We start from the raw sequence: 115,343 nt of genomic DNA, 5'->3' as shown, positions 1-115,343 counted from the left end.
ATCACGAGCAGCCCGTCGAGCACGACCACGTCGGCGTCGAGTTCGAGCAGGCGTTCGAGCAGGCGGCGCTCGAACGCCTGCTTGCCCGTCACGCGCTCGCGCGCGTCGCGCGGCAGCCGGCGGTACGTCGACGCGATCGTGCAGAACAGTTCGTCGACCGGCCGCCCCTGCACGGTCAGCCCGTCGGGCAGGATCCACGGGCGGCCCGGCGTGCGCGCGAAGCCGTAGTCGGCGACCTTCGCGCGATCGGCGGGCGAGCCTTCGTCGTCGTCGACGATCACGCCCTTGAGCGTGTAGCGCTCGCCGAGCGGCGAGTCGTTCAGGCGCTCGACGAGGAATTCGAGCGGCGCCTTCATGTAGCGCGTGCCGCCCTGGTAAGCAACCGGCTGGCCGGCGCGATCGGCCGCGCCGTTGCGCAGCGACTGGATGTAGACGAGATTTTTCTTCGGCATGGAGGCGTCGTGGAAAAAGCGGACGACGGCGCCGCGGCCCGCCCGCACCGGCCCGAAGGCCGGCCGGCGCGCCGCGGCGCGCGGCGTCACCAGTTGTATTTCGCGGTGGCGATCACCGTACGGTCGGTACCGAAAATGCACACGCTCGTCGACTGGCAACCGCTGATGTAGTGGCGGTTGAACAGGTTCGTCCCGTTCACGGCAAAGCGCCAGTTACGCGTGTCGTAGTGCACGCCCGCGTCGAACAGCGTGTAGCTCGATACCGTCAGCGAGTTGTCCGCCGCACCGGCCGCCGCGCTCTGGTAACGCACGCCGCCGCCCAGGCCGAAGCCCGTGAGCGGCCCCGTGTGCCACGTCCAGTCAGCCCACAGCGACGCCATCTGGCGCGGCCGCGGAATGTCGACCGGCCAGTTGTTCAGCGACGCGTCGTTGGCCTTCACGTTCTTCACGTCCTGGTACACGTAGGACGCGATCAGCGACAGGTTCCGCGTGAGCTTGCCGGTCGCGCTCAGCTCGATGCCGCGCGAACGCACTTCGCCGGTCTGGATCGACGTCGTACCGGACGGGTCGAGATTCAGCGGCGTCGACGTGAGCACGTTGGTCTGGTTGATCTGGTAGATCGCCGCGTTCAGCATCAGGTTCTTGCCCGGCGGCTGCCAGCGCAGGCCGGCCTCGATCTGCTTGCCGCGCGTGGGCTGCGGCAGGCCGCCGCCGTACAGGTTCACGCCGATCAGCGGGTTGAACGACGTCGCGTAGCTGATGTACGGCGACAGCCCGTAGTCGCCCTGGTACGTAAGGCCCACGCGGCCGGTGAACGCCGTGATGTCGGCCTTCGACTGCGTGCCGCCCGCGCGGTCGTCCAGCCGCTGGTTGACCCAGTCCTCGCGGCCGCCGAGCGTCAGCGTCCAGCGGTTCCACTTGATCTGGTCCTGCACGTACAGCCCGAACGTGTTCATCGTCGTGTACGTGTTGGTACGGTACGTGGTGTTCGGCGGCGAAAACACGGACAGCGTGACCGGCGTGTAGACCGGGTTGTAGATGTTCAGCGTCGGCGCGGCGGCCAGCCATTCGCTGTCGGTCGCGGTCTGCCGGTTGTACTGGAAGCCGAGCAGCAGCGTGTGCTCGAGCGGCCCGGTGCCGAAGCGGCCCTGCAGGTTGTTGTCGATGTCGAAGCGGCTGTAGTTCGTCTGGAACACGCCGGCCCAGCGGTTGATGTCGGTCAGGCTGCCGTCCGCGAAGCCCGCGCCGAACACCGAACCGTTGTCGAGCGACAGGTGCATCCAGCGCACGTTCTGCCGGAACGTCCACATCGAGTTCAGGTTCCGCTCGAACTGATAGCCGAGCGACCACTGCTTCTTGCGGTAGTAGTTGAAATTCGGGTCGCCGCCGTAGACGTCCTTGTCGAGCTGCCCGTTCGGGTTCGGCAGCACCGTGCCTTGCGCCGGCAGGAAGTTCGACGAGATGTCGCCCCAGTCCTGCAGGTACGTGGCCGACAGCGTCAGCGACGTATCGGCGTCGGGGCGCCAGCGGAACGTCGGTGCGAGCGCGACGCGCTGGTCGTTGTTCGGGCCGGTCAGCGCGTTGCCGTCGCGCGCGACGCCGACGAACCGGTACGCATACTTGCCGTCCGCGTCGAGCTTGTCACCGACGTCGATCATGAACTGCTTGCGCGCATAGTTGCCGAACTGCACGCCGGCTTCGCGCACGCGCTCGCCGTCGGCCGTCTTGGTCTGCACGTCGATGATCGCGCCGGGGTCGCCCGCGCCGTACAGCACCGACGTCGGCCCGCGCAGCACGGTGATGCTGTCGATCATGTACGGATCGACGCGCCAGCTCGACAGGTTCAGTGTATTCGGCACCTGCAGGCCGTTCACGTAGGCCGTCGGCGTGAAGCCGCGCAGCGCCGCGTACCAGTCGGAACGGTTGTCCGAGCCGTACGACGAGAAGCCCGGCACGTAGCGCAGCGCCGCGTTCACGTCGGTCGCGCCGGTCATCTCGATCTGCTGCGCGGTGACGACGTTGATCGTCTGCGGAATTTCATTGATCGACGTATCGGTCTTGGTGCCGGTCCGGCTGCGCTTCGCGACGAGACCGACCGTGCCGTCGCCTTCCGAGCCCGCGTTGACGTTGATCGCCGGCAGCGTGCCGGTCGCCGGGCCATTCGGCGCACTGGCCCCCGCACTCGCCGCCGCACCGTTGCGCGCACTGTCAGTCGACGTCGCGGCGCCTGCGTTCACGGCCGGCGCCGTCTGCGCGAATGCGTGCCCTGCCGCCATCCCGAACGTCACGCTCGCCGCGGCCGCGATCGCACGCAAACGCGTGCCTGTTGCCCACTCCATCTTTCTCTGCTCCACTTTTTTGATGCGGTCTCCGACCGCGCCTTTGTCAAAGAGCGAAAGCCATGCGGCCCGCGCTCGCCCCGTTTTGATGTCGTTGTTCATGCAATGCCCGGGCCGCGCCATCGTCGTGGGCGGGCGCGATCCCGTCTTCGAGCGACGCGCAGATCTCGTCCGCGCGGCGTGCCAGCACCGACAGCAGCGTGTCGGACAGGCCGTGGCTGTCTTCGCAGCAGCCTTGCAGGTAGATGCGCGGCGCGAAGTGCTCGGGCGTCGCGAGCAGGTAGTCGCGCGTGACGTCGCCGCGCGTGAGCGCATCGCCGAGGTGCGGTGCGAGCCCTTCGAGCAGCGCCGAATGCGTGTCGCGCCGATAACCGGTCGCGAGCACGAGCGCGTCGAAGCGCTCGACGCGCGTCGCACCGTTCATCCGGTCGCGCAGCGTCAGCTCGATGCGGCCGTCGGCGGTGCGCACCGCGCCCTCGATCGCGCTGTTCGCGAGCAGCGCATGACGCGGCGTGCCGTCGATGCGCTGCAGGTACAGCATTTCGTAGATCTGCTCGATCAGCGGCCGGTCGACCACCGCGTAGTTGGTGTCGCGGTAGCGCTCGAGCAGCGCGCGGCGTGCATCGTGCGGCTGCGCGTAGACGACGTCGGTGAACTCGGGGCTGAAGATCTCGTTGACGAACGGACTGTCGTCGGCCGGCTTCAACGCGCCCGCGCGCATCACGAGGTGCGCGTCGACATGCGGGAAGCGGCGCGCGAGGTCGATGAACACCTCGGCCGCGCTCTGCCCCGCGCCGATCACCGCGACGCGGCGGCGTTCGCCGTCCGGCGACGCGACCAGCCGGTCGATGTCGGTCAGGTACGACGACGAATGGATCACGCGATCGCGGCCGAGCGCGGCGAACGCATCCGGCACCGCCGGCGTGCCGCCGACGCCGACCGACAGCGCACGCGTCACGCGCTGGCGCTCGCGGCCGGTCGCGTCGCGCGACAGCACGCGCAGCGCGTCGATCCGCGCGCCGTCGCCGCGCACGGGCTCGATCGCCATGACGGTCTCGCTGTAATGGACGTGCGCGTCGAACGCGTCGGCGACCCAGCTCAGGTAGTCGTGGAATTCGACGCGGGTCGGATAGAAGTTCTTCAGATTGACGAATTCGTTCAGCCGGCCGCGTTCGAACAGGTAATTGATGAACGTGTAGCGGCTCTTCGGATCGCGCATCGTGACGAGATCCTTCAGAAACGAGATCTGCATCCGGCAGTCGTCGAGCAGCATGCCGCGGTGCCAGCCGAATTCGGGCTGCCGTTCGATGAAGCAATGGGCGAGCGGGCGCGCCGCGCGCCGCTCCTCCAGACGGATGGCCAGCGCCAGATTCGACGGCCCGAAGCCGACGCCGATCAGGTCGAATACGGTTTCTCTCTGCATGTCTCTCAGCTCCCTTGTCGGTGAAACCGGCCCGTCAGACGTGACGGCCGGAAAAGAAGGTCTCGCGCAGCGTGCGCATCCACAGCGGCTGTGCGTCGGCGAGCGCCAGACGGCGCTGCCGCGCGAAGCCATGCCGCGCGAGGGTGTCGACGACCCGCGCGCGGCCGGCCGGGACCGCGCAGCCGACCGCTTCGGTGCGCGGGTCGTCGAGAAACAGGTAATGCACGACGGACGGCAGCCAGCCGGCCACACAATGCGGGCCGCGCCAGCGCGACTCGCCGACCAGCATCCGCAGCCCGCGGTCGTAGTCGCGCGCGCCGACGTGCGGCGCGAGCGGGTCTTCCTTCAGCCAGAACGCCTCGATATACGCGAACGGTTCGCCGTCGAAGCAGCCGACGAGCGGCGTGACGTGCGGATCGGCATCGGGCGCCGTGCCGTGGGCGCCGGGCTGCGTGCCCGGCCAGCCGTCGCGCACGCGTGGCTCGTCGAACCAGCGCGCGACGCGTGCGGCGTCCTCGCCCGGTTGCCAGCCGCGCAACGTGAAGCGCACGCCGAGCGCCGGCAGGTCGCGCGCATACACGTCGCCGCGCGGCGCGGGCGGCCGGCGCGGATGACGCCGGCCGTCGGTCAGCATCGGCAGCGTCGCGCACGGCAGCGGCGTGCCGACGCGCCACAGATCGGCCTGCTGCGCCCAGCCCTCGCGCATGCACAGGCCACCGTCAGCGAGCACGCCGCTCGCGCGCAGTGCATCGAGCGCGACCGCCGGCCATGCGGCCGGGTCGAGCCGGATCGCCGCGCGGCGCGCGTCGTCGGAAAACGCGGCGGCGAGCGCGGCCAGCAGCGCACGGCGCTGGTCGGCCGGCGCCGCGCGATGGTTGTACGCGACGAGGCGCAAGGTGCCGTCGTCCGCGAGTTGCGCGCGCAGCAGCTGCGCGCCGATGCCGGCGCCCTGCGCGACGCGGATCTCCGCGTCGTCGCGCGCGGCGAACAGGCCGTCCGCGAACGCGAGACGGCAGGTGTCGGGCATCGTGAAGCCGTCCGGACGCACTTCAGCCAGCATCGCGCACCTCCTGCTCCGTTTCGGCCGAAGCCTCGATTCGCGCGGCGAGCGCCGCGAGCGTCGGCGACGCGAACACGTCGGCCACCGTCAGCGCATGACCGGCGCGGCTGGCCGCATCGACGAAGCGCACGACGTCGAACGACGTCGCCCCGGCCTCGAACAGGTCGGCGTCGGGTGCGGGCGCGGCCGTCGCGAACGTGTCCGACCACAGCGCGGCGAGCGCGGCTGCCGCGTTCGGCGCGGCGTCGCTCGATGCCGTGACGCGCGGCGCGTCGCCGGCCGGCGCGGCCGCCGTGTGGGCGGCGAACAGCGCATCGGGCGCGCCGAGCGCCGCTTCCGGCGCACCGGCAAAACGCGCGACTTCGTCGTGATAGAGATCGACGAGCGCATCGACGAAGCGGCTGTCGAGCAGTTCGTCCGCATAGGAAAACGCGGCGCTGACGCGACCGTCCGGGTGCTCGACGACGTCCAGCTCCAGCGTGAACACCACGCGATGGCGCACATCGTCGAATTCGGCGAGCGACAGGCCGGCCCAGTCGCGCGCGGCGGCGCCGGTCGGGCGCAGGTAGTTGAACATCACCTGGAACAGCGGATTGGCGTGCGCCGCACGCGGCGCGCGCAGCGCCGCGACGACGTCGGCGAACGGCACGTCGGCATGCGCATACGCGGCAAGCGCCGTATCGCGCACCTGCGCGAGCACGTCCGTGCGGCTGGCCGCCGCATCGAGCCGCGTGCGCACGACCACGGAATTGATGAACAGGCCGAGCGCATCGCGCGCCGCGTCGCCCGTCAGCTCACGCGTCGACGCGAGCACGCCGACCGGCTGGTCGGCCGCGCCGGTCACGCGGAACAGCGCGGTGTTGAGCGCCGCGTGCAGCAGCATCGGCAACGTCGCGTGCGCGGCCGACGCGGCGTCGCGCGCGGCACGGATCAGCGCCGCGTCGAACTCGAACGCGATGCGCGCCGCACGCCATTGCGGGACGGCCGGCGCGTTGGCGCGCTGGGGCAGCACGGACGACGGCAGCTCGGCCAGCGCGTCGCGCCAGTACGCGACGCGGGCGGGATGGCACGGCGCGGGCAGCACGAGCGACGTGTTTTCCGTCGTTGACGCTGCCGGTGCCGCCGCTGCCGAAGATGCCGAAGCCGCATCGCCCCGCACGAGCGCGACATAGCGCGCACGCACCGCGTCGAGCCACAGCTCGATCGATTCGCCATCCGACACGATGTGATGGATCGTCACCGACAGCACGTGATCGTCCCCGCCGAGCCGCAGCACGCGTGCGCGCCACAATGGCGCATCGTCCGTGAGATCGAACGGCGCGAGCGCATCGGCGTCGGTCAGCGCCGCCGCGCGGGCGAGCGCGTCGGGTTGCGCGGACAGATCGACGAGCGGCAGCGCGACGGTTGCCGCGGCGTCGATGCGCTGTCCCGGCAGCATGCCGTCACGCGCGACGACTCGTGCGCGCAGCGCCGGGTGCGCGGCCGCCGCCGCCGAAAACGCCGCGCGCAGCGCATCGACGTCGAGCGGACCGCGCACGCGCAGCGCGACCGGGATGTTGTAGGCGGCGCTGTCCGGCTGCGCGCGCCACAGGAACCACAGGCCGAGTTGCGCGGGCGACAGCGGCCACACGCCATGCGCATCGGGTTTGACCACCGCGACGCCCGGCGCCGCGGCGCCGGCGTGCGCGGCGCGCGGCGCGTCGGCCACCTGGCGCGCGTATTGCGCGAGCACCGGCGCTTCGAACAGCGCCCGCACCGGCACGTCGCGGCCGAGCCGCTCGGCGACACGCGTCGCGACGCGCACCGCCGCCAGCGAATGCCCGCCGAGTTCGAAGAAGTGATCGCCACGGCCAACGCGTTCGACGTTCAGCACGTCGCGCCAGATCGCCGCGAGCGCGGCTTCGTCGCCGTCGTGCGGCGCTTCGTACGCGCGTTCGACGCGCATCGGGGCCGGCAGCCGTGCACGGTCGACCTTGCTGTTCGCATTGCGCGGCAGCGCATCGAGCACGATCAGCTGCGCGGGCACCATGTAATCGGGCAGCGTGCGGCGCAAGTGCGCGTCGAGCGTCGCGGCCTCGACCGGCTGAGCGGCGGCCTGCGCATCGGCGCTCAGTTCGACGTACGCGACGAGCTGCGCGTGCGCGCCCTGCCCGTGCACGACCGCGCATGCTTCGCGCACCGCGTCGTGCGCGGCCAGTTGGGCCTCGATCTCGCCGAGTTCGATGCGCAGCCCGCGCAGCTTCACCTGGTGATCGACGCGGCCGATGAAGTCGAACACGCCGTCCGCGCGGCGTCGCACGAGGTCGCCCGTGCGGTACAGGCGCGCACCCGGCGCGCCGTACGGATCCGGCACGAAGCGCTCGGCCGTCAGCGCGGGACGATCGAGGTAGCCGCGCGCGACGCCGATCCCCTCGCCGCCCAGGTACAGTTCGCCGATCACGCCGACCGGCAGCGGATGCAGCCGCTCGTCGAGCACATGCGCGGTACGCGCGCCGACCAGCGTGCCGATCGGCAGATAGGCGGCGTCACCCAGCTTCGCGAGATCGTCGCCGGGACGGAACATCCACAGCGTCGGCGTGATCACGGTTTCGGTCGGGCCGTAGCCGTTGACCACGCGCACGTTCGGCATCGCGCGGCGCAGCATCGCGAACGCTTCGCGCGACGTCGCTTCGCCGCCGACGGTCAGCGAGCGCAGCGTCGGCGGCGCCCCGTGCGCGAGCGCCCATTCGGCGAGCTGAGCCGCGCAGCCGGGCGGCACGTAGGTCATCGTCACGCCGTCGCGGACCATCATCGCGCAGGTCTGCGCGGGCGGCCACAGCACGTCGGCCGTCACCGACACGGCGGCACCCGACAGGTATTGAGAAAACCAGCCTTCGTGCGCGCCGTCGAAGTTGACCGACTGGAACAGCAGAAACACGTCGTTCTCGCCCGCGCCGTAGCGCTCGGCAATCGCCACGCAATGCCGTGCGAAGGCCACGTGATCGACGATCACGCCCTTCGGCTTGCCGGTCGAGCCCGACGTGTAGATCGCATACGCCGCATGGCCGGGCAGCACGTCCGGCAGCGCGACGTCGGCCGCCGCGTCGAGCGCGTCGACTTCGTCCGCGCGCCAGATGCGCAGTGCCGGCAGCTCGGGCAGCGAGGCGGCGCTCGCGCCGTCGGTCAGCACGTGCGCGATGCCCGCATCGCCGACGATCTGCGCGAGCCGTTCGCGCGGATGAGCCGGATCGAGCGGCACGAACGCGGCGCCCGACTTCAGCACCGCGATTAGCGCGACCAGCAGGTCGACCGAACGCTGCAGCGCGACGCCGACGCGCATCTCGGGCCGCACGCCGGCCGCGACGAGATTGCGTGCGATGCGGGCCGCGCGCGCGTCGACCTCGCCGCGCGTCAGCGCGCGATCGATGTCGGCAACGCCGCGTGCGTCGGGCCGCGCCTGCGCATGCGCGGCGATGCGCACGTGCACCGGCACGAACGGCTCGGCTTCGGCCGCGCCTGCCGGTGCGTTCCACGCGAAGAGTTGCGCGAGTTCATTGGCCGGCAGCCAGTCGAGATCACCGATCGGCAACTCGGGGCGAGCGAGCGCGTCGTCGAGCAGCGTGACGAAGCGTGCGGCGAGCCGCGCGATCGCGTCCGCATCGAACAGGTCGAGCGCGTAGATGAACGCAGCGTCGAACGTGCCGTCGGGCGTCGCTTCGACGGCAAGCGTCAGGTCGAATTTCGCGGACGGCGTGCCGGATGGCAGCAATGCGGCCGACGCCGCGCCGAGCGCCGGCAGCGCGCGCCGCTCGCCGTACGCGGCCATCACCTGGAACAGCGGATGGTGGCTGGCGCTGCGCGGCACGCCGAGCGCGTCGACGACCTGCTCGAACGGCACGTCCTGGTGCATCTGCGCATCGACGAGCGCGCGCTGCGTGCGCGCGACCAGCGACGCAAAATCACCGTGCGCCGGCACGTCGACGTCGATCGCGAGCGTGTTGACGAAGAAGCCGATCAGGCCGGCCGTTTCCGCGCGCTCGCGGTTCGCGGCCGGCACGCCGACGCAGATCCGCGTGTCGCCCGTCGCACGCGCGAGCAGCGCGTCGAGCGCCGCGAGCAGCACCGCGAACGGCGTCGCGCCCGATGCGGCCGCGAACGCGCGCAGCCGTGCACCGATATGGGCGTCGAGCGAGAACACGTGGCGTGCGCCGCGCGCGCTGCGGCGTGCGGGCCGCGCGGCCGCACCCGGCAGCGTGAGCACGCCGCGCTGCGGATCGAGCCGTTCGCGCCAGAACGCCAGCTGGCGATCGCGTTCGCCGGCATCGAGCCAGCGGCGCTGCCACAACGCATAGTCCGCGTACTGGATCGGCAGCGGCGCGAGCGGCACCGGCTTGCCCGACGCATACGCGCGATAGAACGCCGCGAGCTCGTCCAGCATCACGCCCGACGACCACCCGTCCGACACGATATGGTGCACGGTCAGCGCGAGCCAGTGATGCGTCGCGTCGAAGCAGATCAGGTGTGCACGCACGAGCGGCGCCGCGCCGAGATCGAATGCAGCGGCTTCGTCGGCCGCGGCGACGCTTTCGGCGCGCGCGACGCGCTGCGCATCGGGCACTGCGTCGAGATCGGTCTCGCGCCACGGGCAGCGCAACGGCGGATGAATCGTCTGCGCGACGCCGTCGTCCGCTTCGTCGAAGGTCGTACGCAGCGCTTCATGGCGCGCGATCAGCGCATCGCACGCAAGCCGCAGCGCGTGCGCGTCGAGCGGGCCCGTCAGCGCGAGCCGCTCGGTGATGTGATATGCGTCCGGCGCGTCGATCAGCCGGGCGTGCAGCCACAGCCGCGTCTGCGCGAACGACGCCGGCACGCGATCGCTGCGCGGCGTGCGCGGCGGGATCGGCAGCACGCGAAAATCGATGCCGGCCGCGCCGAGCTTGTCGATGAACACCGCGCGCTGCGCGTCGGGCAGTTGCGCGAAACGCGTCGCGAGCGCGAGCCAGTCGGGTTGAACCTTCGTCATCCGTCGTCCTTATTGGGTTTCCAGTTCGCCGAGCAACGCGTCGATCGCGCTCGCCGCGTCGGTCTCGCCCTGTGCCGCGCAGGCCGCGTCGATCGCCTCCGCGCAGCGTGCGAGCGTGCGGGTGTCGAACAGCGTGCGCAGCGGCAGCGCGAGACCCCAGTGCAGGTTCGCCTGCGCATGGGCCTGCGTCGCGAGCAGCGAGTGGCCGCCGAGCAGGAAGAAGTCGTCGTCGCGGCCGATCGCGTCCACATGCAGCACGCGCTGCCAGATCGCCGCGAGCGCGCGCTCCGTGTCGGTCGCGAGTTCGACGGCCGCGGCCGCCTCGCGCACCGGCGCAGGCAACGCATGGCGGTCGCACTTGCCGTTCGGCGTAACGGGAAGCGCGTCGAGCTCGATCAGCTGCGATGGCACCATGTACGCCGGCAACTGCGCGCGCAGCGAATCCAGCAGTGCCGCCCGGTCGAGCGACGCCGCGTCGCCGCGTGCGACATAGCCGATCAGTTGCTCGTCGCGCACGATCACGACCGCGTCGTGCACGCCCGGCGCCATGCGCAGCAACGCCTCGATTTCACCGGGCTCGATCCGCTGGCCGCGCAGCTTCACCTGCGTGTCGACGCGGCCGAGGTAGTCGAGTGCGCCATCGGCGCGGCGCCGTGCGAGGTCGCCGGTGCGATACATGCGCGCGCCCGGCACGAACGGATCGGGCACGAAGCGCTCGGCGGTCAGCCCCGGGCGGCCGAGATAGCCGCGCGCGAGGCCCGCGCCCGCCAGATACAGTTCGCCGGTCGCGCCGGCCGGCACCGGCTGCCATGCCGCGTCGAGCACGTGCAGCTGCAGGTTCGCGATCGGATGGCCGATCGGCACCGCGACGGCGTTCGCGTCGTCGGGGCCGCAGGTCCAGTGCGACACGTCGATCGCGGCTTCCGTCGGCCCGTACAGGTTCACGAGCATCGCGTTCGGCATGAGCCGTGCGACCTTCGCGACGAGTTCGGGCGCGAGCGCTTCGCCGCTCGCGACGATCAGGCGCACGCTGTCGCATTGCGCGGCGGCCGAGAAATCGTCGAGATACGCGGCGAACGCGGCCAGCATCGACGGCACGAAGTGCAGCACCGTCACGCCGTGCGCATGGATCGCGGCCGCGAGGCGGGCCGGATCGCGGTGGTCGCCGGGCGCGGCGATCGCGAGCTTCGCGCCGATCGCGAGCGGCCACACGAATTCCCATACCGACACGTCGAAGCCGAACGGCGTCTTGTGCAGCACGACGTCGTCGCGCGTGAGCCGATACGCGTGCTGCATCCACGCGATCCGGTTCGCGAGCGCGCCGTGCGAGTTGCCGGCGCCCTTCGGCTTGCCGGTCGAGCCGGACGTATAGATCAGGTACGCGAGCCGGGCGTCGTCGATGTCGGTGTCGGCCGTGGCTTCGTTCGCTCCATCCGCTTCGGCCGCTTCGTCGGCGAGCAGATCGGCCACCGTCAGCAGCTGTGTCGTCGCGTCGTCGCCGAGCGCTGCCTCGACCTGCTCGCGCAGATGGGCCTGCGTGATCGCGACCGCCGGCCGCGCGTCGCGCAGCAGGTATGCGATGCGCTCGGCCGGATAGTCGGGATCGACCGGCAGGTATGCCGCGCCGGCCTTCAGCACGCCGACGAGCGCCGTCACCATGTCGAACGAGCGCTCGACGCACAACGCCACGGGCGTATCGGGCCGCACGCCGCGCCGGCGCAATGCGGCGGCAACGCGCGTCGTGTTCAGGTCGAGTTCGCGATAGGTCGCGCGTTGCACGGCGCCGTCGGCATCCGCGTATTCGAGCGCGATCGCGTCGGGCGTCGCCTGTGCGGCGGCCGCGAATTGCAGATGCAGCGGCTGCCGCTGCGCGGGCGGCCACGTCCGCGCGGTGTCCTGCGCGCGCGCCAGTGCGGCGCGCGCCGCGTCGTCGGCGATCGACAGCGTGCCGAGCAGCGCATCCGGCGTGCGGGCCAGCGCGTCGAGCGCGCATGCGAAAGCGCGGTGCCAGGTCTCGACCTGGTGCGCATCGACGCGTGCGGTGTCGTAGCCGTAGTCGATCGTCAGTTCGGTGCCGCTCTCGATCACGAGCGTCAGCGCGAAATCGGTCGCTTCGATGCTGCGCACGTCGCTCAGCGCGAGCGCGCGCGGATCGGCGTCGCGCACGGTCTCGTCGACCGGATAGTTCTCGAACACGACCAGCGTGTCGAACAGGGCGCCGCCGGCGCCGCGTGCCCAGCGCTGGATATCGGCGAGCGGCGTGTGCGCATGCTCGGCGGCGGCCGCGTTCTCGCGTTGCAGCGCCTGCAGCCAGTCGGCCGCGCGCTGCTGCGGCGCCGGCGCCGTGATCACCGGCAGCGTGTTGATGAAGAGGCCGAGCACCGTGTCGACGTCCGCGAGCGCATCGGGACGGCCCGCGACGGTCGCGCCGAACGCGACGGCCGGCTGGTGCGTCATGCGCTGCAGCGCGAGCGCCCACGCGCCCTGCACCAGCGTGTTGACGGTCAGCTTCAGCGCACGCGCCGTTTGTGTGATGCGCGTCATCCCATCCGCGTCGATCGTCGCGCGCCACGTGACCATCTCGGCGTCGGCGCGATCGGCCACGCGTTCGGCGATCAGCGTCGGTGCGTCGAGCCGCGCGAGCCGATCGGTCCAGAAGCGTTCGTCCGCGGCACGATCGCGGGTGCCGAGCCACGCGATGAAGTCACGATAGCGCAGCGCCGGGCGGCTCGCGAACGGCGACCCCGCATCGGGGTCGCGATAGTCGCGCAGCACGTCCGCGAGCAGCCGCGCGGTGCTCCAGCCGTCGAGCAGCACGTGGTGACGCGTCCAGACGACGCGCCACGCGTCATCCGTCACGCGGATCAGCGTGAGCCGCATCAGCGGCGGCTCGCGCCAGTCGAAGCCACGTGCGCGGTCGGCCGCGAGCCACGCGTCGAAATCGGCGTCGAGCCTGTTGCCGCGCGTGCGCCAGTCGAGCTGCTCGACCGGCATCTGCGCATGGCGATGCACGCATTGCAGCGGCGCGGCCTCGTCAGGCATCACGCTGGTGCGCAGGATGTCGTGGCGCGCGACGGACGCGCCGAACGCGGCCGCGAGCCGGTCGGCGTCGAGCGCCGTCGCGGTCGCGACGAGCTGGTTCACGTAGCTGGCATGACCGGGCGCGAACAGCGCATGGAACAGGATCCCCTGCTGCATCGGCGACAGCGGATACACGTCGTCGATCGTGCGCCAGTCGAGCGGCGCGCGTTCGATCGCGGCCTGCGTGAGGCCGGCAGCCTGCGCGAGCGGGAAATCGCCCGGCGTCGCGCCGCCGCCGCGATGCGCGACCCGCGACGCGCAAGCATCGGCGAGTTCGCGCAGTGCGGCGGCAAAGCGCGCCGCGAATGCGTCGATCGTCGCGCGCTCGAACTGCGGCGCGCCGTAGACCCAGTGAACCTTCAGCGTGCGTGCGCCGTCACGGTCGGTATCGAGGTACGCATGGATCGCGAGCGTGTTGCCGAGCGGGCCTTGGCGGTCGCGCTCGATGCCGGTGCCGCCGAAGCGCGGCACGAGCGTCGCGTCGCGCGGCGCGTCGAACTGGCCGAGATAGTTGAACGTGACGCGCGGACGCGGCACGGCGGCCAGCGCCGCACGCGTCGCCGCATCGCCGTAGTGCGCGAGCACGCCGAAGCCGAGCCCCTTGTGCGGCACCGCGCGCAATGCATCCTTGACCGCGCACAGCGTGTCGCGCGCGGTGGCTTCGACCGGCAGCGTCACTGGATAGTGGCTCGTCAGCCAGCCGATCGTGCGGCTCGCGTCCGCGTCGTCGAACAGCGCCTCGCGGCCATGGCCTTCGAGTTCGACGCGGCACGACGCGGCGCCGCCGGCACCGGTCAGCGCCAGCGCGAGCGCCGCGCCCAGCAGTTCGATCGTCTGCGTGCGATACGCGGCGTGGGCGTCAGTCAGCGCGGCGCGGGTCAATGCCGCGTCGATCGTCTGCACGACGACGGCCGCATCGGCGTTCGTCGCCGGTGCGTCGGGATGATCGGGCACGAGGTCGTCGCCGTGGGCCATGCCGGCCCAGTATGCGGTTTCAGCAGCGAACGGCGATGCGGGCTGCGTCGCGGCACGCGCCAGGCGGGCGGCCCAAGCATCGGCGCGCAGGCCCGGCTGCGACAGGCGCGCGGGCACGCCCTCGCATGCGGCGCGATACGCGGCGTCCAGGTCGTCGAGCAGGATGCGCCACGACACGCCGTCGACGATCGCATGGTGGATCGCCAGATACAGCTGCGTCGAACCGTCCGGCAGCCGCGCCGCACAGGCGCAGGCGAGCGGCCCGCGGCTAAGGTCGAGGCGGCACTGCAAGGCGTCGAAGCGCGCCAGTGCGTCGGCTTCGTCGCGGGCGGCGACTTCGACGAACGGCAGCGCGTCGTACGGCTTCGCCGCATCGCTCGCGTGCCACTTGCCGTCCGCGCCGCGCGCGAAGCGCTGACGGAATGCGTCGTGATGGGTCAGCAACGCATCGAACGCACGCGCGAAGGCGTCGGCGTCGAACGGGCCGCGCACGTCGAACGCGACCGACTGGTTCCAGTGGCCCGGATGCGGCACGTCGAGTGCGAAGAAGCGCTGCTGCGCGGGCGTCAGGATCGCCTCGGCAGCCGGTGCGGACTGCGCCGGCGCAGGCGTCGGCGTTGTCGTCATTGCAGCAGCGGCTTCCCCGCTCTTCGCGACGCGAGCGAGTTCGGCAACAGTCGGGCCGTCGAACAGCTGCTTCGGCGTGAAGCGCACGCCGCGCTTGCGGGCGCGCGCGATCACCTGCAGCACGAGGATCGAATCGCCGCCGAGTTCGAAGAAATTGTCGTCGCGACCGACGTGCGGCGCCTTCAGCACCGCTTGCCAGACTTCGGCGAGCGCCGTCTCGACCGGGCCCCGCGGCGCGTCGCCGGAAGCCGTCGCCACCGGCGCGGCCGCCCGTTCGCGCAACGCCGCGCGATCGATCTTGCCGTTCGCGGTCACCGGCAGGCCGGCGAGCGCGACGAACTGCGCGGGCACCATATAGTCGGGCAGCGTCGCGCCGAGCGCCGCGCGCACGGCGGCCTCGTCGAATGCCGCGCCGTCGCGCATCACGACGAATGTCGCGAGCCGCAGGCGGCCGTCGTGCTCGATCGCGAGCGTCTCGGCCTGCGCGATCGGGCCGGCCGCGCGCACCGCCGCGCTCACCTCACCCGGCTCGACGCGATAGCCGCGAATCTTCACTTGATCGTCGATGCGGCCGAGGAACGCGAGACGGCCGTCCGTGCGCAGACGCACGCGGTCGCCGGTGCGATACAGGCGCGCACCGGGCGTGAACGGATCGGGCACGAAGCGCTCGGCGGTCTGCGCCGGCCGGTTCAGGTAGCCGCGCGCCACGCCCGGCCCGCCCAGATACAGCTCGCCCGTCGCCCCGGCCGGCACGCACGCGCCGAACGCGTCCAGCACCAGGGCGCGCGCATTCGGCAGCGGCACGCCGAGCGGCACGCCGCTCGCCGGATCGCGCGCATCGGCCGCGATCGACGCGGTGTCGCAGGCAATCGCGCCGACGGTCGCTTCGGTCGGCCCGTAATGGTTGATCACGCGGCAGGCCGGCGCGAGCGCGGCCACGCGCGCAACGAGCGCCCACGTCAGCGTTTCGCCGCCGGTCACGAGCGCGTGGCGCGGCAGCACGTCGGCCGGCACGCGCGCGTCGAGCAGCGCCTGCAGATGGCTCGGCACGATCTTCAGCACGCCGACGTCGCGGCCGCGCATTTCCTGCGCGAACAGGTCCGGATCGAACGCGCACGCGGCCGGCAGCAGATGCAGCGTGCGGCCCGCGCACAGCGCGCCGAACAGCGTCGTGTGGCCGAGGTCCGCGGCGACGGTCGACACCATCGCGAACGACGCGTCCGGCGCGAACGCGAGTTCGTCGAGCATCCCCTGCACGTAATCGGCCAGTGCGCCGTGCGACACGACGACGCCCTTCGGCGTGCCGGTCGAGCCCGACGTATAGATCAGATAGGCGCCCTGTTCCGGGTGCGGTGCGACGCGCACGCCGGCCGCATGGGCGAGCGTCGCGTCCTGCGCGAGCGTGTCGACGTCGAGCGGCTGGACGTCGGTGCCGGCCGGCCACGCGGCCAGATCCGCGACGAGCGCGCGGCGTGCGCCGCAATCGGCGGCCGCGGCCGCCAGGCGCGCGGCCGGCTGCGCCGGGTCGAGCAGCACGGCCAGCGCGCCGGCCTTCAGCGCGCCGAGCAGGCCGACGACGAAGCGGGCCGAACGCTCGATGCAGACGATGACGGGCGCTTCGGCCGTCACGCCGTGCAGTTTCAGTGCATGCGCGATGCGGTTCGACGCGTCGTCGAGTTCGGCGAACGTCAGCGACGCCGACGCATCGGCCAGCGCGACGCGATGCGGATAGGCGGCCGCCTGCCGCGCGAATGCAGCGACGATGTCGGCGTGTTCGATGCTCAGCGCGCGGCCGTCGCGCGGCTGGCGCGTCGCCGGCGACGCATCGCACGGCAGCGCGGCCGTCGCGCATTGCGGTTCATGGGCGGCGCACGCGAGCAGCGCCGCGTAGCTGTCGAGCCATGCGCGCGCGGTATCGGCGTCGATGCAGTCGGTCGCGTAGGCGGCGACGAGTTCGATCCCGTTCGCGTCGTCGGTGAAGTCCAGCGCGAAGTCGAAGCGCGCGGCGAGATCGGGGCCCGGCGTCGCCACCGCGGTCGCGCCCGGCAGCACGCTGTCGTGCCGCGCATCGAACTGCTGCGCGAATTTCACGCGCAGCCATTCGTCGCCGCGCTTGACGGGCGGCTTCACCGCATCGACGACGCGCTCGAACGGCACGTCCTGGTGCGCGACCGCGTCGAGCGCCGCCGTGCGTGCCGCGTCGACCAGCGCGCGGAACGGCAGCGTCGGCGCCACGCGCACGCGCAGCGCGACCGTATTCAGGAACAGGCCGAGCAGCGCGCGCGTTTCCGGGCGCTGACGATGCGCGACCGGCACCGCGACGACCACGTCCGTCTCGCCGGTCAGGCGCGACAGCCATGCGTCGAGCGCGGCCAGCAGCACCGTGAAGACCGTGGCCTGCGCGTCGCGCGCAAGACGCCGCACGTCGGCCGCCACCGCGTCGGGCAGGCGGACCGACACGCGTGCGCCCTGCAGCGTGCGCGTCGCGCCCGGCTGGTGGTCGACCGGCAGCGCGAGCGGGCCCGGCACGTCGCGCAATGCGCCGCGCCAGTAGTCGAGCTGACGCTCGCCTTCGCCGCCGGCGAGCATGTCGCGCTGCCAGTCCGCGTAGTCGGCGTACTGGATCGGCAGCGCGGGCAACGACGGCTCGCGGCCTTGCGCGTACGCGCGGTACGCGGCTGACAGCTCGTCGAATGCGCAGCGCGAGCTCCAGCCGTCGGTGATCGCGTGGTGCGCGGTCAGCAGCAGCCGGTGGCGATCGTCGGCGAGCACGACGAGCGTCGCGCGCAGCAGCGGCCCGCGCGACAGATCGAACGGCGCGCCCGCGTCGCGCTCGGCAATGCGGGCGGCTTCCGCGTCGCGTGCCGCCGGCGGTTGCTCGCGCAGGTCGAGCGTCGTGATCGCCACCGGCAGATGTGCATGGATACGCTGCATCACGATGCCGTCGTCGTTGTCGACGAGCGTCGTGCGCCACGCGTCGTGCCGACCGATCACGTGATCGAGCGCGCGCTGCAGCGCAGCGCGGTCGAGCGCACCGTCGATCGTCCAGTGCGCGGCGATGTGATAGGCAGCGCTTGCGTCGCGCGTCTGCGCGAGTACCCAGAAGCGTTGTTGCGCGAGCGATGCCGCGCGATCGACATACGGCACATCGCTATCGGCCGGCGCACGGCGCGCGGCGATCGCGGCCAGCGGTTCGCCCGTTTCGCGTTCCGCGCGATCGACGTTCGCGGCGAGCTCGGCCAGCGACGGATCGGCGAACAGCGCGTCGAGCCGCAGGTTCACGCGCAACGCGGCGCGAATCGCGGCCTGCAGTTGCATCGCGGCGAGCGAATCGGCGCCCAGTGCGAAGAAGCGGTCGTCGCGCGACGGCGTCGTGTCGAGGCCGAGCAGCGTCTGCCAGAAGCCGGCGATCTGCGCTTCGGTCGGCGTGCGCGGAGCGTCGCCCGCCTGTTGTTCGGTATCGCGCGCGGCGGCAATGCGCTCGCGCAGCGCGGCACGGTCGAGCTTGCCGTTCAACGTATACGGCAGCGCATCGCAGCGCACGAACCGGTGCGGCTGCCACGCGGCAGGCAACTGCGCGCCCACGTGCGCCTTCAGCGCCGCATCGTCGGCAGCCGCGCGCAACGCGACGCACGCGATCAGCCGCGTCGGCCCGTTGCCGGTCTCGGCGATCACGGCCGCGTCGGCCACCGCCGGATGCGTGCGCAGGCACGCGGCGATTTCCGCGGGCTCCACGCGCACGCCGCGCACCTGGACCTGGTCGTCGAGACGGCCGAGATAATCGAATGCGCCGTCGGCGCGCAGGCGCGCGAGGTCGCCGGTGCGGTACACGCGCGCACCGGGCTCGCCGTGCGCATCGGGAATGAAGCGTTCGGCCGTCAGCGCCGGGCGGCCGTGATAGCCGCGCGCGATGCACACGCCGCCGAGGAGCAGCTCGCCGCCCTCACCCGACTCGCCGGCCTCGTCGCCATCGATACGCGCGACACGCGGACCGATCACGCGGCCGATCGGCAGCGACGAATACGCATCGTCAGCGGCCAGCTCGGGTGTGTCGCCCGGCTCGACGGGCCACAGCATCGGCGAGATCACGGCCTCGGTCGGCCCGTAACCGTTGATCAGGCGCACCGACGGGAAGGTGCGGCGCACGAATTCGAATGCCTGCTGCGGCAGCGCTTCGCCGCCGAACGCGAGCACGCGCAGCGCCGGCGGCACGCCGTCGCGCGCGGCGAGCGCCGCGAATTCGCGCAGGTAGGCCGGCGGAAACGCGGCGACGCTCACCGATTCGCGCACCATCAGCGCATGGGCGGCGTCCGGCGCGAACGGCTGCGGCGGCGCAATCGTCACGCTCGCGCCGACCGCGAGCGGCGCGAGCCAGCATTCGTGCGCGGCGTCGAAATTGACCGACGCGAAATGCAGCAGGCGGTCGCCGCCTTCGATCGGCAGCGCGGCCGCGAGCGCGTCGCAATGCGCGGCGAGCGGCCCGTGCTCGACGACTACCGCCTTCGGCGTGCCGGTCGAGCCCGACGTATAGATCATGTAGGCGGCTGCGCGCGGATGCACCGGCACGTCTTCGTCGTCGGCGAACGCGGCGGTATCCACGCCGTCACCGGTGGCCGACATCGCATCGAACGCATGTTCGAACGGCGCGCCGAGCGCCGCGCGGCCCGCCGCATCGACGATCCCGTGACGCAGCTGCGCATCGCGGACGATCCAGTCGAGGCGCGCGGCCGGATGACGCGGATCGAGCGGCACGAACACGCCGCCCGCCTTCAGCACGGCCAGCAGCGCGACGAACAGCTCGCACGAGCGTTCGACGCAGACGCCGACCCGCACTTCCGCGCCGACGCCGGCCGCGCGCAGTTGACGGGCCAGGTGCGACGCACGCGCGTCGAGCGCGCCGCGCGACAGGCGCAGGTCGTTCTGGAAAGGCGCGGCGAGCGCGGGTGCGTCCGGCGCACGGCGCGCCAGTTCGCGAATTCGGTGGTGCAACGCAGTCGGGAAACTCGTCATGTGCGTGAAGTCCTTCGGTCCGGCCGCTACGGCCAAGTCTCGGGGCCGCAAGGGGCGGCTTCACTGGTGTGACGAACGGCGCGGCCGGTTTTTTACCGTTTTGCGTCCAAAGTCCGAACGAATGCACTTTTTTGCGATGCGGCTAAATATTTGCGCGGCCCGTTCGTCTATCAGGAAGGAAAGCCGCAACCGGGCCCGGCCCGCGCGCTGCTTTCACGTCAGTCTTGCCGTTTCCGCATGGTTTGCTTGCCCTTCATTTACCGACGTTGCCGATGACAGCTGCCCACGAGCCTTCTTCCCCGCCGTCCCTCGACGCCTCCCCCGGCCGCCCCGCGGCCCGCCTGATCCTCGCGCTGCTGCGCGAAAGCCGCGCGTCGCTCGCGCTGGCGCTCGTCGCCTGCGTGCTCAACGGCGTCGCGAGCGTGCTGCTCGTCGCGACGCTGAACGGCGCGCTCGCGCAGCCCGGCGCGGCCGATGCGTCGCTTGCGTGGCGCTTCGCGCTGTGCGCGGTGATCGCGCTCGTCACGCGGATCGTGTCGGGCACGCTGTTCGCCCGGCTGTCGCAGGACACGATGGCGCGGCTGCGCGTGCATCTCGCGCGGCGCGTCGGCGCGGCCGAGCTGCGCGACATCGAGCGGATCGGCGCGGCGCCCGTGCAGTCGGTGCTGACCGACGACGCGACCAACGTGTCGATGCTGTTCTTCGCGCTGCCGAACCTGGTGATGCACGGCTCGATCGTGTTCGGCTGCCTCGGCTATCTCGCGTGGCTGTCGTGGCCCGTGTGCGTGCTCGCGCTGACCGCGATCATCGCGGGCTCGCTCGGCTATCACACCGGCGATCGCCGCGCGATCGCATCGCTCGAAGCGGCCGGCCAGGCGCAGGACCGCCTGTTCGGCTATCTCGGCTCGCTGTTCTCCGGCGCGAAGGAGCTGAAGCTGCACGACGCGCGCGCACGCCAGTTCGTCGACGGCCAGCTCGGCGCCGCGATCGGCGAGGTGCGCGACCACCGCCGCCGCGCGTTCAGCGCGTATGCGGTCGGCGTCGGCTGGATCATCTTCCTGTTCTACGTGTTCCTCGGCGCGGCCGCGTTCTGGCCGCAGCTGGGCGTGCATGCCGATGCCGGTACGGCGGCCGGCTACGTCGTCGTGTTCCTGTTCATGCTGGTGCCGCTCGACGGGCTGCTGAACAACCTGCCGACCGTCAACGCGGCACGCGTGTCGCTCGGGCGCATCGAAGGCGTGATGGCCGAGTTCGGCGCGCTGCGCACGGTGCCGCCCGCGAGCGACGCGCCCGACGTGCCGCCGGCCGGCGCCGTCACGCTGCGCGGCGTCACGCATGCGTACTTCCACGAGCGCGACGAGCGGATGTTCCGCATCGGGCCGATCGATCTGACGATCCGGCCGGGCGAGCTCGTGTTCATCGTCGGCGGCAACGGCAGCGGCAAGACGACGCTCGCCAAGGTGCTGACCGGGCTCTACGAGCCGGAGGAAGGCACGATCGAGGTCGAGGGCCGCACGATCGGCTGGCGCGAGCGCGCCGCGTACCGGCAGCGCTTCAGCGCGGTGTTCAACGACTTCCACCTGTTCGATGCGCTGCTCGGCATCGTCGATCCGGACGATCCGGCGCGCACGCAGGCCGATGCGCGCGCGAACGCGCTGGTCGCGAAGCTCGCGCTCGATCACAAGGTGAAGGTCGTCGATGGCGCGTTCTCGAACCGTGCGCTGTCGACCGGGCAGCGCAAGCGGCTCGCGCTCGTTGTCGCGTATCTGGAAGACCGCCCGTTCTACCTGTTCGACGAATGGGCGGCCGACCAGGATCCGTCGTTCAAGGCCGTGTTCTACGAGCAGCTGTTGCCCGAGCTGCGCGCACGCGGCAAGGCCGTGATCGTGATCACGCACGACGACCGCTATTTCGATCTCGCCGATCGGCTGCTGAAGCTCGATAACGGTCAGATCGTGAGCGACACGGCGCCCGCGCGTTCACGTGCACAAGCGGGAGTCGATGCGCTGAGCGCGTAAGCAGGTCGTGAACACCGGCCGCCTGCGCGCAGCGATTGCGGCGCGCGGGCGGCGGTGTCGGGTTGGAAGGATCGCGAAGATTCGGAACAGCCGGAAGAACATGTGGTGCTGCGTGCGTGCGCGTGACGCCACGGAGATGTTGCAGCCCGTTCGGGCAACATGCGGATGGCAACGCAGTTCCCGACCACCCCACCCCGCCCGCTCACGACGCGTTGCTGCCGTTCAACGCACGACGGCCGGCAGCTTCAGCATCGTATCGGTCATCACGTCGGCCAGCTTGAGCGCCGACATCGGCCCGCCGAAGCCCCAGATATTGCGCTCGATGAGCGCGATCCGATGGTCGCGCAGCGCGGGCACGAAACGCCACACCGGCGAATCGAGTTTCGACGACAGCGGCACGTCCGTCCCCGTTGCGGTGACGAACAGCACGGCGAGATCGCGCTGCCGAAGCAAATCGGCGGACGTCACGTAGAGCGTGCCTTCCCGCGTCGGCTTCTTCGGCCACGGCTCGAGCCCGAGCGCGCGCGCCAGCCCCGCCGACGTGCTGTTGCCCGTATAGGCCCAGTAGCGGTCGGGCAGACCGAGATCCTGCAGCAATGCGATGCGCTCACCACTGCGCCCCGCCGCCTTGAGCCGCGCCGCATTGCGGGCGATTCCCGCGTCGAGTTGCGCTTCCACCGCTTTCGCGCGCGCGTCGCGCCCGGTGACGGCACCGATCGTGCGGAAGATCTCCCGCATCCAGTCGAGCTGCGTGACGGGCACGCCGTCTTCGGATACGTTCGGGCTGAACTGGAACAGGATCGTCGGCGCGATCCGGTCGAGCGCGGCGAAGATCGGCGCATGCCGGAAGCCGACGCCGATGATGAGATCGGGCTTCACCGCGGCGATCGCCTCGAGCCCCGGCTCCTGGCGCGAGCCGATGTCGGTCACGTGCGCGAGCCGGTCGCTCCCGTAGCCGAGCCAGCCCGGATAGAACGCCGTATCGGCCATGCCGACCGGCACGAGGTCGAGCGCGATCACGCTTTCCGCGAACATGAAGTCGAGCGCGACCACGCGTTGCGGCCGCACGGGCATCGTCGCGCTCGCCTGCGATACGACGGGGTTGCCGGCGAGCGAGCGGCCCGCTGGCGACGCCGTGCTGCCCGGCCCGCAGTGCGCGTCGTCAGCGAATACGACGGCCGGTGCAACCAGCGCGCCGCAGCACGCGGCGCCGAGCGCGGCCAGTGCGCCCAACGCATGGCGGCGGCCGGCCCGCGTCACCGGATCGCGTCCTGCCCGGCCAGCGCCGCATCGTCCATCGTCAATAGCAGGGGGCAGCTTCCACACAGTTGCGTTTCTCCAGGAATTTCATAGCGCAGGCAGCACACGCGGCGCGCGCGAAATGGCGTCGGCAGCAGTGCCGAGCGCGGTACTGCATCGCGTACCGGCAGGCGCAGCGGATTCGGCTCGCCGCGCACGCAGGACGCGCCGAACAGCCAGTCCGCATCGCGAACGGGATCGGCCGCGCACGGCAGCGACCGGTACGTGTCGAGCAGATAGTCGAGCAGGTTGCCCGCGTTGCTCCACAGCACGCGCGGCGTGACGCGGCCCATTGCCGCGAGCAGGTCGATCACCGCGCCGAGATGCGCGACGAGCCCCGCATAGCGCGACGCGGGCTCGCTGCACGGCGCGCCGAGCGCGTCCGGCGCGAAATACAGCGCGGCCGGCATCCCGTCGTCGAGCGCGACGAACGTGCGTTCCGGCGCCATGTCGAGCGGCCGGCCGAGTGTCAGCGCGGCCACCACGCCGGCGGGCGCCGCGCGGCCGAAGTAGTACTTGCTCCATTGCGACATCAGCGCGCGCGCATGCTGCGCCGGATCGCCGCCGTAATGGCGCACCATCGCGTCGAGCACCGCGTCGCGATGCTCGGGCAGCGCGCTCACGGGCACGACGATCCGGCCCGGCGCGTGCGTGTCGTCGGGCATCCCGAGCCATACGACATCGAGATGCTCGGCGAACGGTTCCGGCGCGAACGCGGAAAAGCGCGTGGCGCATGCACCGTCGAGCGCGGGCGTCATCGCCCCGTGCGCCGGGCGCGGCGCCCCTCGACGATCAGCAGCCCGAGCAGATACGGCGCGCCGATCAGCGCGGTCAGCACGCCGGCCGGCACTTCGCGCGGCGCGACGACCGTGCGTGCCGCCAGATCGGCGAGGCCGAGGATCAGCGCGCCGCACGCGGCCGCGAGCCACAGCCGTGTGCGATGCCGGCGTGCGCCGAGCATCGACGCGACGTGCGGCGCCATCAGCCCGATGAAGCCGACCGGCCCGACGGCCGCGACGGCCGCGCAGGCCGCGAGCGTCGCGATCGTCAGCGCGAGCGGCCGCAACGCGGCGACCGGCAGCCCGAGCGCGGCGGCCTGGTCGTCGCCGAGCGCGAGCATGTCGAGCGGCCGCGCGAGCCACGCGAATACGGGGACCGCGAGCACGCACCACGGCAGCAGCATCGTCACCTCGCCCCAGCTGCGGCCGTACGTGCCGCCGACGAGCCAGACGACGAAGCGCGCGGGCTGCACGCTTTCCTGCGTGATCAGCCATTGCGCGAGCGTGGTCCATAGCGCGCCGATCGCGATGCCGGTCAGCGCGACCGCGAGCGGTGCGTAACGATGCCGATGATTCAGCGCGAGCGTGATCGCGAGCGACAGCGCACCGCCGGTCAACGCGGCCGCGGCAAGCGTCACGTGGCCCATCAGCGGCCACGTCGACAATGCGAACAGCGTGACGAGCCCCGCGCCCTGCGTGACGCCGAGCACTTCGGGGCCGGCGAGCGGGTTGCGCACGACGCTCTGCATCGCGACGCCGCTCACGGCCAGCAGCGCGCCCGCGAGGAGCGCGCACAGCAGCCGCGGCATGCGCAGGTCGATCAGCATCCGCGCGAGCGCATCGTGGCCCGACAGCGCGGCCAACCAGCGCGCGGGCGACAACCATTCGGGGCCGGCCGATACGCCGACGAACACCGCGAGCACGCCGGCCGCGACGAACAGCACGGTGCGCAACGGCCAGCCGAGCCCTTCGAGCCAGCCGACCACGCGCGTCGAGCCGCTGCCGGCCGCGCGTTCGGCTTGCGCATGCAGCACGCCCGACCACGCGGCGCCGCGCCGGATCATCGCGAGCATCAGCGGCGTGCCGACGAGTGCGATCGCGACACCCGTCGACAGCGTCGCGTCGAGGCCCGACCCGAGCACCGCGCTGTCGGTCACCAGCACGAGCGCACCGCCCGCGAGCGCCGACAGCGGCACCAGCACGCCGAGCCGCGCCGCGCGGGCCCCGCGCACCTGGCGCAGCAGGTTCGGCGCGACGAGCCCGACATACGACAGCGGGCCCGCGATGCTGACCGCGACGCTCGTGAACGCGACCGCGACGATCGTCGCGGCGAGTCGCGTCGCATCGACACGCACGCCGGCCGTGGCCGCCGCCTCGTCGCCGAGCGCGAGCGGATTCAGCGGCCGGATCACGAACGGCAGCGCAAGCAGCGGCACGACGAGCCAGCGCGCGGCGAGCGCGAGCCCGGTCGCGCCCGGTTGATAGAGACTGCCGTTGGTCCACAGCGCGGCGCCCGCGATGTTCTGCTCGAAGAACGCGAGCACGAGCGTCGACAGCGCCGCGAACAGCAGCATGCACACGCTGCCCGCGAGCACGAGCCGCAACGGCGTCGCGCGCCAGCCGCCGGCCGCGACGATCGCGCACGCGGCCGCGATCAGCCCGCAGACGAACAGCAGCGGCACCGATGCGACACCAGCGAGCGCCGGCACCAGCATCGCCGCGAGCAGGCCGAGCTGCGCGCCGCCCGTCACGCCGAGCAGATCGGGCGACGCGAGCGGATTGCGCGTGAGCGACTGGAACAGCGCGCCCGCGATGCCGAGACAGCCGCCCGCGACGAGCGCGGCCGCGACGCGCGGCAGGTTGAGATCGAACAGGAACACGCCCGCGAGCGCGGCGGCGTCGCTGCCCGGCACGGCGCTCCACCACACGCGCAGGTCCGGCGCGACGCGCAGCACCGCCAGCACGGCGATCAGCACGACGAGGCCGAGCGCGATCGCACCGGCGCGGCGGCCGGATACCGTGCGCTGCCCGCTCGCCGCGAGCCGCTGGCGCCCCGCGACCGTCGTCATACGGCGATATCCCGGTCGACCGCGTGCTCGAACGCGTGCGGCGTGCCGGATGCCGGCGGCCCGTAGGCCGGCACGCACATCGGCGCGCCCGTCTGCGGATGCGCGAGCTTCAGCATGTCGACGCCAAACGCGGCGCGCAGCTGCGCCGGCTCCAGCATCGCGTCGGGCGAACCCTGCGCGACGAGGCGGCCGGCCCGCATCAGCACGATCTCGTCGCTGTACGCGGCCGCCTGGTTCAGGTCGTGCAGGACCCATACGATGGTCAGCCCGCGCGCGCGGTTCAGCGCGCGCAGCGCGTCGAGGATGTCGAGCTGGTGATGGATGTCGAGATAGGTCGTCGGCTCGTCGAGCAGCACGATCGGCGCCTGCTGCGCGAGCGCCATCGCGATCCACGCACGCTGGCGCTCGCCGCCCGACAGCGCGCCGACGTCACGCTCGGCGTCGCCTGCGAGGCCGCTCGTGTCGAGCGCCTCGTCGATCGCCGCATGGTCGGCACGCGACAGCCCGCGCAGGAAGCCGCCATACGCGTAGCGGCCGTACGCGACGAGCTCGCGCACGGTCAGCCCCGAAGGAATCTGGTTGAACTGCGCGAGCATCGTGAGCTCGCGCGCAAGCGCGCGACGGCGAAACGACGCGAGCGGCTTGCCGTTCACGTCGACGTGGCCCGCACGCGCGGGCTGCAGGCCCGCGAGCGTACGCAGCAGCGTGCTCTTGCCGCAGCCGTTCGGGCCGCACAGCGCCGTCACGCGGCCGGCCGCGATCGACAGGTCCAGCCCGTCGATCACGACATGGTCGCGATAACCCACCGTCAATCCGCGCGCGGCAAGCGCGGCGGTACTACGCGTCATCGGTCCTCCGTTCGGTCGCGCGCGGGACCGTGTAGCTCTGCGCCATCGCCACGACCACCTTGCGCGGCCCTTCGAACGGGTCGCGCGCATGCGCGGTCAGCATGTTGTCGAGCATCAGCACGTCGCCCGTGCGCCACGGGAACACGATGCGCTGGCGCTCGAGCACCCCGCGGATCTCCGCGAGCGCGTCGGCCTCGAGCGGCGCGCCGTCGCCGTAGTACACGTTGCGCGGCACGTTCTCGACCCCGACCGCATCGACGAGCGCTTCCTGCATGTCGTCGTCGAGCGCGGACAGGTGAAACAGGTTCGCCTGGTTGAACCACACGCGGTCGCCGGTGCGTGGATGGCGCGCGACGGCCTGGCAGCGTTCGCGCGTGCGCAGCAGCAGTTCGCCGTCGTCGTCGGTGCGCCACGTGCATTCGATCCCGCGCGCCGCGCACATCCGCTCGACCTCGGCCGGCTCGTCGGTGCCGAACGACTGCTGCCACGGCAGGTCGAGCCCCTGGCCGAAATTGCGCACGTACAGCAGCTCGCGCTGCTCGAAGCGCGCGACGAGCGCCGGATCGAGCGCGCGATAGACGGCGCGGCTGTCCGCGATCGGCGTCGCCCCGCCCTTCGGCGCCGCGAGCGCGCAATGGAACCAGATCCGCAGCGGCCACTCGCGCGTGTACGACTGCTCGTTGTGCAGCGGAATCGCGCGGTGCGGCGGGTATTCGGTCGACGTATAGACGGCGCCTTCGACCTGGCTGCGCGGCGTCGACGCGTATTCATAGCCAATCAGCGGATCGCCGAACGATGCCGCGAACTGCTGGAACGCATCGATCGACGGCACGTGAAAGCCCGTGAACAGCACACCGCCCGCCCGTTCGAGCGTGTCGGCCGCGATGGCGCGCGCCAGCGGCGCGACTTCGTCGATCGACATGCCGTCGGCGCCGCGCGGCGACACGACGGTGGGCAGCCCCGGCTCGATACGCAGGTCGTCGAGCGTCGGCAACGAAAGCAGGGTCATGCAACGTCCTCTTCAGGTGGCGCGCCGCCAAGCGCGGCGCAACGGGTCACGACGCGCGCGTCGCGCGCTCGCCGTCCATCGCGCGGCGCAGGCTCGCGGGGCGCATGTCGGTCCAGACCGTCTCGATGTGCGCGAGGCAGTCGGCCTTCGGGCCGCGCACGCCGGCCTCGCGCCAGCCGGCCGGCACGGGCCGGAACGTCGGCCAGATCGAATACTGTTCTTCGTCGTTGATGACGACCGTGTAGACCAGGTCGTCGGTGTCGGCGGAAGGCGTCGTGGCTTGCGTCATGATCGGAAAAAAGCGGGAGACGGTTGAAGGAAGCGAAGCGGCGAACTGTCGAATCGGCCGCTCCTGTCTTGAAGACGATTGGCCGGCGCGATTTTTTACCGGCGCCGTGCGCGACCGCCGAGAAACACCGGACACGCGACGCCGCGATGGCACGCGTCGAGACACTCCGCGCAGTGCCGCTCCGCGTCGCGCACCATGAAATGCACCAGCGTCTGCGACACGTTCAATGCGCGCGCCGCGGTCTGCAGCGTCTCCTCGCGCAGCCGCACCATCTCGAACGCCGCGCGGCTGCGCGCCGGCAGATCGTCGAGCGCGGCCCATACGCGGCGCAGCGTGTCGCGCGTCATCAGCGCGGCCTCGGGCGTCGGTTCCGGCGACGGCACGTCGAAGCCGTCGTCCTCTTCCGTGTGATAGACGTTCTCGAGGCTTTGCCGGCGGCACGCGTCGATCGATGCGTTGCGCACCATCCGCGTCACGTACGCGACCGGCTGGCGCACCGCGTCCTGGTTCGGGAATTCGACGAGCTTCACGAACACGTCGTGGACGACGTCCTCGGCGCGGCTCGCGCAGCCGACGAAGCCGCGCGCTACGTTGACGAGCATCGCGCGATGGGCAATCAGCACGTCGAGCAGCGCGCCCTGCGCACGCGGTTCCTTGGCACGACGCGCACGCGGCGCGGGGCGCGACGGCAGGTCCGGATAACTGCCGAGGAACGGGTTCGCCATTGCCGCTGCCGGGCGTTCGAGCACTTCCGCCATTGCCATCGATCTGCTCCGTCGAATTCCGAGATAAGGCAATTTAACGTAAACGCAAATCATTCTCAATCCGATTACCGAATACCCCTTTCGGTTATCCGGATTTGTCTGATCAATCGATGGGATCGGCGTTTTGGCGGACGGACCGGGAGCCACGGATGCCGCTGCATTCAGCTAGCTTTCTCGATGAAAGGAAGATGCCCGATGCCGGAAACGGCCCCGCATCCATGCCGTGCACGCCACCGTGCCGCGCGCACGGCGCGATCGCGCGACGCACGCCGCTTGGATGGCGATGGCGCAAGCTTTCATCAGTTTGACTAAAAGCCTACGGCCGTTATTTGCCGTAGCAACTTATTACCACGCGAAATTTTGGGGGCTCGTACGATCGAATTGCTGTTTCCAAGGGAGAACGACATGAAATCCATCGTGTTATCCGCTGTCATGGTTGGCGCGCTGTCGAGCGTGATGCTGACCGGTTGCGTCGCCTACCCTGGCCCGGCTGAAGTGACGATCGGCTGGCATGGCGATCGCTACTGGGACGGACAACGCTACTGGGAGCGCCACGACTGGGAAGCGCGGCATCCGCGTGGTTATGACGATCGCCGGGACGACCGTCGCGACGAGCGCCGTGACGAACGCCGTGACGACGAGCGCCCGCGGTGGTAATGCCTTCCCTTCCCCTCCCGTGCCCCGATACCGAACGACAGGACCTCGACATGAAGACACTACTGAAAACCCTGACCGCCGCGGCCGTTGCCGCCACCGTGCTCGTGCCGGCCATCGCCGAAGCGCATCCGTACCGCGTGTGCCACTTCGAGCATCACCATCACAAGGTGTGCCGCTGGGTGCGTTGAGCATCGCGCCGCGCGATTGAGCAAAAAGCGCCGGCATGCCGGCGCTTTTTTCATCGCGTGCATATCGCACGTCACGTCAGTAGATGAACAACCGGATCGTTGCGGTCGCATCGAATCGCCCGATCTTCGGCGGGCCGAACGATTTCAGCACCGCATCCATCAACACGCTTTGATTCATCACGTTGGACGCGAACTGCGCCAGCGTGAACTGCTGATTGAACGGAATGGCCTTGCCCTGGCTGTCCTCGATGCCGATACCGAAATTGCTGTCCTTCGCCGGCACCAGCAAGCCGTTCTGCACCGGAAAGCTCGTTTCGAAATACCCGTCGACCCGCACCGCGACGTTGCATTTCTTGGTCAACGACAGCGAGAACCGCTTGCGCGGCACCGCCGGCATGAAGCCGTTACCGGCCGCCTGCACCTGCCCGAAGTTGACGACGCCCGGTTCGGGCGTGACGAGCACATCGACGAAACACGGCGTCGGCTTGAGGTTGCGCAGGCCGCTCAGCCGGTACTGGAAGCTCGGGCTGTACGCATTCAGCCCGAACTCGCCGTCGAACTGGAACACCGTGTAGATATCGCTCGGTGGCTGGACCCAGTTGCCCTTCTTGCGCACGACGACCTGATAGTCGATGCTGATTCGGGTCTGCTGGCACCGCCCGCGGTCGAAATCGTACCGGCTGCACGGCGGCACCGAATAGCCGGTAAACACGCCGCCGCCGCGATTGCTCGTCTTGTCGAAATAGTCGATGCCCCGGTAGCGGATGCCGATCTCGAGCCCCCACGCGGCCGGGTCCGTGCGATTCGGGTTCGCGTAGAAATAGATGTTGTCGACGACTTTCAGGCTGCCCGCGTCACCGAGATCCTTGTAGCAATACCCCGTCGTCGTCCGCACCGGCGAGACCCAGATCACGTACCCGTCCGGCGCGTCGGTCGGATACGACGCCACGCCGCCGATCGGCTCGGTCAGCGAGGTCGCGCCGCTGTTGGTCAGGCACCGCAACGCCCACGCGGGCTGCGCCGCCACAACGAACAACGCGAGCACGATCCAGCGCAACCATGCCGCCGGCATGTGCCGTTCACGCGCTGCGCCGCTCATCGCTTCACGCTCTTGCAAGCACCCGCGTCACACGTATATTCGACGGCCACCTGGCCGCCGTAATCGTCGATATGCGTGATGAACAGCGTCGACGGCGTCGCGGCCTTGAACGGCACGTCGGCCGTGCTCATCGGGTCCACCATCACGGGCTCGATCGGCACCGGCGTCTTCTGCGCGCCCGCCGTCACGTCGACCACCGTCACGTGGTACGGCGTCGGATTGTCGAACACGAGCCGGTGCGCGGCCGCGTCGACGCGCAGCGTCATCGGCAGCGTCCAGTCCTCGTCGCGCGCCGGCTGCACGCCCTTCGGCCGATAGAACAGCTTCATCTGCGTATGCAGCGCGATCTGCAGCGTATTCGGCGTATCGGTCTTCGGCGGCACTTCGCGGATGTTCAGATAGAACACCGATTCGCGATCGGCCGGCAGCGCGGCCCCGGGCAGCTTCGCGATGCGCAGCACGTTGCGCTCGTTCGCCTCGACGCGCTGCAGCGGCGGCACGACCATCAGCGGCGACGTGATCTTGTTGCCGCGCGTGTCCTCGAGCCACGACTGCACGAGATACGGATACGTCGTGCTCTTGTTGGTGATCGTGACGATCGCGGCCGGTTCGCCTTCGTTGAAGATCACGCGCGTGCGGTCCGGCACGATCGCCGCGTGCGCGACGCCTGCGAGCAGCGCGCTGGCCGCGGTCAGCATGCACGCCGCGCGGCGCGGGAAGGAAAGAGAGAAAACAGGGTTCATGCGGGATCCGTGAAATCATCGGTCGACCCGAGCGGCCGCTGCATGCGGCTCGCCGGGCGGCTGGCACGTCACCGGAATCGGCGTGCCTTCGAGTTGAAGCTGGTTCGGCAGTGCGTTCACCGCGCACAGCGTGCGTTCGCCTGCCCGCACCACCAGCGCGGATTTCGGCTGCACCTGGGTCAGGAACGCGGCGCCGGCTTCGCCGACGATGCCGAGCTCCTTGCCGTTCGCCGCGTCCTGCACGGATGCGCCGAACGGCAGCGGCTTGCCGGCCGCATCGGTCAGCGTCAGATACAGGTTGCTGCCGCGCGCGGCGGAGAACTTCACGAAGCCGATCGCGCCGTCGGTCAGCACCATGCGCTGGATCGGGTTCGACACCTGCACCTCGAGCGGCAGCTTCTCGACGTTGACGGTCGCGTCGAACACGTTGTACGGCGAGATCCCGTCGAGCACCGCATAGCCGCGCGAGTCGGTATGCGTGAGCGTGCCGGACAGCGGCACGTCGGGCACGCCGTCGGTCGATACCAGCAGCCGCGTATCGCCCGCGTTGCCGTTCGCATGCGCGGACACGCCGTACTGCGTCGCGACGAGCGAGCCGTCGACTTCGAGCGACGCGGCCGCATACGCGTTGGCGAGCGTCGACGCCTGCGCGCTCAACTGGTAAGTCGACGTGCGCTGACGGAAGCTCGCGTTCGCCGACGCGCGGCCGTCGGTGGCGCCCGCGTTGATCTGGTACGTGCGGCCGGCCGGATCGTCGTAGATGTAGCCCGCGTTCGCGCTCGTGCTGCCGCTGCCCGTCGTCAGGTTCGACGTGACGGTGTGGCGGCCGCCGATCGGCAGCGTCGCGGTCACCGAGAACTGGTTGCCGCTCGCGCCCGCGCTTTGCGTGCGGAACGCCGACACGCTGACGTTCAGGTTGCGCAATGCCCCGATCGAGAATGCGCGCGTGAGCGTGAGGCCGACGCGCTGCTCCGACGCGCGGGCCCAGTAGGTCGTCTGGTCGTACGAGAAATACGTCGACGTGTCGCCGAAGCGCTTCGACATCGTCGCCGAGTAGCGTTGCTTGCTGTTCGCGAGGCCGTACGCGGTCGGGTCGCCCGAGAACTGCGCGAAGTTGGTGTACTCGCGTTCGGAGAAGCGATAACCGAAGAAGCGCACGTCCGCGTCGAGCCCGTCGAAGTGCTTCGAATAATTGATGCGATACGAGTTGCCGTTGCGCGTCGCGCCGTTCCACCACAGGTGCGCACGCGCATGCGTGACATCGGCCGATACCGCGCCGAACGTGCCGAAATCGCGGCCGACGCCCAGTGCGATCGACGTATAGCCCGACGCGGCGATGAAGCCGCCGTACAGCGTGACGTCGAACGGCAACCCATACGCGACTTCGCCGAACCCGAAGAACGGCGTGACGCCGGCGCCGCCGAACTGCCGCGGCTTGCCGACGGCAGCCTTGTAGCGCAGCTGTCCGGTACGCGCGAGGAACGGCACGGCGGCCGTCGTCACCTGGAAGCGCTGCACGCTGCCGTCTTCCTCATCGACCGTGACGTCGAGCGTGCCCTGCACGCTCGTGTTGATGTTCTGCAGCGCGAACGCGCCCGGCGACACGCGCGTCACGTACAGCACGCGGCCCACCTGCGACACGGTCACGGTCGCGTTGGTGCGCGCGACGCCCGAGATCAGCGGCGCATAGCCGCGCAGCGAAGGCGGCAGCATGCGATCGTCGCTGCGGATCGACGCCCCCGTCAGCGCGAACGTGTCGAAAATGTCCGAGCTCAGGTAGTCGTCGCCGAACGTCACCGTCGACTGGATCGACGGCAGCGCGCGAAACGCGTAAAGCCGGCTGAAGCGGAACGTGCGGTCCGCATACGCCGTGTTGCCCACGTTCGACTGCGCCTGGTAGTCGCCGCGAAAGCGCCATGCATCCCAGTTCGCGCCGATCGTTCCGTACGCCTGGATCGAATTCGTCTGTCCGCCGCCCGAACCGAAGTTGCGGTTCGTGTTCGCGATCACGCGATAGTCGAGCATCGCGCCCGCAATCCCGTCGGACCAGCTCGACGGCGGCAGGTAGGTCGAATCGGTGAATTCGAGCGCGGCCTGCGGAACCGTGATCTTCAGCCGTCCGTCGCTCTTCAGGTAACGCACGGTCGCGCCCTCGATCGCGCCGAGATCGACGCAACGGCCGCCCTGCAAGCGCGGCAGGTCCTTCGCGAGCGACGGTTTCAGCCCGAACCGCGCGACGAGTTCCGGCGGCAGGCACGGCTTGCCCGCGCCGGATGCGTCGAGCGCGATGAACTGGATCGCCTGCAGCCCGTAGAACAGGTCGTTGACCTGCACGTCGAGCATGTACTCGCCCGGCAGCGTGAAGTCGGGCTGCGAGAACTGCGACAGGTCGACATTGCTCGTGCCGTCGATGTCGAGGAACGACGAATTGAATTCCGTCGCATGGCTCGGGCTGCCGACGACCAGCACGGAGACGCAAAGGAAGGAATGTCTGATTCGCACGCGGCGCTACCGGAAATCCGAGGAAGTAGAGACGTGAAGGCAAGGAGGACGGAGAAAGGGTGTGCACACCCCTTCTCCGATACGGCGCTTACTGGTAGCGGACCGTGAAGTTCGCGACGCCGTCGGCCGTACCCGGCGTCACGCCGGCGGCCGTGGCTTCGTACATCGCCGCGAAGCGTGCGATGTTGGTGCCGTTTTGCAGCAGGGTCGGCGCCTTCTGTTCGGCGCCGTTGTCGAGGTATTCACCCGATGCGGACTGCAGGCGGATGCCGACGTTGGTTGCCGAACCGATCGTTGCGAGCAGCTTCGGCTGGCCCGCGCTCGACGTGCCCGTGAACGTGAAGTACGCGTTCTGCGCGATGCTGGTGTCGCAGTCGGTCAGCTTGATGTCGAACGACACCGCGTCCGACTTGTCGCCGGCTTGCTTGAACTTGTTGGTCGGCACCTTGCCGAGCTGCACGGTCTGGTTGACGGAGTTCGAATCGATGCCGCATGCGCCCGCGACGATCTCGCCCGTGAAGTTGATCGTGCCGGTGCCCGCTGCGAAGGCCGAGGTGGACAGGGCTGCGAGTGCGACCGCGCTCAGGAGGGATTTTTTCATGACGTTTTCCGTGAGAATTGCAAAGGGAACAGACGACGTGGCGGATACAAAAGGCAGCGTGTGGTTGGCTTCCGTCCGACACGAGGCGGCATTATCGAGATAAGCGTGAAGGGATTTTGTAAATCATTGTCAAATCTCAATGACAATCTTCGTTTTATGGGTTTCAAAACCCAATCTCTCCTGCCGCCCGTCAATTCCGATATTTTCGTCCGCAGTCCTTTTTTATTTTCCGGAACTAACTGAAAATTAAAGACATTTCCTTTTCGGGCTTGAGAACTCCCCGCCTCTCCTTGCTGGACAAGGCCTTTCTAGATACCCGATGTGAAATGCCAAAACTCTGTCCGATTCCGCCATCGTTGTCCTATCGCAACGAAAGCATTCGATGAATTTCAACTGACAGGAAATTAACGAGCGATATTCAACGCCGCGAAATTTTCGCGCAAACGATTGCGAAATTCGCACAAACGTTTTACCGCGACACTTTGTCGCCTCTTATTGTTCGCAATGCGCGAATTAATCGAATCGTCAACCCTGGATTAAAGCGGCGTGTAAAGCCGTACGCGCCAAAACGACATCCGCGGCACTGGATGGAGTCGGAATAAGAGGAAGTCCGGCACGATCGGAGGCCGGCGGCGACGCGATCGGTCACCGGGATGCGAATCGAGTGGAAGGCGGCCCTTCAACCCGACTGCGTGGAGGAAAAACGGAGTCGACGACGCGTGCATGCACGTGTTGTCGATCGCGGCCGGAAACCCGACAGCAGCAACACCGACCGCGGCGGCGGCGACGCATCACAATGCGCCGCCGCCACCTGGCCGATGCCGCGGTCAAGCCATCACGCGGCGGCTTCGCCAGCGGTGGCCGGCGCCCAGCCGCCGCCGAGCGCGCGATACAGCGCAATCGCATTCGCGAGCCGCAGCGCCTTGAGCCGGATCAGCTCATGCCCGGATTCGTACGTGCTGCGCTGCGCGTCGAGCAGTTCGAGATACGTCGCGACGCCGCCCGCATAGCGGCGCTCCGCGAGTTTCAGCCGCGCGCCGTCGGCCGCGTAGACGTCCTGCTGCGCAGCGAGCTGGCGATCGATCCAGTCGCGCGCGGCGAATGCGTCGGCCACTTCGCGGAACGCGGTCTGCACGGTCTTCTCGTACTCGGCCACCGCGATGTGCTTGCGCGCACTCGCGACGTCGAGATTCGCGCGATTGCGACCGCCCGCGAAAATCGGCAGCGTGATGCGCGGCGCGAACGTCCACACGCTCGTGCCGGCCGCGAACAGGGTCGAGAACGCATCGCTGACCGAGCCGTAGTCGGTGGTCAGCGCGACGCGCGGGAAGAATGCCGCGCGCGCGGCGCCGATCTGCGCGTTCGCGGCCTTGAGCCGCGACTCGGCCTGCCGGATGTCCGGCCGCCGCTCGAGCAGCGCGCTCGGCGCGCCGGGCGCCACCGGCGCAATCGCGAGCGTGTCGAGCGCGGTGCCGTCGGCAGGCACGCCGCGCGCGAAATCGCCGGCGAGCAATTGCAGCGCGCGCACCGATTGCGCATGCTCGCGCTGCAGCGCGGCCTGCGATGCGCGCGCGGACGCGACCAGCATCTCGGCCGAACGCAGTTCGATCGCGTCGCTCGTGCCGGCCGCGTAGCGGCGCTGCGTGAGCGCGGCGATGCGCTCGCGCGCGTCGAGCGTGCGCTGGGCCAGCACCAGTTGTTCGTGCAACGATCGCTCCGACACGTACGCCCCCGCGACTTCGGCAATCACGCCGATGCGCACCGTGCGCTGCGCGTCGGCCGTCGCGAAATACTCGGCGAGCGCCGCATCGGACAGGTTGCGCACGCGGCCGAACAGGTCGAGCTCGTACGCGCTGACGCCTACACCCGCGCGATACAGCCCGCTCACCGCGCTCTCGCGCACGACCGGATCGTACTGGCGCGTGCGTTCGTAGCCGAGATTCGCGTCGACCGACGGCATCAGATCCGCGCGCTGCACGCCGTACAGCGCGCGCGCTTCGTCGAGCCGGCCGGCCGCGATCCGCAGGTCGCGATTGTTCGCGAGCGCGGCATCGATCCATGCCTGCAGCGCCGGATCGGTGAAATACGCGCGCCAGTCGTCGAGCAGCGCGGCGTCGGCCGTCGAAGCCGGGCCGACGCCCTGCTGCGTGTCGCCATCGACCGTCGCATAGCTGGCCGGCACCGGCGCCGCCGGCCGCTCGTAACGCGGCGCGAGCGAGCAGCCCGCGAGCGCGAGCGCCGTGGCCAGCGCGAGCTGAAGCCTCGGTGCGGCCCATGCATTCAATGCAAACATCACTGCGAACCCTCCATCGCCGCCGGCTGCGCGCCGCCGCGCCGGCGCGGGCCGACGTCGAACAGGCGGCCGACGATCACGAAAAACAGCGGGACGAGGAACACCGCGAGCACCGTCGCCGTGATCATGCCGCCGAGCACGCCGGTGCCGATCGCCATCTGCGCGCCGGACGCGGCGCCCGACGCGAATGCGAGCGGCAGCACGCCGACGCCGAACGCGAGCGACGTCATCACGATCGGCCGCAGCCGCAGGCGCGCGGCCTCGAGCGCGGCGTCGACGAGCGACATGCGCTGCGCGACCAGATCCTTCGCGACCTCGACGATCAGGATCGCGTTCTTCGCGGACAACCCGATCGTCGCGATCAGCCCCACCTTGAAATAGATGTCGTTCGGCATCGCGCGCAGCGTGACGCCGAGCACCGCGCCGATCACGCCGAGCGGGACGACCAGCATCACCGCGAACGGGATCGACCAGCTCTCGTACAGCGCCGCGAGCGCGAGGAACACGACGAGCACCGACAGCGCGAACAGCATCGGCGCCTGCGCGCCCGACAGCCGCTCCTCGAACGACTGCCCCGACCACGCGTGGCCGATGCCGGCCGGCAGCTTCGCGGCGAGCCGTTCGATCGCGGCCATCGCTTCGCCGCTGCTGTGGCCGGGCGCGGCCGAGCCGTTGATCGTGAACGACGGAAAGCCGTTGTAGCGCGTGAGCTGCGGCGGCCCGAGCGTCCAGTGCAGCGTCGCGAACGCCGCGAGCGGCACCATCTCGCCGCCCGCGTTGCGTACGCGCAGCTTCTGCACGTCGGCCGGATCGAGCCGGTGCAGCCCGTCGGCCTGCACGATCACGCGACGCACCTGCGTGCCGTGCATGAAGTCGCCGATATAGTCGGAGCCGAACATCACCGCGAGCGTCGTGTTGATCTCGTCCATCGACACGCCGAGCGCCGACGCCTTCGCGCGATCGATGTCGAGCTTCAGCTGCGGCGCGTCCTGCGTGCCGGCGAACATCACGTCGGTGAGCGCCGGATCCTTGCCGCCCGCCGCGAGCAGTTGCTCGCGCGCGGCGCTGAACGCGGCGTAGTCGAGCCCGCCGCGGTTCTGCAGCCGGAAGTCGAAGCCGCTCGTCGAGCCGAGATCGGGCAGCGCCGGCGAGTTCATCGCGAACACCGTGGTGTTCGCCGTGCCCGCGAAGCGCTCGTTGATGCGCGCGACGATCGCCTGCACGTGATCGCGCGCGGCCTTGCGTTCCTTCCAGTTCTTCAGCGTGACGAAGATCATCCCGCCGTTCGGCCCTTCGCCGTACAGGTTGAAGCCGCCGAGCGCGAACGTGTACGCGGCCGGCTCGTCGCGGCGAATATACGATTCGACCTCGCGCACGCTCTGCATCGTTTCCGCGAGCGGCGTGCCCTGCGGCCGGATCACCATCACCATGAAGTTGCCCTGGTCCTCGTCGGGCAGGAACGCGCTCGGCAGTTGCGTAAGCATCAGCGCCGCGGCCGCGGTCAGCGCGCCGTATACGACCAGCCAGCGCAGCGGCTTCTTCAGCATCGCGCCGACGCGCGTCGCATAACGCTGCGTCGAGCGCGCGACGAAGCCGTTGAACCAGCCGAAGAAGCCGCGCTTCTCGTGATGGTCGCCGGACACCGGCTTGAGCAGCGTCGCGCACAGCGCGGGCGTGAGCGACAGCGCGAGAAACGCCGAGAAGCCGATCGACACCGCGAGCGACAGCGCGAACTGCCGGTAGATGTTGCCCACCGCGCCGCCGAAGAATGCCATCGGCACGAACACCGACGTCAGCACCACGGTGATGCCGACGATCGCGCCGCTGATCTGCCGCATCGCCTTGACGGTCGCGTCGTAGGGTGCGAGCCCCTCCTCGACCATCAGCCGCTCGACGTTCTCGACGACGACGATCGCATCGTCGACGAGGATGCCGATCGCGAGCACCATCCCGAACATCGTCAGCACGTTGATCGAGAAGCCGGCCGCGTACATCACGCCGAACGTGCCCGCGAGCGCGACCGGCACGACGAGCGTCGGAATCAGCGTCGCGCGCAGGTTCTGCATGAACAGGAACATCACGAGGAACACCAGCACGCCGGCCTCGATCAGCGTCGTGACGACCTTGTTCATCGACACGCGCACGAACGACGACGTCTCGTACGGGATCTGGTACTTCACGCCCGGCGGGAAATATGCGGACAGCTCGTCCATCGTCGCGCGCACGCGCTTCTCCGTGGACACCGCGTTCGAGCCCGGCGCGAGCTTGATGCCCATGCCGGTCGCGACCTTGCCGTTCACGTACGACGGATAGTTGTAGTCGTTGCCGCCGAACTCGATGCGCGCGACGTCGCGCAGATGGAGCGCGGAGCCGTCCGGCTGCGCGCGCAGCGCGATCGCGCCGAAATCGGCCGGCGTCTTCAGCGGCGCATCGGCGAACACGGTCGCCGCGATCGGCGCACTGTCCGGCACCGCGCTGCGGCCGATGTCGCCGACCGTCACGCGCGCGTTGTGCGCGCGCACGGCCGATGCGATGTCCGACGCGGTGAGGCCGTGACCGGCCAGCTTCACCGGGTCGGGCCAGATCCGCATCGCGTATTCGGCGCCCCAGAACTGCACCTTGCCGACGCCGTCGACGCGGCGCAGCGCCTGCACGACGTTCGCCGACGCGTATTCGCCGAGCTGCACGGCGCTCATCCGGCCGTCATCCGACGTCAGCGACACGACGAGCTGGATGTTGTCCGCGGCCTTCTCGACCTGGATGCCGTCGCGCCGCACCGGTTCGGGCAGCCGCGCCTCGACCGTCTTCAGCCGGTTCTGCACTTCGACGGCCGCGAGATCGGCGTTGACGCCCTGCTTGAACGTCAGGTACAGCGACGCGGCCCCGGCGCTGCTCGTCGCGGACGTATACAGCAGCCCCGGCGCGCCGTTCATTTCGCGCTCGATCAGCGCGGTCACCGATTCCTCGACGACCTGCGCGGACGCGCCCGGATACGTCGCATAGATGCTGACGACGGGCGGCGCGATGTCCGGGTATTGCGCGACGGGCAGCGCGCGAATCGCGAACGCGCCGCCGAGCATGATGAAGAGTGCGATCACCCACGCGAAGACGGGGCGATCGATGAAGAAACGTGCCATGTTGGTCTATTGAACCGGTCAGGTTTGACGGGCGGCCGCCGGTTGCGCGGCCTTCGTCGGCGATGCCTGCTCGACGGGCTTGACGGCGGTATCGGGCGCGAACTGCGCGGCGTTGTCGACGATCACGCGCTCGCCGCCCGACAACCCGCGCGTGATGCGCCAGTCGCGTCCGCTCATCTGGTCGGCGACGACCTCGACGTCCTTCACCTTGCCGTTCGTGCCGACCACGCGCACCGACGTGCGCTCGGCCGTGCGCAGCAACGCATCGCGCGGCACCAGGATCGCCCGCTGGTCGACGGCCGCATCGAGCGCGATCCGCACATACGCGCCCGGCAGCAGCTCGCGTTCGGGGTTGGGGAACAGCGCGCGCATCGCGACGGTATCGGTGGTCGGATCGACCGCGAGATCGCTGAACAGCAGCTTGCCCTTCAGCGGATACGCGGTGCCGTCGGCGCGCCGCAGCGTCACCGTGACGTCGTGCTGCGCGATCCCCGTCGCGTGCCCGCTCTTCACCGCGCGACGCAACGCGTCGACGTCGGCTGCCGGCTGCGAGAAATTCACGTAGATCGGATCGAGCTGCTCGACGGTCGTGAGCGGCGTCGCCTGGTCCTGGCCGACGAGCGCGCCTTCGGTGACGAGCGCGCGTCGTGCGCGGCCCGAAATCGGCGCGGTGACGGTCGCATAGTCGAGCTGCAGCTGCGCGCGTGCGAGTTCGGCCTTCGCGGACGCGACGTCGGCCTTCGCCCGCGTGTCGTCGGCGACGGCCTCGGTGTGATCGCGCTCGCTGACCGCGTGGTCGCGCACCAGGTCGTCGTAACGGCGGCGCTTGTCGCTCGCCGCGAGCGCGGCGGCCTGCGCCTTCGCGAGCGCACCCTGCGCGGCATCGCGCGCGGCCTTCAGCGGCGCGGGATCGATGCGGAACAGCACCGCGCCCTGCTTCACTTCCTGGCCTTCCTCGTAAGTGCGCGCGGTGACGATGCCCGCGACCCGTGCGCGCACTTGCGCTTGCCGATACGCGTCGAGCCGGCCCGGCAATTCGACGGTCATCGGCACGGCCGTCGGACGCACCGTCACGACCGTCGCGTTCTGAATGGCCTCCGGCGCCTTGTCCTTGTCGCCCTTTCCGCATCCGGCCACGGCCAGCATGGCCGCGAGCGCGACCGGCGCCAGCCGGAGGCGGCGCGCGAGGGAGCGTTTGTTATTCATGTGTGACCTCGGAATCGTTCGCCGCCGATACAATGCGGCGGCTCAGGGTGGTCGATTATAATCAGTCACGACTGATTAAATACATCCGGTTGCCCTGCAACCGCCCCACTGTCTCAATAAAACGACAGCGAACTGTAAGGAAATTCACGCCATGGCCCGCAAGACCCGGGAAGAATCGCTCGCCATCAAGCACCGGATCCTCGACGCCGCCGAGCTGGTCCTGCTCGAAAAAGGCGTCGCGCAAACCGCGATGGCGGACCTCGCCGAGGCCGCCGGGATGTCGCGGGGCGCCGTCTACGGCCACTACCGCAACAAGATGGAAGTGTGTCTCGCGCTGTGCGACCGCGCGTTCGCACGGACCTCGGAAGGCTTCGACGCGGTCGACAGCCTGCCCGCGTTCGCGACGCTGCGCCGCGCGGCGTCGCACTACCTGCAGCAATGCGGGGAGCCGGGCTCGATGCAGCGCGTGCTGGTGATCCTCTATACGAAGTGCGAGCAGAGCGAGGAGAACGGCGCGCTCCAGCGGCGCCGCATGCTGCTCGAGCTGCAGATGCTGCGCATCACGAAGGCGCTGCTGCGCCGCGCGATCGCGGCCGGCGAAATCGCCGCCGATCTCGACGTGCACTTGGCGGCCGTCCATCTCGTGTCGCTGCTCGAAGGCGTGTTCGCGTCGATGATCTGGACCAACCGCCTGCGCGGCAATCTGTGGAACGACGCGGAAGCGATGCTGGACGCCGGTTTCGACGCCGTCAGGACCTCCAGCGCACTGCGCGTGCGCGCGCAAAAATTGCCTGCCTGACGAGAAGCCGCGCAATAAATGCTGATTTAACCCGATTTACCGCAGTGCGAAACGAATACGCTGACCCTCTTTAAAATTTTTAACATTTCGCGGAACATCGGTAGACTGACGCTGTCATCTTTCTTTAGCGTCTTCGTGATAATCCGGGTTCGACCCGGAAAGTTCACGCCGCCGTTCGAAGCGGGCATCCCGCAAGTTGGGTCGAACGGAAACGACACAGGCCCCTGGCGGGGCCTGTTTTGTTGCACGCCCATCGCCCGCCACCGTCGTCACCCGCCGGATGGGCCGCCGATGGCTCCTGCCCACACCTCTTTGAACCGTTTTCCTGGATGTGGACACCTTTGGTCAAGCCTGCCGCAATTCCTGATGCTTTCGCGCCCGGGCGCGCGCAGCGCCTCGTGCGTGCGCTCGTGCCGGCCGCCGTGCTCGGCGCCCTCGCCGCCTTCGGTCTCGCCGCCGCGCTGCCCGCCGTCTCGCAGTTGCCGGGCGCCGTCGATTCGGGCACGGCTGCGCTGCCGCAGCGCGTGCTGTCCGACACGCCGTTTCCCACCGCGCAGCATTTCGTGACGAGCGAGCTCGCGCGCACGCTCGGCGAGCGCAACGAACTCGACGAACATAGCGACCGCAGCGCGCAACCGGGCCTGTTCGCGCCGCTCAGCGCGCACCGCAACGACATGCTCGGCTATGCGAGCCTGTTCCAGTTCGCGGCGCCCGAAACGCAGCACGGGATGCGCGCCGGCGACATCGAGCTCACGCTGTCCGATACGCTGAACCGTCTCGACGTGCCGCCCGAGGTGCGCATCCAGCTCGGCGATCTCGTCACCGGCAAGGTCGCGATGCGCGCCAGCGCGCAGCGCGGCGACTACTACCGCATCGCGTACGACACGAACAACGGCACGCCGCACCTCACCGCGCTCGAGCTGCGCGTCGCGGGCCGCACGTTCGGTGCGATCTGGTTCCGCGCACCGGGCGCCGACCACGGCGCGTACTACACGCTCGACGGCGCACCGCTCGAGGCGGCCGCGTTCATGATGCCCGTCAAATGGACGCGCATCAGCTCGTTCTTCGGCGAACGCGTGCACCCGCTGTCGCAGGCGATGGCGTTCCACACGGGCGTCGATCTCGCCGCGCCGTCCGGCACGCCTGTCAACGCGGCGGCCGATGGCGTCGTGTCGTTCGTCGGTACCGATCCGGACGGCTACGGCCGCTACGTGATCGTCGATCACGCGGACGGCTATTCGACCTACTACGCTCATTTGTCCGCGTATGCGCGCGGGCTGAAGACCGGCGAAACCGTGAAGCAAGGCCAGCGCATCGGCTCGGTCGGCATGACCGGCGCGGCCACCGGCCCGCATCTGCACTTCGAGGTGCGCGTCGCGAACGATCCGGTCGATCCGCTCGTCGCGCTCGCGAACGCGCAGACGGGGCTGTCCGACATGCAGCGCACCGCGTTCCGCCAGGAAGCGGCGCAATGGCGCTTCCGCCTCGCGTCGATCAAGACGTCGCCGTTCGCGTTCGCGCAAAACGACGGCCCGCTGTGGGGCGACTTCGCGACCGACTCGTCGACGCTGCGCGCGGTCTTCAACACGCACTACAGCGCGTCCTGACGCCGACGCAGCGAAGCACCGTCATACCCGTCGCCGCTCGCCGCAGCAGCGACACGGCCCGCCGTCACCGCACGGGTTCCGTACGTTCGGCCGCGGCCTGCGCGATGCGCGCCGCACGCGGCCGACGTGACAGCAGCCAGCGCGCCGCGCCGTCGAGCGACGTGCACAGCACCAGGTAAAGCGCCGCGACGAACAGGAAGATCGGCGCCGGATACACCATCAGCCGGTTGTTCACCTGCGTCGCGACGAACGACAGTTCCGGCACGCCGACGATATACGCGAGCGACGTGTCCTTCACGAGCGCAACCCACTGGTTGACGAACGACGGCGTCATGATCCGGATCGCCTGCGGCAGCAGCACGTAACGCACCGTCTGCCAGCGCGTGAGCCCGAGCGACAGCCCGGCCTGCCACTGCCCGTCGCCGGCCGCGACGATGCCCGCATGCACCGCATGCGCGAGATACGCGCCACCGATCAGCGCCAGCGCACACACGACCGTCGCGAGCCCCGGCACGTCCACGTGCAGCAGCATCGGCAGCAGGAAATACGTCCAGAAGATCAGCATCAGCACCGGAATCGCGCGAAAGAAGCCGATGAACGCGAGCAGCAGCACGCGCAGCGGGCCGCGCGCGAGCGCCATCGCGACGCCGAGCGCCACCCCCAGCCCCGCCGACGCGACGGCCGACGCGATCGCCAGCACGAGCGACAGCGCGGCGCCGCCGAGCGGACCGTCCGGGAACGCACCGACGAGCAGGTACGGCAGGTTGTCGAGCAGCAGTGAGACGTCCATCGTCAACGCCCCGCCGCGAGCCGGTCGCGCCATTGCGTGGCCGCGTAGGCGCCGGCCTCGATCGCGGCCACCGCGGCGACGTACAGCACGGTCGCGACACCGAACGCGGCAAAGGTCTTGAACGTCTCCGTCTCGACCTGCCGCGACGCATACGACAGCTCGGCGACACCGATCGCCATCGCGAGCGACGAGTTCTTCACGAGATTCATGTATTGGCCGAACAGCGACGGCAGCGCGATGCGCACGGCCTGCGGCAGCACCACGTAGCGCAGCGACTGCATCGGCGTGAGGCCGAGCGCCGCGGCCGCGTCGTGTTGCGCACCGCGCACGCCGCGCAGCCCGGCTTCGCATTCCTCGGCGACGAACGCGGCCGTGTAGGCGCTCAAGCCGACCCAGCCGGCGACGAACTCGAACGACGGCCACGCGAGCGTGAGCGGGCCCGCGCTCAGTTCATGACGCGCGTTCAGCCACGTGATCCACGTATCGGGCAGCAACGACGCGACGCCGAAGTACCAGAACAGCAATTGCACGAGCAGCGGCGTGTTGCGGAATGCGACGACGTAGCCGGCCGCCACCGTGCGCACTGCTGTGCCGCGTGCATGCCGCATGACGGCGAGCAGCAGCCCGCCGACGGTCGCGGCGAGCGCCGACGCGGCCGCGAGGCCGAGCGTGAGCAGGAAGCCCTGCCAGAGCCAGGACAGATATTTGGGAGCCAAGCCGAGCATGCTGGTGTGTGCGGTCGCTGAAAAATGCGAAAGAAGATGGAAGCAAGCGCAAAGCGCCGCGACCCGCGCATCCCGGCACAGCCGGCGGCGGATCGCGGCGCATGCGGCGCGGCGCGCGACTCAGGTCCGGTCGCCGATCCGGAAGATGCGCGTGAGCGGCGTCTTCGTCGCCGGCCCGAACCACGCGTCGTAGATCTGTCCCGCGCGGCCGTTCGCCTCGAGCCCCTTCAGCGTGTCGTTCACGAAGCCGAGCAGGCGCGTCTCGCCCTTCGGCACGCCGACGCCCATGTAGTCGTTCGAGATCGTGAACGCCGGAATCTCGTAGTTCTGCTTGTCGGGCACGTTCGCGAGCAGGCCGATCAGTTTCGGTCCGTCCTGCGTGATCGCCTGCACGTTGCCGGCACGCAGCGCGGCGAACGCGAACGGCGTGTCGTCGTACGCGACGATCGTCGCCTTCGGATACTTCTCGCGCAGCGTGATCTCGTTCGTCGTGCCCTTGTCCGCGCCGACGCGCAGGCCGTTCAACTGGTCGGCCGATTTCAGCACGCCCTTCTTCGCGAGAAACTGCTGGCCCGACGAGAAGTACGGGATGCTGAAGTCGACCTGCTTCGCGCGCTCGTCGGTGATCGTGAAGTTCGCAAGCACGAGGTCGACCTTGCCGGACGTCAGGAACGGAATGCGGTTCGCGGGATTGGTCGGTTGCAGTTGCAACTTTACGCCGAGCTTGTCGGCGAGCGCCTTCGCGTAATCGACGTCGAGGCCGACGATGTGATTGCTCTTGGCGTCGACATAGCCGAACGGCGGATTGCTGTCGAAGGTCGCGACGCGCAGCACGCCGGCCTTCCTGATGTCGTCGAGCCGGTCCGCGTGCGCGACCGTGCCTGCCGTGACGAGTGCGGCCCCGACGAGCCACGTGGCGAGAGTGTGGATTTTCATGAGCACGACCTGATTTGTTATGAAGGCCGCCGCGGATCGCGCGGCGGCCCGGTTCGAGGAACATCGCGACGTGGTGTGTCGTCGCGAAGCCGCTAACGTATCAGCGCGTGCGGCGATTTCGAACCAACAAATGGTGCTTTGCTCTGCGGGTTTTGTGATGACGCGCACCCGCGCTCGCGGTCATTCGCTATCGTCGTCGGTGGCGGCCACGGACGCCGCGCACAGGAACTCGCCGTCACCGCCGTCCTGCAGGTAATCGAGCGAACGGTCCATGCGCAGGAACGACAGCGTGCCGGCTGCGCCGAGCGCGAACAGCGTCTTGTGATCCGGCGCGAAGATCACCTGCGACACGCCGCCCGCGACCGGAAACTCGCCGACGGTACGACGCGTGGCGGTCTTGATCACGCGCATCGGCTTGTCGTCATAGCCGGTCACGGCGATCAGCGAGCCGTCACCGCTGCCGTCGAAGCTGTGCATCGACTCCTGGCAGACCGGATAACTGTCGCGTACGGCAAGGCTCGACGCATCCCGCCACTGAACCGACGACTTGTTGTAGACCCAGATGCCCGCGCCCTTCTCGCCAGGCTGAGCCTGGATGAAATCCGCATCGACCGGATAGGTCTCTACCTGCGCGTTCGTCGCCGTATCGAACGCGACGATCGCGCCCTTCTGCATCGCGTATGCATACAGCCGCCGGTCGTCGGGCGACAGCCACATCGACAGCGCACGGCCGAACTCGACGCCCGATGCATCGTGATCGCCGAGCCGCAGCGTCGCGATGACCTGCGGCCAGTGCGCGAGACTGACGACCGAAATCGTGTCGTCGACGCTGTTCAGCACGTACAGCCTATCGTTGGATGCGGACGCAACGATTGCGCGCGGAAAGCGTCCGAGCGTCACGCCATCGACGATCGCACCGCTGTTCAGGTCGATGCGCGCGAGGCCGTTCTCGCGCATCGACGCAACATACGCGTAGCGCTCGTCGGGGCTCACGTACACGCCGCTCGCGCCGCGGCCGCGGCACATGTTCCCCGGGCAGCCGTCGAGCCCCGTCGCGAACGGCTCGCCTGTGATCGTGCGCACGACCTCGTGCCGCTCGACGTCGACGACGACGAGCGTGTTCCGGTCGTTGTCGGTCACGTACAGGCGTTTGCCCGATGCGCCCAGCACCATCGCGTATGGCCACTTGCCGACGGGTACGACGGTGCCTGCCGCCTGCTCGGCCGACACGGGCGCCGGACGGTGTTGCTCGTCGTCGCGGATCTGCTCGGCAATCGCGGCCGCCTGCTGTTGCGCGTGGCGCTTCGCGGCGTCGCGCTCGACGTCGCGGCGGGTCGCGTCACGCCAGCCTTGCAGTTCCTCGCTGCCGGCCCGCTGCGCGGCGAACAACATCGCCGCGCTGCCGAGCACCGCGAACACGAGCGGCACGGCGACGCGCATCGAGCGGCCGGCCCCGTACATCAGCCAACCGGCGATGAAGCCGACGACCACACCGCCGAGATGCGCGGCCTGATCGATGCCGGAGATGAGGAAGCCCGAGCCCAGGTTGATCGCGATCACTTGCCCGAGCGCGCCGAGGTTGATGGCAACCGGCGCATCGCCTGCGCTGTCGCGTCGGCGTTGCAGCGCGAATGCCGCGGCCGCGCCCGCCAGTCCCATCAGTGCGCCCGACGCACCGACACTCACGACCGGCCGGATCCCGCTGGACGCCAGCGCGACGCCGAACGCAAAGGTGGTGCTGCCGACTTCGTGATAGCCATGCCAGAGCGCGCTCAGCAGCGAGCCGCCGAGCGCGGACAAAAGATACGCGACGCCGAACCGCAGCGTGCCGCCCGCGCGTTCGAGCACGGTGCCGAGCACCACCAGCATGTACATGTTCAGCGCGAGATGGACCCAGCTGCCGTGCAGGAACGCGCTGGTCAGCAGCCGCCACGGCTGCCCGGTGAGCGTGTACGGCGCGAAGTTCGCGCCCCAGTCGAGCAGCAGCGGGTTGGACAGCGAACCGTACGACGCCTGTCGCCACATCAGCACGAATATCACGGTATTGACGACGGCCAGCAGAATGGTCAACCACGGCCTGGAAGAATGTTGTTCTCTCATCGGGATCTTGGTATGGGTTATCGCGCGTGAGCCGCGCGAGCGCCATTATATTTCGCGTCCCGCAAGCAACGAGCGTGTGACGAGGCCGATCGGCGAACCGGGAATAAAAAAACGCCCGCTGCGCGCAGCGGGCGCGAATCCCAGTCAAGGAGGTGTCACACGAACTACGGGTTCAGCATAAAAGCATCGTCGGCCGCGGACAACGAAGCGATTGCGATATCGATATCGCGCGGCGCGCGATGCGCTTGCACGCGGGGATGCAAACGCGCCGCCCATGAAAAAACGGCGCGCCGCCTGCGTGGCGGAGCGCCGTTGCGTTGTTTCATGCCGCTCGAAGCGGCAGCCGGGTTGCCCCGTCGATCACGGCTCGTGACGCAGATACCCTTCCTTGCTCGGGTCGCGCATCCGCCACGACACGATCAGCGACACCGCGCACAGCGCCGTCACGTACCAGTAGAAGGTTTCCTCGCTGCCGACCGACTTGAACCACAGCGCGACGTATTCGGCCGAGCCGCCGAAGATCGCGTTCGCGACCGCATACGACAGGCCGACGCCCATCGCGCGCACTTCGGGCGGGAACATCTCGGCCTTGATGAGGCCGCTGATCGACGTGTAGAAGCTGACGATCGCCAGCGCGATCGTGATCAGCACGAACGCGGCCATCGGGCTCGTCACGGTCTTCAGCGTGTGCATCAGCGGCACCGTGCCGATCACCGCGAACGTGCCGAACAGGATCATCGACGTGCGGCGGCCGATCTTGTCGGACAGCGCGCCGAACACCGGCTGTATCAGCATGTAGACGAGGAGCGCGACGGTCATCACGTTGCTGGCCGTCTTCGCATGCATGCCGGCCGTGTTCACCAAGTACTTCTGCATGTACGTCGTGAACGTATAGAAGATCAGCGAGCCGCCGGCCGTGAAGCCGACCACCGTGAAGAATGCGCCCTTGTGCTGCCACACGCCGCGGATCGTGCCCGCGTCCTTCTTGTCGCGCGATGCGCTCGTCGACGTCTCGTCGAGCGATTTGCGCAGGTACAGCGAGATCAGCGCGGCCGCCGCGCCGCAGACGAACGGAATGCGCCAGCCCCACGCCTTCAGTTCGTCAGTCGACAGCGTCTGCTGCAGGATCACGAGCACCAGCAGCGCACACAGCTGGCCGCCGATCAGCGTCACGTACTGGAACGACGCGAAGAAGCCGCGCCGCCCCTTCAGCGCGACCTCGCTCATGTAGGTCGCGCTCGTCCCGTATTCGCCGCCCACCGACAGCCCCTGGAACAGACGCGCGACCAGCAGCAGCGCCGGCGCGAGCGCGCCGATCTGCGCATAGGTCGGCAGGACCGCGATCACGAGCGAGCCGCCGCACATCATCAGCACCGAGATCATCATCGCCGCGCGGCGGCCGTGACGGTCGGCGATGCGGCCGAACAGCCAGCCGCCGATCGGACGCATCAGGAAACCGGCCGCGAACACGCCGGCCGTGTTCAGCAACTGCGTCGTCGAGTTGCCGCTCGGGAAGAACGCCGGCGCGAAGTACAGCGCGCAGAACGAGTAAATGTAGAAGTCGAACCACTCGACGAGGTTGCCCGATGAGGCGCCGACGATGGCGAACACGCGCCGCCGGGTGTCATGCGCGGACAGCGCAGCTTGGTCGGTCTGGACGTCCATGGGTTGGTCTGTTCCTTTTAGTGCTTTCTGGGCGAGACGACCTGGGGCCGCCGCGTGCGGTCGACGTGGCACCGGTTCCGGTGCCACGGCGCTACGGGATTTTAGCGAAATGTAAAGTAACAGGCTTTCCGGGTTCGTCCGGATGTAGAAAAATTTTCTCGTTCGCCCCATTCGTCATATGAAAACGCCAGCCGTCAGGCTGGCGTCCGATGCAAGCTCTGCGGAGGCGAGCGATTCAGATACGCACCTCGGGCGGCACGTAGCGGCACTCGTAGCGCTTGCGCACGGTACCGGCCTCGTCGACGCTTTCCAGGAACACGTCGAACTGCCAGAGTCGCGCCATGTGCTTGAGCACTTCTTCGCTGTCGTTCGACAGATGGCGGTTGTCGGTCATGAAGTGGCGCAGCGTGAGGCTGCGGTCGCCGCGCGTGTTCACGGCCCAGACCTGGATGTTCGGCTCGCGATGATGGATGTCGTACTGCCGCGACAACGCCTGCCGCACGTATTGATAACCGGCCTCGTCGTGGATCGCCGACACCTCGAGCGAATCGCGCATGTCGTCGTCGAGCACCGAGAACAGCCGCATCTCGCGGATCAGGTTCGGCGACAGGTACTGCGCGATGAAGCTCTCGTCCTTGAAGTTGCGCATCGCGTAGTGCATCGCCGGCAGCCACGGGGTGCCCGCGATCTCCGGAAACCACTTGTAGTCCTCTTCCGTCGGTGCTTCGCAGATCCGCCGGATGTCGCTCATCATCGAGAAGCCGAGCGCATACGGGTTGATCCCGTTGTAGTACGGCTTCGTGACGGGCGGCTGATAGACCACGTTGCTGTGCGAATGCAGGAACTCCATCATGAAGCCGTCTTCCAGCTTGCCCTGGTTGTACAGCGTGTTCAGCAGCGTGTAGTGCCAGAACGTCGCCCAACCCTCGTTCATCACCTGCGTCTGCCGCTGCGGATAGAAGTACTGGCCGATCTTGCGCACGATGCGGATCACTTCCCGCTCCCACGGCTCGAGCAGCGGCGCGTTCTTCTCCGCGAAATACAGCAGGTTCTCCTGCGGCTCCGGCGGATAGCGTTCCTCCTGCTCTTCCATTTGCTCGGGCTTCTTGCCCGGCAGCGTGCGCCACAGCTCGTTGACCTGCGACTGCAGATACGCCTCGCGCTCGCGCCGCAGCGCGGCCTCCTTCGACAGCGACGGTTTCTGCGGCCGCTTGTAGCGGTCGACGCCGTAGTTCATCAGCGCATGGCACGAATCGAGCAGTTCCTCGACGCGATCGAGGCCGTAGCGCTCCTCGCATTCGGCGACGTAGTTCTTCGCGTACACGAGATAGTCGATGATCGCGTGCGCGTCGGTCCACAGCCGGAACAGGTAGTTGCCCTTGAAGAAGGAGTTGTGCCCGTACGCCGCGTGCGCGATGACGAGCGCCTGCATCGTCATCGTGTTCTCTTCCATCAGATACGCGATGCACGGGTTCGAGTTGATGACGATTTCGTACGCGAGGCCCATCTGGCCGCGGCGATAGCTCTTTTCGGTGGCGAGGAAGTGCTTGCCGAACGACCAGTGGCGATAGTTGACCGGCATCCCGACCGACGCGTACGCGTCCATCATCTGCTCGGCGCTGATCAGTTCGAGCTGGATCGGATAGATATCGAGCTCGTATTGCTCGGCGACCTGCGAGATGTGCGTGTCGTATTCCTCGAGCAGTTCGAACGTCCAGTCGGACGGGCACGGCAGCGGCTTGCGTTCGGCAACGTTCATACGCGCTTCCTTCTGCCCGGAGCCGGGCAAGTCGGCGGCCGGCGGCGCCGGTTCGACCCGGCCGCTTTGCTGCGATGCGGCAGGGCCGGCCGTGGCGTCGCCGGAAGGGCGCGGCGCGTAGCCGCGCGACTCGTTGTGCAGATGGCGGGTCGTCATGACATTTCCACCTGCTTTTCGAACAATTCGCGAAACACCGGGTAAATGTCGGCAGCCGATTCGGCTTTCTTCATCGCGAGGTGCGGTTGCGACAGCGCCAGCTGCGCGTACTCCAGCCACAGGTTCTGCTCTTCCGGGGCAACCTGGATATACGCAAAATAGCGCGTCTTCGTGAGGATATCCTCTTCCAGGATTTTGCGACACTTCGGCGAATCGTCGGTCCAGTTGTCGCCGTCGGACGCCTGCGCGCCGTAGATGTTCCACTCGCTCGGCGAGTAGCGCTCGTTCATCACCTTGCGCATCAGCTCGAGCGCGCTCGACACGACGGTGCCGCCGCTTTCGGTCGAATGGAAGAAGGTGTCTTCGTCGACCTCCTCGGCCCGCGTGTGGTGACGGATGAACACGACCTCGATGCGCTCGTAGTTGCGCTTCAGGAACAGGTACAACAGGATGAAGAAGCGCTTCGCGAGATCCTTGCGCTGCTCGTCCATCGAACCCGACACGTCCATCAGGCAGAACATCACGGCCTGGCTCGACGGCTGCGGCTGCTTCACGCGATTGATGTAGCGCAGATCGAACGGATCGATGAACGGGATCCGCCAGATGCGCCCCTTCAGGTGATGGATCTCGGCCTCGAGCGTCGCGATGTCCGCGCGACGGTCTTCGGGGTCGAGCTTCATCACCTCGAGCTGGGCTTCGAGCTCGCGCAATTCGTTGACGAGCGGCGAGCCGAGCGCGATGCGCCGGCCGAGCGCGCTTCTCAGCGAGCGCACGACGTCGATGTTGTTCGGCGTGCCTTCCGCCGACCAGCCCGCGCGCACGTTCTTCCAGCTCGGCACCGTCAGCAGGTGCGTCTTCACGAGGCGCGGCAGTTCGAGATCGTCGAAGAAGTACTGCATGAATTCGTCGCGCGACAGCTCGAACACGAAGTCGTCCTGCCCTTCGCCCTCGTTGCTCGCCTGACTGCCGCCGCCGCCCGAGCCGCCCTGCGGACGCGGAATCTTGTCGCCGCGGACATAGTCCTCGTTGCCCGGGTGCACGTATTCACGACGCCCGCCCGGCGCGTGCCGGAAATTCGGCTCCGCGATGTCCTTGCGCGGGATCGTGATGCTTTGCGTGCTCTGGATATCCTTGATGCTACGGTCGCGCACCGCGTCGGAGACGGCACGACGAATGTAGTTCTTGACGCGACGCAGAAAGCGTTCGCGGTTGGCGATGCTCTTGTTCTTGCCGGCCAGCCTGCGGTCGATGATTTGATGAAGCACTCCCGGTCTCCCGCTCGAAAGTCGATATGCCGGGACGCTCGCCGCACATGCCGTCTGCCGTCATGCGGGCGGCGTCTCTGAGGGCGCCCGCGCGGACGAACCGCACGGGCGCGGTACCGCGCGCGTCATGACGACTTGCGCACGCGCAGATACCAGTCGCAAAGCAGCCTCACCTGCTTCGGCGTATAGCCCTTCGCGACCATCCGATTCACAAAGTCCTCATGCTTGCGTTGCTCCTCTGCCGAGCCCTTCGCGTTGAACGAAATGACCGGCAACAGTTCCTCGGTATTCGAGAACATCTTCTTCTCGATCACGACGCGCAACTTCTCGTAGCTCGTCCACACGGGGTTCTTCCCGGCGTTCGCCGCCCGCGCGCGCAGCACGAAGTTCACGATCTCGTTGCGGTAATCCTTCGGATTGCTGATCCCGGCCGGCTTCTCGATCTTCTCCAGTTCCGCGTTCAGCGCGGCGCGGTCGAAGCTCTCGCCCGTGTCGTGATCGCGGAATTCCTGATCCTGGATCCAGAAGTCGGCATAGGTGACGTAGCGGTCGAAAATGTTCTGCCCGTACTCCGAATACGATTCGAGGTAGGCCGTCTGGATCTCCTTGCCGATGAAGTCCGCGTAGCGCGACGCGAGCACGTCCTTCACGAAGGACAGGTACTTCTGCTCGGTTTCCGGCGGGAACTGCTCGCGTTCGATCTGCTGTTCGAGCACGTACATCAGGTGCACGGGGTTCGCCGCGACCTCGCTCGAATCGAAGTTGAACACGCGCGACAGGATCTTGAATGCGAAGCGTGTCGATACGCCCGTCATCCCTTCGTCCACACCCGCATAGTCGCGATACTCCTGATACGACTTCGCCTTCGGATCGGTGTCCTTCAGGTTTTCGCCGTCATAGACCTGCATCTTCGAGAACAGGCTCGAGTTCTCCGGCTCGTGCAGGCGCGACAGCACCGAGAACTGCGACATCATCTTCAGCGTGCCCGGCGCGCACACGGCTTCGGCCAGCGACGAATTGCGGATCAGCTTCTCGTAGATCTTCGTCTCTTCCGACACGCGCAGGCAGTACGGCACCTTCACGACGAAGATCCGGTCGAGCAGTGCCTCGTTGTTGCGGTTGTTGCGGAACGCCTTCCACTCCGACTCGTTCGAGTGCGCGAGGATCACCCCGTCGAACGGAATCGCGCCGAATCCTTCGGTGCCCTTGAAGTTGCCTTCCTGCGTCGCGGTGAGCAACGGGTGCAGCACCTTGATCGGCGCCTTGAACATTTCGACGAACTCGAGCAGCCCCTGGTTCGCGAGGCACAGGCCGCCCGAATAGCTGTACGCATCGGCATCGTCCTGCGCGTACTGCTCGAGCTTGCGGATGTCGACCTTGCCGACGAGCGACGAAATATCCTGGTTGTTCTCGTCGCCCGGCTCCGTTTTTGCAATGCCGACCTGACGCAGGATCGACGGGTAACGGCGCACGACGCGGAACTGGCGGATGTCGCCGTTGTATTCGTGCAGGCGCTTGACCGCCCACGGACTCAGGATGCTCTTCAGGTAGCGGCGAGGAATGCCGTATTGCTCCTCGAGGATCGGGCCGTCTTCGTCGTAGTCGAACAGCCCGAGCGGCGATTCGTTGACGGGCGAGCCCTTCAGCGCATAGAACGGCACGCGCTCCATCAGTTGCTTCAGACGCTCGGCGATCGACGACTTGCCGCCGCCCACCGGGCCAAGCAGGTAGAGAATCTGCTTCTTCTCTTCGAGCCCTTGCGCAGCGTGGCGGAAATACGCGACCACCTGCTCGATCACTTCCTCCATTCCGTAGAACTCACGGAATGCGGGATAGACCTTGATCACCTTGTTCGCGAAGATCCGCGACAGGCGCGGTTCGTTGCGGGTGTCGACTTGTTCGGGTTCCCCGATTGCAGCCAGCATGCGTTCGCCTGCCGTGGCATACGCTGACGGATCGTTCTTGCAGAGCGCGAGGTACTCCTCCAGCGAGAGCTCTTCCTCTCGCGTTTTTTCGAAGCGGTTCGCGAAGCTGCTGTAAATATCCATGCTACCTCCCTCGCCTGAGTCTGAAGACGTGCTTGCCTTCGTATGACTGCGCAGAAGCAAGCGCGTTCGAATTCATCCTAAACCCTTTCTTATTTTTTTTCACGAACTCTTCGTATGAAGTGGGTCATTCTCCACAACACCGCTTGGACAACGCATTTTGACGCTTTACAATTGATCTCCCGTGCCGCAGAAACTGCATCCGCGGCGTCTCGTCCAGCATCGGAACGTCTCACGCGTTGGACATCTCCGTCGTCACCGCGCCCTTCACTCCCCTTCATCACTAGACGTTCGAGCGCACGTTTACGACGACACGCGCCGAGCACCGTTACAAATTTTTTTCGCATCGTCCGGAGATACCCGTAGCGCCGATGCGCGCATGCGACACGCGACGTTGTGCGAACGTTCATACGCGCTGTCACATTCGATCGGTGGCCGAAACGACGACGCCCGCAGTAGCGGGCGTCGTGTGCTGCCAAATAGGGAAAGATGCGAGGGAAAGATGCGCTAGGAATAGAGGCGCGGCGCGCCGCGAATCAGAACGTTTCCCAGTCGTCCCCGCCGGCAGTCGCGGCGGCCGGCGCAGGCGCTGCGGGCGCGCCCGCCGGCTTGCGCACCGGCGCCGCACGCTTGGGCGTTGCGTCGCGATCGTCGCGCGCCGCGGCCGGTGCGGCCGAGCTCACCGGCACGGCAGCCGGCGCGGGCACCGCGCGCGGCGCCTGACGTGCAGCGGGAGCGGCTGCCGGCTGCGCCGCATCGTCGTCGATCCGGAAGACCGCCGCCGTGTCGCGCAGGCGCGCGGCCTGTTCGTCGAGCGACTGCGCGGCGGCCGCCGCTTCCTCGACGAGCGCGGCGTTCTGCTGCGTGACTTCATCCATCTGCGCGACCGCGCGCGCGACCTGGTCGATGCCGCCGCTCTGCTCCTCCGATGCGGCCGCGATTTCGCCCATGATGTCCGTCACGCGCTGCACGGCCGCGATCACGTCGCTCATCGTGCGACCGGCCTCGTCGACCAGCGTCGAGCCCGTGCGGATGCGGTCCACCGACGCGTCGATCAGCGCCTTGATCTCCTTGGCCGCGCTCGACGAACGCTGCGCGAGGCTGCGCACCTCGCCCGCGACGACCGCGAAGCCGCGCCCTTCCTCGCCCGCACGCGCAGCTTCGACGGCCGCGTTCAGCGCCAGGATGTTGGTCTGGAACGCGATTCCCTCGATGATCGCGATGATGTCCGCGATCTTCGCGGAGCTGTCGTTGATCTCGCCCATCGTGCCGACCACCTGGCCGACCACCGTATTGCCCTTGTTTGCAATCTCCGACGCGTTCGCGGCCAGCGAGCTTGCCTGCCGCGCATTGTCCGCGTTCTGTTTCACCGTGCCGGTCAGCTGCTCCATGCTCGACGCGGTTTCCTGCAGCGCCGACGCCTGTTCTTCCGTGCGCGAGGACAGGTCGATGTTGCCGGCGGCGATCTGCCGCGCCGCGGTCGCGATCGACTCGCTGCCGCCACGCACCGTGCGCACCGTATCGACGAAGCCGCGCTGCATCCGCGCGAGGCCGTCGAGCAGCTGGCCCATTTCGTCGCGCCGATGCACGACGATCGAGCGGCGCAGGTCACCCGCGGCCATCGCGTCGAAATGCGCGAGCGCGTCCGCGAGCGGGCGGCCGATCGCACGGCTGAGCGTCAGCCACGACAGCGCCGCGGCGACCAGGCCGGCCACCAGCACGACGATCGACAGCACGCGCAGCGTGTCGTAGACCGATTCCGCGCGGTCGAAGTCCGCCTGCGCGGAGCTGAACTGGAAATTGCGCAGCGCTTCGCCCGAGATCGAAAGCTCGTTGTACAGCATCTGGAGCTGCTTGGCGCCCTCGCCGATCCGGTCGTGGTCGCCCGTCGCGATCGCGCCTCCGAACGCGTCGCAGCTGCGCTGCAACGCCAGCCGCTTCGCGGCGACATCCTGTGCGAGGCGGTCTTCCTCCGGGCCGCGCGGCAGCGCGAGGTACTTCTGCCACCACGCGTCGGACTGCGTGCGCATCGCGCGGCTGCGCTCCACCGCGGCAGCGGAGTCAGGCGAGCCGGCCAGCAGCGCGGCGCGATCGAGCGCCAGGCGCTCACGCGCCGCGTACATTTCCGCCACGGCCACGTTGACCGCGCTCGGCATCTGGTTCGTGAAGATTTCGCGTGTCGCGTCGTTCGAGCGCGTCATCCCGTACACGCCCAGCACGCCGACCAATCCCAGCAGCACCGCGAGAAACGCCATCGTCAGACCGATGCGCGCACGTATCGTCAGGTTTCCGATCACCATCATTCTTCCTGTGTTGCGTCGTCATGAACGGGCCGCGCCCGTTTTTCGAAACAGTGTTTCGCCCCGATGCATTTACGACCGTTCGCCGCACGACTTGATGGTATTGACGTCAATTTTCTCCGCAATTGATCTGTTTATTGCATTCTGCTGAATAATAGGGTGCGTAACACGCCGGCCCGTGCCAAGAGATGACAAAGCGAATGTCGGCTTCGGGCCGATCAGAAAGAGACCGCCAGACAGCCGGCCGCCTGCTGTCGCAGGCGCCGGCCACGATGCGCGCCGCGGCCTGTCAGGCCAGTTCGGCGAGGGTGGGAATCGACGGCTGCGCGCCCGCGCGCGTGACCGACAGCGCCGCCGCGCGTTGCGCGAAGCGGATCGCGGTATCGACGTCTTCCCCCGCGGCGAGCCGCGCGGCGAAACCGCCGATGAAGGTATCGCCGGCCGCGGTCGTGTCGATCGCCTGCACGACGGGCGCCGGATAGTGGCGCGCCGCGCCGTCGGCCGACAGCGCGAGCACGCCGCGCGCGCCGAGCGTGATCAGCACGTTGCGCGCGCCGCCCGCCTGCAGCATCCGCGCCGCGGCTTCTGCGTCGGCCGGGTCGCGCACCGGCAGCCCGGTGAGCGCGGCCGCCTCCACTTCGTTCGGGATCAGGTAATCGACCAGCGGCAGCCAGCCGTCCGGCAGCGGCGCGACCGCGGGCGCCGGATTGAGCACCACCGTGCGGCCGAGCCGCCGGCCAGCCGACAGCGCCGCGAACACGGCGTCCGGCGGCGTCTCGAGCTGGCAGATCAGCACGTCGGTCGCGGCCAGCGCGGCCTCGTGCCGCGCCACCGTCTCCGGCGTGACTTCGCCATTGCCGCCGGCGACGATCACGATCGTGTTCTGGCTCGCGTCGTCGACGACGATCAGCGCGACACCGGTCGACGCCGCCGCGCTCGTCGCGAGCCGCGCGCAATCGATGCCTTCGGCCTCGAGGCCGGCCCGCAGCGCTGCGCCGTGCGCGTCCGCGCCGACGCAGCCGATCATCGTGACCTGCGCGCCGAGGCGCGCGGCCGCGACGGCCTGGTTGCCGCCCTTGCCGCCCGCCGCCTGCGCGTAGGCATGGCCGGCGAGCGTTTCGCCCGGCAGCGGCAGCCGCGGCGCCCGCACGACGAGATCCATGTTGAGGCTGCCGACCACCGTCACGCGGCCGGCGCCCGTCGTGCGCGCCGTCATGCGCGAGCGCCGGGCGCGGCCGGCTCGCGGTAGATCGCCGTGGATTCGCGCAGCACGAGGCGCGGCGACACGACGCGGCGACGGCTCGGCGCAGCGGTCGAGCCGCCGCCGATCCGCTCGATCAGCGTCTGCGCGGCCATTTCGCCGAGCGCGCGCACCGACTGGCCGACCGTCGACAGTGCCGGATACGTGTAGCGGGAGAATTCGATGTCGTCGAAGCCGATGATCGAGCAGTCGTCCGGCACGCGCAATCCGCGCTCGGCCGCCGCGCGCAGCGCACCGACGCCCATCAGGTCGTTGCCCGCGAAAATCGCGCTCGGATGCACCGACTCGAACAGCCGCGACGCCGCGTGATAGCCGCCGAGGCACGAGAAATCGCTTTCCGCGATCGCGCCCGGCACGATGTCGATCCCGCGCTCGGCCATCGCGCGGATGAAGCCGTGCACGCGCATCGCGCTGACGGCCGTGTCGGTCGGCCCGGTGATGCAGCCGATCTTCGCGTGCCCGAGTTCGAGCAGGTGGCGCGTCGCCAGATACGCGCCGCGTTCGTGATCGATCTGCACGAGGTCGGCCGCGAGCCCCTCGATGTTGCGGTCGACGACGACGAGCGGCGCATGCGCGTGCGCGAGCGTCTGCGCGAGCACCGCGTCCTCGCCGGCCGATGCGACGATCAGCCCGTCGATGCGCTTTTCCTGCAGCACGCGCAAGTAGTTGCGCTGCTTCACGGGATCGTCGTCCGAGTTGCAGAAGAACACGCAATAGCCGTTGGCCGCGCACTGATCCTCGATGCCGCGCGCAAGCTCCGCGAAGTACGGATTCGTACTGTTCGGCACGACGAGTCCGATGGTCGCCGTCGAACGCGCCTTGAGCGAGCGCGCCACGGCCGACGGCACGTAATTCAGCTCACGGATCGCGCCCTCGACCTTCGCACGCACGTCCGCGGACACCGGCCGCGAATTGTTCACCACGTGCGACACGGTCGTAAACGACACGCCCGCCATGGCCGCCACATCCTTGATCGTCGCCATTTCCCGTTTCTCTCTGGTCTGCTTTCTGTGTAGTTCTTACCGGGCGCGGGCGCGCCGGCTGCGATACGTATCGAGCACGACCGCCACCACGATCACCGCCCCGGTGATGATCCGTTTGGTCGGCTCGTTCGCGCCGATCTGCGCCAACCCAGCGGCCAGCACGGAGATGATCAACACGCCGAAGAACGTGCTGATCACCGAGCCGCGCCCGCCCATCAGGCTCGTGCCGCCGATCACGACGGCCGCGATCACCTGCAGTTCGAGGCCCGCGCCCGCGTTCGGATCGGCGGCCTCGAGCCGCGAGATCTGGAACAGCGACGCGAGCCCGGCGAGCGCGCCCATCAATGCGAATACGAGGATTTTATACGGCCGCGGGTTAACCCCGGCGAGCCGCACGGCTTCCTCGTTCGTACCGATCCCGACGAGATAGCGCCCGAACACGGTACGCGTGAGCACGAACTGTGCCGCGATCATCACCGCGACCGCGATCAGGAACGCCGGCGAGATGCCGAGCGCGATCGGGTTCGACAGGAAATCGAACGCGTCGCCGATGTAGGCCGTGCGCGAATTCGTCAGCTGATAAGCGACGCCGCGCGCGGCCTCGAGCACGCCGAGCGACACGATGAACGACGGAATCCGCCAGCCCACCGTGATCGCCCCGGTCAGCGAGCCGGTCGCGGTCGCGACCGCGATCCCGATCAGCGCGGCCGGCAGCGGCCCCCACTGCCATTTCAGCGCGGCCACGCTGACCATCGACGCGGCCAGCGCGAGCACCGAGCCAACCGACAGGTCGATGCCGGCGATGATCAGCACGAAGGTCATCCCGACCGACATCACGACGAGATCGGGGATCTGGTTCGCGATCGTACTGAACGTATCGTAGGTCAGGAAATGCGAGCTCAGCGCCGAAAACAGCGCGATCATCGCGGCGAGCGCACCGGCGAGCCCGAGATAGTTCGACAGGCCGAGCCGCGTGCCGGACAGCGTGCGCGCGCGGCGCTCCGTCACGTCCTGCTGCGCGCCTGCGTCGCTCGGGGATACGGGAGGCTGGGTCATTGCTGTCGTCCTGTGGTCGAAGTGCCGGAAGCCGCGCGCGGCGCCGCTTGCGCATCCAGGTGGCGCGCGCCTTCCGGCAGCGCGTCGCGGCCGAAGCCGGCGAACGCCGCGGCCAGCAGCGCATCCTGGGTCCAGTTGCCGCGTTCGAACACGGCGGTCATGCGGCCGGCCGACATCACGCCGATCCGGTCGCAGATCAGCATCAGCTCGCGCAAGTCGCTCGAGACGACCACCAGCGCGCGGCCGTCGCGCGCGAGCGCGCCCATCAGCGTATAGATCTCGAATTTGGCGCCGACGTCGATTCCGCGGGTCGGCTCATCGAACAGCAGCACGCCCATGTCGCGCGCGAGCCAGCGGCCGATCACGACCTTCTGCTGGTTGCCGCCCGACAGTTCGCCGACCGGCTGTGCTGCGCCGTGCGTGCGGATCCGCAACGCGTCGATCTGCTGCTCGGCGAGCGCCGTTTCGCGCGCCGTATTGACGATGCCGCCGCGCGCGAGCTGCTCGAGCTGGCCGAGCGACACGTTCGACGTGACCGACTGCGACAGCAGCAGCCCTTCGCCCTTGCGGTCCTCGGTGATCAGCGCGATGCCGTGCCGCACCGCGTCGACGGGCGAAGCGATGCGCGCCGGCTTCAGCGGATCGCCGACCGAGATCATTCCGGCGTCCGGCGTATCCGCGCCGTAGATCAGCCGCAGCAATTCGGTGCGCCCCGCGCCGATCAGCCCCGAGATGCCGAAGATTTCGCCCGAGCGCACTTCGAGCGACACGTCCTGCACGGCCGTGCCGCGCGTCATGCCCGACACGGCGAGTCGCGGCGCGCCGATTCGGCGCGGACCGAGATCGATGTGCTCGCCGATCTCGCGCCCGACCATCAGCGTGACGAGCCCGTCGGACGTCGTCGCGGCCATGTCGCCGACATGCACGAGCCGGCCGTCGCGCAGCACCGCGACGCGCTCGGCGACGCGCGCGAGCTCGTCGAGCCGGTGCGAGATGTAGACGATCGCCACGCCGTGCGCCTTCAACCGGTCGATCTGCTCGAACAGCAGCTCGACCTCGCGTGCGGTCAGCATCGCGGTCGGCTCGTCGAGGATCAGCACGCGGCAGTCGCCGATCAGATTGCGCGCGATCTCGACCATCTGCTGGTGGCCGATGCCGAGCGCACCGACTGGCGTGTCGGGGTCGATCGCGTCGAGCCCGACACGCGCCATCGCCGCCTGCGCGTCGTCATGCAGCCGCGCGCGATCAATGATGCCGAAGCGTCGCGGCAGACGGTTCAGAAACAGGTTTTCGGCGACCGTCAGCGTCGGCAACAGGTTCAGCTCCTGCATCACCATGCGCACGCCGAGCGCTTCGGCCTGCGTGCGGCTCGCCGGCGCATAGGCCTGGCCGCCGAGCTGCATCGTGCCGGTCGTCGGGTCGACGAGCCCGCCGATGATCTTCGACAGCGTGCTCTTTCCGGCGCCGTTCTCGCCCGTCAGCGCGAGCGCCTCGCCCGGTGCGAGCGTCAGCGTGACGTCGGCGAGCACCGGTTCGGCGTAGGTCTTGCCCACGCCGGAGACGGACAGCACGGGAATGGCTGAACGGGAGGGTTGGAAGGTCGGTTCCATCGCGATCCTGATTGCGGCCGCGCGCACGCGACGCGCGGGTATGACGCTCACAAGTGCATGTGCATGCAGTGGCCGTGATCGCGCTCACTCCGTATAACGGCCGCCGGCCCGGATTCTTGAGGGCGGCGGCCGCGACGGGGCGGCGTTACTTCGTCACGAGATCCACCGGCGTCTCGACCACACCGGTCATGTCGGCCTGCTTGCGATGCTCGGCAATCGCCTTGAGCGCCGTGTCGATGCCGAACACGGCCTGCTTCGCCGCGTACTGGTCGGCGGTCGCGAGCACGCGGCCGTCCTTCAGCATCGGCTTGATCGCGTTGATGTTGTCGTAGCCGACCACGAACACCTTGCCCTGCTTGCCCGCGGCCCGCACCGCCGACACCGCGCCGATCGCCATGTTGTCGTTGCCGCACAGCAGCGCGCGCAGGTTCGGGTATTCGTTGAGCATCGCGGACGCGACCGCATTGCCCTTGTCGATCTCCCACTCGCCCGACTGCACCGACACGACCTTCATCCCGCCCGCCTTCATCGCATCCTGGAAGCCGGCCGTGCGCTGCTGCGCGTTGGTCGTCGTCGACACGCCTTCGAGGATACCGACCTGGTCGCCCGCCTTCAGCCGCTTCGCGAGGTAGTCGCCGATCTTGCGCGCGCCCTTGCGGTTGTCGGGGCCGACGAACGGCACGTTCAGGTTCTTCGACTTCAGCACGTCGGGGTCGAGCCGGTTGTCGATGTTCACGACGATGATGCCCGCGTCGACCGCCTTCTTCACGACCGGCACGAGCGCCTTCGAATCGGCCGGCGCGAGCACGATCGCATCGACCTTCGACACGATCATCTGCTCGACGATGCGGATCTGGTTCGCGGTGTCGGTCTCGTCCTTGATGCCGTTCGTGATCAGGTCGAACTGGCCGGCGTTGTGCTTCTGGTATTCCTTCGCGCCGGTTTCCATCGTCAGGAAGAACTCGTTGGCGAGCGACTTCATCACGAGCGCGACCTTCGGCTTGGCCCCCGCTTGCGCGTGGACGGCCGGTGCGGCGGCGACCGCGACGGCGGCAAGCGCGGCGGTCAGGAAACGACGGCGAAAGAGGACATTCATACACATCTCCTGGCGACTGGCCCGTGGGGCCGATTGGTGTCTGGTTGTTGTTTTAATGCGAGCAAACGTTTGCGCCCAATTACCCGGGCAGTGGCCATCGATGCTGCTTGTCGGTACCAAGGAATGGAAGCAGGCAGACGGCCGACTGCCTGGCGCGCGCTGTCGTCGACACGCCACCGCCGGCGGGAAGCCGGCGGAGTGAAAGCTATGCTGTACCGTTTCGGTTCGACGCGCAACCCGTCTGATCAATATTTAAGGGTTTATTCGGAGCACGCTGCGGCGCTTGCGGATTGCGGCGCGTTACATCGCATTCGACGGTGGCGCTTCGTTGCGATCGTGGACGAAACCGAGAAACCGTTTTCGGATTCGATGATGGGCCTTCGTCGGATCCGGCTTGTCCGTCGGCTTTGGTTTGCGTTTTCCACGTGTGCGCTGTTCCGGTTTCATTCGGCGCGATGCGATGGCGTTGCGATGGCGTTGCCGCCGCAGCAGGCTCGAGTCGGCTGCGGCAATGGCCGCGCAGCGCGCTGCCGACGCGGTTTGTCGATCCGCGTGCCGGCGCATTAAATCGTATCTTTGTGAAAAAGAGCGCGTCGCTCGAGAAGGTCGACGCGAGGCATGCGAATGTGCCGTCTTGTTGTTCTGTTTGATCGGCACATACGTGACGGTGGCCGCGCGTGGCAACGCGGATTGTCAGCGACGACGTCGATCGAAGGTTCGACACGTCGGCTCGCCATGACATGACGACGCGAAAACCACCGTCATGTCACCCATCGCGCAGCCCGTCCGGCGGGCGCTCGCCGCGCCCCCCGGGACACCGCCCCGCCGTCAGACCGTTTCGCGCAGCTGCGCGGCGATTTCCGCTTCGTTCAGTTGCGGCGCGAACATCTCGATCAGCCGGTACGCATACGCGCGCAGGAATGCGCCCTTGCGCAGCCCGACCCGCGTCGTGCTCGCCTCGAACAGGTGCTGCGTGTCGAGCGCGACGAGGCCGGTGTCGCGCTGCGGATCGAAGGCCATCGCCGCGACGACGCCGATCCCCATCCCGAGCTCGACGTAGGTCTTGATCACGTCCGCGTCGATCGCGGTCAGCACGACGTCGGGCACCGCGCCGGCCTGCGTGAACGCCTGGTCGATGTGCGAGCGGCCCGTGAAGTCCTGGTCATACGTGATGATCGGATACTCGGCGATTTCGTCGAGCGTCAGGTTCTCGCGGCCGACGAGCGGATGCCCCTTCGGCACGACCACCGTGTGGTGCCACGAATAGCACGGGAACGTCACGATGTCCGGATAGCGGTCGAGCGCCTCGGTCGAGATGCCGAGATCGGCTTCGCCATTGAGGATCATCTGCGCGATCTGCTGCGGGCTGCCCTGGCGCAGCGCGAGATGCACCTTCGGGAACACGTCGGTGAACTGCCGGATCACCTTCGGCAGCGCGTAGCGCGCCTGCGTGTGCGTGGTCGCGACGACGAGGTGGCCGCTGTCCTGGTCGGCGAACTGGCGCGCGACGCGGCGCAGGTTCTCGGCATCGAGCAGCATCCGCTCGATCAACTGGTGCACGGCCTTGCCGGGCTCCGTGAGCCCCGTGAGCCGCTTGCCGCGCCGGATGAAGATGTCGACGCCCAGTTCGTCCTCGAGATCCTTGATCTGCTTCGACACGCCCGACTGCGACGTGTACAGCACGTTCGCGACTTCCGTCAGATTCATGTTCTGCCGCACGGCTTCGCGCACGAAACGCAATTGCTGAAAATTCATGGGTATGCCTCTTAGGCTGTCGTTGTTCGAATGTCGCTCCGGAGCGGTATCCGCCCTCTTCTCTTTACCGGGTTCGGCGTCAGTGTGCGGGAAATACCCGCACCGCGCGCGGTACGGCCGTCGCACCGTCGCCGACCTGCAGCGCGAGCGCACGCCACGCGTCGCGATCGAGTTCCGCTTCGAGTGCGCCGCCCGTGCGCGCCTCGAGTTCGACCCGCACCGAGCCGCCGAGCGGGATCACGCGGCGCACGTCCACCGCGATGCCGTCGCGATGACCGTCGCCGGCCGGCCACAGCTGCAGGTCGTGCGGCCGCACGTACGCGTTCGCGGGGCCCGCGAAATCGGCATCGACCGCGATCGGGGCCGCCGCGCCCTCGGCGACGAAGCCACGGCCGGCGACGGTGCCCGGCAGGCGGTTCGCCGCGCCGAGAAATTCGTAGACGAACGCGCTTTGCGGATGATCGTAGACGTCCTGCGGGCTGCCGACCTGCTCCACGTGCCCGCGGTTCAGCACGACGATCCGGTCGGCCACTTCCAGCGCCTCTTCCTGGTCGTGCGTGACGAAGATCGTCGAAATGTGCAGATCGTCGTGCAGGCGCCGCAGCCAGCTACGCAGTTCCTTGCGCACCTTCGCGTCGAGCGCGCCGAACGGCTCGTCGAGCAGCAGCACCTTCGGCTCGACCGCGAGCGCGCGGGCGAGCGCGATCCGCTGGCGCTGGCCGCCCGACAGCTCGGACGGATAGCGCTGCGCGAGCCAGTCGAGCTGCACGAGCTTCAGCAGCTCGTGCACCTTGTCGCGGATCACGGCTTCCGACGGCCGCTCGCGGCGCGGTTTCACGCGCAGCCCGAACGCGACGTTCTCGAATACGGTCATGTGGCGAAACAGCGCGTAATGCTGGAACACGAAGCCGACCTGGCGATCGCGCGCGCCCACCGACGCGACGTCGAGCCCCTGCAGCACGACCTGGCCGGCGTCCGCGTGCTCGAGGCCCGCGATCACGCGCAGCAGCGTGGTCTTGCCGCAGCCGGACGGCCCGAGCAGCGCGACGAGCTCGCCCGCGGGGAAGTCGAGCGACACGTTGTCGAGGGCGGTGAAATCGCCGAAGCGCTTTTGAAGGTGACGGACGGTGATACCCATTCTGGTTGCCTCTTTACGATTTCGACGAAATGGCGGCGACGGGGCCGGCATGAGCGGGAACGTCATCGCGTGCGCCGGCCAGTTCGGCGGCGAGATGACGCTCGGCGAGCAGCTTCAGCGCGAGCGTGACGAGCGCGAGCAGCGCCAGCACCGACGCCACCGCGAACGCCGCCGCGAAGTTGTATTCGTTGTACAGGATCTCGACGTGCAGCGGCATCGTGTCGGTCACGCCGCGAATGTGGCCGGACACGACCGACACCGCACCGAACTCGCCCATCGCGCGCGCATTGCACAGGATCACGCCGTACAGCAGGCCCCACTTCACGTTCGGCAGCGTCACGCGCCGGAAGATCTGCCAGCCCGACGCACCGAGCACGCGCGCGGCCTCTTCCTCGTCGGTGCCCTGCGCCTGCATCAGCGGGATCAGCTCGCGCGCGACGAACGGGAACGTGACGAAGATCGTCGCGAGCACGATGCCCGGCACCGCGAAGATGATCTGCACGTCGTGGTCCTGCAGCCACGGCCCGAGCCAGCCCTGCGCGCCGAACAGCAGCACGTAGACGAGGCCCGAGATGACCGGCGACACGGAGAACGGCAGGTCGATCAGCGTGGTCAGCAATGCCTTGCCGCGAAATTCGAATTTCGCGATCGCCCACGACGCGCACACGCCGAACACGAGGTTCAGCGGCACCGCGATCACGGCGACCGTCAGCGTCAGCTTGATCGCCGACCATGCGTCCGGATCGGCGAGCGATTCGAGATAGAAGCCGACGCCCTTGCGCAGCGCCTCGAAGAACACCGCGGCGAGCGGCACGACGAGGAAGAACGCGAGGAACGCCAGCGCGATGCCCGTGAGCAGCCAGCGCACGACGCGCGACTCGCTGACGGGGTCGGGCCGTTTCGCGGCACGCGCGCGCGCGGCGGACGGGGTGTTCAGCACGGCACTGGACTCCTGGCTCATTGCTGGCCTCCCTGGACGGTCGCGGCAATGGTTGCGCTCGACGGCGCGGGGCCGCTCGCCCCCTTGCTCGTACGACGCTGCAGATACCACTGCAGCGTGTTGATCAGGAGCAGCATCAGGAACGACACGACCAGCATCACGACCGCCAGCGCGGTCGCGCCCGCATAGTCGTACTGCTCGAGCTTCGTGATGATCAGGAGCGACGTGATCTCGGATTTCATCGGCACGTTGCCGGCGATGAAGATCACCGACCCGTATTCGCCGAGCGCGCGCGCGAACGCCAGCGCGAAGCCGGTGAGCAGCGCCGGCAGCACGGCCGGCAACACGACGCGGCGGAACGTCAGCCAGCGCGATGCGCCGAGGCACGCGGCGGCCTCCTCCTGCTCGCGCTCGAAATCCTCGAGCACGGGCTGCACGGTGCGCACGACGAACGGCAGCCCGATGAAGGTCAGCGCCACCAGCACGCCGATGGGCGTGAACGCGATCTTGATGCCGAACGGCGCGAGATACTGGCCGACCCAGCCGTTGGTCGCATAGACGGCTGCCAGCGAAATGCCCGCGACCGACGTCGGCAACGCGAACGGCAGGTCGACGATCGCGTCGACGAGGCGCTTCAACGGGAACCGGTAGCGCACCAGCACCCACGCGACGAGAAAGCCGAACACGGCGTTGATCAATGCGCCGCCCAGGGCGGCGGAAAACGTCAGCCGGTACGACGCGAGTACGCGCGGCGACGTGACGGCGGTGACGAACTGGTCCCACGACAAAGTCGCGGTCTTCAGGAACGTGGCGGCGAGCGGGATCAGCACCACGAGGCTCAAATAGGCCACCGTGATGCCAAGCGTCACGCCGAAGCCGGGCAGCGCGCTCGGCTTGCGAAAGGTGTACGTCGTCATCGGATGCTCTTGCTGGGTCGATGCTGCTCATGGGTCCGACGCAAACGCCGGCGCGGGGAATCGCGCCGGCGGCCGTCGGGGATGCGGCGCGCTATCGTGGCGCACCGCTGTCGTTATGGGTTTGCTGCGTGGTGTTACTGTTCGCGTTACTGCGGCTTGTAGATCGAGTCGAACACGCCGCCGTCCGCGAAATGCGTCTTCTGCGCATTCGTCCAGCCGCCGAACGTGTCGTCGACCGTGTACAGCTTCAGCTTCGGGAACTGCTTCGTCAGCTCCGCCGGCACGTTCTTCGAACGCGGACGGTAGTAGTTGCGCGCCGCGATCTCCTGGCCCTGCGGGCTGTACAGGAAATTCAGGTAGGCCTCCGCCAGCTTGCGCGTGCCCTTCTTGTCGACCACCTTGTCGACCACCGCGACGGGCGGCTCGGCCAGGATGCTCACCGACGGCACGACGATCTCGAACTTGTCGGTGCCGAATTCCTTGATCGACAGGAACGCCTCGTTCTCCCACGCGATCAGCACGTCGCCGATCCCGCGCTGCACGAAGCTCGTCGTCGCGCCACGCGCGCCCGAATCGAGCACGCCTGCATTCTTGTAGAGCTTCGTCACGAATTCCTTCGCGCCCTGCTCGTTACCGCCCGGCTTGTGCACGGCATACGACCATGCGGCCAGGTAGTTCCAGCGCGCACCGCCCGAGGTCTTCGGGTTCGGCGTGACGATCGAGATGCCCGGCTTGGTCAGATCGTCCCAGTCCTTGATCCCTTTCGGGTTGCCCTTGCGCACGAGGAACACGATCGTCGACGTGTACGGCGATGCGTTGTCCGGCAGGCGCTTTTGCCAGTCCTTGTTCACCAGCCCCTTGTTGGCGAGCGCGTCGATGTCGTAGGCGAGCGCCAGCGTGACGACGTCGGCCTGCAGGCCGTCGAGTACCGAGCGCGCCTGCGCGCCCGAGCCGCCGTGCGACTGCTTGAAGTTGACCGTCTCGCCCGTCTTCGCCTTCCACGCCTTGCCGAACGCCTGGTTGAAGTCCTGATACAGCTCGCGCGTCGGGTCGTACGACACGTTCAGGAACGTCGTATCGGCCTGCGCATGCGTGACGACGCCCAACGCCGCCGCCGCGCCGAGCGCGAGTGTTGCAATCAGGCGGCCCGCTCCGCCCACCAGCCCCGTATTGCGCTTCGCCATCCTTGGTTCTCCAGTGTTGTCGATGTTGCGATGTCGGGCCAGTCTAGCGAACGGGTTACATGATTAAAAATAATCGTTCTTCATTTTTTAATACTCAAAAGTGCTAACGCAGACTGGGCGGACGGTTGCGGCAGACAAACCGGCGTCCGGACGTCGCGAAATCGCGGCGGAACCGGCGCGATCGCGTCGAACCTCAAGTAACACTTGAAATTCGCGAAGTACTGTATAAAAATACAGCTCACTGTCTATCCATACAGTTAAGCCATGACCAAACTCACCGCACGTCAGCAGCAAGTGTTCGACTTGATCCGCCGGGCGATCGAGCGCTCCGGTTTCCCGCCCACGCGCGCCGAGATCGCGGCCGAGCTGGGTTTCAGCTCGCCGAACGCGGCCGAGGAACACCTCCGTGCGCTGGCGCGCAAGGGCGTGATCGAGCTCGCCGCCGGCGCGTCGCGCGGCATTCGCCTGCTCGGCATCGAAGATGCGCCGCACCAGTTCACGCTGCCGCACGCCGGCCTGATGCAACTGTCGCTGCCGCTCGTCGGCCGGGTGGCGGCCGGTAGCCCGATCCTCGCGCAGGAGCACATCTCGCAGCATTACGCATGCGATCCCGCGCTCTTCACGAGCAAGCCCGACTACCTGCTGAAGGTGCGCGGCCTGTCGATGCGCGACGCCGGCATTCTCGACGGCGACCTCCTCGCCGTGCAGAAGCGCACGGAAGCGAAGGACGGCCAGATCATCGTCGCGCGTCTGGGCGACGACGTCACGGTCAAGCGCCTGATGCGCCGGCCCGGCGGCCTCGAGCTGATCGCCGAGAATCCGGATTACGAAAACATCTTCGTCAAGGCCGGCAGCGCGGAATTCGCGCTGGAAGGCATCGCCGTCGGGCTGATCCGCTCGGGCGAACTCTGACAATCGGTCTCGCTGAGGAGAACACCATGGAACGCCTTTCCCGTTTGCTGCCTTTCCGTCAATTCGGTCGCCTGCGTCACCTGCGCGGCCGCACGCCCTGTGCGCCGCTGTCCGCCGCGGCGCCCGTGGTGAGCCAAGAAGTCGCAGTTGAACGGCAGGCGTCGCTGCTGCCGTCGGCGCTTCCCGCATTCGCGCGGGTTTCGCTGAATGCCGGCCTGAATCACGCGGAACCGGCGCGCCGTGCGCCCGTGCGCGTCTATCACGGTCGGTCGCGGCTGATCATGGTGGGGACGATCGATGCCGTGTGCCGGATGATCGATCGCTGCATCGCCGAGGAACGATCGTCCACGCACGGCGGTCTCTGATTGCGGAACCTGTTCGCACCGGAGGCATCGTGACTGGATCTTCGGGCCGCGCGTGGCGGCTCAAGCCCGTGCTGATCGTCGTGCTGGCCGTCGCCATTCTGGCGGCGGTCGGCTATGCATACGCGTCGCCGTACGTCGCGCTAGGTCGCCTGAAATCGGCGATCGACGCGCGCGATTCGCAGGCGGTCAGCGAATATGTCGACTTTCCGTCGCTGCGCATCAGCCTGAAGCAGCAGGTCACGGAAGAGTTGATGCGCCGGATCGACGCGGTGAAGAAGGACAATCCGTTCGCGGTGATTGGCGCGCTGATCGGATCTGCGTTGATCGGCCCGCTGGTCGATGCGTATGCGACACCGGAAGGTGTGGCGGCGCTGATGAGCGGCATCCCGCCGCGCGGTAACCCGGGCGAGCGGCCCCCCGACTGGTCGGGGCCGCCGGCAGGCAATGCGCCCGCCAACGCACCGGCCGCGCCACCGGCCAATCCGGCTAGCGCACCCATGCCGGGCAGCAATGCCACCGCGTCGGCTGCATCGGCGCCGGCGTCTGCGCCCGCACCCACGCCCACGCCCGCGCCCGCCCCGGCGAGCCCGAGCGACGCGGGCCATCCGCAGCAAACGAGTGCCGGCTACCGGAATATCGATGAATTCGTCGTGACCTACCAGCGCAGCGCCGACGGCACGCGCTATGCGGCGGTCTTCCGCCGCTTCGGCCTGTTCTCGTGGAAGCTGTCCGCGATCGACCTGCACGCCTGAGCAATCGCAGTCGTCACGGTCGCGCTCGATGCCGCCGATGCGGCACTGCGCGCGACCGCGCCTGAATCGCAGGCCATCCGGCCGTTCACGCGATTGCTGCGTTACTTGCCGTTCGAGATGGCCGCTTCGCGTTCGCGCGCGATCTCGGCCTTTTGCTCTTCGGCCGACGAACACGCGACCAGAATGCTGCAGTTCACGCGATCGAGCAGTTGCGTGTTGCCCGACCCCATCCACCATCTCGACAACCCGCTACGGCACCGATGGCCGACGACGACGAGGTCGGCCTTCAACTCCGTCGCGAGATTCGCGATTTCGTCGATCGGATAGCCGAACGCGAAATGGCCTTCCGCCTGAACGCCGCGCTCGCGCAGCCAGTTCACGCCTTCTTGCAGGATCTCGCGCGCGGTTTCCTCGAAGCGGCCGCACGCGACGTCGGTCAGCAACCCGGCGCTTTGCGCGATGCTCGAGCGCATGTCGACGACCGACAGCAAATGCGTTTCCGCCTTCAGGTCCAGCGCGAGGTTGGCACCGCACCGCAATGCCTTGCGCCCCTCGAGCGTGCCGTCGTAGCACAGCAGAATCTTGTTGTAGCTAGCCATGAAACCTCCCTATCGCGACTACGTGCGCTATGCACTCATCATGGTGCGCCGCAATTGAGGACGCAAGGGATGGAAAACGCTGATTCGCCACGCGGGGCGCGCCGGCGATGATGCGGTGCACGATCCGTGCGCCGACGCACCATGCCGCACCGGCATGCGCTGAAGAGACGCAGCCGATGCACTAGAATGGCCCGTTCGTACCCTCGACGTGCGTTCGCCCCGGTCATGCTCATGTGACACGCATTCGCCCGATCCGTTCGCCGGCCCGGATGCCCAGTCAGCCAGCCGGCCGGCCGCGAAACGCGTCCGTGCCCGCTTACAACGACAAACTGCCCATGTCCGTTGCACCGATCGATTTCCGGAACGTTGAAAAGCGCTATGGCGACAAGCTCGTCGTCAACGACCTCTCCTTCCACGTGCAGGCCGGCGAATGCTACGGCCTGCTCGGGCCGAACGGCGCCGGCAAGACCACGACGCTGAAGATGCTGCTCGGCCTCGTGTATCCCGATGCCGGCGCCATTTCACTGTGCGGCGAGCCCGTTCCGACACGCGCGCGGCATGCGCGCCGGCGCGTCGGGGTCGTCCCGCAGTTCGACAATCTCGATCCGGACTTCACGGTCCGCGAAAACCTGCTCGTGTTCAGCCGCTATTTCGGGATGTCAGCGCAGGCCGCACGCGCGCTCGTGCAGCCGCTGCTCGAATTCGCGAAACTGGAAAACAAGGCCGATGCCAAGGTGGGCGAACTGTCGGGCGGGATGAAGCGGCGTCTGACGCTCGCCCGCGCGCTCGTCAACGATCCCGACGTGCTGGTGCTCGACGAACCGACCACAGGCCTCGATCCGCAGGCGCGGCACCTGATGTGGGAGCGGTTGCGCTCGCTGCTCGCGCGCGGCAAGACGATCCTGATCACCACGCATTTCATGGAGGAAGCCGAACGCCTGTGCGACCGGCTGTGCGTGATCGAGGAAGGCCGCAAGATCGCCGAAGGCGCGCCGCATGCGCTGATCGAATCCGAGATCGGCTGCGACGTGATCGAGATCTACGGGCCCGAGCCGGTCGCGTTGCGCGACGAGCTGGCGCCGTTCGCGAAGCACACCGAGATCAGCGGCGAAACGCTGTTCTGCTACGTGACCGATCCCGAGCCGCTCAGTGCGCGACTCAAGGGACGCACGGGGTTGCGCTATCTGCATCGTCCGGCCAATCTGGAAGACGTATTCCTGCGGCTCACGGGCCGCGAAATGCAGGACTGATCGATCATGGACGCACGCAACTATTCCGCCGCGGCCCCGTCCGCGCCGCCCCGCGAGTCACGCTTCGCGATCGCACTGCCCGCGAATGCGACCAACTGGATCGCCGTGTGGCGGCGCAACTACCTCGTGTGGCGCAAGCTCGCGCTCGCATCCATGTTCGGCAATCTCGCCGATCCGATGATCTATCTGTTCGGGCTGGGGTTCGGGCTCGGCCTGATGCTCGGCCACGTCGACGGCGTGTCGTATATCGCGTTCCTCGCCGCCGGCACGGTCGGTTCGAGCGTGATGATGTCCGCGAGCTTCGAGTCGATGTATTCCGGCTTCTCGCGGATGCACGTGCAGCGCACCTGGGAAGCGATCATGCACACGCCGCTCTCGCTGGGCGACATCGTGCTCGGCGAGATTGTCTGGGGTGCGAGCAAGGCGCTGCTGTCGGGTGTCGCGATCATGCTCGTCGCGGGCCTGCTCGGCTATGCGCACTTTCCGTCGATGCTCGCGGCGTTGCCCGTGATCGCGCTCGCCGGCCTCGCGTTCGCGAGCACCGCGATGATCGTCACGGCGCTCGCGCCGTCCTACGACTTCTTCATGTTCTATCAGACGCTCGTGCTGACGCCGATGCTGCTGCTGTCGGGTGTGTTCTTCCCGCTCACGCAGCTGCCGCCGATCGCGCAGCGCGCGGCGCACGTGCTGCCGCTCGCGAACGCGGTCGAACTGATCCGGCCCGCGATGCTCGGCCGGCCGGCGACGGACGTCGGCCTGCATCTCGCGGTGCTCGCCGGCTATGCGATCGGCGGATTCCTGGTCTGCGCGTGGCTGTTCCGGCGGCGGATGATGCGCTGACCGGCGCATCCGGCGCCGGCCCGATGCGACGACATTGAGACGCCGTCAGACGACGTTACTCGTCGTCATCGCTCCACGGGATTTCGACGTCGGTCAGGAATGCGACGGTCGCCAGCGGGCCGCCTTCCTGGCGACCGAGCTTGCCGTCCGCCCGATGCCATTCGACGCGGAATTGCGTACCCGGATCGTCGGCGATCAGATAGACCGCACGCAGCTCTTCCGCGTCGGCTTCGGCGACCGGGCCGTCGAACGACACCAGCATCTTCTGCGGCCACAGGCCGTTCACCGGATCGTAAATGCGGTCGCCTTGCGGAATCTCGATGCTGGCCTCGACGCCGATCGTGGCGGAGGCCTCGATGATCATCGTGCCGAGCGCGTTCAGCACGGCAGTCGCCCGCGCGGAATTGGCCTGGCGGATCGCGAGATCGCCGCGCGTCAGCGCCTTTTCGAGTCGAGGATGAATCTTCGGTTGGGTCATGCGTTTTCCTGTTTGCTTCTTGTAAAGGGCACCGCACGTGCGAAGCGGCGGCGCCGGATGAATACGACGATCACGCGACGGGATCGGTCAGCGCGCGGCGCGGCGGCCATCCCGCAGGGCCGGTCGCCGGCTGCCCCGGCGCTTGTTCGCGCCGGCTGGCCGTCCCGTGCGCGTTCGTCAGAACCCGAACGCGATCGCGAGCAGCCCGCTCGCGATCCCGAACACGACCACGAGGGCCGTGACGATCGCCAGCATGTACGGCTTGAACGAACGCGCGAGCATCGCGAGCGACGGCACGCTGATCGGCGGCAGCGTCATCAGCAGCGCGGCGGCCGGGCCGACGCCCATGCCGAGCGACAGCATCGCCTGGATGATCGGCACCTCGCCGGCCGTCGGGATCACGAACAACGTGCCCGCGACCGCGAACGCGATGATCCAGCCGAGATGGTTGCCGATGTCCGGGCCGATATGCGGGAACAGCCATGCGCGCGCCGCGCCGAGCAGCAGCACGAGCACGATGTATTCGGGCACGAGCCGCACGGCCATGCGCACGAGCAACTTGATCCAGCGGACGAACGGATTGCCGGCCGCGGCCTGCCCGGCCGCCAGCGCGGCGAGGTGCGCGTCGTCGATGCCGCGGTCCTCGGGACGCGCGATGCGGTTCAGCAGATAGCCGATCCCGAACACCATCGCAATGCCGAGCACGAGCCGCAGCACGCTCCAGTGCCAGCCGAGCACGAAGCCCATGAACACCAGCGCGGCCGGATTCAGCACCGTGTTGCCGAGCCAGAACGCGACCGCGCCGCCCGGCGACGCGTGCCGCGCGCGCAGGCCGGCGACGACCGGCGCCGCGCAGCACGTGCACATCATGCCGGGCAACGACAGCAGGCCGCCCGCGGCGACACTGCCGAAGCCCGTGCGACCGAGCACGCGTGCGACCCAGTGCGCGGGCAGCAGCGCCTGCACGGCCGAACCGAGCAGCAGGCCGAGCACCATCGCCTGCCAGATCGCCTTGCCGTATGCCCATGCGTAGTCGAGCGCCGCCTTCAGCGACGGCTCGGGCGCGGTCGCCGACGTGCCCATCAGGATCGACTGGCCGATCGAATGATGCTCGGCGGCAACGAATGCCTTGTTGTAGTACGGGAACCATTTCACGTAGAACAGTCCCGCGACTGCGATCAGCAGGAAGGTCATCCAGCCGAGCGCCGGATTGGGTTGGGTGCGTGTGGTCGTCATCGTGTGGTGGTCGATTGGTTTGTGTCGGTGTCGGATCCTGCTGCGTTGCCGGCGACGGGCGACGCCGGAAGCCCGGCGCGCGCGAGCGCGTCGAGCAGCGCACGCGCTTGCTGGCGCACGTCGGCCGCATTCGGCCGGAACGTGAACGTCAGCACGCGGTTCGATTTGTCGTACGACGAACGATAGGTGCGTGCATACGCAGGATCGTAATGCTTGTCGATCAGCGTGCCGAACAGTTCGGCACGCGCGTTCGCGTCGATCAGTGCGTTCCAGCGCGCGACCTCTTCCCGGCTGTGGAGGCCGATCAGGCGATGCAATTGCGCCTTGAACGCGGCCGGTTCGTCGAACAGGTGGGCGTAGTCCTCGAGCAAGAACGCGATGCGTTCGTCATGCTCGGCCTCGACCTGCACCCACGGCCCCGCGCGAAACGCGTCCATCAGCGCGAGCGGCAACTGCACGAGCCCAATCTTGCGGCTTTCCGATTCGACGAAGACAGGCCATGCGGGGTCGAAACGCTCCAGCGTGCCGACGAGACCCGAATCGAACGACTTCTGCGCGGGCTGCGGCACACCCGGCAATGCGCCGAGCAGCGAGCCGCGGTGGCAGGCGAGCGCCTCGAGGTCGAGCGTCTGTGCCCCTTCGTCGCGCAGCGCGTTCAGGAGCCGCGTCTTGCCGCAGCCCGTGTGGCCGACGAGCGCGATGTAGCGGAACCGCGTGGGCAGCGTGTCGAGCGTCGCGCACACCGAGCGGCGGTATGACTTGTAGCCGCCGTCGAGCTGCCGCGCTTGCCAGCCGATCAGGTTGAACCAGGTCGTCATCGAGCCCGAGCGCTTGCCGCCGCGCCAGCAGTAGATCAGCGGCCGCCAGTTGCGCGGACGGTCGGCGAACGTGGTGTCGAGATGGCGCGCGATGTTGCGTGCGACCATCGCCGCGCCGACGCGCGTCGCTTCGTACGGCGACACCTGACGGTACATCGTGCCGACGATCACGCGCTCCTCGTTGCTGAGCACGGGTGCGTTCAGCGCGCCGGGAATATGATCTTCGGCGAACTCGAGCGGCGTACGCACGTCGATGATCTCGTCGAACTCGCCAGCGCGATCGAGGGTGACAATCAGGTTCTTCAATTTGGCGTCGAACAGGGGCGATGCGGCTCGGTGAGCCGCACGGGCACGGAAGGCGGATTCGCGATTATCTCATGCCCGGGCGTCTCGGGCCGCGCGCGGCAACGGGCGGGGGCGACGCGGCGCTCATCACGTCGACCAGATGGTCGCGAAACGCGCGTACCGACGCGGGCAGCTCGCGCCCCGCCATGGTCTGTACCTGGATGCTGCGCTCGTGCAGCTGCGGGTTCGTGACGGGCACGACGACGAAGCCGTCCGAGTCGAAGCGGTCGCGTACCGACAGCAGCCCCGTGAACATCACCGCACCGGTACGCTGCGCATAGCGGTACATCACGGCGGTGTTGTTGCTGGTCAGTTCCGGCTCGAGCATGAGCCCGTCGAGCACGCACGCCATGTCGATCAGCTGGCGCACCGTCGTGCCGGCCTCCGGCAGCACATGCGGGTGCCGCACGACGTCGGCGAGCGACACGGAGTCGCGCGCCGCGAGCGGATGGTCGTGCCGCACGAGCGCGAAGACCGGCGCACGCTCCGTGTGTTCCACGCGCACGCCCTGCTCCGGCGCCAGGCTGAACGTCAGACCGATGTCGGCGTCGCCGTCGCGCACGCGCCGCGTCGCCTCCGCCGGCGACACGACCCACACCGAGAAATCGACGCCCGGGTGGCGCGCCTTGAAGCCCGCGAGCGCGCCCGGCAGGAAATCGATCGCGAACCCTTCCGAGCAGACGATCTTCAGCAGGCTGCCGTGCAGCGCTTCCAGCCCGCCGATTTCCTTCATCACGTGCTCGGCCTCCAGCAGGCTGCGCTGCGCGAAGCCCAGCAGCCGTTCGCCGGCCTCCGACAGCGTCATCCCGCGCGGCCGCCGCTCGAACAGCGGCGCGCCAAGCTCGCTCTCGAGCTTCGCGATCTGCCGGCTGATCGCCGAGACGGCCACGTGCAGCCGCGCCGATGCGTCGCTGATCGACCCGGTGCGCGCCACTTCGACGAAGTACCGCAGCGCAAGACCATGCAGGAAAGCCGCCATCGTTCTCTCCGGACCCGTCGGCCGGGCTGTTTTGCTTTGCCTTTTCGGCAACGAAATGTTCGAAATTCGATCATTGTGACAAAAAAAACGGCTTCCTAGAATCGATCGCACTTCCCGCCGTGCGCGCCGCGCCCGCAGGAAAACCGACAAGGAGACACGTCTTGAGCCGTACCGCCGCCATCCAGCACGCGCTGAACCAGTTCGAATCGGGCGCCTTCTTCACGACCCTGAGCCGCCGCGTCGGGCTGCGCACCGAAAGCCAGGACAGCGGCGCGGGCGCCGCATTGCGCGCGTACCTGACCGACGAGATCGCGCCGGAAGCCGCGCGCCTCGGCTTCACGTCGCGGATCGTCGAGAACCCGGTCGTCGGCGGCGGGCCGTTTCTGCTCGCGTCGCGCCACGAGGACGACGCGCTGCCGACCGTCCTGATCTACGGCCACGGCGACGTCGTGCGCGGCTACGACGCGCAATGGCGCGCGCCGCTGTCGCCGTGGAGGCTGACCGTCGACGGCGATCGCTGGTACGGCCGCGGCAGCGCCGACAACAAGGGCCAGCACACGATCAACCTGGCCGCGCTGGCGAGCGTGCTCGACGCGCGCGGCGGCCGGCTCGGCTTCAACGCGAAACTGCTGATCGAGATGGGCGAGGAAGCGGGTTCGCCGGGCCTCGACGCGCTGTGCCGCCAGGAGCGCGACGCGCTCGCGTCGGACGTGCTGATCGCGTCCGACGGGCCGCGCGTGACCGCCGAACGCCCGACCGTGTTCCTCGGCTCGCGTGGCGCGGTCAACTTCAAGCTGAGCCTGCGCGCCCGCGACGGCGGCCATCACTCCGGCAACTGGGGCGGCCTGCTGCGCAATCCGGCGACCGTGCTCGCGAACGCGCTCGCGAGCCTCGTCGACGCGCGCGGCGCGATCCGCGTGGCGGGCCTGCGCCCGCCGCCGATCCCGGCCGCCGTGCGCGCCGCACTCGCCGACCTGTCCGTCGGCGGCGGCCCCGGCGATCCGGCGCTCGACGCCGACTGGGGCGAGCCCGGCCTCTCTGCCGCCGAGCGCGTGTTCGGCTGGAACGCGTTCGAGATTCTCGCGTTCAAGGCCGGCAATCCCGAGCATCCGGTCAATGCAATTCCGCCCGTCGCGTATGCGCACTGCCAACTGCGTTTCGTGGTCGGCACCGACTGGCAAGCGCTGCATGCGCACCTGCGCGCGCATCTCGATGCGCATGGCTTCGCCGACGTCGAGATCGACGTCGAACGCGGCGCGCCGGCGACGCGCCTGCCGCCGGACGATCCGTGGGTCCGCTGGGCCGTCGCGTCGCTCGCGCGCACGACCGGCAAGAAGCCCGCGATCCTGCCGAACCTCGGCGGCACGCTGCCGAACGAAGTGTTCGCCGATACGCTCGGGCTGCCGACGTTGTGGGTGCCGCACTCGTATCCGGCGTGCTCGCAACACGCGCCCGACGAGCACCTGCTCGCGAGCGTCGTGCGCGAGGGGCTGCAGATGATGGCCGGCCTCTTCTGGGATCTCGGCGACGCCGCGCCGCCCGTTCGCCGCGCGGCCCTCGCCGCGGCCGGCGCCGCACTGTAACGCGCTTCGCCCCTTTCTCGGGACCTGCTCACACGATGAATACGACCACCCTGACCTCGCAGGACGCCGCGCTCCCCAGCGCCGCGAAGATCCGGCGCATCATCTTCGCCGCGTCGATCGGCAATGCGCTCGAATGGTTCGACCTGATCGTCTACGGCTTTTTCGCGGTGACGATCGCCAAGCTGTTCTTCCCCGCGACCAGCGAAGCGACGTCGCTGCTGCTCACGCTCGGTACGTTCGGGCTGTCCTACCTGATCCGGCCGATCGGCGGCTTCGTGCTGGGCGCCTACGCGGACCGCGCGGGCCGCAAGGCGTCGCTGCTGCTGTCGATCGGGATGATGATGGTCGGCACGCTATTGATCGCGTTGATGCCGACCTACGCATCGATCGGCGTCCTTGCACCGCTCGGGATCATGCTGTCGCGGCTGATGCAGGGCTTTTCGGCCGGCGGCGAATTCGCGAGCTCGACCGCGTTCCTCGTCGAACATGCGCCGCAGCGGCGCGGCTTCATGTCGAGCTGGCAGTTCGCGAGCCAGGGGCTCGCGACGCTGCTCGCGTCGGGCTTCGGCGCGCTGCTGACGTCGACGCTGAGCACCGCGCAACTCGAAAGCTGGGGCTGGCGCGTACCGTTTCTGTTCGGGCTCGCGATCGGTCCGATCGGCCTCTATATCCGCCGCTACGTTGACGAAGGGGTCGAGTTCAAGACGCAGGCGCGCTCCGAAGCGCCCGTGCGCGAGCTGTTCGCGGACCAGAAGATGCGCGTGCTGCTGTCGATCGGCGTGCTCGTGATCTCGACCGCGATCAACTACATGGTGCTGTACATGCCGACCTATGCGATCAAGCAGCTCGGGCTGCCGGCCTCGACGGGCTTCGCAGCAACGCTCGCGACCGGCTTCGTGCTGACGCTCGTCACGCCGCTCGTTGGCCACCTGTCCGATCGCACCGGACGGATCCGCGTGATGGCCGCGGCCGCCGTGCTGATGCTCGCGACCGTCTGGCCGACGTTCGTGTGGCTCACGCATCACGCGTCGTTCTCGACGATGCTCGCCGCGCTGATCTGGATCGGCCTGCTGAAGGCGACGTACTGCGGCGCGCTGCCGGCGCTGATGGCCGAGCTGTTCCCGGCGCAGACCCGCGCGACCGGTCTGGCGGTCAGCTACAACACGGGCGTCACGCTGTTCGGCGGCTTCGCGCCGTTCATGATCACGTGGCTGATCAGCGCGACCGGCAACCGGCTGTCGCCTGCGCTGTATCTGATGGGCTGTGCGGTGTTGAGTCTCGTCGCACTGTTGGTCGCGCGCACGCGGCTCGGGATGCGCTGACCTCGCGCAAAGGAAACGACCGCGCAATGATGCGCGTCGGACGCGGCCCGTCGCGGCAACCCTGCCGCGCGGGCCGCTCGCCGTTTACGGCGCCGGGTTCGGCTGCAGTTCGTGCAGCGCGTCGATCTCGGCCAGGATCTCGTCGGACAGCTTCACGTCGATGCTGCCGATGTTCTCCTTCAACTGGTCGAGCGACGTCGCGCCGACGAGGTTGCTGCGGACGAACGGCCGGCTGTTGACGAACGCGAGCGCAAGCTGCGCGGGCGACAGCCCGTGGCGCTTCGCGAGCGCGACATAGCGCGACGTCGCTTCGACCGCGTGAGGCTTGCTGTAGCGCTGGAAGCGCTCGAACAGCGTGATGCGCGCGCCGGCCGGACGCGCGCCGTTCTCGTACTTGCCGGACAGCCAGCCGAATGCGAGCGGCGAATAGGCGAGCAGGCCGACGCCATCGCGATGCGTGAACTCGGACAGGCCGTTCTCGAACGTGCGGTTCAGCAGGCTGTACGGGTTCTGAATGCTCGCGATGCGCGGCAGCCCGAGCTTCTCGGCCGCGCGCAGGAATTGCGCGACGCCCCACGGCGTTTCATTCGACACGCCGATCGCGCGGACCTTGCCGGCCTTCACGAATTCCGCGAGCACGCCCAGCGTTTCCTCGATCGGCACCGTATACGCATCGTCGACCCACGGATACGCGGGGCGACCAAACGTCGTCGTGCTGCGATCGGGCCAGTGCAACTGGTACAGGTCGACATAGTCGGTCTGCAGGCGCTTGAGGCTGCCGTCGAGCGCCTCGGTCAGGTTCTTGCGGTCGAACTGGTTACCTTCGCCGCGAATGTGGCGCGGATTGTGCGGCTGCCGCGCCGGGCCCGCGATCTTGGTCGCGAGCACGATCCGGTCGCGTTGCGCACGATGCTGCGCGAGCCAGGTGCCGATGTACTGCTCCGTGCGCCCCTGAGTTTCAGGCTTCGGAGGCACCGGGTACATCTCCGCGGCGTCGATCAACGTGACGCCCTGCCCGAGCGCGTAATCGATCTGCTCGTGGGCGTCGCGCTCCGAATTCTGCTCGCCCCACGTCATCGTGCCAAGACCGATCAGGCTGACCTCGATGCCCGAATCGCCGAGTGTGCGGTATTCCATGCTGTTCCTGTCACGTCAGTGGAAAGCAGAAACGCTATCACATTGAACCGAATGCTTCAGATGGCCGGGCCGCATGCTTACAGGCCGCCTTCGGTGTGTGCGCGGGACTTGGTCATGCGGATGACGGCCGCGTCCGCGTGTGCGTGTGCGTGTGCGTCGTGCGGATGACGTCGGGCGGCCGCGACGCCGCCGCCCGCTGCGTCACTGCGGCCGCTGAATGAAGCAGGTCGCCGATGCGTGCGCGACGATCTTGTCGTCCGGCGTCTTTAGCGTGCCTTCCGCGACGCCGAGCGAACGCGACAGGTGAATCACGCGCCCTTCGGCGATCAGGTCGACGTCGCGCGGGACGGGACGCAGCATCTTCACATGCAGGTCGACCGTGCCGTAGCCGACGCCCGCGTCGAGCATCGAATGCACCGCGCAGCCCGTGACCGAGTCGAGCACCGTCGCGGCGAACCCGCCATGCACGCCGCCGAGCGGATTCAGGTGCCGGCCGTCGGCGCGCGCCGAAAACTTCACGTAGCCGAGCTCGACGCCCAGCGGACGCATCGGGATCGTTTCGGAAATCGACGCGAGCGGCACGTCTCCGGCGGCGGCCGCACGCAGCAGATCGAGACCGGACAGGGAAAGCGGATTCATCGGGTTGTCTCCGGGTTGATGGCGCGTCGCCGCGCGAGTAAGTTCTAAATTGGAACTCATTATTGACAACTGCTCCGGGCTTGTCAACGCAGCCGATGGCCGTTGCAGTCGAAGGTAAGTTCTATAATCGAACCCGCTTCTTTGATGAACCGCCGCGCGAGACTCGACGATGAAATGGGATGACATCGGTACGCTGAACTGTTCGGTCGCGCGCACGCTCGCCGTGCTCGGCGATCGCTGGACCATGCTGATCCTGCGCAACGCCTTTCTCGGCTGCCGCCGCTTCGATGCATTCCAGACACAACTGGGCCTCACGCGCCACGTGCTGGCCGAGCGGCTCGCGCGCCTCGTCGACGAAGGCGTGCTGGTCAAGCGCGCGTATCAGGAGCGGCCGCCGCGCTTCGAATACCGGTTGACCGAAAAAGGCCTCGATCTCTATCCTGCCCTGCTCGCGTTGATGACATGGGGCGACCGCTGGAAGGACGACGGCCAGGGACCGCCCCTGCAGTTGCGGCATCGCAACTGTGGTCAACTGATGCATGCAGTCGCGGTGTGCTCGGCATGTGGCGAGCCGCTCGACGCGCACGACGTGCAGCCGGAACCCGGGCCGGGGTGGGTCGCGCCTGAGGCGGCGGGGCCGGTCGAGTCGTGATTCCGTGGTGCCGTGATTCCGTGGTGCCGTGGTGCCGTGATTCCGTGACGCCTGACGCACCCGCGCGTGCCACGCGCATCGCAGCGCTGCCTCATGCGGATGCGAGTTGCATCCGTTTCAGCCTGCCGAGCATTCGCGTTGCCGCGCTCGATGGGCTCCCCCATCTCGTCAATCACACAGCGCATTGAACCTGCACCAGCGCGTACGCGCATTTCTTCATGCACCGCCTTGTCGCTCCACTGCACACGCACGCGCTGATCGTTCGACCTCCGTCCACCGGCGCGACCATCCGGCCGCTCCGGAAACCCGGCGGAATGATGAGCGCCGCCCCATCAACCGCTGCACGCCATCACGTCATCGCTTTCATTCGCATTCGGGCGTGGCCGCGCCGCCGTGTCTGCGTTACACTCACGGCCCGCTGTCTCAAAATCATTCGCTGTCCAAGATGTTGTCGCGCAAACGCCTCGCCGCCACCTGCCTCGCCGCTTCCCTGCTTGCCACGCCCTTCGCCGCCTTCGGCAAGACGCACAATGAATCGCTGCTGCAGCAGGCAATCGACTTCATCACGCAGCTGCTGCCGACGCCGACCCATGAAGCGCCCGCCACGCAGGCCGTCGAATCGGCGTTCTCGCCCGACGGCGGCGCCGAGGCGCTCGTGCTGAAGGCGATCGGCGCCGCCCGCACCTCAATTCGCGTGGCCGCCTACTCGTTCACGTCGCCACCCGTCACGCGCGCGCTGCTCGCCGCGAAGCGGCGCGGCGTAAATGTCGCGGTCGTCGTGGACGACAAGGGCAATCGCGCCAAGAGCAGCAAGCAGGCGCTGAACCTGCTCGTCAACGCGGGCATTCCGACGCGCACGATCGACGCCTATGCCATCCATCACGACAAGTACCTCGTGATCGATGCCGAACATGTCGAGACCGGCTCGTTCAACTACAGCGCTTCGGCAGCCAGCCGCAATTCCGAAAACGTCGTCGTGGTGTGGAACAATCCGCAACTCGCGTCGCGCTACCTCGCGCATTGGCAAAGCCGCTTCGACCAAGGCGCGCCGTACCACTCGTCGTACTGACGCATCGCACAAACGCAATCGCCATTCGCATGCGACGCGGCCGACGCGCGTCGTTGCATGCATTCGGTTCGTGATGTCGTCAATGATCGCTGCGCACGACGCGCCGATCAACCTGGCCGAATGGCCAGCACACGCAGCGTGACCGCACCGCTAGCAGCGGCATCGATGAAATCAGTGAATGTTGGGCGATCGCTCCGCGACTTGCGCGGTCGCGACACACCGGCTCGCCCGTGCATGCGCGTCGCTTGACGAAAACTTCGGCAGATCGCGATTGCCGCCCGGCAGCGCGCGCAGTACGCAGTCCGAGCTGAAGGTCAGCGTGTTCTGCACCATCGGATAAATCAGGTACAGCGCCAGCGCGAGATAACCCGCGTACAGAATTCGGACCATGGTGCGATAGATGAACGATTGACTCGCTCTATTTACGGCATTGCACCGGACAGCTTGAGGCATACAAACACAAATTCATCTCGTGCATGCGTGAAGCGTCTGCATCGCTCTGTGCGCATGCGCTGCTCGCGAACGACAAGACGGTGATCCAGGACGCGCGCAACGACGATCGCTTCCACGACAACCCGCGCGTCACGGGGCCGCCGGGCATCCGCTTCCACGCAGGCTGGCCGCTCGCTGCGCCGAACGGCCTAACCGCCAGCATTCGCGACCGCGCGAACGCTCGCCGGCGCACTCGCCCGGCTCGGCAGCGGCGAATTCGCGTGTTGTTGAGCGCCGACGGTCCGGCCGACATCGGCGAGCCGATCTCGCGCGCGTCACGCCGGCGCTCGCGCAGCACAACCCGTCCGACGCACGAGGCTATGCGATCCGGTTCAGAGTCGGTCACGTCGCATACGGTCCTCAGCGGCATCGTACGGTCGCCAGCCTTGCTCGACTCAGCCGATCGTCACAGGTCCGAGGACAACCAGCGCGGCAAGGCCGCCGTGCGTGACTGCAAACGCACCGCGCGCCGATACGCGCCGATACGCGACGACCCGCGCCACCGCAACCGCAGGCGTAACCGCAACCGCAGCCGCGAGCCGCGCTCAGCCCGCCGCCGCTTCGCTCAGCTCCCACACGGCGGCGCGCTCGCCATCGCTTCCGCGATCTGCTCGGGCGTCAGATCGCGCTGATGGGTCGCGATCGACCAGCGATGGCCGAACGGATCCTCCACTTGCCCATAGCGATCGCCCCAGAACATGTCGGCGGCCGGCATCTTGACCGTTGCGCCGGCCTCGACGGCCTGCGCGATCGCAGCGTCAGTGTCCGGCACGTACAGGTGCAAGCAGACCGACGTGCCTTTCAGCGCCTTCGGTCCGAGTGCGCCATGCTCCGGCATTTCATCCACGAGCATCAGCGTCGAATCGCCGATTGCGAGGCACGCGTGCGCGAGCCGGCCGTCCGGGGTCGGCAGGCGAAACCGCTCGGTCGCGTTGAACGCACGCTTGTAGAAATCGATGGCTGCGGCTGCGCGGGCGCAGATCAGATGCGGCGTCAGCGTGCGCATTCCTTCCGGGATCGGGTTGACGGACGTGGCCATGGGTGTCGCTCCTTCAGTCGGTTGTCGTGTCGGAAATCGGGACGCACGCACGATGCGCACGCCTCCAACGCTACGACGGACGGGCTCGACGGAAATCGACACGCATGCCGGAATTTTTTTAGCGCTCGCGACTGGCCGGCCAGATCACGCACGACGCACGGAATCAGTCCGTTCGGCCGACAGGATCATCCGGCATGCCGAACTGCCGGCGGCACGCTTCGAGCAACGCGGCAACGGCGTCGAGCGGAAGGTCGGCGAACCGGTTAATCGGCAGCATCACGCCGCCGGGCACCCTGGTGCGCGGCGAGTGCGCCGAGAACTGGTAGCCGATGTACCGGTTGCCTGCGACGCTGATCATCCCGAACTCGGTCACGTCGCGCCACCGCGTCACCGGCTTTTCACGCACGGAACCGACCAGCCTGAAGCCGGTTTCGTCGATATGCAGCGCCATCTTGCGGCGCGACACGAAGAAGAAGGCGCCGCTCGCGAGGGCCAGCACCACGGCCAGTGCCCCAACCGGCCAGAGCGTCCGGTCGGACGCGTACCCGGATACGGCCAACCCGGCCAGCACCGCGCTGACGATCGCCTTGCGCCTGAAACTGCGGCCGTCGACCGGCAGGACCACCGGCAACGCGCCGATCACCGTTCCGGCAACCGGATCGACATGCCAGCCGGAATCGTTCGTTTCGCTTGCGTCGCTCACCGTTTCGGCCGCTCCCGTCAATTGCACACGTTGACCGTGCCGTTCGACGTGCATTGACCGACCGCCCAGTGACTCTGCGCGGCGAGGTGCGGCGCAACACCGATTCCGCGAATCGGCGCCGCCGGCGACGACGCCGGAACCGGGGCCGATGCGGTCTCGGGCGACGGCTGCATGGATTCGGTCTGACAGGCCGCGAGCATCAGACAGAATGCGGCTCCCAACGGGGCAATGGCGTATGTGGACATGGCTTCGTGCGCGGTAGCGTGATTCATGTGTGGGCGGCTCGCGGAAACACGGGCCGATCGCCTTTCAGATCTGCGGAAGATCACGCAACGTACGCGACTCGTTCGTCGCATCGATGTCGAGCTCGATCCCTGCCGACGCGTCGCGATACAGCACGCGCTTCAGTTTCGGCCCCACCGCCGTTCCGTCCACTTCGTCAAACACGGCATGAACGTCGTTGCCCGCGGCAAGCGCGCGTGCCACTTCCTCCACCGACGCCTCGCTCGGCGTCGCCGCCCACGACCGATCCGTCGGATTGACGGCCGCCCAGCGCACATGCGTCACGCGCGCACTGAGCACGTCGATTCGGACACCATTCACAGCGAACATCGACATCGGAATCTCCTTCGAAACGATTGCGGCTGGGCGCACGCCTGACGACGGAAGCCGACGATTACACGATAGCAGGCGAATGCGAATGCCACCGGACCCGCCGGGTCAGCCGGACGGGCAATCATTGGCGCAGCATCGGCCAGCGCTGATTTTCGATGATACATTGGGACGCTTTGCAACCGTCAACAGACAATCGTGTACGGGAGAAACACATGAACGACGCCTGGGGAACCTTCCCTGCCAGAATGGGCGACCATCAGGCTTTCATCAGCTTCAATCAGAGCTTTGCCGAACTCGCCGAAAGCGATCCGCGCACGTCGCTGCTCAGCGTACGCGTCACGCTGGCACATCCGACGCCCGAAGGCCTGCCGAGCGGCGACGAGTTCGCCGAGCTGACGAAGATCGAGGATCTGCTGGACGCCGCCGTGACCGCGAAAAACGGCGTGCAGGTCGGCCGCGTCACGGTCGACGGCAACCAGGATTTCCTGTTCTACGTGCCGTTCGACGAAGAAACCGCGAGCGGGATCGTCGACTCGCTGGCCGAACAGACGACCTACGCACTTCAGTACGCATACCAGGACGATCCGGACAAGGAAACGTACTGGCGCACGCTCTACCCGACGGACGACGACTGGCAACTGATGCGCGACATGCGCGTGCTCGACGCGCTGCGGCAGAAAGGTGACGTGAGCGACATGAGCCGGCGCGTGATGCACTGGGCCTACTTCCCGGAGCCGAGCGACGCGCACCAGTTCGCCGACTGGGCCGAGTCGAAAGGCTATCTGGTCGAATCGGTCGCGCCGACCGAGGACGGCAAATCGGCCGTGCGGTTTGCGCACGAAGGCACGATGGTGCTGGCCGACATCACGCACCATACGCTCGAGATCAATCGCGAAGTACGCGCGCTCGGCGGCGAATACGACGGCTGGGAAACCAGCGTCGAGCAAGCCGGCTGATCAGGCCGACACGCGCGTTGCGCGCGACCGGGCCTTGACGGTTTCGGGACAAAAAGCATCCCGGCAGCGCGAATGCGCGCCGCCGGGACCAAGGCATCGCCGGCAGTAACCGGCGATGGGCCCGAGCGGCCGCTCACGCACGAGGAAAAGCGATTCATGCGGATCAGGCGAGCGGATGCCGGGGGCGCAAAACGCCGCGTGCCGAACGCCTGTCCGGTTTCGCCGACGCGGCATGCATGCGCCGGGCGGGCAAAAAGCCCCGCTCCTGCGCGAGCGAGCGGGGAAACAGTTGACCGGGCCGGGGTAGAACGGTCAACCGGTCAAATTGTGATCGTGGGCCATGCGACCGTCTGTGCGGCAACTCACCCTTTCAACCGGAAAGCCCTCCTGCCACGCCCACAGCGCGCCGGGCAGCGACGATCGCGCCAGCAGTCAGCAGCGTTCCTGAGTTCATGATTCGAGTGCGGATTTTGATTTATGCGGGCGATTTCTTATATCGCACTGGAGCTTCTGGCATGTCGCCTACATAGCTAAAACCGCATGATTCCGTTTTTGCTTGAATCAGCGATTTGTCTTTTCGGATTTTCGTGAAATCATGTTTCGCGATCGGTATCTGCCGGCTTCTCGGCCGCGATCGCGCTGCTACCTCCGGCCACAAAAATCGCTTCGCCATCCAAGGAAACAATGACACTCGCTCGGGCTCAACATGACGGCGTCGATGTCTGGATCGTCCAGCTTCCGGGACACACCGCCTATGCCTATACGCATCTCAAGCGCGTATTCGCGTCCGACGACTCGCGGCATCGCGTCGTGACGGTCGACCTGACGAAGCTGCTCGCCTGCGCCGATCGCGACACGACCGACTATGTGCTGCCGGCGGTTCAGTACTGGGCGCCCGGGAAGGCCGCCGGCATCCGCGAATTCCTCGACCCGGCCGAGCGGCGGATTCCCGATATGCCCTTCATCACGTTCCGCGAGACGAGAACGCGGACGCTGCTCGGCATCCCGGGCCTGTCGAAAGTCGGCGTCGCGTCGTTCCGGAACGGTCAGCATCGCGCGCGCTATCTGGCGTATGCGGGGGCGACGAGGCTGCCTGTCGAGGTGCATGAGACGGAGGCGGATTTGCTCGTGCGGTATTGCGGCGAGTGACGCACGGGCGCTTGGTCGATAGCGGAATGGATCGCGCAGTCGGCCGCCGTTCGATTCGATGCCGACAGGCCGTCAGGCCTCGATCACGTAGGTTCGGACGGCGACTTCCGCCCCGCCGATGACGCTGGTTTCGACGCCCGCCAATCGCCAGCCGTTGTGCTCGTAGAAACCAATCGCGCGGACGTTGCCCTCGAGCACCAACAGATGAACCTTGTCCACGCCGATATTTCGCGTCCATGCGCGAACGGCTTCGATCATGCGCTTGCCGATACCGCTTCCGTGATATGCGGGAAGGACGTGAAGGCAATCGAGCAGCACGCCCAGCGCCGAATCGACCGGTCTTTCGGCGCTCACGAAACCGATGGGCGCGCCGTCGGACTCCGCGATCAGCACGAGGCCCCATTCCGCTTCGTTGCGGTCGAAATAGCGTCGCCACCGGCTCGCGTGTTCCGTCGGCGCCTCATCGGACAGATAGGCCGCGGGCAGGATATGGCTGTATGCGTTCTGCCAGCTCAGCGTGTGCAAGCGCGCAACGAGCTCCGCGTCGTGTGACGTCGCGCTGCGCAACGTGATGGTTTGGGGTTCCGGCATGCTCGGGTCGCTTCCGTTGCGTAATTGAGGCCGGGAAAGTGTAGCAGCCGCGATGTTTTAAACGGTCGATTGCATCGCGAAACGCATCAAACGCTGCACGGCGCCGCAGCTGGCGAAAAAATGCCCCGGCGCCTTCCGGGCGCCAGGACAGAACGGCCCTGGAAAATCGAGGGCACGAGGAATCGATACATTACACGAATGTAAGCATGTTAAGCATTGGTGGGTTGCGCCAAGTCACTGGCTTATTCCGCCAACATCACGCTCGACAGTCCAGAGGCAACTTCAGCAGGGCGGCCATCCAATATCCGTGGCGGCTCGACTAGCGCCCAAAGCTTTCAATCGCTATGCTATGGCGCACCATTTTGATCTCACTGAAAGCTTGTTGCGTACTTCCGCCGGGCGAGAAGTGCTCGTGCCGGCATCCCACGATAACAATCGCCGTAGCACGAGACGCAGGAGTGGAAGGAATGACCTTGATGAAAAGTCTTGGCCGCTCGATCGGTCCCATTCGCAAGCTCCACGATAACCGTAACGCACTGGCCAAAGCGCTTCTGGTCGCCGAACAGAGGATTCGCGATCTGGAAAATCAAGTGGAGGCGATTCGCGGCACGCCCTTCTTTGCCTATTACGCCAATTTTGACGCGCTGGAATGTATGCGTCGTCATGAAGTACACGACAGAAAGCTGACGCCTGGATTCCAGACGAACTGGCTTGGCGTGCTGGTGGACCCGAAAATTCTGCCTTTTCTTGCAGATCAGGGCGGCAAACTGGATCATTTTCCGCTGCCGGCCAACTGGCATGCCGATATTGCGGAATGGGCCTCCGCATTGCACGCCGTGGAATTGGCGCGCCCCGATACATTCACCATGATCGAGCTGGGTTGCGGCTGGGGTTGCTGGATGAATAACACTGGCATGGCCGCCAAACGTACCGGCCGAAAGGTGCACGTCATAGGCATCGAGGGCGACGAAGGCCACCTTGAATTCGCCCGAGAAGCACTCGCGCGCAACGGGTTCGCGCAGGGCGAATATACGCTGTATCGCGGCGTCGCAGCCGCGAGCGCGGGAAGCGCCCTCTTCCCGCGTCAGGAGCATGCCGGCCACAGCTGGGGGCTTGAGCCCGTTTTCGGCGCGACCAAAGAGCAGCAAGACGAGGCCGTGGCGAACGGCAGTCACGACATCTTGCCGATGATCTCTTTGGAGTCGGCAATCGGCGATCGAGATCGCATCGATCTCTTGCATATCGACATCCAGGGCGGCGAGGCTGCGTTGATCGAATCGTGTCTGTCGCTCCTCAATGAGAAGGTCGCCTACGTTTTGATCGGCACTCACTCGAAGCACATCGAAGGGCGACTCTACGACATTCTGACGCCCGCCGGCTGGCTAATCGAAATGGAGAGGCCCGCTTTCTATCAGGTCAAGAACTGGATACCGGAATTGATCGTGGATGGCGTGCAGGCTTGGCGCAATCCGCGTTTTGTCCCGCCAGGAAGTATTCAATAGAACGTCGCATCGCAGCGACGAGAAATGGCCGACCGCGATCACGACGAAGATCAGGAATCGAGGCGCCGACGTGCACGAATTCGCGGCACATGCGAATCCGGAAACGACATATCGGCATTACGATCGATGGAAGATAAAGAATCGGAGACTTGTTGCGGGGAATTCATGACTAAGCCGAGCTTGGGTTATGGGGCTTACAGGATCACGTTCCACGGTTTCCCGGCCCCATCAGCGCCTCAATCACTCGCTCGGGTTCTGCTACCCTGCCGCCCAGGATCAGATCATGTCCCCAAATAACCAGAACGCGTTCACCGCGCTTCGCTTGCTGGCCGCATACGCGGTCATCATCACGCATAGCTACGTCGTACTCGGGCTCGGTAGCGACTGGTTGGAGCAACACGGCTTCCCGCAGTTCAGCGAACTCGGGGTCAATGCCTTCTTCGCGATCAGCGGATACCTGGTCTGCAAGTCGTTGCAACGCAACCCGAACCCGCTGGCCTACCTGCGCAACCGTGCGTTGCGGATCTTCCCCGGGCTCGCCGTTCTAATCCTGCTGACGATCTTCGTCGCCGGTCCGATCATGACGCACATGTGGCTGCCGGAATGGCTGGAGTATCTGACTAACCTGACGCTGTACAACAGTGTCCCGACGCTTCCGCACTTCTTCGCGACGACCCCGATCCCCGTGATCAACGGTTCGCTCTGGACGTTGCCGCTTGAGGTGACGTGCTACCTGATTCTGCTCGGTGTGTCATGGGCCGGCGCCCTAAACTGGAAGGGAATGCTGCTGATGCTGGCAGGATTCTATGTCGCCCTGATGGGTGATCTGTTGTGGCAGGGGAATATGCTGGCTGGCGTGAGCACCTTCCAGCTTGCACGGCTCGGCATCTACTTCTGGGGCGGTGCATTCATCGCGACAATCACACTGCCTCGTAGCTGGGGTTTGTGGGTTGCCGCAGTTGTCGTGGCGCTGGCACCCTTCTATCTGTTCGCAGCCGATCATGACTGGAAAATCAAGGCTTATGCGTTCAATCTGTTGCTGCCGTTCATCGTCATCTTCGCGGCCGAGCGGTTGCCGAAGCTGGCTTTCCTGAATCGCTTCGATATTTCGTATGGCGTCTATATCTACGCGTTTCTCGTGCAGCAGATGCTCGTGTGGCACTTCGGCACGAGCCTACATCCGACCAGCCTGACGATGCTTACCATCGTCATCGTGACGCCGATCGCCGCAGTGTCGTGGTTCCTCATCGAGAAGCCGGCGCTCGCTCTGAAGAACGGATTCGTCGGCTCAAGAAGGAAGGCTACGCAGACGGCTTGACGAGGGGGCTCCGCGGATTCGGCCATTGCATGTCACGGTGCTTTTCGCAACGCTGGAGCTTGCTACGAGATAAACCGTCGTCGATGCCAGATTTCAAGCAGGCGCGCGGCCTACGATCGCACCAAGATCGTGAAGCGGAACGCGCTATAAATTCCATTTCTTGGAATTAAAAACAAAAACGGCACTGTCTTGTGGGACAGTGCCGTTTCTAACAACTTGATACCGCTAGGAATTCTTTGGGGTGGCTGATGGGACTCGAACCCACGACGACAGGAATCACAATCCTGGACTCTACCAACTGAGCTACAGCCACCACTGATACTGCTTTGTTTCTTCGCTGTTTCGTTTCGTCCGTGTTCAGCAGCGAAGAACAAGATTATACGAACACTTTTCCGTCTTGCAAAGCATTTTTTTCAAAATTTTCGATCGCGTCGTTCAGATGCGTGCGCGCCTCGTCGAACACGGCCAGATCGCCGCGCGCGAGCCTCTTGTTGTCCGACAGCACGCGACGCCAGCCGCGTGCACCGCCGACGCCGCGATACAGCCCGAGTGCGTGCCGGACGATCGCGCCGAGATACGTACCGCGCTTCAATTCCGCCGCGCAGTATTCGATCAGTTTCGCCTCGGCCTCTTCGCGCGTCGGCACCGCCGCGGTCGAACCATAGAAGCGCGCATCGACGCCCGCGAGTACATACGGGTTGTGATAAGCCTCGCGGCCAAGCATCACGCCGTCGACATGCTCGAGATGCTGCGCGACTTCGTCGAGCGTCTTGATCCCGCCGTTGATCACGATCTCCAGCGACGGAAAATCGCGCTTCAGTTGATACGCATAGTCGTACTTGAGCGGCGGGATCTCGCGGTTCTCCTTCGGCGACAGCCCCTTCAGGATCGCATTGCGCGCGTGCACGACGAACGTCTCGCAGCCCGCTTCCGCCACCTTGCCGACGAAGTCGCGCACGAACGCATAATCCTCGACCGCGTCGACGCCGATCCGGTGCTTGACCGTGACCGGCACCGACACCGCATCGCGCATCGCCTTCACGCAGTCGGCGACGAGCTGCGGCTCGTTCATCAAGCACGCGCCGAATGCGCCACGCTGCACCCGCTCAGACGGACAGCCGCAATTCAGGTTGATCTCGTCATAGCCCCATTGCTCGCCGAGTTTCGCGGCGCGCGCGAGATCGTCCCGCTCGCTGCCGCCCAACTGCAGCGCGACCGGCGATTCGTTCGGCGTGAACGCCAGATGCCGCTGCGCGTCGCCGAACAGCAGCGCGCCCGTGGTGATCATTTCCGTATACAGCCACGTGTCGCGCGTCAGCGTGCGATGGAACGACCGGCAATGGCGGTCGGTCCAGTCGAGCATGGGCGCCACTGAAACGCGGCGGGGAGGAAGCGAGGACGGTGCGGACATGGAATTCGGGGCAGCAAGCGGCGCGGGAACAACCCGGCATTTTACCGCAACGTGACCAGCCGAGCCCGGCAGCTTGACTAAACCGGCCCGCCCTCGCCGAGTTCGGCGTCGACGGCCCGCCGCGCCTCGTCGAGTACGCGCTCGATCACGCGCCGTTCGGTGAGCAGCATCCCGTCGACCTTGACGAGCCGCCAGTCGATCCGCACGGCCTCGCCTTGCAGCACGCGGTAGTGCGCATGCTCGCCGTCCCACACCTGCTCGGTCTTCACCTCGATCTCGTAGCCGCGGTACGGCTCGCTGAAATCGCCGAGATCGCTGCCCGTCGGTTCCATCGCTCGCTCCGTGGCGACGCAGCGCCAGTCCGCCTCGGCGGCCGGCGCCGCGCGCTCAATCGTATTCGTTAGACAAAACGGCTTTGCCGTCGGCGGTCAGGTCGACGCGGTTGGCAGCCGCCTGGTAGATCAGCCCTTCGTTCAACAACGCATAAACGACATCGTCGAACGCGGCGGGGACCGCCCGGGTGTCGCCGAACTGGTCGACCCACTTCAGCGCCTCGATGGCTTCGGGAGAAAGGATGGGCGTCATGCGTTGGCCTCCGGCGTCGGTGTCGTCCCATCCTAGCACTTCGTCCGGACGCCGAATACGGAGGCAAACGCGCGCCGCGAAAGCCGGTGCGTCGCGCACGGTCAGACCGCCCGCGCCGCCCCGGTGCACCAACCGGCGCTCAGAGGCGCGCGATCGACACTTCGGTGGACTTCACGAGCGCGACGACTTCGGCGCCGACCTTCAGCTCGAGCTCGTCGACCGAACGCGTCGTGATCACCGACGTGACGATGCCGAACGGCGTCTCGACGTCGACCTCGGACACCACCGGCCCGCGAATGATCTCCTTCACCTTGCCCTTGAACTGGTTACGCACGTTGATTGCAGTGATGCTCATCGGGTTGATCGCTCCGAACAAAAAAGTCTGAGAACGGGCGGCCTGCGCCGCCCGGATTTAAACGGCCCAGCGAATCTGCCCGACCGGTCGTACGTGATCGACTTCACGCGCCGCCTCCTGATCGGCGCCACCCGGGCCGCCTGCGAGCACGCGTTGCAGCACACGGTCTTCCAGCGCGGCGAACGCGGCCGATGCGCGCGCACGCGGCCGATCGAGCGGCACCTGCTGATCGAGGGCGACGCGTCCCTGCTCGATCAGCAAGATGCGGTCGCCCAGCGCGACGGCTTCCTGCACGTCGTGCGTGACGAGCAGCGCGGTGAACCGGTGCTCGCGCCACAGCCGCTCGATCAGCGCATGCATCTCGATCCGGGTCAGCGCGTCGAGCGCGCCGAGCGGCTCGTCGAGCAGCAGCAGTTGCGGCCGGTGCACCAGCGCGCGGGCGAGCGCGACGCGCTGCCGCTGGCCACCCGACAGCTGCGCGGGCCAGTCGTTCGCGCGCTCGAGCAGCCCGACTTCGTCGAGCACCGCGCGGGCCCGATCGCGCGCGCCGCGCCCGAGGCCCAGCATCACGTTCTGCAGCACGGTCTTCCACGGCAGCAACCGTGCATCCTGGTACATGATCCGCGTGTCGAGCGTGCCGCCGCCCTCGCCGCGCGTCGCGAGCGCACCGCTGCTCGGCGTCTCGAGCCCGGCGACGAGGCGCAGCAGCGTGGATTTCCCGCAGCCGCTGCGGCCGACGATGGCGACAAAGCTGCCGCGCGCGATGCCGAGTTCGACGTTGTCGAGCACGGTACGCGTGCCGAAGCGCTTGCTGACGCCCGACAGCGTCACCGCATCGCCGGGCGCAGGGCTGCCGGGGCGCCGCCGCGCGAGCGGAACGACGGACGCACCGCCGTCCCGATCGACGATCGCCGCATCCCGTACGGCGTCGTCCGTCACGCGCGCCTGTGCCAGTTCGGCCTCGAGGTCCGCGCCGGCGAGCGGGCCGTAGGCGGCCGCCGAAGTGGTCGCATTCATGCCTTTGCTCCTGATTGATAAGCGGGGTGCCAGCGCAGCGTCGTGCGCTCGATCCATTTCGCCAGCACGTCGGCCAGCTTGCCGAGCACCGCATACAGCAGGATGCCGACCACCACCACATCGGTTTGCAGGAATTCGCGCGCGTTCATCGTCATGTAGCCGATGCCCGACTGCGCGGAAATCGTTTCCGCGACGATCAGCATCACCCACATCAGCCCGAGCGCGAAGCGCACGCCGACGAGAATCGACGGCAACGCGCCGGGCAGGATCACGTCGCGATACAGCGCGAAGCCGCGCACGCCGTAGCTCTTCGCCATCTCGATCAGGTTGGCGTCGACCGAGCGGATCCCGTGATACGTGTTGATGTAGACGGGGAAGAACACGCCGAGCGCGACGAGGAACAGCTTCGCCTTCTCGTCGATGCCGAACCACAGGATCACGAGCGGAATCATCGCGAGCGCGGGGATGTTGCGGATCATCTGGATCGTCGAATCGAGCGCGACCTCCGCCGCTTTCGACAGGCCGGTCGCAAGCCCCAGCGCCAGGCCGACACCACCGCCGATCGCGAAACCGAACAGCGCGCGCCAGGTACTGACTTTCACATTCGCCCACATTTCGCCCGACGTCACGAGCGACCATGCGGCGCGCACGACCGCCACCGGTTCGGGCAGCACGCGGGTCGACAGCCAGCCGACGCGCGCGCCGACTTCCCACACGACCAGCAGCGCGAGCGGCACGAGCCACGGCGCGATCGCGCGCCACGCGCGGGCGGCCACGGCGGCGCCCGTCGTCGATGTTTTCGTTGTCATCGCAGGCCTCCTTCTCAGCTCTGGCTCGCCTTGGGCAGGTAGTTGTTGCCGACGATCTCGCCGAACGGCCCCGACAGCGGGCCGGACGGCCGCTTTGCGCCCTCGCCCTTGATCAGCGGGAACACGAGCTCGGCAAAACGGTACGACTCCTCGAGGTGCGGATAGCCGGACAGGATGAACGTTTCGATGCCGAGATCCGCGTATTCGCGCATGCGTTCGGCGACCTGCTCGGGATTGCCGACGAGCGCGGTACCGGCGCCGCCCCGGACGAGCCCGACACCGGCCCACAGGTTCGGATACACCTCGAGCGCGTCGCGGCCGCCGCGCTTGCCGCCGTGCAGCGCGGCCATCCGGCGCTGGCCTTCCGAATCCATGTTCGCGAATGCCTTCTGCGCGCGGGCGATCGTCTCGTCGTCGAGCCGGCTGATGAGGCGCTCGGCATCGCGCCATGCTTCGTCCTCGGTCTCGCGCACGATCACGTGCATGCGGATGCCGAAGCGGATCGTGCGGCCGCGCGATTCGGCGCGCGCGCGGATGTCGGCGATTTTCTTCGCGACGGCCTCGGGCGGCTCGCCCCAGGTCAGATAGGTGTCGATGTGATCGGCGGCGATCGTGTGCGCGGCCGGCGACGACCCGCCGAACCACAACGGCGGATGCGGGCGCTGCACGGGCGGATAAAGCGCCTTGCCGCCCTTCGACTGAAGGTGCTTGCCGATATAGTCGAAGCCGCCGTTGTCGTGCGAGGCGGCGAGCAGCCCGCGCCAGATGTGCAGGAAATCGTCGGTGATCTCGTAGCGCGTGTCGTGATCGGCGAACAGTCCGTCGCCTTCGAGCTCGGCGGAATCGCCCCCCGTCACGACGTTGATCAGCAGGCGGCCGCCCGACAGGCGGTCGAACGTCGCGGCCATCCGCGCCGCGAGGCCAGGCGATGCGATGCCCGGGCGCACGGCGACCAGGAACTTCAGGCGCTGCGTCGCGGGAATCAGGCTCGACGCGACGACCCACGCATCCTCGCAGGAGCGGCCGGTCGGCAGCAGCACGCCTTCATAGCCGAGCGTGTCGGCCGCGACGGCGATCTGCTTGAAGTAATCGTAATCCGCGGCGCGCGCACCTTCGGCGGTACCGAGGTAACGGCTGTCGCCGTGCGTGGGGATAAACCAGAAAACATTCATCTGCTGCTCCTGCTTGACTGTCCTTGCCGGAATCTGGATAAAACGAGGCCCTGCTCGCGTCGCGGATGCGCGACGCATGCATGATGTGCGTTCGAATCGGGATGGCTCGCCGGTCAGGCCGTGCAGCGGGCGAGTACGCGATTGCACGGCTGTTTCTGGGAAATCAGTCTATGGATCGGTGCGGGGCTTTGGAACGATTTTTTTGAGCTTAGGTTTTCCGCTTTCGTGATTAGCACGACGCTCCAGCGAATATCGCGGCGGCCGGGCCCTATAATGGCGCACCAATCCGAACAACTTCGCGCGGACGGCCCCGGCCAGCCGCGCCTGCAATGCACTCACCGATGCAGAAAGTCATCCTGCCATTCCTGTCCGGCTTCCTGGCCGCCCTCTTCTTTCGCGAAGCGACGCTCGCGCTGCTGCACACGGCCGATCTGATCGCCGCAGCCGGGTTCTCCACGCAACCATTCGCACCGCTCGGCATTCCTGAATTTGTCGCGAACGCGCTGATCAGCGCGTGCTGTGCGATCCCGATGGCGTGGCTGCTGCGCGTGTCGCCGGAGCGCGAGGCGCCGTGGATCGGCGCGCTGGTGTTCGGCGGCATCGTGCTGACGGCCGCGCGCGTGTTCGCGATCGATCCGCTGCGCGGCATCTGGCCGTCGGGGAACATGATGCCGGTGCTCGCGTCGGGCTTCGCCGCGAACGCGGTCTGGGGCTTCGGCGCGCTGGTGTTCATGCGCGCGTTCATGTCGGACGACGCCGGCGACGACTGACGCACGTCTCGCGGCGAGGCCCCGGCCCGCTGCCGCCGAGCCCGACCGGCATCCGCCAATGAAAAGGCCGCCTGCACCTGCAGGCGGCCTTTTTGCATTTCACGTCGATAGCGCGCGGGTCAGTCCTTCAGGTTGCGCAGCGGATGCGTGTCGGGCGTCCACGGGCTGTCGAACATCGCGAGCACGTCGGCGCGGTCGATATCGGCGGCCGACTTGAAGCGCCAGACCGGCTGGTGGTCCTTGTCGACGATCAGCGCGCGCACGCCTTCGATCACGTCGCCGTGCGCGAACGTCGAGCGCGTGAGGTCGAGGTCGCGCCGCAGGCAATCGGCCATCGTCGCGCCACGCGCCCGTTCGACGACTTCGAGCGATACGGCCATCGACAGCGGCGACAACTGGCTGCGCATCGCGTGAGTCGCCTTCTCGACCCATCCGTCGACGGCCGCGCAATCCTGCTCGGCGTCGAGCGACGCGAGGATCGCGCCGATATCGGGTTGCGCGAAATGCCGATCGATCCCGGCGCGCGCGTCGGCCAGCGCCGACGTGTCGGGCGTCGGCACGACCTTGTGCGCGGCAGCCGCGTCGGCCACGCACGCGACCGCCTGCGCGCCGCTGTCGATGCGCGCGCTGCGCAGCGTATCGAGCAGCGCCGGCAGCGCGGCATCGGGCAGATAGACGTCGGCGAGCTGCGCATACAGGGCGCCGGCCGCGTCGAGCGACGCGCCGGTCACCGCGAGATAGCGGCCGATCGCGCCCGGCGTGCGCGCGAGGAACCAGCTCATCCCGACGTCCGGGAACAGGCCGATGCGCGTTTCGGGCATCGCCATCTTCGTCGAATCGGTGACGACGCGCAGGCCGCCCGTATGCCGCGCAGCCTGCGAAATGCCCATGCCGCCGCCCATCACGACGCCGTGCATCAACGCGATGTACGGTTTCGGATAGGTGAAGATCGTGTGGTTGAGCGTGTATTCGTCGATGAAGAACCCGTCGATCGCATCGCGGTCGCCGCGCTGCCACGCATCGTGGAAGAAGCGCACGTCGCCGCCCGCGCAGAACGCGCGCGGATGCGGGCTGTGCACGACGACGGCCAGCACGTCGGCGTCGTCGCGCCACGCATCGAGCGCCTGCTGCATCACGCGGATCATCCCGACCGACAGCGCGTTCAGCGCCTTCGGCCGGTTCAGTTCGAGATAGCCGATGCGGTTCGCGACATACGTGCGCACGTCGGGCTGGGCGGCTTCGGCGGAATCGGAAACGGAAGCGGAATCGGTCATGTGAGCCATCCGGCGTATCGCGGGCGCACGCTCAGTGCGCCTGCATCTTCGAGAACAGGTTCAGCACCACGACGCCCGCGACGATCAGGCCGAGGCCGATCACCGCCGGCACGTCCGGCACCTGACGATAGAGCAGCATCGCGACGAGCGTGATCAGCACGATGCCGGCGCCCGACCACACCGCATAGATGATGCCGACCGGCATCGTGCGCAGCGTGAGCGACAGACAATAGAACGCGATGCCGTAACCGGCCACGACGAGCGCCGACGGCCAGAAGCGCGTGAAGCCGTCCGCCGCGCGCAGCGCGGACGTGCCGACCACTTCCGCGACGATCGCGATCGCGAGCCATGCGTAACCCGGAAGCTGCATCGCTCAGCTCCTCGCAAGCGCCAGCGCGGCGTAGTCCTGCCCGAGCTCGGCGCACAGCGCTTCGACGACGAACTCGTGATCCGCGCGCTGCGGCAGCCCCGACGCGGTGATCGAGCCGATCACGCCGGCCCCCGCGACGGTCAGCGGAAACGAACCGCCGTGCGGCGAATAGTCGGAGATGGGCAGCCCGTGCTTGTCCGCGAGCGACGCGCCGGCCTGCTGCATGCGCAGGCCGATCGCATACGAACTGCGGCGAAAATGCGCGACGACGTTACGCTTGCGGCGCACCCAGTCGGCGTTGTCGGGCGTCGCGCCGGCGAGCGCCGCGTAGAACAGCGGCTGGCCGAACGTGACGATGTCGATTGCGATCGCGTGACCGCGCGCCGTCGCGAGCGCATGCATGCGGTTGCCGAGCGCCCACGCGCGGGCCGGGTCGAAATGGGGAAACACGAGCGCCTGTTCCTGCGCGCCGATCGATTGCAGATCGTGAGCGATGTCCATGAATCCGTCGAGGCAGTAGTAACAACAGTAGTGAGCGTTGCAACGGCACCGACGCGATCGCGCACGGCTTCGCTGCAGGAATGAACGACACGAGCAAACCGTTCGATTCTAGCGCACGCCCCCGCCGTACCGGCCCCACAAGCTGCCAACGCGCCCCGGTGGCGCGATTGTCAAAAAGTGCTTGCACGCGTTCCGGATAGCCCATATAATTCATTTCTTCGACGGACGCGGGGTGGAGCAGTCTGGCAGCTCGTCGGGCTCATAACCCGAAGGTCGTAGGTTCAAATCCTACCCCCGCAACCAACGTCCCGATTCATGCAAAAAGCCCGGCTCCGCGCCGGGCTTTTTGTTTTTCCGCGCCCGTTCCCGCGCATGGCGGTTGCACTTCGCACGGCACGCCGCGCGCAAGCGCTCGCGTTCGAGAATGCCGCGCCCCGGTGATACACTCGCATTCACCTCGTCCCTTCCACTCGACATGAAATTCTGCTCCGTCTGCGGTCACGACGTCATCGCACGCATTCCTCCGGGCGATAACCGCGAGCGCTTCATTTGCGATCACTGCGGCACGATCCATTACCAGAATCCGCGCAACGTGGTCGGCACGGTGCCGGTCTGGGGCGATCAGGTGCTGCTGTGCCGCCGCGCGATCGAACCGCGCTACGGGTTCTGGACGCTGCCGGCGGGCTTCATGGAAATGGGCGAGACGACGGCCGAGGCCGCCGCGCGCGAAACGCTCGAGGAAGCCGGCGCGCGCGTCGAGGTGCAGAACCTGTTCACGCTGCTCAACGTGCCGCACGTGCATCAGGTCCACCTGTTCTACCTGGCGCGGCTCGTCGATCCGGCTTACGAGGCCGGCGAGGAAAGCCTCGAGGTCAAGCTGTTCGACGAAGCCGACATTCCGTGGGACGAAATCGCGTTCCCGACCGTCAGCCAGACCCTGCGCTTCTTCTTCGCCGATCGCGCCGCCGGCGACTACGGCGTGCATACCGGCGATATCTTCCGCTCGCTGCGCAACGGCTGAGCACGCGCCCCATGGTCCCCTGGCTCGGCCCGGACGATCCGTTTCCGCCCGTCGAACGCGCGCTCGGCCCCGCGACCGGCGCGCCGGGCCTGCTCGCCGCGAGTGCCGACCTGCTGCCGTCGCGCCTGATCGAGGCCTACCTGCGCGGCATCTTCCCGTGGTATTCGGACGGCCAGCCCGTGCTGTGGTGGAGCCCCGACCCGCGGATGATCCTCGCACCGGCCGAATTCAAGGTGTCACCGTCGCTGCGCAAGACGCTCCGGCGCGTGCTGCGCGAACCCGCGTGGGAAGTCCGCGTCGACCATGACTTCGCGGGCGTGATGCGCGCGTGCGCGCAGGCGCCGCGCCGTGGGCAGCGCGGCACCTGGATCACGGCCGAGATCATCGACGCCTATACGTCGCTCTACCGCTCCGGCAACGCGCACAGCATCGAGACCTGGCACGACGGGCGCCGCATCGGCGGCCTCTACGGGGTGGCGTTCGGACGGATGTTCTTCGGCGAGTCGATGTACGCGGATGCCACCGATGCGTCGAAAATCGCGCTGGCGACGCTAGTCGCCCACCTTCGCGAGCAGGGGCTGGAAATGATAGACTGCCAGCAGAATACGTCGCATCTAGCGTCGCTCGGTGGCCGCGAGATCGCACGCAAGGCCTTTGTTGCTCACGTGCGCCGCGCGGTGGCCGAACCGCCGATTCCGTGGCAGTTCGACAAGCGCGTGCTCGCCGCGCTGACGGGCCCCGCCGAACCGGCGGCGCCCTCCGGGATCGAGCGCTAGCGCGGCACTCCTTCCCTGCATCGAGAGCTGCCCATGACTCACCCGACTGAGCTGCCGCTTTCACCGCTTTCGGCGCTGCAATTCTATGCAACGGCGCCCTATCCGTGCAGCTATCTGGACGGTCGCATCGCGCGCTCGCAAGTCGCGACGCCGAGCCACCTGATCAACTCCGACATCTATACCGAGCTCGTGAAGGCCGGCTTCCGGCGCTCGGGCGTGTTCACCTATCGCCCGTACTGCGACGGCTGCCGCGCGTGCGTACCGGTGCGCGTGCCGGTCGGCGCGTTCACGCCGTCGCGCACGCAGCGTCGGATGTGGAAGCGGCACCGCGCGCTCGTCGCGACGGTTTCGCCGCTGCACTACGACGAGGAACACTACGCGCTCTACATGCGCTATCAGTCCGCGCGCCACGCGGGCGGCGGCATGGACCGCGACAGCCGCGACCAGTACGAGCAATTCCTGCTGCAGAGCCGGATCAATTCGCGCCTCGTTGAATTCCGCGACCTTGACGCGCCGGCCGGCGAGCCGGGCAAACTGCGCATGGTCAGCATGATCGACATCCTCGGCGACGGACTATCGTCGGTCTACACGTTCTTCGAACCCGACGACCAGCACACGAGCTACGGCACCTACAACATCCTGTGGCAGATCGAACAGGCGAAGAGCCTCGGCCTGCCGTACGTGTATCTCGGCTACTGGATCCGCGAGAGCCCGAAGATGGCCTACAAGGCAAACTTCCATCCGCTCGAAGGGTTGCTCGACGGCCGCTGGAAAGTACTCGATCCCGATCGGGTCGAGCTGCCGCCGGTCGACGCGGCACTGGCGCGCGCGCCGCTGCCGGGCGGACATTCCGGGTCGGGTTGACGATCTGCTCGCGCGGCGGGCTTCGCGCCTGCAACGGGCACCGTTCCCGCTCGCGCACGCGCCGCCGCACCGAACGAGACGCGCCCCCGCCGGCGGGCGCGAAGCGAAGCCCGCCCGTGCCGCGCAACTCCCGGTAAAATAGCGGGTTGTCATTCATTCCGGCCGTCCGCCCAATTCCCGTGTTCAGTTCCCTCTATCCGCTGGCCCGCGCATCCCTGTTCAAGATGGATGCGGAAGACGCTCACCACCTCACGCTGCGCGCGCTCGGCGCGGCCGGCCGCACGGGCCTCGCCTGCGCGCTGTCCGCGCGCGTACCCGATGCGCCGCGCACCGTGATGGGGCTCACGTTCCGCAACCCGGTCGGCCTCGCCGCCGGCCTCGACAAGGACGGCGCAGCCATCGACGGCCTCGCGTCGCTCGGCTTCGGCTTCATCGAGGTCGGCACCGTCACGCCGCGCCCGCAGCCGGGCAATCCGCGCCCGCGGATGTTCCGCCTGCCGCAGGCCGACGCGCTGATCAACCGGATGGGCTTCAACAACCACGGCGTCGACCAGTTCGTGAAGAACGTCCAGGCGGCCCGCTATCGCGGCATCCTGGGCCTGAACATCGGCAAGAACGCCGACACGCCGATCGAGCGCGCGGCGGAAGACTATCTCTACTGCCTCGAGCGCGTGTACCCGTTCGCGAGCTACGTGACGATCAACATTTCGTCGCCGAACACGAAGAACCTGCGCCAGTTGCAGGGCGCGGGCGAACTCGACGCGCTGCTCGCTGCACTGAAGGACAAGCAGCAGCGCCTCGCCGACCTGCACGGCAAGCTCGTGCCGCTCGCGCTGAAGATCGCCCCCGATCTCGACGACGAACAGGTGAAGGAAATCGGCGACACACTGCTGCGCCACAAGATCGAGGCAGTGATCGCCACCAACACGACGCTGTCGCGCGCGGCCGTGCAGGGCCTGCCGCATGCGGACGAAGCCGGCGGCCTGTCGGGCCGCCCGGTGTTCGACGCGTCGAACGAAGTGATCCGCAAGCTGCATGCGGAAGTCGGCAGCGCGGTGCCGATCATCGGCGTCGGCGGCATCTTCTCGGGCGAGGACGCACGCGTGAAGCTCGCGGCCGGCGCATCGCTCGTCCAGCTGTATACGGGCTTCATCTATCGCGGCCCGGCGCTCGTGGCCGAATGCGTGAAGGCCATCGCGCGCGAACGCACCGCGTAATATAGTCATAAACAAACGGTATTTAGTGGTCGATTGCATTTTTGCTATGATCGGCCCCATTGTCAGACTCAAGCCCCGCCGGGGCAAGGAAGCTCACACGATGAAAATTTCGCTGCTGAAGAAGCTGCTCGTTGCCGGCCTGATCGGCACGTCGTTCGCCGCCGCCACCGCGCATGCGGCCGACCTCCTCGACCAGGTCAAGCAACGCGGCACGCTGCGTGTCGGCCTCGAAGGCACGTTCCCGCCGTTCAACGCGAAGAACCCGCAAGGCGAGCTGGTCGGCTTCGACGTCGACATCGCGAAGGCCGTCGCCGCGAAGCTCGGCGTGAAGGCCGAGTTCGTCACGACCGAATGGAGCGGCATCATCGCGGGCCTGCAGGCCGGCAAGTTCGACGTGATCGCCAACCAGGTCGGCATCACCGACAAGCGCAAGGAAACGCTCGACTTCTCGCCGGCGTACACGTACTCGTCCGCGCAGCTGATCCAGCGCAAGGACGATACGCGCCAGTTCAAGTCGCTCGAAGACCTGAAGGGCAAGAAGCTCGGCGTCGCGCTCGGCACGAACTACATGGACATGGCGAAGTCGGTGCCCGGCATCGACGTGAAGACGTATCCGGGCGCGCCCGAATACCTGCGCGACCTCGCGGCGGGCCGTCTCGACGCGGCGCTGAACGACCGCCTGATGCTCGCGTACCTGACGAAGAACTCGCAACTGCCGCTGCGTCCGGGCGCGAACGTCGGCTCGGCGAATCCGTCGGGCATCCCGTTCAGGAAGGGCAACCCGAAGTTCCAGAAGGCGATCGACGACGCAATGACGCAACTCGAGGCCGACGGCACGTTCACGAAGATCTCGGACAAGTGGTTCGGCATCGACGTGACGAAGCCGATCAAGTAAGCACGCCTCTGTTTCCCGCCTGACGGCGGGCCGGAATGGGCGGCATCCGAAACGATGCCGCCCTTTGTTTTATCGGTCCGGTTTATGATTGCGCTTTCGCGCACGCACTCGCTTCGTATTCCATGTCGACAACGTCCCTGCTCGTCCAATCGCTGCCGGTGCTCGCCCAGGGTGCCGTACTGACCGTCAAGTTCGCCGTGCTGTCGATGGTGTTCGGCCTGCTCGGCGCCGTCATGCTCGCGATGATGGGCATCCGGCAAAGCGAACCGCTCGAAGGCTTCGAACGCATCTGGGTCAACGCGCTCGCGTGGCTCGCCCGCGCGTATGTGAGCCTGATGCGCGGCACGCCGCTGCTCGTGCAGATCTTCGTGATTTATTACGGATTGCCGAGCCTCGGCATCTCGCTCGATCCGACGCCGGCCGGCGTCATCGCGCTGTCCGCGAACGTCGCCGCTTACATGTCCGAAAGCATGCGCGGCGCGATCAACGGGATCGCGCGGGGCCAATGGCTGGCCGCCTACAGCCTCGGGCTGTCGTGGGGGCAGACGCTGCGCTACGTGATCGGCCCGCAGGCGCTGCGCATCGCGGTGCCGAGCCTGTCGAACAGCCTGATCAGCCTGATCAAGGACACGTCGCTCGTGTCCGTGATCACCGTGACCGAGCTGCTGCGCAGCGCGCAGGAAGTGATCGCGGCGACCTATCAGCCGTTGCCGCTGTACCTCGCCGCCGCTGCCGTCTACTGGGTGCTGTGCCAGATCCTCGAATGGGTCCAGCGCTGGTACGAAAAGCGCCTGTCGCTGCCCGCGCGGCACTGAGCACGCTGCATCACCCGCCGGGCCGCGGATGCGCGCCCGGCCCCTTCCTTCCCGCCTACTCGCCCGAATAGCGCACGCCGAGCGCCGCGCGCGCCGCGTCGGTCATCGCGATCATCTGTCGTGAATGGTCGTGCGTCATGATCGGGCTCTCCAGTTCACCCGCGCGCAGAAGGTCACAGAAATGCGCGGTCTCGTAGTTCAGGCCGCCGCCGTCGAACGGTGCATCGAGTTCGACGGTACGTCCGTCGGCATAGCGAATCGTCGCCCGCGTGGGGTTCCACCACTTCTCGTGAATCGTCACGTGGCCGCCCGCCGCGGCGATCAGCGCGTCGCCGCGTCCCATCACGTCGAGCCCGCAAAAGAGCTGCGCGATGCCGCCATTCGCGTGGCGGCTGTTCAGGCTCGCGAAGACGTCGACGCCCGTCGCGCCGATACGGCCGAGCGTCTGCACATCAAGTGCGGCGCCGAGCCAGTCGACCGCGAGAAACGCTTCGTAGATCCCGATGTCGAGCAGCGCGCCGCCGGCGCGGTCGAGTCGATAGACGGAATGATCGTCCGGCACCGACGACGACGCGCAGCCCGCGCGCACGAGCCGGATCTCGCCGATCGGATCGTCGCGCAGATGCGCACGTAACTGCCGGTACAGCGGAAAGAACGGCGGCTTCATCGCTTCCATGAAGAGCCGTCCGGCAGCGCGCGCCGCGTCCAGCACCGCGTCGAGTTGCGCTGCGTTCAGCGTCGCCGGCTTTTCGCACAGCACGGCCTTGCCGGCGGCGAGCGCCGCCTGCGCGTACTGCGCATGGCTGTCGTGAAGGGTCGCGATGTAGATCGCGTCGATGTCGCTCGCGAGGAGCGCGTCGAGGCTGGCCGCGGGCGTGCCGCCGCAGCTGTCGCAGAAGGCGGCTGCCGCGTCGGCGCGGCGTGCCCACACGCCGGCGAGCGCGGCGCCCGGCACGTGAGCGAGGCTTTGCGCGAAACGGCGTGCGATGCTGCCTGCGCCGACGATGCCGAAGCGCACCGGGCGGTTGTCGAGGTCGTTCATCCGGATCTTCCGTGTCGTTCGTATGACGGTGGCCGACACGCTGCCGGCCGGCCGTCATGATAAACGGCTCACCGGCTCACGGCTAAGCGACGCGGGTGGATTCAGGCGCGGGCGGGCACGTCGACGGAGAAATCGCGCGAGATCTCGTCGGCGCTGAAATCGATCAGGGCGAGCGATGCCGCTTCGGCTTCGCGCGGATCGCGGCGTTCGATCGCATCGACGACGCGTGCATGCGCCTTGACCGCGATGTCGTGCGCGCCATCCTTCTGCACGACGCGCGGATTCACGAGCCGCACTGCGCCGCGCACGATCGCCGCCATCTGCTGGAAGAACTGATTGCCGCTCGCCTGGACGATGCGCGTGTGCAGCAGTTCGTCCGCCGTGTCGTAGCCGGGGTCGCCCGGTTGCAGCACCTTGAACGCGTCGAATGCCTCGCGAATGCCCGCGATGTCGACGGCCGTTGCACGCACCGCCGCCTGCGCGGTCGCGCGCGGTTCGATCAGCATCCGGAATTCGATGACGTCGCGCATGAATTGCGGATCCGGTTTCGCACGAAACCGCCAACTCACGACGTCTTCATCGATCATGCGCCAGTCGCGCATCGGTCGAACGCGCGTACCGACTTTCGGACGCACGTCGAGCATGTCGCGCGCAAGCAACATCGACAATGCTTCGCGCATCACCGTGCGGCTCACGTCGAACTCTTTCGACAGCACGTCCTGCGGCGGCAAAATGCCGCCGTACTTGTCCTCGACGATACCCGCGACAAGCCCATCCATCACTTTGGCGACCAGTGACCGGTCTTTGCCCTGCTCCATGACACCTCCCCGTGCGTCGATTTGCGAACACCTGCTCCGCAGTTCCGCCGGCCCTGGTTACGACTGTTCTTATGATCTATAAGTTGATGATTTCGGGGATATTCCGCTATCTGGTAAACACCTGACAGGGTTATCCCTCTTTTGGAAGAGGTGATTTATAAGGCTTCAAAAAAAGCCCGGAAAGCGCGCTGCGCTTGCCGGGCCGGGACTTCCACAATATTTAACCATGCAATCCATTACGGCTTGTTGACGCCATTACGGACTGCTTCTCATTCAGTCTTGATTAAGCGGGATAAACGATCGTCTCGACGCCGTTCGGCGTGCCGAGCAGGCACAGATTCGCGCCGCGCTCGGCGAACAGGCCGACCGTCACGACGCCCGGCCACGCGTTGACCTGCGCTTCGAAACCGCGCGGATCGGCGATCTGCAGCCCCTTCACGTCGATGATCTCGTTGCCGTTGTCGGTGATGTACGGCGCGCCGTCCTTCGTCACGCGCAGCACCGGCACGCCGCCGAGCGCAGTCACGCGCCGGCCGATCGCCGTGCGCGCCATCGGCACGACCTCGATCGGCAGCGGAAATGCGCCGAGCACCGGCACGCGCTTGCTGGCGTCCGCGATGCAGACGAACGTATCGGCCACCGACGCAACGATCTTTTCGCGCGTCAATGCACCGCCGCCGCCCTTGATCATTGCACCGCTTGCGTCGATCTCGTCGGCGCCGTCGACGTACACCTGCAGCGACTCGATCTCGTTCAGGTCGAACACCTTGATGCCGTGCGATTTCAGGCGCTCGGTCGTCGCGAGCGAGCTCGACACGGCGCCGCGATAGCGCGCTTTGACGGCCGCGAGCGCGTCGATGAAGCAGTTGGCGGTCGAGCCGGTGCCGACGCCGATCACGGCGCCTTCCGGCACGTTCTGGATCACATAATCGGCGGCCGCCTGGCCGACCAGGCGTTTGAGTTCGTCTTGAGTCATGAGGTGGGAATGCAGCGGGATTGCGGAAAACCGCCAGTTTACCGGACTCGCCAGACGCCCCGGGCTTTTTCCGCGCGGATGTCGGCCCAGGACAAGCCGACGGTCACGGCGTGCCGTCGGCGGACACGTTGTCGGCAGGTGCAGCCGGGAAATACTTGTCGAGCAGCGCCTGCGCGATCGCGTCGGTCTCGGCGTCCGGATTTCCCGCGTAGTCGGATGGCCGGAAGTGCATCTGGAATGCGGCGAATACGCGGCGCGTGCGCGCGTCGAGCACGCCGTCGGTCGGCACATCGTAGCCGTAGCGCGCGAGCTTCAGCTGCAATTCGCGCACGTCGACGAGCGCGTGCGGATCGCGATCGCCGAGCCGCGCGGCCACGGTCGCATCGTCCGGCCATGCGCCGACGCCGGCCTGCGCGAGCGCCTGCCACGGGAACAGCGGACCGGGATCGATCTTGCGTTGCGGTGCGATATCGCTGTGTCCGACCACGCGCGTCGGCGCAATCCCGTAGCGCGCGACGATATCCTTCGACAGGCGAATCAGCGCATCGACCTGCTCGGGCGAATACGGCTGCCAGGTAAGGTTTTGCGGATCGAGCGGGCCGCGATTCACGTTCTCGATGCCGATCGACGCCGCATTGAGCTCGGTCGTGCGCTGCCATTCGCTGATGCCCGCATGCCATGCGCGCTTCGATTCAGGAACGAGCTGATAGACGACCGGCATCCCGTGTTCGATGCGCGGTTGCGGCGGCACGACGTAGTGGACGCTGACCGAATCGCCGGTCAGCGTGCGCAGCGATTTCGCTTCGTCGCTTTCGGTGTAATGCATCACGAGAAAGCGGATCCGCGCATCGGCGCCGCGCGCGTGCAGGCCCGTGTCGGCGTAGTAGCTGCCGCGCTCGATCAGCGACGGCGACGTGCAGGCGGCCAGCAGGCCAAGGATGGCGCACGATGCGCCGAGGCGAATCAGGGTCATGGTTCGCGAGTTCCGGGGCCGCGTGCCGCGCACAATCGCGGCACGCGTCGTTCGGGTCGTGACGGCCCGCGCATCGCGCGAGATCGCGTGCGTCAGCCTATGAGACGGCCGGAGAATCAGCCCTTCACGCGCCGCTGCCGCACCGCTTCGTACAGGCACACGCCGCTTGCAACCGACACGTTCAGGCTCTCCACGCTGCCGGCCATCGGGATGCTCATCACGTCGTCGCAGGTGTCGCGCGTGAGCCGGCGCATGCCTTCGCCTTCCGCGCCCATCACGATCGCGACGGGGCCGTCGAGCTTCGTGTCGTACAGCGTCGCCGACGCGTCGTCCGACGTGCCGATGATCCATACGCCCGCTTCCTTCAGCTCGCGCAGCGCGCGGGCGAGGTTCGTGACGGTGATGTACGGCACCGTGTCGGCCGCGCCGCTCGCGACCTTCGCCGCGGTCGCGTTCAGGCCGACCGCGCGGTCACGCGGCGCGATCACCGCATGCGCGCCTGCCGAATCGGCGACCCGCAGGCATGCGCCCAGGTTGTGCGGATCGGTGACACCGTCGAGCACCAGCAGAAGCGCCGGGCCCTGGATGCCGTCGAGCAGTTCGGACAGATTCTGCGCGAGCGGAACGTCCTCGACGCGCGCGACCACGCCCTGGTGGCGCTCGGTATGCGCGAGGCCCCACAGGCGGGTTTCGTCGGCCGCGATCAGCCGCACGCCCGCTTCCTTCGCGGTGTGCAGGAAGTCCTGCATGCGGCGGTCGCGGCGCGTCTGGTCGTACAGCACCTCCGCAACCGTCGATGCATCGTGCCGCAAACGTGCGGTCACCGCATGAAAACCGTAAAGAACCTTCAGACGTGACATGACTGGAACAACCTTCGATCAAACGTGCGGCCGCGCAACGCGCGCAGCCGCGATCCATGGAAAAGGAAAGCGCCGCGTTGCCGGCCGATGACCGGTAGAACGCGGCGTCTCTCGATACTGCAAGGGCGTGCGCATGCGCCGCCCCGAACGCTCAATACTTCTTGCGGGCGTGTGTCTTCTTCGCGGCCGTCTTCGCCGGCGCGCCGCCCTTCTTCTTCGCCGCACGCGTGTCGTTCACCGCGGCGGTCGGTGCGCTGGCCGTCCGCTTGCGGCGCGGCGCGGCGTCTTCCGCCGGCGGCAACGAGCGCACGCGCGGGCCGCCGCGATCGTTACCGTTGCCGACAGCAACCGGCGCCGGTGCGGGACGCGGCGCCTTCACCGGCGTGTCGCGCACCAGGCGGAAGTCGATCTTGCGCGCATCGAGATCGACGCGGCTCACCTGCACGCGCACGCGATCCGACAGGCGATAACGGATGCCCGTGCGCTCGCCGCGCAGCTCGTTCTTGATCTCGTCGTACTGGAAGTAGTCCGAGCCGAGTTCCGTGACGTGCACGAGCCCTTCGATGAACAGCGTGTCGAGTTGCACGAAGATGCCGAACGACGTGACGCCGTTCACCATCCCGCCGTATTCCTCGCCGAGCTTGTCGCGCATGAAGTAGCACTTGAGCCAGGCCTCGACGTCGCGCGACGCTTCGTCGGCACGCCGCTCGTTCGCCGAGCAATGCAGGCCGAGTTCTTCCCAGATCGCGGTGTTCACGCGCGACCGGCCGCGCGCTTCGTCGTCGGCCTGCTGCATCGCGCGGGCGCGCGGCGACAGCGCGGTGTTCAGCTCGAAGCCGTCCGGCGCCTTCGGCGTGTACTTCTTGCCCGACAGGATCGCGTAGATCGCGCGGTGCGTGAGCAGGTCGGGATAGCGGCGGATCGGGCTCGTGAAGTGCGCGTACGCCTCATACGCGAGACCGAAGTGGCCGATGTTGTCCGGGCTGTAGACGGCCTGCTGCATCGAGCGCAGCAGCATCGGCTGCAGCATCTGCGCGTCGGGCCGGTCGCGAATCTGCGCCATCAGCGCCGCATAGTCGCTCGCATGCGGCTTCTCGCCGCCGCCGAGCGACAGGCCCATGCCGCGCAGGAACGCGCGCAGGTTCTCGAGCTTTTCCGGCGTCGGCCCCGCGTGCACGCGGTACAGGCCCGCATGCTTGTTGCGCTTCAGGAAGTCGGCCGCGCAGACGTTCGCGGCCAGCATGCATTCCTCGATCAGCTTGTGCGCATCGTTGCGCTGACGCGGCACGATCTGTTCGATCTTGCCCTGCGAGTTGCAGACGATGTACGTCTCGGTCGTGTCGAAATCAATCGCGCCGCGCTTCTGGCGTGCAGCGAACAGCGACTTGTAGACGCCGTACAGATCCTGCAGGTGCGGCAGCAGGTCCGCGCGGCGCGCGGCCTCCGGCCCCTTCGTGTTCGACAGCACGGCCGCGACTTCGGTGTACGTCAGGCGCGCGGCCGAATGGATGACCGCCGGATAGAACTGGTACGCCTTGATCTCGCCGCGCGCGGTAATCACCATGTCGCACACGAGCACGCAGCGGTCGACCTGCGGATTCAGCGAGCACAGCCCGTTCGACAGCTTCTCCGGCAGCATCGGGATCACGCGGCGCGGGAAATAGACCGACGTGCTGCGCTCCAGCGCGTCGGCATCGAGGCCGCTGCCCGGCTGCACGTAGTGCGACACGTCGGCGATCGCGACGATCAGGCGGTAACCGTCGCCGCGACCGACCTTGGTCGGTTCGCAGTAGACGGCATCGTCGAAGTCGCGGGCGTCCTCGCCGTCGATCGTCACGAGCGGCACGTCGCGCAAATCGACGCGGAAGCGCAGGTCGGCCGGACGTACCGCGTCCGGCAGCGCGGCGGCATCGTCGAGCGCCCGCTGGCCGAATTCGTGCGGCACGCCGTACTTGCGCACGGCGATCTCGATTTCCATGCCCGGATCGTCGATGTCGCCGAGCACTTCGACGACGCGGCCGAGCGGTTGCGAATGGCGGCTCGGGAAGTCGGTCAGTTCGACGACGACGACCTGCCCGACCTTCGCCTTCTTCACGTTCTGCGTGATCAGGATGTCGTGGCCGATGCGCTTGTCTTCGGGCGCGACGATCAGCGCGCCGTTCTCGTTGAGCAGGCGGCCGATCACGCGCTTGTTCGCGCGCTCGGTGACCTCGACCACATGGCCTTCCGGCCGGCCGCGGCGATCGTAGCCGACGATCCGCGCGAGCACGCGGTCGTTGTGCATCACCTTCTGCATCTCGCCGTTCGGCAAGAACAGGTCGTCCTGGCCGTCGTCGCGGATCACGAAGCCGTAGCCGTCGCGATGCCCTTGCACGCGACCGGCAACGAAGTTCGACGGATGAGTGAGCTGGTAGTGGCCGCGCTTGTCGAGGCGGATCTGGCCGTCGCGTTCCATTGCGGCGACACGCCGGAAGAACCCCTCGCGTTCCTGGCGCTTGATCGACAGCGCTTCGGCGATGTCGTTGGCGGCCAGCGGCGCGTCGCTCGTACGCAGCACGCCGAGAATTTCTTCACGGCTCGGAATGGGGTACGGATATTTGCTCAAGGGTTTGTCGATGATTGTTCTCGTTGCGTTGACTGATGGTGCACGGCATCAACATAGAAGTGTCCGTCAGACAGTTCTATAGTGACGGCGGCGGGTCATTCTATCATCCGACAGTGGCGCCAAATAACCGCGAATGGCGCGTGCGGGGGCCACGGCGGCCGGTTCGCGGCGCATCGCAAAAATGTGTTGACACGGATAATTGGGGCGCTATAATTTCGCTTCTTTGCAGCAGGCAGCTACTGCAAAACGTGCCCAGGTGGCGGAATTGGTAGACGCACTAGGTTCAGGTCCTAGCGGTGGCAACATCGTGGAGGTTCGAGTCCTCTCCTGGGCACCATCTGTTTTTGAAAAGGTCGGCTTCTAGCCGGCCTTTTTTCATTTTCGGCCCAGGAAGCAAAGCGCCTGCGCGCTTTGCGTGGGGACTCGAAAGGCTGCGCTTGCAAGCGCAGCCGGGGTCGCGCTTGTGTGACCGAGTCCTCTCCTGGGCACCATCTGTTTTTGAAAAGGTCGGCTTCTGAACTGACCCCGCAAAGTTGGACAGTTGAAGGCTAGGCGCTCAAGGGCTGAGTTCTGTATTGCACGGGACTCAGCCCTTTCAATTTGAGCTTGATGCGTTCGTGGTTGTAGTAGTGGATGTAGTGATTGAGCGTGTCGCGCAAATGCTCCACGCAAGTGAAGCGATGTCCCTTGTAGCACTCGGACTTGAGCGTGCCGAAGAAGCTTTCCATCGCAGCATTATCGAGGCAGTTCCCCTTGCGGGACATGCTTTGAGTCAGTTTGCGCCGCTTCAGTTGCCGGCGAAACGCCGGCATTCGGTATTGCCAGCCTTGGTCCGAATGCAATAGCGGTCTGTCCGTGCGTTTGAGTTTGGTCAGCGCCTTCTTGAGCATGCCGCTGACCAACTCGAAGCTTGGGCGTCGATCCATCTGGTAAGCCACGATCTCGCCGTTGTACAGATCCATCACCGGCGACAGGTACAGCTTCTGACCGCCGACGTTGAATTCCGTCACATCCGTCACCCACTTCTGATTGGCCTGTGCGGCACTAAACTGACGTTGCAGCAGGTTGGGTGCGGCTTTGCCGACTTCGCCTCGCCAGGAGCGGTATTTCTTCGGGCGCAGCAGGGATTTCAACTGCAATTGCTGCATCAGCCTCTGCACGGCCTTGTGGTTGACGAGATGCCCGGTTTGCCGAATCGCAGCCGTGACGCGTCGATAGCCGTAGCGGCCCTTGTGATGGTCGAACACCGCCCGGATCTTCGCCTTGAGATCGGCACGGCGATCGTCGACGCTCAGCGTCCCAAGCTGGTAATAGAACGT

The 115,343-nt window shown here is 67.5% G+C and carries 97 protein-coding genes and 3 tRNA genes (2 of these 100 only partly in view); 29 read left to right on the top strand and 71 right to left on the bottom strand.

All coding sequences use genetic code 11. The features are described from left to right. The 6 genes from BAMB_RS07800 to BAMB_RS07775 all read right to left on the bottom strand — a co-directional run. Positions 1-452: the 5' portion of a formyltransferase family protein gene (locus BAMB_RS07800; RefSeq protein ID WP_006755049.1), read on the bottom strand. It extends 388 nt beyond the left edge of the window; only the first 452 of its 840 coding nucleotides appear in the window; it begins with the start codon at positions 450-452; its stop codon lies off the left edge, out of view. Between the two features lie 86 nt (positions 453-538). After that, positions 539-2,791 carry a TonB-dependent siderophore receptor gene (locus BAMB_RS07795; protein ID WP_011656829.1) on the bottom strand — a complete coding sequence of 751 codons (2,253 nt, stop codon included), beginning with the start codon at positions 2,789-2,791 and terminating at the stop codon, positions 539-541. 46 nt (positions 2,792-2,837) lie between these two features. Continuing rightward, the gene (locus tag BAMB_RS07790) at positions 2,838-4,214 is read right to left on the bottom strand and encodes a lysine N(6)-hydroxylase/L-ornithine N(5)-oxygenase family protein (protein WP_011656828.1); all 1,377 of its coding nucleotides are present in this window, start codon (positions 4,212-4,214) and stop codon (positions 2,838-2,840) included. Between the two features lie 34 nt (positions 4,215-4,248). Beyond that, a complete protein-coding gene (locus BAMB_RS07785; RefSeq protein WP_011656827.1) occupies positions 4,249-5,274 on the bottom strand; it encodes a GNAT family N-acetyltransferase in 1,026 nt (341 codons plus the stop codon). Next, positions 5,264-10,276, bottom strand: coding sequence for a non-ribosomal peptide synthetase (locus tag BAMB_RS07780; protein WP_011656826.1), 5,013 nt, complete (start codon positions 10,274-10,276; stop codon positions 5,264-5,266). Before BAMB_RS07780 ends, BAMB_RS07785 begins: the two co-directional genes overlap by 11 nt. A 9-nt stretch (positions 10,277-10,285) precedes the next feature. Next, positions 10,286-19,969 carry a non-ribosomal peptide synthetase gene (locus tag BAMB_RS07775; RefSeq protein ID WP_011656825.1) on the bottom strand — a complete coding sequence of 3,228 codons (9,684 nt, stop codon included), beginning with the start codon at positions 19,967-19,969 and terminating at the stop codon, positions 10,286-10,288. Positions 19,970-20,241: 272 nt separating this feature from the next. Here BAMB_RS07775 and BAMB_RS07770 point away from each other — a divergent pair, with 272 nt between their 5' ends. Beyond that, complete coding sequence (locus BAMB_RS07770; RefSeq protein WP_011656824.1) at positions 20,242-21,987, top strand: cyclic peptide export ABC transporter; 1,746 nt, start codon at positions 20,242-20,244, stop codon at positions 21,985-21,987. 222 nt (positions 21,988-22,209) lie between these two features. Here the strand turns inward: BAMB_RS07770 and BAMB_RS07765 are convergent, their stop codons facing one another. The 7 genes from BAMB_RS07765 to BAMB_RS07735 form a co-directional block, all read right to left on the bottom strand. Next, complete coding sequence (locus BAMB_RS07765) at positions 22,210-23,247, bottom strand: ABC transporter substrate-binding protein (protein ID WP_011656823.1); 1,038 nt, start codon at positions 23,245-23,247, stop codon at positions 22,210-22,212. Then, a complete protein-coding gene (gene fhuF / locus BAMB_RS07760; protein WP_011656822.1) occupies positions 23,244-24,044 on the bottom strand; it encodes a siderophore-iron reductase FhuF in 801 nt (266 codons plus the stop codon). Before fhuF ends, BAMB_RS07765 begins: the two co-directional genes overlap by 4 nt. Continuing rightward, a complete protein-coding gene (gene fhuB, locus BAMB_RS07755; RefSeq protein ID WP_011656821.1) occupies positions 24,041-26,134 on the bottom strand; it encodes a Fe(3+)-hydroxamate ABC transporter permease FhuB in 2,094 nt (697 codons plus the stop codon). Before fhuB ends, fhuF begins: the two co-directional genes overlap by 4 nt. After that, a complete protein-coding gene (locus tag BAMB_RS07750) occupies positions 26,131-26,982 on the bottom strand; it encodes an ABC transporter ATP-binding protein (RefSeq protein ID WP_011656820.1) in 852 nt (283 codons plus the stop codon). Before BAMB_RS07750 ends, fhuB begins: the two co-directional genes overlap by 4 nt. Then, complete coding sequence (locus tag BAMB_RS07745) at positions 26,972-27,991, bottom strand: TauD/TfdA family dioxygenase (RefSeq protein ID WP_011656819.1); 1,020 nt, start codon at positions 27,989-27,991, stop codon at positions 26,972-26,974. The genes BAMB_RS07750 and BAMB_RS07745 overlap by 11 nt, the downstream gene beginning before the upstream one ends. Before the next feature lie 46 nt (positions 27,992-28,037). Continuing rightward, positions 28,038-28,280 carry an MbtH family protein gene (locus tag BAMB_RS07740; protein ID WP_011656818.1) on the bottom strand — a complete coding sequence of 81 codons (243 nt, stop codon included), beginning with the start codon at positions 28,278-28,280 and terminating at the stop codon, positions 28,038-28,040. Between the two features lie 95 nt (positions 28,281-28,375). Beyond that, positions 28,376-29,044 carry an RNA polymerase factor sigma-70 gene (locus tag BAMB_RS07735; RefSeq protein ID WP_011656817.1) on the bottom strand — a complete coding sequence of 223 codons (669 nt, stop codon included), beginning with the start codon at positions 29,042-29,044 and terminating at the stop codon, positions 28,376-28,378. Positions 29,045-29,449: 405 nt separating this feature from the next. Between BAMB_RS07735 and BAMB_RS07730 the strand changes: the two genes are divergently transcribed. After that, positions 29,450-29,701, top strand: a complete 252-nt coding sequence (locus BAMB_RS07730) for a hypothetical protein (protein ID WP_011656816.1) — start codon at positions 29,450-29,452, stop codon at positions 29,699-29,701. 50 nt (positions 29,702-29,751) lie between these two features. Further along, complete coding sequence (locus BAMB_RS35225) at positions 29,752-29,889, top strand: HHHH-motif protein (RefSeq protein ID WP_166488178.1); 138 nt, start codon at positions 29,752-29,754, stop codon at positions 29,887-29,889. Positions 29,890-29,965: 76 nt separating this feature from the next. Here the strand turns inward: BAMB_RS35225 and BAMB_RS07725 are convergent, their stop codons facing one another. The 7 genes from BAMB_RS07725 to BAMB_RS07695 form a co-directional block, all read right to left on the bottom strand. Beyond that, positions 29,966-30,988: a fimbrial protein gene (locus BAMB_RS07725; RefSeq protein WP_011656814.1), complete on the bottom strand. Its 1,023-nt coding sequence runs from the start codon at positions 30,986-30,988 to the stop codon at positions 29,966-29,968. Next, positions 30,985-31,731, bottom strand: a complete 747-nt coding sequence (locus tag BAMB_RS07720) for a fimbrial biogenesis chaperone (RefSeq protein WP_011656813.1) — start codon at positions 31,729-31,731, stop codon at positions 30,985-30,987. Before BAMB_RS07720 ends, BAMB_RS07725 begins: the two co-directional genes overlap by 4 nt. A gap of 15 nt (positions 31,732-31,746) precedes the next feature. After that, positions 31,747-34,233, bottom strand: coding sequence for a fimbria/pilus outer membrane usher protein (locus tag BAMB_RS07715; protein ID WP_011656812.1), 2,487 nt, complete (start codon positions 34,231-34,233; stop codon positions 31,747-31,749). A gap of 88 nt (positions 34,234-34,321) precedes the next feature. Continuing rightward, positions 34,322-34,834, bottom strand: coding sequence for a fimbrial protein (locus BAMB_RS07710; RefSeq protein WP_011656811.1), 513 nt, complete (start codon positions 34,832-34,834; stop codon positions 34,322-34,324). Between the two features lie 835 nt (positions 34,835-35,669). After that, the gene (locus tag BAMB_RS07705; protein WP_011656810.1) at positions 35,670-37,127 is read right to left on the bottom strand and encodes an efflux transporter outer membrane subunit; all 1,458 of its coding nucleotides are present in this window, start codon (positions 37,125-37,127) and stop codon (positions 35,670-35,672) included. After that, a complete protein-coding gene (locus BAMB_RS07700) occupies positions 37,127-40,264 on the bottom strand; it encodes a multidrug efflux RND transporter permease subunit (protein WP_011656809.1) in 3,138 nt (1,045 codons plus the stop codon). Before BAMB_RS07700 ends, BAMB_RS07705 begins: the two co-directional genes overlap by 1 nt. An 18-nt stretch (positions 40,265-40,282) precedes the next feature. After that, positions 40,283-41,470: a MexX/AxyX family multidrug efflux RND transporter periplasmic adaptor subunit gene (locus BAMB_RS07695; RefSeq protein ID WP_011656808.1), complete on the bottom strand. Its 1,188-nt coding sequence runs from the start codon at positions 41,468-41,470 to the stop codon at positions 40,283-40,285. A 151-nt stretch (positions 41,471-41,621) separates the two neighbouring features. Here BAMB_RS07695 and BAMB_RS07690 point away from each other — a divergent pair, with 151 nt between their 5' ends. Next, positions 41,622-42,269, top strand: coding sequence for a TetR family transcriptional regulator (locus BAMB_RS07690; RefSeq protein ID WP_006753787.1), 648 nt, complete (start codon positions 41,622-41,624; stop codon positions 42,267-42,269). A 341-nt stretch (positions 42,270-42,610) separates the two neighbouring features. After that, positions 42,611-43,876, top strand: a complete 1,266-nt coding sequence (locus BAMB_RS07685) for a M23 family metallopeptidase (RefSeq protein ID WP_166488182.1) — start codon at positions 42,611-42,613, stop codon at positions 43,874-43,876. 64 nt (positions 43,877-43,940) lie between these two features. On the opposite strand, the gene BAMB_RS07680 is transcribed toward BAMB_RS07685, so the two are convergent. The 15 genes from BAMB_RS07680 to BAMB_RS07615 all read right to left on the bottom strand — a co-directional run bounded on the left by BAMB_RS07680 (position 43,941) and on the right by BAMB_RS07615 (position 63,623). Further along, positions 43,941-44,666, bottom strand: a complete 726-nt coding sequence (locus BAMB_RS07680; RefSeq protein ID WP_011656806.1) for an amino acid ABC transporter permease — start codon at positions 44,664-44,666, stop codon at positions 43,941-43,943. Positions 44,667-44,668: 2 nt separating this feature from the next. Continuing rightward, positions 44,669-45,391, bottom strand: a complete 723-nt coding sequence (locus BAMB_RS07675; protein ID WP_011656805.1) for an amino acid ABC transporter permease — start codon at positions 45,389-45,391, stop codon at positions 44,669-44,671. Positions 45,392-45,511: 120 nt separating this feature from the next. Next, positions 45,512-46,327 carry an ABC transporter substrate-binding protein gene (locus BAMB_RS07670; RefSeq protein WP_011656804.1) on the bottom strand — a complete coding sequence of 272 codons (816 nt, stop codon included), beginning with the start codon at positions 46,325-46,327 and terminating at the stop codon, positions 45,512-45,514. A 180-nt stretch (positions 46,328-46,507) separates the two neighbouring features. Beyond that, complete coding sequence (locus BAMB_RS07665) at positions 46,508-48,397, bottom strand: rhomboid family intramembrane serine protease (protein ID WP_227739445.1); 1,890 nt, start codon at positions 48,395-48,397, stop codon at positions 46,508-46,510. Between the two features lie 194 nt (positions 48,398-48,591). Then, on the bottom strand, positions 48,592-48,753 hold the full coding sequence (locus BAMB_RS35220) for a hypothetical protein (RefSeq protein ID WP_158380518.1): 162 nt from the start codon (positions 48,751-48,753) through the stop codon (positions 48,592-48,594). A 34-nt stretch (positions 48,754-48,787) separates the two neighbouring features. Next, the gene (locus BAMB_RS07660) at positions 48,788-50,092 is read right to left on the bottom strand and encodes an MFS family transporter (protein WP_011656802.1); all 1,305 of its coding nucleotides are present in this window, start codon (positions 50,090-50,092) and stop codon (positions 48,788-48,790) included. 235 nt (positions 50,093-50,327) lie between these two features. Next, a complete protein-coding gene (locus BAMB_RS07655; RefSeq protein ID WP_006759305.1) occupies positions 50,328-52,007 on the bottom strand; it encodes a SpoVR family protein in 1,680 nt (559 codons plus the stop codon). Beyond that, entirely contained in the window at positions 52,004-53,272 is a 1,269-nt protein-coding gene (locus BAMB_RS07650) for a YeaH/YhbH family protein (protein WP_011656801.1), read from the bottom strand. Before BAMB_RS07650 ends, BAMB_RS07655 begins: the two co-directional genes overlap by 4 nt. Before the next feature lie 125 nt (positions 53,273-53,397). Then, positions 53,398-55,320: a PrkA family serine protein kinase gene (locus tag BAMB_RS07645; protein WP_006754311.1), complete on the bottom strand. Its 1,923-nt coding sequence runs from the start codon at positions 55,318-55,320 to the stop codon at positions 53,398-53,400. Between the two features lie 533 nt (positions 55,321-55,853). Then, entirely contained in the window at positions 55,854-57,617 is a 1,764-nt protein-coding gene (locus BAMB_RS07640; RefSeq protein ID WP_011656799.1) for a methyl-accepting chemotaxis protein, read from the bottom strand. A 289-nt stretch (positions 57,618-57,906) separates the two neighbouring features. Then, the gene (gene rbsK, locus BAMB_RS07635; protein ID WP_011656798.1) at positions 57,907-58,833 is read right to left on the bottom strand and encodes a ribokinase; all 927 of its coding nucleotides are present in this window, start codon (positions 58,831-58,833) and stop codon (positions 57,907-57,909) included. After that, positions 58,830-59,861: a LacI family DNA-binding transcriptional regulator gene (locus BAMB_RS07630; protein WP_006759468.1), complete on the bottom strand. Its 1,032-nt coding sequence runs from the start codon at positions 59,859-59,861 to the stop codon at positions 58,830-58,832. The genes rbsK and BAMB_RS07630 overlap by 4 nt, the downstream gene beginning before the upstream one ends. A gap of 36 nt (positions 59,862-59,897) precedes the next feature. Continuing rightward, a complete protein-coding gene (locus BAMB_RS07625; protein ID WP_011656797.1) occupies positions 59,898-60,917 on the bottom strand; it encodes an ABC transporter permease in 1,020 nt (339 codons plus the stop codon). Further along, a complete protein-coding gene (locus BAMB_RS07620; protein WP_011656796.1) occupies positions 60,914-62,527 on the bottom strand; it encodes a sugar ABC transporter ATP-binding protein in 1,614 nt (537 codons plus the stop codon). Before BAMB_RS07620 ends, BAMB_RS07625 begins: the two co-directional genes overlap by 4 nt. A gap of 145 nt (positions 62,528-62,672) precedes the next feature. Then, positions 62,673-63,623: a sugar ABC transporter substrate-binding protein gene (locus tag BAMB_RS07615; RefSeq protein ID WP_011656795.1), complete on the bottom strand. Its 951-nt coding sequence runs from the start codon at positions 63,621-63,623 to the stop codon at positions 62,673-62,675. A 207-nt stretch (positions 63,624-63,830) separates the two neighbouring features. Between BAMB_RS07615 and BAMB_RS35215 the strand changes: the two genes are divergently transcribed. After that, on the top strand, positions 63,831-64,190 hold the full coding sequence (locus BAMB_RS35215) for a hypothetical protein (protein WP_158380519.1): 360 nt from the start codon (positions 63,831-63,833) through the stop codon (positions 64,188-64,190). 261 nt (positions 64,191-64,451) lie between these two features. Here the strand turns inward: BAMB_RS35215 and BAMB_RS07605 are convergent, their stop codons facing one another. The 5 genes from BAMB_RS07605 to BAMB_RS07585 form a co-directional block, all read right to left on the bottom strand. Beyond that, positions 64,452-65,378 carry a CysB family HTH-type transcriptional regulator gene (locus tag BAMB_RS07605; RefSeq protein WP_006755334.1) on the bottom strand — a complete coding sequence of 309 codons (927 nt, stop codon included), beginning with the start codon at positions 65,376-65,378 and terminating at the stop codon, positions 64,452-64,454. Positions 65,379-65,457: 79 nt separating this feature from the next. After that, the gene (locus BAMB_RS07600; protein ID WP_011656793.1) at positions 65,458-66,516 is read right to left on the bottom strand and encodes a sulfate/molybdate ABC transporter ATP-binding protein; all 1,059 of its coding nucleotides are present in this window, start codon (positions 66,514-66,516) and stop codon (positions 65,458-65,460) included. A gap of 13 nt (positions 66,517-66,529) precedes the next feature. After that, positions 66,530-67,477 carry a sulfate ABC transporter permease subunit CysW gene (gene cysW, locus BAMB_RS07595; protein WP_011656792.1) on the bottom strand — a complete coding sequence of 316 codons (948 nt, stop codon included), beginning with the start codon at positions 67,475-67,477 and terminating at the stop codon, positions 66,530-66,532. After that, positions 67,474-68,373, bottom strand: coding sequence for a sulfate ABC transporter permease subunit CysT (gene cysT, locus BAMB_RS07590; protein WP_011656791.1), 900 nt, complete (start codon positions 68,371-68,373; stop codon positions 67,474-67,476). The genes cysW and cysT overlap by 4 nt, the downstream gene beginning before the upstream one ends. Before the next feature lie 146 nt (positions 68,374-68,519). Continuing rightward, positions 68,520-69,557: a sulfate ABC transporter substrate-binding protein gene (locus BAMB_RS07585; protein ID WP_011656790.1), complete on the bottom strand. Its 1,038-nt coding sequence runs from the start codon at positions 69,555-69,557 to the stop codon at positions 68,520-68,522. 264 nt (positions 69,558-69,821) lie between these two features. On the opposite strand from BAMB_RS07585, the gene lexA reads away from it, so the two are divergent. From lexA to BAMB_RS07570, 3 genes are read left to right on the top strand one after another with little or no spacing between them, the layout of a single operon-like run. Further along, positions 69,822-70,469: a transcriptional repressor LexA gene (lexA, locus tag BAMB_RS07580; protein WP_006759459.1), complete on the top strand. Its 648-nt coding sequence runs from the start codon at positions 69,822-69,824 to the stop codon at positions 70,467-70,469. A gap of 26 nt (positions 70,470-70,495) precedes the next feature. Then, positions 70,496-70,834, top strand: coding sequence for a hypothetical protein (locus tag BAMB_RS07575; RefSeq protein ID WP_006754654.1), 339 nt, complete (start codon positions 70,496-70,498; stop codon positions 70,832-70,834). A 29-nt stretch (positions 70,835-70,863) separates the two neighbouring features. After that, positions 70,864-71,586, top strand: a complete 723-nt coding sequence (locus tag BAMB_RS07570; RefSeq protein ID WP_011656789.1) for a DUF2939 domain-containing protein — start codon at positions 70,864-70,866, stop codon at positions 71,584-71,586. Between the two features lie 101 nt (positions 71,587-71,687). On the opposite strand, the gene BAMB_RS07565 is transcribed toward BAMB_RS07570, so the two are convergent. Next, positions 71,688-72,185 carry a universal stress protein gene (locus BAMB_RS07565; RefSeq protein WP_011656788.1) on the bottom strand — a complete coding sequence of 166 codons (498 nt, stop codon included), beginning with the start codon at positions 72,183-72,185 and terminating at the stop codon, positions 71,688-71,690. 335 nt (positions 72,186-72,520) lie between these two features. On the opposite strand from BAMB_RS07565, the gene nodI reads away from it, so the two are divergent. After that, positions 72,521-73,435, top strand: a complete 915-nt coding sequence (nodI, locus tag BAMB_RS07560) for a nodulation factor ABC transporter ATP-binding protein NodI (protein WP_012363817.1) — start codon at positions 72,521-72,523, stop codon at positions 73,433-73,435. Positions 73,436-73,441: 6 nt separating this feature from the next. Continuing rightward, positions 73,442-74,275, top strand: coding sequence for an ABC transporter permease (locus BAMB_RS07555; protein ID WP_011656786.1), 834 nt, complete (start codon positions 73,442-73,444; stop codon positions 74,273-74,275). Positions 74,276-74,330: 55 nt separating this feature from the next. On the opposite strand, the gene BAMB_RS07550 is transcribed toward BAMB_RS07555, so the two are convergent. The 4 genes from BAMB_RS07550 to BAMB_RS07535 form a co-directional block, all read right to left on the bottom strand. Further along, complete coding sequence (locus BAMB_RS07550) at positions 74,331-74,753, bottom strand: hypothetical protein (RefSeq protein WP_006754649.1); 423 nt, start codon at positions 74,751-74,753, stop codon at positions 74,331-74,333. Between the two features lie 177 nt (positions 74,754-74,930). Further along, positions 74,931-75,989, bottom strand: a complete 1,059-nt coding sequence (locus BAMB_RS07545; protein ID WP_011656785.1) for a permease — start codon at positions 75,987-75,989, stop codon at positions 74,931-74,933. Further along, entirely contained in the window at positions 75,986-77,113 is a 1,128-nt protein-coding gene (mnmH, locus tag BAMB_RS07540; protein ID WP_011656784.1) for a tRNA 2-selenouridine(34) synthase MnmH, read from the bottom strand. The genes BAMB_RS07545 and mnmH overlap by 4 nt, the downstream gene beginning before the upstream one ends. A gap of 64 nt (positions 77,114-77,177) precedes the next feature. Continuing rightward, complete coding sequence (locus tag BAMB_RS07535) at positions 77,178-78,131, bottom strand: LysR family transcriptional regulator (protein ID WP_011656783.1); 954 nt, start codon at positions 78,129-78,131, stop codon at positions 77,178-77,180. Positions 78,132-78,292: 161 nt separating this feature from the next. Between BAMB_RS07535 and BAMB_RS07530 the strand changes: the two genes are divergently transcribed. Both BAMB_RS07530 and BAMB_RS07525 read left to right on the top strand, forming a co-directional pair. Beyond that, positions 78,293-79,714: a M20 family metallopeptidase gene (locus BAMB_RS07530; RefSeq protein WP_011656782.1), complete on the top strand. Its 1,422-nt coding sequence runs from the start codon at positions 78,293-78,295 to the stop codon at positions 79,712-79,714. A gap of 35 nt (positions 79,715-79,749) precedes the next feature. After that, on the top strand, positions 79,750-81,036 hold the full coding sequence (locus BAMB_RS07525) for an MFS transporter (RefSeq protein ID WP_011656781.1): 1,287 nt from the start codon (positions 79,750-79,752) through the stop codon (positions 81,034-81,036). Between the two features lie 84 nt (positions 81,037-81,120). On the opposite strand, the gene BAMB_RS07520 is transcribed toward BAMB_RS07525, so the two are convergent. Continuing rightward, entirely contained in the window at positions 81,121-82,173 is a 1,053-nt protein-coding gene (locus BAMB_RS07520) for an NADP(H)-dependent aldo-keto reductase (protein WP_011656780.1), read from the bottom strand. Between the two features lie 201 nt (positions 82,174-82,374). Then, positions 82,375-82,812, bottom strand: coding sequence for a PaaI family thioesterase (locus BAMB_RS07515; protein WP_006757989.1), 438 nt, complete (start codon positions 82,810-82,812; stop codon positions 82,375-82,377). 169 nt (positions 82,813-82,981) lie between these two features. Between BAMB_RS07515 and BAMB_RS07510 the strand changes: the two genes are divergently transcribed. After that, entirely contained in the window at positions 82,982-83,464 is a 483-nt protein-coding gene (locus BAMB_RS07510; RefSeq protein ID WP_011656778.1) for a winged helix-turn-helix transcriptional regulator, read from the top strand. A gap of 445 nt (positions 83,465-83,909) precedes the next feature. After that, the gene (locus BAMB_RS07505) at positions 83,910-84,533 is read left to right on the top strand and encodes a phospholipase D family nuclease (protein WP_011656777.1); all 624 of its coding nucleotides are present in this window, start codon (positions 83,910-83,912) and stop codon (positions 84,531-84,533) included. A 171-nt stretch (positions 84,534-84,704) separates the two neighbouring features. On the opposite strand, the gene BAMB_RS07500 is transcribed toward BAMB_RS07505, so the two are convergent. Continuing rightward, positions 84,705-84,923 carry a hypothetical protein gene (locus BAMB_RS07500; RefSeq protein ID WP_041491161.1) on the bottom strand — a complete coding sequence of 73 codons (219 nt, stop codon included), beginning with the start codon at positions 84,921-84,923 and terminating at the stop codon, positions 84,705-84,707. Between the two features lie 86 nt (positions 84,924-85,009). Between BAMB_RS07500 and BAMB_RS36250 the strand changes: the two genes are divergently transcribed. Next, entirely contained in the window at positions 85,010-85,657 is a 648-nt protein-coding gene (locus BAMB_RS36250; RefSeq protein WP_011656775.1) for a hypothetical protein, read from the top strand. On the opposite strand, the gene BAMB_RS07495 is transcribed toward BAMB_RS36250, so the two are convergent. The 4 genes from BAMB_RS07495 to BAMB_RS07480 all read right to left on the bottom strand — a co-directional run bounded on the left by BAMB_RS07495 (position 85,591) and on the right by BAMB_RS07480 (position 87,385). After that, complete coding sequence (locus BAMB_RS07495; RefSeq protein WP_011656774.1) at positions 85,591-86,064, bottom strand: VOC family protein; 474 nt, start codon at positions 86,062-86,064, stop codon at positions 85,591-85,593. The genes BAMB_RS36250 and BAMB_RS07495 overlap by 67 nt on opposite strands. A 163-nt stretch (positions 86,065-86,227) precedes the next feature. After that, on the bottom strand, positions 86,228-86,821 hold the full coding sequence (locus tag BAMB_RS07490; RefSeq protein WP_045554921.1) for a hypothetical protein: 594 nt from the start codon (positions 86,819-86,821) through the stop codon (positions 86,228-86,230). Then, a complete protein-coding gene (locus BAMB_RS36160; RefSeq protein ID WP_011656772.1) occupies positions 86,785-87,039 on the bottom strand; it encodes a hypothetical protein in 255 nt (84 codons plus the stop codon). Before BAMB_RS36160 ends, BAMB_RS07490 begins: the two co-directional genes overlap by 37 nt. A gap of 37 nt (positions 87,040-87,076) precedes the next feature. Then, positions 87,077-87,385 carry a hypothetical protein gene (locus BAMB_RS07480; protein ID WP_006751010.1) on the bottom strand — a complete coding sequence of 103 codons (309 nt, stop codon included), beginning with the start codon at positions 87,383-87,385 and terminating at the stop codon, positions 87,077-87,079. Between the two features lie 209 nt (positions 87,386-87,594). Here BAMB_RS07480 and BAMB_RS07475 point away from each other — a divergent pair, with 209 nt between their 5' ends. Continuing rightward, positions 87,595-88,338: a DUF695 domain-containing protein gene (locus tag BAMB_RS07475; RefSeq protein ID WP_011656771.1), complete on the top strand. Its 744-nt coding sequence runs from the start codon at positions 87,595-87,597 to the stop codon at positions 88,336-88,338. A gap of 684 nt (positions 88,339-89,022) precedes the next feature. Beyond that, positions 89,023-89,487 carry a plasmid fertility inhibition factor family protein gene (locus BAMB_RS07470; RefSeq protein ID WP_011656770.1) on the top strand — a complete coding sequence of 155 codons (465 nt, stop codon included), beginning with the start codon at positions 89,023-89,025 and terminating at the stop codon, positions 89,485-89,487. Between the two features lie 72 nt (positions 89,488-89,559). Here the strand turns inward: BAMB_RS07470 and BAMB_RS07465 are convergent, their stop codons facing one another. Beyond that, positions 89,560-90,078 carry a GNAT family N-acetyltransferase gene (locus BAMB_RS07465; RefSeq protein WP_011656769.1) on the bottom strand — a complete coding sequence of 173 codons (519 nt, stop codon included), beginning with the start codon at positions 90,076-90,078 and terminating at the stop codon, positions 89,560-89,562. A 467-nt stretch (positions 90,079-90,545) separates the two neighbouring features. Here BAMB_RS07465 and BAMB_RS07460 point away from each other — a divergent pair, with 467 nt between their 5' ends. Continuing rightward, positions 90,546-91,580: a class I SAM-dependent methyltransferase gene (locus BAMB_RS07460; RefSeq protein WP_011656768.1), complete on the top strand. Its 1,035-nt coding sequence runs from the start codon at positions 90,546-90,548 to the stop codon at positions 91,578-91,580. Between the two features lie 283 nt (positions 91,581-91,863). Next, positions 91,864-92,898, top strand: a complete 1,035-nt coding sequence (locus BAMB_RS07455) for an acyltransferase family protein (RefSeq protein WP_127456347.1) — start codon at positions 91,864-91,866, stop codon at positions 92,896-92,898. A 237-nt stretch (positions 92,899-93,135) separates the two neighbouring features. Here the strand turns inward: BAMB_RS07455 and BAMB_RS07450 are convergent. The 8 genes from BAMB_RS07450 to ssuD all read right to left on the bottom strand — a co-directional run bounded on the left by BAMB_RS07450 (position 93,136) and on the right by ssuD (position 98,247). Continuing rightward, positions 93,136-93,211: transfer RNA gene (locus tag BAMB_RS07450), tRNA-His, on the bottom strand. A gap of 63 nt (positions 93,212-93,274) precedes the next feature. Beyond that, entirely contained in the window at positions 93,275-94,261 is a 987-nt protein-coding gene (gene dusA, locus BAMB_RS07445; RefSeq protein ID WP_041491159.1) for a tRNA dihydrouridine(20/20a) synthase DusA, read from the bottom strand. Positions 94,262-94,386: 125 nt separating this feature from the next. Continuing rightward, a complete protein-coding gene (locus BAMB_RS07440) occupies positions 94,387-94,641 on the bottom strand; it encodes a hypothetical protein (RefSeq protein ID WP_011656765.1) in 255 nt (84 codons plus the stop codon). 55 nt (positions 94,642-94,696) lie between these two features. Continuing rightward, positions 94,697-94,894: a hypothetical protein gene (locus tag BAMB_RS07435; protein WP_011656764.1), complete on the bottom strand. Its 198-nt coding sequence runs from the start codon at positions 94,892-94,894 to the stop codon at positions 94,697-94,699. A 139-nt stretch (positions 94,895-95,033) separates the two neighbouring features. Beyond that, a complete protein-coding gene (locus BAMB_RS07430; RefSeq protein WP_006400187.1) occupies positions 95,034-95,249 on the bottom strand; it encodes a TOBE domain-containing protein in 216 nt (71 codons plus the stop codon). A 57-nt stretch (positions 95,250-95,306) separates the two neighbouring features. Next, positions 95,307-96,266 (bottom strand): ATP-binding cassette domain-containing protein, encoded by a 960-nt coding sequence (locus tag BAMB_RS07425; protein WP_011656763.1) that lies wholly within the window; start codon positions 96,264-96,266, stop codon positions 95,307-95,309. Beyond that, positions 96,263-97,075, bottom strand: coding sequence for an aliphatic sulfonate ABC transporter permease SsuC (gene ssuC / locus BAMB_RS07420; RefSeq protein ID WP_006751020.1), 813 nt, complete (start codon positions 97,073-97,075; stop codon positions 96,263-96,265). The genes BAMB_RS07425 and ssuC overlap by 4 nt, the downstream gene beginning before the upstream one ends. Positions 97,076-97,089: 14 nt before the next feature. Further along, positions 97,090-98,247 (bottom strand): FMNH2-dependent alkanesulfonate monooxygenase, encoded by a 1,158-nt coding sequence (gene ssuD / locus BAMB_RS07415; RefSeq protein WP_011656762.1) that lies wholly within the window; start codon positions 98,245-98,247, stop codon positions 97,090-97,092. Between the two features lie 341 nt (positions 98,248-98,588). Between ssuD and BAMB_RS07410 the strand changes: the two genes are divergently transcribed. After that, positions 98,589-99,017 (top strand): hypothetical protein, encoded by a 429-nt coding sequence (locus BAMB_RS07410; RefSeq protein WP_012363791.1) that lies wholly within the window; start codon positions 98,589-98,591, stop codon positions 99,015-99,017. Positions 99,018-99,136: 119 nt separating this feature from the next. Here the strand turns inward: BAMB_RS07410 and BAMB_RS07405 are convergent, their stop codons facing one another. From BAMB_RS07405 to BAMB_RS07395, 3 genes are read right to left on the bottom strand one after another with little or no spacing between them, the layout of a single operon-like run. Further along, positions 99,137-100,291: an enoyl-CoA hydratase/isomerase family protein gene (locus BAMB_RS07405; RefSeq protein WP_041491158.1), complete on the bottom strand. Its 1,155-nt coding sequence runs from the start codon at positions 100,289-100,291 to the stop codon at positions 99,137-99,139. A gap of 31 nt (positions 100,292-100,322) precedes the next feature. Then, positions 100,323-100,661 carry a DMT family transporter gene (locus tag BAMB_RS07400; RefSeq protein WP_011656759.1) on the bottom strand — a complete coding sequence of 113 codons (339 nt, stop codon included), beginning with the start codon at positions 100,659-100,661 and terminating at the stop codon, positions 100,323-100,325. Between the two features lie 3 nt (positions 100,662-100,664). Further along, positions 100,665-101,162, bottom strand: a complete 498-nt coding sequence (locus BAMB_RS07395) for a heme-degrading domain-containing protein (protein ID WP_011656758.1) — start codon at positions 101,160-101,162, stop codon at positions 100,665-100,667. 226 nt (positions 101,163-101,388) lie between these two features. Between BAMB_RS07395 and BAMB_RS07390 the strand changes: the two genes are divergently transcribed. The 7 genes from BAMB_RS07390 to BAMB_RS07360 all read left to right on the top strand — a co-directional run bounded on the left by BAMB_RS07390 (position 101,389) and on the right by BAMB_RS07360 (position 106,750). Next, positions 101,389-101,465, top strand: a tRNA-Met gene (locus BAMB_RS07390). A gap of 172 nt (positions 101,466-101,637) precedes the next feature. Continuing rightward, on the top strand, positions 101,638-102,183 hold the full coding sequence (locus BAMB_RS07385) for an NUDIX hydrolase (RefSeq protein WP_006751026.1): 546 nt from the start codon (positions 101,638-101,640) through the stop codon (positions 102,181-102,183). 11 nt (positions 102,184-102,194) lie between these two features. After that, positions 102,195-102,959: a leucyl/phenylalanyl-tRNA--protein transferase gene (gene aat / locus BAMB_RS07380; protein ID WP_006751027.1), complete on the top strand. Its 765-nt coding sequence runs from the start codon at positions 102,195-102,197 to the stop codon at positions 102,957-102,959. A 33-nt stretch (positions 102,960-102,992) separates the two neighbouring features. After that, a complete protein-coding gene (locus BAMB_RS07375) occupies positions 102,993-103,823 on the top strand; it encodes an arginyltransferase (protein WP_011656756.1) in 831 nt (276 codons plus the stop codon). Positions 103,824-104,002: 179 nt separating this feature from the next. Continuing rightward, entirely contained in the window at positions 104,003-105,040 is a 1,038-nt protein-coding gene (locus BAMB_RS07370; protein WP_006751029.1) for a quinone-dependent dihydroorotate dehydrogenase, read from the top strand. A gap of 100 nt (positions 105,041-105,140) precedes the next feature. Further along, on the top strand, positions 105,141-105,935 hold the full coding sequence (locus tag BAMB_RS07365) for a cystine ABC transporter substrate-binding protein (RefSeq protein ID WP_011656754.1): 795 nt from the start codon (positions 105,141-105,143) through the stop codon (positions 105,933-105,935). A gap of 122 nt (positions 105,936-106,057) precedes the next feature. Further along, positions 106,058-106,750, top strand: a complete 693-nt coding sequence (locus BAMB_RS07360; protein ID WP_006758016.1) for an amino acid ABC transporter permease — start codon at positions 106,058-106,060, stop codon at positions 106,748-106,750. A 55-nt stretch (positions 106,751-106,805) separates the two neighbouring features. On the opposite strand, the gene BAMB_RS07355 is transcribed toward BAMB_RS07360, so the two are convergent. The 6 genes from BAMB_RS07355 to rnr form a co-directional block, all read right to left on the bottom strand. After that, positions 106,806-107,792 (bottom strand): Gfo/Idh/MocA family protein, encoded by a 987-nt coding sequence (locus BAMB_RS07355; RefSeq protein ID WP_011656752.1) that lies wholly within the window; start codon positions 107,790-107,792, stop codon positions 106,806-106,808. A 101-nt stretch (positions 107,793-107,893) separates the two neighbouring features. Continuing rightward, a complete protein-coding gene (locus tag BAMB_RS07350) occupies positions 107,894-108,610 on the bottom strand; it encodes a FadR/GntR family transcriptional regulator (RefSeq protein WP_006751033.1) in 717 nt (238 codons plus the stop codon). A 283-nt stretch (positions 108,611-108,893) separates the two neighbouring features. Further along, positions 108,894-109,586: a ribose-5-phosphate isomerase RpiA gene (gene rpiA, locus BAMB_RS07345; RefSeq protein ID WP_011656751.1), complete on the bottom strand. Its 693-nt coding sequence runs from the start codon at positions 109,584-109,586 to the stop codon at positions 108,894-108,896. 103 nt (positions 109,587-109,689) lie between these two features. Then, complete coding sequence (locus tag BAMB_RS07340; protein WP_041491157.1) at positions 109,690-110,559, bottom strand: N-acetylmuramoyl-L-alanine amidase; 870 nt, start codon at positions 110,557-110,559, stop codon at positions 109,690-109,692. 116 nt (positions 110,560-110,675) lie between these two features. Next, positions 110,676-111,419, bottom strand: coding sequence for a 23S rRNA (guanosine(2251)-2'-O)-methyltransferase RlmB (gene rlmB / locus BAMB_RS07335; protein WP_011656749.1), 744 nt, complete (start codon positions 111,417-111,419; stop codon positions 110,676-110,678). Positions 111,420-111,570: 151 nt separating this feature from the next. Then, positions 111,571-114,024, bottom strand: coding sequence for a ribonuclease R (gene rnr, locus BAMB_RS07330; RefSeq protein WP_011656748.1), 2,454 nt, complete (start codon positions 114,022-114,024; stop codon positions 111,571-111,573). Positions 114,025-114,274: 250 nt separating this feature from the next. On the opposite strand from rnr, the gene BAMB_RS07325 reads away from it, so the two are divergent. Further along, positions 114,275-114,361 (top strand) — tRNA-Leu (locus tag BAMB_RS07325). A 211-nt stretch (positions 114,362-114,572) separates the two neighbouring features. Here BAMB_RS07325 and BAMB_RS34860 read toward each other — a convergent pair. Then, the gene (locus BAMB_RS34860) for an IS3 family transposase (RefSeq protein ID WP_085963142.1) occupies positions 114,573-115,343 on the bottom strand (it continues 590 nt past the right edge of the window). Within the gene, positions 114,573-115,343 belong to an annotated coding region that runs on past the window's edge; the region does not span the whole gene.

Origin of the sequence: Burkholderia ambifaria AMMD, assembly GCF_000203915.1 — a bacterium.
Classification (GTDB): Bacteria; Pseudomonadota; Gammaproteobacteria; order Burkholderiales; family Burkholderiaceae; genus Burkholderia; species Burkholderia ambifaria.
Note: the sequence above shows the minus strand (reverse complement) of the source record. Positions and strands in the feature narration are given on the sequence as shown.

Excerpts from the sequence above, each read along its gene's own strand:
- BAMB_RS07785 (WP_011656827.1), bottom strand. The coding sequence starts at position 5,274 with ATGCTGGCTGAAGTGCGTCCGGACGGCTTCACGATGCCCGACACCTGC.
- BAMB_RS07515 (WP_006757989.1), bottom strand. The coding sequence starts at position 82,812 with ATGAATCCGCTTTCCCTGTCCGGTCTCGATCTGCTGCGTGCGGCCGCC.
- rpiA (WP_011656751.1), bottom strand. The coding sequence starts at position 109,586 with ATGACTCAAGACGAACTCAAACGCCTGGTCGGCCAGGCGGCCGCCGAT.
- BAMB_RS07545 (WP_011656785.1), bottom strand. The coding sequence starts at position 75,989 with ATGACGACCACACGCACCCAACCCAATCCGGCGCTCGGCTGGATGACC.
- BAMB_RS36250 (WP_011656775.1), top strand. The coding sequence starts at position 85,010 with ATGCGTGAAGCGTCTGCATCGCTCTGTGCGCATGCGCTGCTCGCGAAC.
- BAMB_RS07435 (WP_011656764.1), bottom strand. The coding sequence starts at position 94,894 with ATGACGCCCATCCTTTCTCCCGAAGCCATCGAGGCGCTGAAGTGGGTC.
- cysW (WP_011656792.1), bottom strand. The coding sequence starts at position 67,477 with ATGAGCCAGGAGTCCAGTGCCGTGCTGAACACCCCGTCCGCCGCGCGC.
- BAMB_RS07690 (WP_006753787.1), top strand. The coding sequence starts at position 41,622 with ATGGCCCGCAAGACCCGGGAAGAATCGCTCGCCATCAAGCACCGGATC.
- BAMB_RS07625 (WP_011656797.1), bottom strand. The coding sequence starts at position 60,917 with ATGACCCAGCCTCCCGTATCCCCGAGCGACGCAGGCGCGCAGCAGGAC.
- BAMB_RS36160 (WP_011656772.1), bottom strand. The coding sequence starts at position 87,039 with ATGAATCACGCTACCGCGCACGAAGCCATGTCCACATACGCCATTGCC.
- fhuF (WP_011656822.1), bottom strand. The coding sequence starts at position 24,044 with ATGACGCCCGCGCTCGACGGTGCATGCGCCACGCGCTTTTCCGCGTTC.
- BAMB_RS07410 (WP_012363791.1), top strand. The coding sequence starts at position 98,589 with ATGCAGAAAGTCATCCTGCCATTCCTGTCCGGCTTCCTGGCCGCCCTC.
- BAMB_RS07680 (WP_011656806.1), bottom strand. The coding sequence starts at position 44,666 with ATGGACGTCTCACTGCTGCTCGACAACCTGCCGTACCTGCTCGTCGGT.
- rlmB (WP_011656749.1), bottom strand. The coding sequence starts at position 111,419 with ATGTCACGTCTGAAGGTTCTTTACGGTTTTCATGCGGTGACCGCACGT.
- nodI (WP_012363817.1), top strand. The coding sequence starts at position 72,521 with ATGTCCGTTGCACCGATCGATTTCCGGAACGTTGAAAAGCGCTATGGC.
- BAMB_RS07475 (WP_011656771.1), top strand. The coding sequence starts at position 87,595 with ATGAACGACGCCTGGGGAACCTTCCCTGCCAGAATGGGCGACCATCAG.
- ssuC (WP_006751020.1), bottom strand. The coding sequence starts at position 97,075 with ATGACAACGAAAACATCGACGACGGGCGCCGCCGTGGCCGCCCGCGCG.
- BAMB_RS07795 (WP_011656829.1), bottom strand. The coding sequence starts at position 2,791 with ATGGAGTGGGCAACAGGCACGCGTTTGCGTGCGATCGCGGCCGCGGCG.
- BAMB_RS07535 (WP_011656783.1), bottom strand. The coding sequence starts at position 78,131 with ATGGCGGCTTTCCTGCATGGTCTTGCGCTGCGGTACTTCGTCGAAGTG.
- lexA (WP_006759459.1), top strand. The coding sequence starts at position 69,822 with ATGACCAAACTCACCGCACGTCAGCAGCAAGTGTTCGACTTGATCCGC.
- BAMB_RS07425 (WP_011656763.1), bottom strand. The coding sequence starts at position 96,266 with ATGAATGCGACCACTTCGGCGGCCGCCTACGGCCCGCTCGCCGGCGCG.
- BAMB_RS07790 (WP_011656828.1), bottom strand. The coding sequence starts at position 4,214 with ATGCAGAGAGAAACCGTATTCGACCTGATCGGCGTCGGCTTCGGGCCG.
- BAMB_RS07460 (WP_011656768.1), top strand. The coding sequence starts at position 90,546 with ATGACCTTGATGAAAAGTCTTGGCCGCTCGATCGGTCCCATTCGCAAG.
- BAMB_RS07490 (WP_045554921.1), bottom strand. The coding sequence starts at position 86,821 with ATGCACGTCGAACGGCACGGTCAACGTGTGCAATTGACGGGAGCGGCC.
- BAMB_RS07455 (WP_127456347.1), top strand. The coding sequence starts at position 91,864 with ATGTCCCCAAATAACCAGAACGCGTTCACCGCGCTTCGCTTGCTGGCC.
- BAMB_RS07395 (WP_011656758.1), bottom strand. The coding sequence starts at position 101,162 with ATGGACATCGCTCACGATCTGCAATCGATCGGCGCGCAGGAACAGGCG.
- BAMB_RS35215 (WP_158380519.1), top strand. The coding sequence starts at position 63,831 with ATGCTGTACCGTTTCGGTTCGACGCGCAACCCGTCTGATCAATATTTA.
- BAMB_RS07770 (WP_011656824.1), top strand. The coding sequence starts at position 20,242 with ATGACAGCTGCCCACGAGCCTTCTTCCCCGCCGTCCCTCGACGCCTCC.
- BAMB_RS07640 (WP_011656799.1), bottom strand. The coding sequence starts at position 57,617 with ATGGTGATCGGAAACCTGACGATACGTGCGCGCATCGGTCTGACGATG.
- BAMB_RS07725 (WP_011656814.1), bottom strand. The coding sequence starts at position 30,988 with ATGAGCGGCGCAGCGCGTGAACGGCACATGCCGGCGGCATGGTTGCGC.
- BAMB_RS07655 (WP_006759305.1), bottom strand. The coding sequence starts at position 52,007 with ATGACGACCCGCCATCTGCACAACGAGTCGCGCGGCTACGCGCCGCGC.
- BAMB_RS07780 (WP_011656826.1), bottom strand. The coding sequence starts at position 10,276 with ATGACGAAGGTTCAACCCGACTGGCTCGCGCTCGCGACGCGTTTCGCG.
- BAMB_RS07720 (WP_011656813.1), bottom strand. The coding sequence starts at position 31,731 with ATGAACCCTGTTTTCTCTCTTTCCTTCCCGCGCCGCGCGGCGTGCATG.
- BAMB_RS07750 (WP_011656820.1), bottom strand. The coding sequence starts at position 26,982 with ATGACGCGTAGTACCGCCGCGCTTGCCGCGCGCGGATTGACGGTGGGT.
- BAMB_RS07360 (WP_006758016.1), top strand. The coding sequence starts at position 106,058 with ATGTCGACAACGTCCCTGCTCGTCCAATCGCTGCCGGTGCTCGCCCAG.
- BAMB_RS07355 (WP_011656752.1), bottom strand. The coding sequence starts at position 107,792 with ATGAACGACCTCGACAACCGCCCGGTGCGCTTCGGCATCGTCGGCGCA.
- BAMB_RS07775 (WP_011656825.1), bottom strand. The coding sequence starts at position 19,969 with ATGACGAGTTTCCCGACTGCGTTGCACCACCGAATTCGCGAACTGGCG.
- BAMB_RS07550 (WP_006754649.1), bottom strand. The coding sequence starts at position 74,753 with ATGACCCAACCGAAGATTCATCCTCGACTCGAAAAGGCGCTGACGCGC.
- BAMB_RS07675 (WP_011656805.1), bottom strand. The coding sequence starts at position 45,391 with ATGCTCGGCTTGGCTCCCAAATATCTGTCCTGGCTCTGGCAGGGCTTC.
- BAMB_RS07605 (WP_006755334.1), bottom strand. The coding sequence starts at position 65,378 with ATGAATTTTCAGCAATTGCGTTTCGTGCGCGAAGCCGTGCGGCAGAAC.
- BAMB_RS07365 (WP_011656754.1), top strand. The coding sequence starts at position 105,141 with ATGAAAATTTCGCTGCTGAAGAAGCTGCTCGTTGCCGGCCTGATCGGC.
- BAMB_RS07525 (WP_011656781.1), top strand. The coding sequence starts at position 79,750 with ATGAATACGACCACCCTGACCTCGCAGGACGCCGCGCTCCCCAGCGCC.
- BAMB_RS07695 (WP_011656808.1), bottom strand. The coding sequence starts at position 41,470 with ATGAATAACAAACGCTCCCTCGCGCGCCGCCTCCGGCTGGCGCCGGTC.
- dusA (WP_041491159.1), bottom strand. The coding sequence starts at position 94,261 with ATGCTCGACTGGACCGACCGCCATTGCCGGTCGTTCCATCGCACGCTG.
- BAMB_RS07600 (WP_011656793.1), bottom strand. The coding sequence starts at position 66,516 with ATGGGTATCACCGTCCGTCACCTTCAAAAGCGCTTCGGCGATTTCACC.
- BAMB_RS07510 (WP_011656778.1), top strand. The coding sequence starts at position 82,982 with ATGAAATGGGATGACATCGGTACGCTGAACTGTTCGGTCGCGCGCACG.
- BAMB_RS07470 (WP_011656770.1), top strand. The coding sequence starts at position 89,023 with ATGACACTCGCTCGGGCTCAACATGACGGCGTCGATGTCTGGATCGTC.
- BAMB_RS07730 (WP_011656816.1), top strand. The coding sequence starts at position 29,450 with ATGAAATCCATCGTGTTATCCGCTGTCATGGTTGGCGCGCTGTCGAGC.
- BAMB_RS07585 (WP_011656790.1), bottom strand. The coding sequence starts at position 69,557 with ATGGCGAAGCGCAATACGGGGCTGGTGGGCGGAGCGGGCCGCCTGATT.
- BAMB_RS07505 (WP_011656777.1), top strand. The coding sequence starts at position 83,910 with ATGTTGTCGCGCAAACGCCTCGCCGCCACCTGCCTCGCCGCTTCCCTG.
- BAMB_RS07340 (WP_041491157.1), bottom strand. The coding sequence starts at position 110,559 with ATGACCCTGATTCGCCTCGGCGCATCGTGCGCCATCCTTGGCCTGCTG.
- BAMB_RS07430 (WP_006400187.1), bottom strand. The coding sequence starts at position 95,249 with ATGAGCATCACTGCAATCAACGTGCGTAACCAGTTCAAGGGCAAGGTG.
- BAMB_RS07495 (WP_011656774.1), bottom strand. The coding sequence starts at position 86,064 with ATGGCCACGTCCGTCAACCCGATCCCGGAAGGAATGCGCACGCTGACG.
- BAMB_RS07620 (WP_011656796.1), bottom strand. The coding sequence starts at position 62,527 with ATGGAACCGACCTTCCAACCCTCCCGTTCAGCCATTCCCGTGCTGTCC.
- BAMB_RS07440 (WP_011656765.1), bottom strand. The coding sequence starts at position 94,641 with ATGGAACCGACGGGCAGCGATCTCGGCGATTTCAGCGAGCCGTACCGC.
- BAMB_RS07385 (WP_006751026.1), top strand. The coding sequence starts at position 101,638 with ATGAAATTCTGCTCCGTCTGCGGTCACGACGTCATCGCACGCATTCCT.
- BAMB_RS07375 (WP_011656756.1), top strand. The coding sequence starts at position 102,993 with ATGACTCACCCGACTGAGCTGCCGCTTTCACCGCTTTCGGCGCTGCAA.
- BAMB_RS07740 (WP_011656818.1), bottom strand. The coding sequence starts at position 28,280 with ATGACGCAAGCCACGACGCCTTCCGCCGACACCGACGACCTGGTCTAC.
- BAMB_RS07405 (WP_041491158.1), bottom strand. The coding sequence starts at position 100,291 with ATGACCGATTCCGCTTCCGTTTCCGATTCCGCCGAAGCCGCCCAGCCC.
- BAMB_RS07645 (WP_006754311.1), bottom strand. The coding sequence starts at position 55,320 with ATGGATATTTACAGCAGCTTCGCGAACCGCTTCGAAAAAACGCGAGAG.
- BAMB_RS35220 (WP_158380518.1), bottom strand. The coding sequence starts at position 48,753 with ATGAAACAACGCAACGGCGCTCCGCCACGCAGGCGGCGCGCCGTTTTT.
- BAMB_RS35225 (WP_166488178.1), top strand. The coding sequence starts at position 29,752 with ATGAAGACACTACTGAAAACCCTGACCGCCGCGGCCGTTGCCGCCACC.
- BAMB_RS07660 (WP_011656802.1), bottom strand. The coding sequence starts at position 50,092 with ATGGACGTCCAGACCGACCAAGCTGCGCTGTCCGCGCATGACACCCGG.
- BAMB_RS07700 (WP_011656809.1), bottom strand. The coding sequence starts at position 40,264 with ATGGCACGTTTCTTCATCGATCGCCCCGTCTTCGCGTGGGTGATCGCA.
- BAMB_RS07565 (WP_011656788.1), bottom strand. The coding sequence starts at position 72,185 with ATGGCTAGCTACAACAAGATTCTGCTGTGCTACGACGGCACGCTCGAG.
- rbsK (WP_011656798.1), bottom strand. The coding sequence starts at position 58,833 with ATGACGGCGCGCACGACGGGCGCCGGCCGCGTGACGGTGGTCGGCAGC.
- BAMB_RS07670 (WP_011656804.1), bottom strand. The coding sequence starts at position 46,327 with ATGAAAATCCACACTCTCGCCACGTGGCTCGTCGGGGCCGCACTCGTC.
- BAMB_RS07555 (WP_011656786.1), top strand. The coding sequence starts at position 73,442 with ATGGACGCACGCAACTATTCCGCCGCGGCCCCGTCCGCGCCGCCCCGC.
- aat (WP_006751027.1), top strand. The coding sequence starts at position 102,195 with ATGGTCCCCTGGCTCGGCCCGGACGATCCGTTTCCGCCCGTCGAACGC.
- ssuD (WP_011656762.1), bottom strand. The coding sequence starts at position 98,247 with ATGAATGTTTTCTGGTTTATCCCCACGCACGGCGACAGCCGTTACCTC.
- BAMB_RS07575 (WP_006754654.1), top strand. The coding sequence starts at position 70,496 with ATGGAACGCCTTTCCCGTTTGCTGCCTTTCCGTCAATTCGGTCGCCTG.
- cysT (WP_011656791.1), bottom strand. The coding sequence starts at position 68,373 with ATGACGACGTACACCTTTCGCAAGCCGAGCGCGCTGCCCGGCTTCGGC.
- BAMB_RS07480 (WP_006751010.1), bottom strand. The coding sequence starts at position 87,385 with ATGTCGATGTTCGCTGTGAATGGTGTCCGAATCGACGTGCTCAGTGCG.
- BAMB_RS07735 (WP_011656817.1), bottom strand. The coding sequence starts at position 29,044 with ATGGCAATGGCGGAAGTGCTCGAACGCCCGGCAGCGGCAATGGCGAAC.
- BAMB_RS07630 (WP_006759468.1), bottom strand. The coding sequence starts at position 59,861 with ATGGCGACGATCAAGGATGTGGCGGCCATGGCGGGCGTGTCGTTTACG.
- fhuB (WP_011656821.1), bottom strand. The coding sequence starts at position 26,134 with ATGACGACGGTCGCGGGGCGCCAGCGGCTCGCGGCGAGCGGGCAGCGC.
- BAMB_RS07500 (WP_041491161.1), bottom strand. The coding sequence starts at position 84,923 with ATGGTCCGAATTCTGTACGCGGGTTATCTCGCGCTGGCGCTGTACCTG.
- BAMB_RS07350 (WP_006751033.1), bottom strand. The coding sequence starts at position 108,610 with ATGGAGCAGGGCAAAGACCGGTCACTGGTCGCCAAAGTGATGGATGGG.
- BAMB_RS07745 (WP_011656819.1), bottom strand. The coding sequence starts at position 27,991 with ATGACCCTGCTTTCGTTGCCGACGCTCGACGACCTGCGTATCGAGCCG.
- BAMB_RS07465 (WP_011656769.1), bottom strand. The coding sequence starts at position 90,078 with ATGCCGGAACCCCAAACCATCACGTTGCGCAGCGCGACGTCACACGAC.
- BAMB_RS07615 (WP_011656795.1), bottom strand. The coding sequence starts at position 63,623 with ATGAATGTCCTCTTTCGCCGTCGTTTCCTGACCGCCGCGCTTGCCGCC.
- BAMB_RS07710 (WP_011656811.1), bottom strand. The coding sequence starts at position 34,834 with ATGAAAAAATCCCTCCTGAGCGCGGTCGCACTCGCAGCCCTGTCCACC.
- BAMB_RS07705 (WP_011656810.1), bottom strand. The coding sequence starts at position 37,127 with ATGTTTGCATTGAATGCATGGGCCGCACCGAGGCTTCAGCTCGCGCTG.
- BAMB_RS07520 (WP_011656780.1), bottom strand. The coding sequence starts at position 82,173 with ATGGAATACCGCACACTCGGCGATTCGGGCATCGAGGTCAGCCTGATC.
- BAMB_RS07400 (WP_011656759.1), bottom strand. The coding sequence starts at position 100,661 with ATGCAGCTTCCGGGTTACGCATGGCTCGCGATCGCGATCGTCGCGGAA.